The following is a 115,343-nucleotide window of genomic DNA, read 5'->3' on the forward strand; positions in this document are numbered from 1 at the left end:
GGCACGAGCCGGACCGGCACCCCACGGATACCGGGCTGCGCCGAGCTGTAGATCTCCGGGTGCCCGCACACGGTCCGGACGTCCTCGTAGCGGGTGACGACGTAGTAGCCGCCGTCGGCGGTGGTGTGCGCGACAGGACATTCCTCGCGGGCGACACCGAGCGCGTCGACGAGGTGTTCTCGCTGGTCCTCGGCGTAGAGATCGATATTCTCCAGGATGTCCGCGACAGATTTGTCCATGGACGGATTGTCGTCGGGTCGTCCTGGGTAATTCAATGGTCCGCTCCGCTCCCGACGAACTCCAGCGCGGACCGGCCCTCGGCGACCGGACCGGAGGACCGCAACGCCAGGCCGACACCGGCCGCCAGCGCGGTCAGTTCCTCGACAGTCCGTTCCCGGCCGCCGAAACACATCAGCATGAACAGGTCCATCGCGGTCCGCGCCCACTGCCCGCGCACCGGCTCAACGACCACCACGGTGCCGTGCGGCGCGGCGGCCCGCCGGCAGTTGTCCAGGATCGCGCTCGCGTGCGCGTCGTCCCAGTCGTGCAGGATGTCGGAGAGCAGGTACACGTCGGCGCCGGCCGGCAGCGGGTCGAAGAAGCTGCCGGGGATCGCACTGGCCCGGTCGTCCAGCCCGGCGGCGACGAACCGCGCGGTGGCACCGGCGTTGGTCGGCCGCAGGTCGACGACGCGGCCCCGGACACCGGGATGGACCAGCAGGATCGCCTCCAGCAGCGTCCCGTCGCCCCCGCCGACGTCGAGGATCTCGGTGAACCGCCCCCAGTCGAACCGCTCGGCGATCTGCGGCGCCTGGACCTGGTAGCGCCAGTTCATCTGCGCGTCGAACGAGCGCCGCAGCCGGGGTTGCGCGTCGAGGTCGGCCCAGAAGTCCCGCCCGTAGCGACGCGGGTAGGCCGGCTCGCCGGTGGTGACGGTCCCGAGCAGGTCGACGAACGCGAGGTCGGCCCGCCCGGCGGCGGCGTTGATGTCGAGAAACCGTCGCAGCCCCTCGTCGACGAGTTCCCCGCCGAGGTCGGTCGCCCGGTACCGGCCGTCGTCGTCGACGGCGAAGACCCCGACGGTGACCAGGTGGTCGAGCAGGCAGGCCAGGGCCCGCGCGTCGGCCCCGGCGTCGGCGGCGAGCCGTTGGGCGGTCGCGCCGGTGGTCCCGGCACGCTCGGCCAGGCCCAACGTGGCGGCCACCCGGATGGCCATCGGGGTCGTCAGGTCCGCCATGTCCCGGAGCGACCGGGTAGTCGTGTGGTCCACCCGTTCCAGACTAGCCAGCGGCGTGGACTGTGCGGTGCGTGTGCGGAGCCTGTGCGCCGGCCGGCACAGACTGCTGACGTGGTCACCTTTCAGCAGTTGAAGGACGCCGAACCGGACACCTTCGCCGTCGCGGCGGACGACTGGCTCATGATCGCCAAGGAGGCGGACGCCGCCGCCGAGGACATCTACGACCGGGGCGGCGCGAAACTCCGGGAGAACTGGGCCGACGCCGTGGCCGACCTCGTGCAGGGCCACGTCCGCAAGCTGGGCCAGGACTACCAGGCGGCCGGCATGACCCTGCGCGGCGTGGTGACCACACTGGACGGTCTGGCGGACGCGTTGCGGCTGGCCAAACGCAACCTGACCGACGCCGTCCAGTTCGCCACGACCAACGGGCTTGAGGTCGACGACCAGGGTCGGGTGACCGTGCCGAAGGGGTCCGACGACCCGCAGGCCGCCGACCGCGCCCAACGCGCCGGCTGGCTGATCTGGGACGCCGTCAACGACGCGACGAAGATCGACGAGCAGGCCGCGGCCAGCCTGCGCGCCCTCATCGAGCCGGCGAACATCACCAAGAACCTGAACCAGCAGCAGCTCGCCGACCAGACCAACAACGCGTCGGTGAAGGACGCCGGCCGGGCCGCGCTGGACCTGATCAAGCAGACCATGCCGCTCAACGCCGACCCGGCGACCCAGGCCGCCTGGTGGAACTCGCTGACCGAGGCGCAGCGCGCCGAGTACCAGCGGGCCGCGCCGCTCACCCTGTACGACATGCCCGGCATCCCCGACCAGGTCAAGCGGGAGCTTGCCGGCACCGGCCCGCTCAACCGCATGGAGATGCTGCGCTGGGCGCAGGCCAACGGCGACACCGAGAACACCGACGTCAAGGGCATGAACAACTGCACCAACTTCGTCTCCCACGCCATGCGCGACGGCGGCGGCCTCGGTGAACAGGGCGGCTGGGAGGAGCACCGCACCGGCAAGGACCCCACTGGCTGGGCCGATGCCCGGCTGGCCGGCAAGGAGTGGCAACTGGCCAAGGCGCACCACCAGTTCATGCTCGACAACGGCGGCCAGTCCGTGCCGGTCGGCCAGGCCCGCCCGGGAGACATCGTCTACCTGCAGAACAAGGGCGACATCCACCACACGGCGATCGTCACGGCGGTCACGCCCGGCGGGGACGTCATGGTCACCCAGCACAACCCCGAACATTCGAACGTGAACGTGGTCGACCGGGTCGAGACCGGCCGGATCTACTCCGGCAACGACGACCAGATCCTCGTCGTCCGCCCCGGCTTCAACTGACCCGGTCCACCACCCGTTCCCCACCCCCACGGAGAACCCCATGCCACCACCCGAGATCGAGATGAACCCGCAGGGTGTGCGGGACGCCGCCGCGCAGCTGCGGGAAAGCGGCCAGACCGCCAAGGACCGCATGGGCTCGCTGTTCACCAGCGGCAACGAGGCCAGCGCCGCCCACCCCGGCTGGCAGGTGTCGGCCGCCCTGCGGGAATGTGGCCACACGTGGTGGAAGGAGATGACCACGCTCGTCGACCAGACGGCGTGGATCGCCTGGAAGATCGACCAGAGCGCCACCACCACCCACCAGGCCGACACCGCCACCCGCGACGACATGACCTCCGTCCTGGGCGGCCTCCACTCGTGACCCGACACCACCCGACGATCCGCCGGCGACAGTTCGTCGGCGATGGTCCACCGCGGGTAGTTCCGGCGGTGGTTCGTCGGCGGTGGTTCGTCGCGGGCTCCGGGTCCCTCAGTCCCAGTTTCGCAACCACCGGGGCACGGGCAGGCCGACCTCGGTCGCCAGTTCCCGGGCGTCCTGGCGCAGCCGGGCCAGTTCCTCCTTCGGATCGGCCGCGCCCATGACCGTCCGCACGATCTCGGACAGCGCGTAGGAGTCGTGCTCGGCGGCGGCGGTGCGGACCGGGCGGGGCACCGACTTGTCGAAGGACACGTCGAAGCGCCGCAGCCCCGCGCCCGCCGACGTGCACGCGGCACAGCCGCAGTCGGTGACCTCCGACCCGCGCAGGTCGATGCCCCGCTGCCAGTGCAGCAGCTTCGGCACGAACACCTGCGGGCTGCGCCGGGGCCGTGTCCCGTCCGCGCGCCTGGCGACCGGCCCGCCGAGGTTCCTGGTGGAGGTCGACAGCCCGATCGCCGCGAGCCGTGCCCCGGCGGCGATCGCCGGGATGCCCACCGGGCCGGTGCGCAGCAGTTCCAGCCGGCGCCCCGTGCGGTTGCTCCAGCGCAGCAACCGGCGCAGGCCCTGGACCTTGTAGGAGGAGTCGACGGGGTCGATCGGCGCGCCGAGCACCAGCGAGACGTCCCGGTCGGCGGCCCGTAGCTGTTCGGCGAGCACACCGCTGTGCCGGGAGCCCAACCAGCCGCCGTCGAGCACCAGCGTCACCGACACCGACACCGGGTACTCACGGTGCAGTTCGGACTTGAGTTCGTCGACCTGGCCGACCCGCAGCCGAACCCCGGGCGTGCGCACCACCGGCAGACCGAGTTCGGCTTGCGCCTCGATCCAGTCGAACTCCGGCAGGTCGAGGTCGAAGCCGAGTTGCCCGGCCACCACCGGTGGACGCGGCCGGCCACGCGCCAGATAGGCGGCCGGGTCGAGGTCGACCCCGGTCAGCTCGCCGGCCCGCGCCAGCGACCGGGCGATGCGCAACCCGTGCAGTCCCTGCAACGTGACCCCGCCGAACCGGTCCCGGTTGGCGACCGCCTCGGCGGCCGACACCTGGCCGAGGTAGGCCTGAACCCGCCCGAGTCCAGCCCGCGCCCGCCGATCGACCATGCCGTAACGGTAGGCGATCGGGGTCGGCGCTAGGGTGCGTCGGTGTTCCGTACCGCGTTCGCCACACTGTTAGTGCTGCTGGGTTGCCTGCTCGCCGGGCCGGCCGTAGCGGCGTTCGTCCTGGTCAACGAGGTGACCGACGAGGAGAACTATCTCGAGGCCGTCACCCCGCTCGCCGACGAACCCGCTGTTCAGAACGCCGTCGCCGCGGAGATCTCCGACGCGCTCGGCGAGAAGGTTCCCGAGGCGGCCCGACCGCTGGTCGACTCCAGCATCAACAACTTCGTCCAGAGCGACGAGTTCCGCACGTCCTGGGTCGAGGTCAACCGCGAGGTGCACCCCCAGGTCATCGCGATGCTCCGCGACGAGGGTGACGCGGTCGCGATCGAAGGCGACGCGATCGTGCTCGACCTCGGTGTGGTCGCCGCCGACCTGAAGGCCAGGTTCGTCGCCGACGAAGTGCCGCTGGCCGAACAGATTCCCGAGGTGGACGCGCGGGTGGAGGTGCTGTCGGGGCCGTCGATCCGGCAGGCGGTCCCCGCGTTCGACCTGTTGGAGAAGCTCAGCGTCTGGCTGCCGGTGGCGTCGATCGCACTGATCGTGTTCGGTCTGATGCTCTCCGCGCGGCGCGGCCAAACCCTGATCGTCACCGGTATCACACTGGTGGTGATGATGGTCCTGGTGATGATCGCCGAATGGCTCGGCGGCAGCCAGGTGGCGGCCAAGAGCCCCAACCAGGACATCACCGGCCCGTTCTATGACGCCCTCACCAGCACGATGTCGGTGTACCTGTGGGCGATCTGCGGGATCGGCGGCGTGTTCGTGATCCTCGGCGCGGTCCTGTCCCGTCGCGCGGCGACCCGCCCGACGGCACCGCCCCCGCCGCCTCCGCCCCAGCCGGTGCGCTGGGGCTAGCGCGTGGCGCGGAAGCGGTAGGAACGCCCGCCCAGGCTCGTTTTCGCGTCCCGGAAACCGGCCGCCCGCAACCGTTCCGGCAGCAGGTCCGGATCGACCGGGACCATCGTGTCCCCGATGTGCAACAACCGGAACCGAAGGCTGAGCCTGCTGTCCGACCCGGCGAACGTGCCGCCCGAGCCCAACACCCGGGCGGCCTCACCGAACAACCGGTCCTGCTGCGCGGGCGAGGGAACGTGATGCAGCATCGTGTAACACACGACGACGTCGAAGGACCCGTCGTCGAACGGTAGCTGCGCCCCGTCCCCCTCCCGGACGTCGATCCGCTCGCCGAACTGTTCTCGCAACGCCCTGGCCAGGTCCGGGTCCACCTCGACAGCCGTGAGCTGAGCGCCCTGTTCCAGCAGCCACGTCGAGGTGATCCCATACCCGGGTCCGAGTTCGAGAACGCGCCGTCCGTCGAGCGGAACGTCGCGCATCGCCCACGGCAGGACCTGCGCACGCATCCGCTGCGCCCAGGAGTCCGACCGGCAGAGCCTACGGTGCACCGCATTCATCGGCATACCACTGACGCTAGCGCGACACCCGTCAGTCGGACACCATCATGACGATCGCCGGCGGCGCCATGCCGTCGTCGTCGTCATCGTCGTCGTCGTCATCGTCGTCCCCACAGGCCGCCAACAGCGGCAACAACGCGAACGCGGCCAGCACGGCCAGCAACCGCGGATGCCGGCGCCCAGGATCAAGCGACATCTCGTGTCCCATCGTCGAGTAACTCGGTCCTCGCCCACAGTAGTCACATATCGGTCATAAGACCCGAACAGGTCCCGTCAGTCGAGGGCGCGACAGCACGGCGAGCGTCGAACGTTCCTTCGTTCTCATGCCCTGAAGACGCGCCGGAGCGATCGAACGTGAGATCGAAACTCGAATCTCACGTTCGCCCGCCCGCCATCGTCTTCTCAGCGTGCCCCCACCGGGCACACCACCGACGAGGAAGGACCCGAACCATGACCACCACTCCCCCACCCCACACCCGCCCCCACGTAGGCGCGGAGATTTGCGAAGTTCGGCTAGGTTGGAGTCATGGAGTTCGTGTACCCGCCGGTGATCGCGGCCTGCAAGACCCTCTTCCGGGCGCTGGACATGCGGCTGGACCTGCGGGGCACCGAACACGTGCCGACGTCGGGCGGAGCGGTCTTCGCCTGCACGCACGTCAGCTACCTCGACTTCATCTTCTGCGGGCTCGCCGGGCTGCCGGCCGGCCGGCGCACCCGGTTCATGGCGAAGAAACAGGTCTTCGACAACCGGATCTCCGGACCGCTGATGCGTGGCATGCGACACATCCCGGTCGACCGCTCGGCCGGTCAGGGCGCCTACCAGCACGCCGTCACCGCACTGCGGTCCGGGGAACTGGTCGGTGTCTTTCCCGAGGCGACGATCAGCCAGTCGTTCACCGTGAAGTCGCTCAAGACCGGCGCCGTGCGGATGGCCACCGAGGCGAACGTCCCGATCGTCCCCGTGACCGTCTGGGGCAGCCAACGCCTGTGGACCAAAGGCCACCCCAAGAACCTCACCCAACGGCATCTGCCGATCCTGATCCGCGTCGGCGAGTCCTTCCAACCCACCCCCGAGGACGACCTGGAAGCCCAGACCGCCGATCTGCACACCCGCCTCAGCGCCCTGCTCGACGGCGCCCAGCGCGATTACCCCGATTCCCCCAAGCCCGGCGAGGACCCGTTCTGGCTTCCCGCCCACCTCGGCGGCACCGCACCCGCACCGGAGCCGATCACCGCGTGACCCCCCTCGGGTCTGGATCTGGCCCGAAAGCACGTTTCGGCCTGACCGTGCGTTGACGCCTCGCGAGCGACGCGGCAACGCGGTCAGCGAGGGCGGACCACGGCCAACCCACCCCGGCCGGGGGCGTTGGCGATACCTCGCGATCGCCAACGTTCGGCGGGTTCGGAGGTGGGGACCAGTGTTCGGTCGCGCAGGATCGTGCGGAGTACCACGTTCATCTCCATCGTGGCGAAGGCGGCGCCGATGCACCTGCGGTTCCCGCCACCGAACGGGATCCACCGGTAGAGGTCGGGGCGGGCGTTGACGAAGCGGCTCGGGTCGAAGGTGTGCGGGTTGGGGAAGATCGCCTCGTCGTCATGGATGAGGCTGATTCCCACGACGATCGAATAGCCCCGGGGCACCGACCAGCGGCCTATCTCGAATCGTTCGGCCTTGACCTGACGGCCCACGACGTCGATGGAGGGGCGGTTGCGCTGCACTTCCAGGACCGTGGCCTCGCGCAGGGTCTTGCCGCCGGCGTCCACCTCGTCGACCAGGTCGGCCAGGACCGTGGGGTGGCGGCGCAGGCGCTCGACCGCCCAGGCCAGGGTCGTCGCCGTGGTCTCGTGGCCGGCGGCGAGGAGGGTCAGCAACTGGTCGGCGATGTCGGTACGGCTCATCTGGTCGCCGTCCTCGTAGCGGCTCTGCACCAGCATGGCCAGGACATCACCGCGTTCGTCGAGATCGGACTTCTCGGCGATGTCGATCAGTCGGTCGATGATCACGTCGTAGGCGCGGCGCATCGACCAGAAACGGCCCCAGGGCGTCCATCCGCCCACGTCGATCTTGGGGACGGGGACCACCGAGAGGTGTGAGCCCAGGCTGATCAGCTTGGGCAGCAGCACCAACAGTTGGTCGTACTCGCGGCCCTGGGCACCGAACACGGTGCGCAGAATGACGTTGAGGGTGATACGCATCGTCGACGGCAGGACCGGGAACGGCTCGCCCGTTGGCCAGGACGCCAACTCGCGTACCGTTTCCTCCTCGACGATCCGTTCGTAGGCGGCCAGGCGTTTGCCGTTGAACGGTGGCACGAGCAGCCGGCGGCGGCGCTTGTGCTCCTCCCCGGCAAGGGCGAACAGCGACCCGGGGCCCAGCACCCGGCCGAGGTTCTGCTCCAGGTTGTCGACCTCGTCGGGGCCGGCGGTGAACAGCCGCTTGATGTCGACCGGGTCGCTGAGGACGACGGCCCGGCCGAAGACCGGGATGTTGACGGTGAAGGTGTCGCCGTAGCGGCGGCGCATCCGGTCCATTCCGCGTCGCGGCATGGACAGTGCGTACACACCCTGAATGAACCGGGAGGCCGACGGACCGGGTGGAAGCGTCACCACGCGAACGGTACGCCGACGTACCACCGGTGACAACAGCTAGCGTTGGGTAGTGCACCCAGTCTCGACCACTACCCCCGACGACGGGGGCGGTTTCCGCCAACGGCTGCTCGACGGGCTCGCCGCGTCGATCGCCGAGCACGGCTACCGCAACACCACGGTCGCCGGGATCGTGCGGCATGCCCGCACCTCGCGGCGGACCTTCTACGAGCATTTCGCCGACAAGGAGGCGGCGTTCGTCGCGCTGATCACCGAGACCAACGCGGAGCTCATCCGGTGGATCTCGGCCGCCGTCGACCCGCACGCCCCGTGGGAGCATCAGGTGCGTCAGGCGATCGAGACCTGGATCGAGCGCGCTGAGGCAGCCCCGGCGATCACCCTGAGCTGGATCCGGGACGTCCCGGCGCTCGGCGAGGCGTCCCGGGCTCTGCAACGGGACGTGCTGGAAGCGTTCGTCACGATGGTGCAGACCCTGTGCGACACCGAGGAATGGCGCGCGCTCGGCGTCGTGCCGGTGCCGCGCCCGCTGGTGATCATGCTGCTCGGCGGTCTGCGTGAGCTGATCGCGACCGTTGTCGAGGACGGCGGCCGGGCCAGCGACATGACCGAACTCGCGGTCCGCGCGTCGATCGCGTTGCTGGGCCTGCACCTGGCCGTGGCGACGCGCTAGCGCCCTGAGCGCGCACCGCTGGGTCCGCCGCTTCCGTCACGAGGGCACGGCCGGTTTGGCTGGTCACCAACATGAACGGCCAAATACAGCTAGGGTCGGACCCAGGACCGGGTCGGGGGATGACGTCCTGGGGGTTGTGTGCGCACCGGTCAGAAGCGACTGGTGGTGGCCGTGGGTTTCGTGCTGGTCGCGGCCATCACCACCGTCGGCGTGTTCCAGTTGCTGCCGAACGGGACCGACACGTCCGGGCCGGCGCCGACGACCACGGCGGAGCCGGCGCTCACGCCGTCCGGTCTGGCCGACCAGTTCCTCGACCGGTTCACCGCCGGCGACCCGCAGGCCGCCGGCGCCCTGACCGACGATCCCGCCGCCGCCACCACCGTCCTGTCCGACCTGTGGCGCACGCTGCTGCCGAAGTCGGTCACCGCCACCCGCGACGGCCTGGTCGAGGCACCGGCCGGGGCGAGCACCGTGGACCAGCCGTTCACCATCACCTGGGACTTCGGGCAGGAACGGACCTGGACCTATCCGAGCGTCCTGCGCGTGGTCCGGGACGAACGCGGCTGGCTGGTGGCCTGGCGTTCGGAACTGGTGCACCCCAAGCTGACCGCCGGCCGGGGCCTGGCCTTCCGTGACCTGACCGGCAAGCCCGCGGTGCTCGGCAGCGACGACGCGCCGCTGCTCACCTGGTCGCCGACCGGACCGGTCGCCGAGTGCCCGGCATCCCTGCTGACCCCCGCGCTGGGTCGGGTGGCCGCCGGCCGAGCCGGCACACCCGGTTGGTTCATCGCCCTCACCGACGGAGCCGGCCAGGACGTCAGCGCACTGCACGGCAGCGGAACCGCCCCGCTCAGGACCAGTCTCAGCGGCGCCGTCCAACGGGCCGCCCAGTCCGCTGTAGACAGTGACCGGTACGCGGCCGCGGTGGTGGCACTGCGCCCGTCGACCGGTGAGCTGCTGGCAGTGGCGCAGAACGCGTCAGCCGGCGACCAGCCGATAGCGCTGAGCGGCCTCTACCCACCCGGTTCGACGTTCAAGGTAGCGACCGCCGCGGCGATGATCAGCGCCGGCCGGGCCGATGTCGGCACCGTGCTCCCCTGCCCCGGTTCGGTGACCGTAGGCGAGCGAACCATCGACAACGCCAACTTCGCCCTGGGCGACGTGCCCCTGCGAACGGCCTTCGCCAGATCCTGCAACACCACTTTCGCCCTGGGCGCGGCAGATCTGTCGCCCGACGCCCTCCCCGCGGCCGCCACCCAACTCGGCCTGGGCGCCGACTTCGAGATCCCCGGCATCGTCACCGAACTGGGCACCGTGCGCCCGGCGGCGAACACCGCCGAACAGGTGGAGAACAGCATCGGCCAGGGCACGGTGAGAGCGAGCCCTCTCGGCCTGGCCCTCATGGCCGCAACCGTCGCCCACGGCGCCCCGGTAACCCCCACCCTGTGGGCCGCCCTGGACACGAAGACCGTAACGGCCTACACCGCCCCACCACCCGAGGTACTGACCTCCCTACGAACCCTGATGCGCGCCGTCGTCACCGACGGTCTGGGCGCCCCACTGGCCAGATTCGGTGAGGTGCACGGCAAAACCGGCACCGCCGAAGTGTCCGGCGGCGCACACGGCTGGTTCATCGGCTACCGGGACGACCTCGCCTTCGCGACACTGGTGATCGACGCCTCAACCTCATCAGCGGCAGTCGACCTCACCGCCAGATTCCTCGGCGCCCTGTAAAAACTTCTCCGCACGTCGACTGGCCGAGCACGTTGGGGTGCCGCACCGTCGGCGCGGCACGCTCTGTCGAAACGTTGCGACCGCGACGGCTCGTCCATGAGGCGCGCTGGTGACGTTGGCACACTGATCACATGACAGGTTTGACCGCTGAACTCGTGGTCGAAGGGTGCGTCCCGCAGACCCCTGCCCTCGCTCCGAACGGGCGTCTGCTCTGCTACGTCCTCGCTCCCACCAGCCGAATCGGCGACCACCTCGACACCGCACTCTGGCTGGCCGACATCGAAGGCGACGGTGTGTGGAGTCGGGTGACCACCGACACCGCGACGGAGTCCCGACCCCGCTGGTCGGCGGACTCGCGCTCGTTGTACTTCCTGTCCGACCGCGCCGAACGGGGCACTCCGCAGCTGCATCGCCTCGTTCCCGCCGACGGTGTGGTGATCGCGGTGACCAGTTGGCGCGCCGGCATCATCGACCATCTGCCGCTCGCCGATCCCGACCTGGTCGCTCTGCTCGCCGAGGACGAGCCCACCGAGCAGGACATGCGCCGCGCCCAGCACCGCGACGACGCCATTGTCGTCGGTGAGCACGAACCGCACGCCCGGTTGCGCCTGCTCGACCTGCGTACCGGTCAGGTCACCACGCCGAGCGTGTTCGGTGACCGGCACGTCGTGGAACTGCGGCAACGACCCGACGGTGGCCCTCGACTCCCTCATCAGCACTCCCGCGGGCACGATGATCGCGGCCCTGACCGGTACCCGCTACGAACCCACGAACGTTCACCTCGGGCCACCGACCGGGCCGCTGCGGAAGGTCACGAACATCCGCCCCGAACTGGACGGCATCGCCTTCGGCACCCAACGACCACTGGCTTACCGCGCCGCCGACGGACTCGCGCTGGACGGTCTGCTCGTCCTGCCCGTCGGAAGATCCGCTTCGGACGGCCCGTTCCCACTGGTCACACTTGTCCACGGCGGCCCATACGACCGGTACGCCGATCATCTTCAGCTGTTCTGGTTCCCCAGCGCGCAGTGGCTGGCCACCGTTGGCTACGCGGTGTTCCTTCCCAACCCGCGAGGCGGCCAAGGCCACGGTCACGAGTTCGCTGCCAGCGTCGCGGGCAGGGTCGGCCGGGAGGAGTGGACCGACGTCCTGACCGGGATCGACCTGCTCATCGCCGAGGGCATCGCAGATCCCGATCGGCTGGGCATTGCCGGTGGGAGCCACGGCGGGTTCATGGCCGCCTGGGCCATCGGGCAGACCGACCGGTTTCGCGCCGCGCTGGTCAGCGCCGGTGTCACCGACTGGGGAATGCTCGCCGCGACCGGGGAGAACGGCCAGTTCGAGGCCGCGCTCGGTGGCAGCACCGGTTGGGACGGAATCGGTCCACACCCACATGACGCGCTCAGCCCGGTCTCCTTCGCCGGCCGCGTCCGCACCCCGGTGCTCATCCTGCACGGTGCGGAGGACACCAACGTCCCCGTCGGCCAGGCCGTGTACTTCCACCGGGCGTTGCGCCACTTCGACGCCGAGCACGAGTTCGTGATCTATCCGAGGGAGGGCCACTTGATCCGGGAACGCAACCACCAACTCGACATGCTGCGCCGCACCCGTGCCTGGTTCGACCGCTGGCTCCGACCCTGACCGGGGAATTCCCAGGCTGACGACGACAAAGGATCGGAGGCCAGGGAGCCACTGCTGGGACTCGTGCTTCACACCGCCGACACGTTCGTCACCCGCGACGGCGGAGGCATTGCTCCGGCGTCAGGACGCGGCCGGGTTTGCTGTGGTCGCCGCTGCTCTCGCCGCCGCCGACCCCCACCACGCTGATGGGATCCATACTGCTGCGCTCGACGTATTCGGGATGATCGCCAGCGACCGGGACGCCGCCGTGCGGGAGTGCGAGGTATTGGGACGGGATGCTGATGAGCGGGCGCGCCACGACGCGGGCCCATTGACCGCCATGCTGTTCGTTGTGCTTCCCCTCAAACCGGGCGCTGGTGGGCATTCTGGATCTCGACCGGGGTGCGTGCCTCCGGGTTGCTGGGCGTACGGCAGTGCGACATCGACCCGGGACGACAGCTGATCACCGTGGTGCGCAAGGAATCCCGGGCAGTCCAGCAGGTTCCGACGTCGGGGCGGGGTGTCTCCGGCACTGGCGCGCTCCCACGCCTCGATACATTTGCCCGGTGTCGTCCGTTGAAGATCGCGTCGCCGCGGTGATGACTCGCCCGCTGGACGAGGTGCTCGCCGCGGGGCAGGCGGTGAGGCCGCCGGAGGACCTGGTCCGGCGGTGGGACCTCCCTGAACGCGACCGGCAGGCGCTGCTGCGGTGGGGACTGCCGGACGACGATCACCTGCGGCCGCTTTTCCAGCCGGGGACCGACCCGGAGCTGGTGCCCAACCTGGCCGGAGAACGGGAGCGGAAGGCGGCATCGCCGGGCGACCGGCTCTACACGCTGGTCCAGTGGGGCCAGCAGGAACTCCAGCTGCGGATCGGCGCCGTCGCCGGTACCGGACGCGTGTTGAAGATCCAGCCGAAGCCGACCACGGCCGACGACCTTCACCCCGCGCTGCGCGAAGCCAACGCTGGCCTCTACCACCCGTCCGTCGAGTTCTTCAGCTCATCCGTGGCCCAGTTCACCGAGACGTCCTGGCGCTGCCACGCGGCGCTACGGATCGCCTTCGAACTGTGGGAGCAGACGCCCGGCAACGACAGGCCCTGGGAAGAACACGGGGCATGGTTCAGCCGCCTCCACGACTGCGAGCGCATCATTCTCCAGCATGTCGAGCGGATCGACAGTCACGTCCGCGCCGACGACAGCGGCACCCTCTGGACGACAGTCGTCACAGAACTCACCCACGCGGGCAACTGAGAAGCACGCATTCTCGTGCTGGCAAGGGGTTCCGTGGTCGAGTCCACAGGTTCCGATGGCTCAGCAGCGGTACCCGCGCCTGGGCCCGGGTGCGGCGCGAATCACTGAGGGACACCCACACCTACGGACCAGTCAACCGCAGCCAACAGGACAGGAACCAGCCGGCGGACGCAACTCCCGGTTGACCTCGGTCAACTCGGCCACCACCGCCTGACAGTCCGCGCATTCGCCGACGTGTGACGTGATCGGCCCGGCTCTTCTCGGCTCCAGTCCGTTGCGCAGCCACGCCCCCATCCGGGTCCGCGCCGCACGGCACCCCGGCACCCCGGTCTCGGGCACCTGAACCTGCAGGTAGGCCTTGCGCAGCCCTTCCCGCGCGCGGACCGCCAGCGCGGACACGGCGTTCGGGGTCAGGTCCAGCAGCGGCGCCAACGCACTCGGCGACTCGCCGTTGACCTCCAGGTGCCACAGCACCAACCGCCACCGCGCGGGCAGCGCGCGAAAGGCCAACCGCACCAACTGATGGCGCCAGTGTCGCAGGGCGATCTCGTCGCTGCCCGCGTGTGCCGGGCCCGGCAGTGGTTCCAGCACTCGGGCGTCGAGCCGGCGTTGGTCGTTCCACCGGTTGGTGGCCAGGTTGCGGATGGCGACTTGCAGGTAGGGGCGCAGGTTGTCCCGGGGACCACCACCGCCCCGGATGGCCGTCAGCACCCGGACGAACGCCTCGGACACCAGGTCCTGCTGGTCGGCGTGGTCGGCGGCGCACTGGCGGGCCGTGCGCTGGGCCGGCTCGGCGTAGCGCTGGTAGAGCGCGGCATACGCCCCGAGGTCGCCCTGGCGCACGGCGTCGATCAGCTCCTCGTCCGAGCTTCCCGTGCCTGGTGCTGTCACTGGCCTCTCCCCGTACGCGCTGCCACGCAGATAACCGATACACGAATGTACCCGATACATGAGCGTATCCGGTACTCCTCTGTACCTCTAAGCCGTGCGCGTATAGGCTCGGCACGCGACCTCCTCAGCTCCCGGACAGCGCGTGGACGGACGGGCCGCCCGCTGGGCGGGCCAGCGGGAACGCCGGCGCCGCGAGTTCGTCGAGGCGGCGCTGCGGGCGATCGCCCAGCACGGCGCCGAGGTGACCACCGAGCAGATCGCCGAGGCGGCCGGTGTCGCGCGCACCCAGGTCTACAAGCACTTCACCGGGGCGGACGACCTGCGCCGGTCGATCTCGGACCAGGCGGTCGAGCTGATCAACGCGACCCTGGCTCCACTGTGGAACCTCCAGGGCACGCCGATGGAGATGATCCGCAGCGCGGTCGGCTCACACGTCGCGTTCCTGGCCGACCACTACAACCTCTACTGGTACCTGAGCGTGCGTGGCTCCCAGGGCGCCATCACCGACGTCAAGACCGCTGTCGCGCGGCATCTCACCTTGCTGTTCGAGTTCTACCTCTCCGCGTTCGGCATCGACAAACGAGTCGCCGAGCCGCTCGGGTTCGGCGTGGTCGGGCTGGTCGACCTCAGCACCATCCGGTGGCTGGAGAACGCGAACGAGATGGACCAGTCCGAACTCGCCGACCTGCTCTCGACGTGGGTGTGGCGGATCGTCGACGACGTCCTGCGCAGCCACCAGGTCGTGCTCTCACCGGACGTCCCGCTGACGGCGGCCGGTCTCACGTTCACCGGCGAGTCGGGCGAGAACTGAGACAGGGACGACCAACCGGGGGCATCGGCTGATCGTCCCTGTGCTCCGCCAGTGGTCCGGACCCCGCACCCATGAGCATCACCGGAGGCGACGTCGATGACGCGGCGGGACGAACCCCGTTCGGTAAATCCCCCACATGAGGGATGTGTGACCCCTCAGAGGGAGCCGACGGTCATCCGCCACGCACGCAGCCAACGATCCTTGGTCACGTCCGCGATCGTGTACGGGTCTCCGGCCAGCAGCGCCTCGGCGGCGGCCTGGTCCTGCGCCCGGTAGATGATCAGGCCGCCGGACAGGTCGTCGTAGGGGCCGGCGGCGGCCAGCGAACCCTGCTCGGCGAGCGTGTTCAGGTACGCCAGGTGCTCCTCGCGGCGCGCCGCGCGCTGGTCGGTCTCGTTGTAGCCATAGGTCAGGATGAACAGGGCCATGCTCGTGTTTCTCCTAGTGGGCGGTGGTTTCCGGCAGGTTGTAGACACGGCGCGCGGTGGCGGCGAACACCGAGACACGCTCGGCCTCCGACAGCGACGCCAGGGCGACGCGCCACGCCCCGACGAGGTCGGGCATGGTGGTCCAGAGCTTCTCGACCGGGAAGTTCGTGCCGAACATCGCCCGCTCAGCGCCGAACCAGCCCACCGTCTCGGTGGCCACGAACGCGATGAACTCCGGGTCGAGCCGGCGCACGAACGTGCCCTGCCCGGTCAGCTTCACCACCACGTTCGGCAGGGCCGCCAGCGCGGCCATCCCGGTCCGCCACGGGCCGACGTCGGCGTCGTCGAGGCTGGTCAGCATGCCGGCGTGGACCAGGACAAAAGTAATGTCCGGGAAGGCGGCCACCAACTCGGCCGCGTGGGCCATCTGGCCGGGGAACACCTGGAGCTCGAACAGCCAGCCGAGGTCGGCCAGCGCCGCCAGGTTCTCCCGGAACACCGGGTCGGTCATCCGGTCGGGCGCCGAGGCGAAGCGGAACTCCTCCCGCTCGTGCCAGTGCAGTTGCAGGCGGGTGCCGCGCAGCACCGGCAGCCGGGCCTGCTCGCGCATGACCTCGACCGCGCCGGGGCTGAACAGGTCGGCCGAGCCGATCACCGCGGTCGGCCAGCCGGTGCGCTCGTGCAGGTCGGCCAGCCAGCGGACCTCGGCGAGCACCTGGTGCAGCGGCCAGTTCGCCTGCACGTACACCGACTGGGTGATGCCGCCGGAGCGGGCGTCGTCGATGTACTCCTCGATCAGGTAGTCCCGTTTGATCGGCTCGTACGGGCCGAAGATGCGCGGCACCATCGGCCCGGACAGCCACGGCATGTCCCGTGTGCGCCAGACGTGGTGGTGCGCGTCCACTATCTCCATGACGCTCCTCTCGTGAGCTGGTCGTGGGCGGTCACGAGATCGGTGACGCCGGCCAGCGCGTGCACGTGCGGCACGACCGCCGCCATGCCCCGGGTCAGCGGCCGGTAGTCCGGGTCGGCGGCCAGCGGGGACCACCACACGAGCCGGTGCCCCAGCAGCGCGAGACGCCGCACGGCGGTGGCCAGCGCGGTCGGGTCGCCGCGTTCGAGACCGTCGGAGAGCACCAGGACCAGCGCGTCGCGGGCCAGGCCCAGGTGGCGGGCGTTGTCCAGCAGCGCCAGCAGCGACGGGCCGATCCGGGTGCCGCCGCCGGAGTCGCGCACCACCGCCGCCAGCGCCGCCAGCGCGGTGTCGACCTCGCGGGCGCGCAGCGCGGGAGTGACGTGGGTGAGGGTGGTGCCGAAGGTGAAGACCTCGGCGCGGGCGCAGGTGTGGACCACGGTGTGCGCCAGGCGCAGGTAGTCGGCGCTGTGCCGGCGCATCGACCCGGAGACGTCGATGAGCACCAGCACCGGGCGTTGCCGGCGTGGGGGCCGGCGCCAGCGCAGCCGGACCACCTCGCCGCCGGTGCGCCAGGCGTCGCGGTGTACCCGGCGCACGTCGAGCCGGTCGCCCCGGCGGGCCGGGCGGCGGCGCCGGGACCGGATCGTCGGCACGGCAGCCGGGACGGCGTGGCGCAGCCGGGCCAGTAGTTGGTGCTGGTCGGGGGTGGTGGCGGCGAACGCCGGCTTTCTGTCCACTTCGGACCAACTGGCCCGGTGGCCGGTGCCGGCGGTCGCGACCAGGTCCGGTGGGGCACCGCCGCCGGGCTCGGTTCCGGCGTCGGGCTCCCCCGCGTCGTCGGGCTCGGTGAGCCGGACCGGCGGGGGCGCGGACCCGAACCAGTGGGCGAACACCGGGTCGAACACGCGAGCGTCGGTGACCGTGCCGGTCAGCGTGGCGCGGGCGATCCAGTACAGGTGGCGGGGGTCGCGTGGCGGCACGGCGGCCAGCGCGCGCAGGAAGTCGCGCTGGCGGGTGACCGGGACGTCCAGGCCGTGCTCGCGCAGGGAACGGAGGAAGCCGCGCAGGTGTCCGGCGGCCGGCGCGCTCACGGCGCGATCAGCTCGTCGAAGCCGGCGTGCACGGTCGCCAGGTCCTCCTCGTCCTTGACCAGCAGGCCCAGCGCGCGGCGCAGCGCCACCGGCCACGGGTCGCCGCCGCCGGCCAGCACCGCCGCGCCCCGCGCCCACTCCACCGACTCGGCGATCCCCGGCAGTTTGAGCAGGCCCAGCCGGCGGGCGCCGGACACCGCGCGGACCAGGACGTCGGCCGCGTCGGCCTCGATCTCCGGGACGTGCGCGCACACGATCGCCCGCTCCCGCTCGGGGTCCGGGAACGGGATCCAGTGGTAGAGACAGCGGCGGCGCAGCGCGTCGTGCAGCTCGCGGGTCCGGTTGGAGGTGAGCACGACCACCGGCGGCACGTCGGCGCGGACGGTGCCCAACTCCGGCACGGTGATCTGGAAGTCGCCGAGGAACTCCAGCAGGAACGCCTCGAACTCGCTGTCGGCGCGGTCCACCTCGTCCACCAGCAGCACCGCGCCGCCCGGGTGGCGCAGCGACCGCAGCAGCGGCCGTCGCAGCAGGAACTCCTCGGCGTACACGTCGCCGACGGCGGCACCGCCGGCCTCGGCCGCGCGCAACGCGAGCAACTGCTTGGGGTAGTCCCACTCGTAGAGCGCCTGCCCGGCGTCGAGGCCCTCGTAGCACTGCAACCGGACCAGCTCGCGGTCCAGCACCCGGGCGAGCACCGCCGCGATCTCGGTCTTGCCGACCCCCGGCTGGCCCTCCAGCAGCAGCGGCCGGCCCAGCACCAGCGCGAGGTGGACGGCGGTCAGCAGCCCGTCGTCGGCGAAGTACCGGTTGGCCCGCAGGCCCTGGGAGAGCGCTGCCTCATCCAGCATGCAGCTCGTCGATTCCACGCAGGACGCGCTCGGGGGTGAACGGCATGTGTTCCAGGCGGACGCCGCAGGCGTCGAAGATCGCGTTGGCGATGGCCGGGATGGGTGAGTTGGCGGTCATCTCGCCGATGCCCTTGGCGCCGAACGGGCCGGTGGCCGCCGGGCGTTCCAGCAGGACGCTGTGCTGCACCGGGATGTCACCCGCGCCCGGCATGAGGTACTCGGTGAAGTCGCGCGGGCCGTGGTCGCGGACCGGGTAGTACGGCTCGGTGGTCTCGAACAGCGCGTGCGAGATGCCCATCCACGCGCCGCCCTCGACCTGCTGGGTGGCCATCGCCGGGTTCAGCGCGCGGCCGACCTCGTAGACGCTGTACATCGCCAGCACCTCGACGATCCCGGTCTCGTCGTCCACCTCGACCTCGGCGACCGTGCAGGCGTGCGCCTGGCAGGAGTCGGGGTCCATCTCGCCGGTCTCCGGCACGACCTCGCTCTTGTCCTTCATGTACACGCCGCGCCCGGAGATGGTGCGGCCGTGGGTGAAGTGCGCGGCCATCGCCAGGTCGGTGATGTGGATCTTCCGCTGCTCGGAGCCCTTGAGCTTGACGTAGCCGGTGCCGTCGGTCTCCAGGTCGGCCGCGTCCACCTCCAGTTCCTCGGCGGCGACGTCCAGCAGGACCGCCCGCGCCTCGGTGGCGGCCATGATCACCGCGTTGCCGATGCGGTGGGTGCCCCGGCTGGCGAAGGTGCCCATGCAGTGCGGGCCGGTGTCGGTGTCGGCGGTGTCCACCAGGATGTTCTCGATCGGCAGGCCCAGGGTCTCGGCCGCGCACTGGGCGACCACGGTCTTGAGGCCCTGGCCGAGGTCGACCGAGGACAGCGAGATGACGAACGTGCCGGTGGTGGTCGCGTGGATCAGCGCCTGCGACGGGTCACCGCCCAGGTTCATGCCCGTCGGGTAGTTCACCGCGGCGTAGCCCCGCCCGAACAGCCGTGCCATGGTCAGCGTCCCTTCCGGTCGGTCGACGACATCGAGCGGTACGGCTCCGGCAGGTCGTGGCCGACCAGGTCGGCCGCCTTCTGGATGACCTCCACCAGCGCCGTGCCCTCGGCGAGCTTGCGGTGGGCCTTCATGTCGCCGTCGCGGTAGGCGTTGATCAGCCGCAGCCGCAACGGGTCCAGGTCCAGCGCGCGGGCGATCCGGTCCATCTGGGACTCCAGGGCGAAGTCGCCGATGGTGACGCCGAAGCCGCGCATGGCGCTGGAGGGCGTGCGGTTGGTGAACACGCAGTGGCAGTCGATCGACACGTTCGGGATGGCGTACGGGCCGGGGAAGTGCGCGGCGGCCTTGGTCGTGCCGTACGGGGTGTGCCGGGAGTAGGCGCCGGCGTCGATGTAGGCGCGGACCTGGCGGGCGAGGATCCGGCCGTCGGCGCTCACCCCGTCCTTGAGGTAGATCCGTTCGGCGGCGCGCGGCGAGGACACCTGCATCTCCTCGTACCGCCCGTAGACGAACTTCACCGGGCGGTGGGTGACCATCGCGGCCACGCACGCCACCGGCTCGACCACCACGTCGACCTTGCCGCCGAAGCCGCCGCCGACCGTGCCGCCGACGATGCGCAGTTTGTTGAACTCCGACTCCAGGATCAGCGCGGTGTTGTCCAGGGTGAAGAAGCAGGCCTGGGTGTCGGAGTGGATCCGCAGCCTTCCGTCGGGCTGGGGCACCACCACGCACCCGGTGGTCTCCACCGGCGCCTGTTCGATCGGCGAGGACTGGTAGCGCCACTCGAAGACGTGGTCGGCGGCGGCGAACGCCTTGTCCACGTCGCCGAAGCGGACCCGGCGGCAGTGGTGTCCCTCGTAGGTGAAGTAGTTGTTGCCCTGGTACTCGTTGACCAGCGGCGCGCCCTCGGCCAGTGCCTCCTCGACGTCGAACACCGCCGGCAGGTCGTCGTAGTCGACGGTGACCGCCGCCGCGCCGGCCAGCGCGGCCGCCTCGGTCTCGGCGACGACCGCGACGATCGGCTCGCCGAGGTAGCGGACCTTGTCCACGGCCAGTACCGGTTCGTCGTCGGGGGTGACGCCGATGAGCTTGAGCGGGGTGTAGAGGTTGTTCGGGATGTCCTGGTGGGTGAGCACCGCGACCACGCCGGGCACGGCCCGCGCGGCGGCGGTGTCGACGGTGACCAGCCGCGCGTGGTGGCGGGCCGAGCGGTGCATCTTCAGGTGCAGCAGGCCGGCGGGGCGCACGTCCTCGAAGAACTCGGTCCGCCCGGTCACGTGGCCCCGGGCGTCGGAGCGGGCGACCGGGGAGCCGACCACGGTGAACGAGCCGGCGCGCTCGCCGGCGAAGTAGGTGTCGTCGATCGGGGTCTGCCGGTGGGCCATCAGGCCGTCCTCCCCGCGCGGCGCCGGGCCGCGTCGAGTACGGCCGCCACGATCGGCTCGTAGCCGGTGCAGCGGCAGACGTTGCCGGAGATCGCCTCGACGACGTCCTGCCGGCTCGGCGACGGGTTGTCGGCCAGCAGCGCCTCGGCGGCCATGATCATTCCGGAGGTGCAGAACCCGCACTGGGTGGCGAACCCGTCGAGGAACGCGCTCTGCACCTCGTCGAGTTCGCCGCCGGCCGCGACACCCTCCAGGGTGCGGACGGCGGCGCCGTCGACGGTCTCGACCGGGACCAGGCAGGCCGGCACGGCCCGCTCGTCGAGCAGCACGACGCACGATCCGCAGGTGCCCTGTGCGCAGCCGCGCTTGGCGGCGGTCAGCCCGAGGGCGTCGCGCAGCGCGGCCAGCAGGGTGAGGCCTGGTGTGGCGATCAGCTCGTGGTCGGCGTCGTTGACGGTCAGGGTGACGATCCGGGATGGCATGGTCGGTGGCCTCTCAGTCCTCGCCGAGCAACGCGCGGCGGACGTGCACGGGCAGGACGCGGTCGCGGTACCAGGCCGAGGCGTAGGCGTCGTCGAGCGGTGTGACGCCCTGCCGCGCGGCCGAGGCGGCGGCCTCGACGGTCGGCCGGTCGAAGGGCTGGCCGAGCAGGACCCGCTCGGCGGCCGGGGCGCGGACCGGCCTCGGGGCGAGGCCGCCGAGCGCGATCCTGGCCTGGCGCACGACCCCGTCTCCCACGGCGACCACGGCCGCCACGGTGACGATCGCCGCCGAGTTGTGCCGGCGGCGCATGGCCTTGCGGTAGAACCACGTCCCACTGTCGGGGACGTCGAGGTGGACGGCCGTGAGGACCTCGGCCCCGCCGACGGTCAGCTCGGCCACCCCCACCTCGCGGACGCCGTCCGCGCCGAGGACCTCGACCCGCGCGTCGAGCGCGAGGAGTGCGACGGCGAGGTCGCCGTAGGGCTGGCCGACGACGAGGTTGCCGCCGACCGTGGCGAGGTTGCGCACCGGCGGGGAGGCGATCGAGCGGATCACCGGGAGCAGGAACGCCAGCGCGTCGTGTTCGCCGACGTCGGCGAGCGTGGCCGCCGCGCCGATCGAGGCCCGGCGGCCGTCGACGGTGATGTCGTCCAGGCCGGCGCGGCGCAGCGACACCAGCGAGTCGACCGGCACCGCCCCGGTGTTCACCCGGGGCATGACCACGGTTCCGCCGCCGACGAGCCATCCGCCGTTCCGCAGCAGGTCCGCCGCCTCGGCCGCCGAACCCGGCAGGTGCACATGAGACAGCACGAGGCCTCCCCGTTGAGCCGGACTGGATCGATTATCGATAATTGATAACCTGACGGAGACGGTACGTTTGGCCCGTCGACACCGTCAACCCTGAAGTGCGAACCCGTGTGAGAGTGCATGACCGAGACCCAGCCACTCCCCCGGCTCACCCTGAGCCGACAGATCCGTGACGGGCTCGTCCGGCGCATCGTGTCCGGCGAGCTGGAACCGGGCGAACGCCTCGTCGAGACCCGGATCGCCGAGAGCTACGGCACCAGCCAGGCCCCCGTGCGCGAGGCCCTGCGCGAGCTGGAGGCGATCGGCATGGTCGAGACCCGCCCCCGGCGCGGCACGTTCGTCCGCCACTTCATCCAGCAGACCCTGCGCGAGAGCTACGTCGTGCGGGCAGCGCTGGAGGAGGCGGCGACCCGACTGGCCCTGCCGGCCGGCACCCTGCCCGCCGACGCGCTGCGCGCCGACGTCGCCGCCATGCGCGAGGCCGCCGGGCGCGGCGACGTCGGGGCCGTGGGGACCGCGAGCGTGTCCTTCCACCGGCACATCGTCGACGCCGGACACAACGAGCTGCTCAAGCACGCGTGGGAGGCCTTGCAGATCGAGGCACGCACCTCGGTCACCCTGCTCGCCGTCGAGCCCGACCTCGGTGACGTCGCCGACGAGCACGCGGAACTGCTCGACGCGCTGCTCTCCAGTGACCTGGCCAAGGCCTGCCAGCTCACCCGCGACCACCAGTGGCACTACGCCGACCTGCCGCACGACGCCCACGGCCGGGCCCGCTAGCCACCGGTCAGTGACCGACCAGGTGCTCGGCGACGGTCAGGTCGTGCGGAAAGGTGATCTTGAAGTTGCGCTGCTCGCCCGGCACCCAGCGCACCGGCAGCCCCGAGTAGCGCTCCATGCAGGACGCGGTGTCGGTGCCGTCGAAGCCGTCGCGGGCGGCCTGCTCGTAGGCCGCGAGCAACGGCGCGGCCCGGAAACCCTGCGGGGTCTGCGCCCGGATCGCGTGCGCCAGCGCGCCGGAGAGCCGCCCGTCGGCGCCGACGGTGGCCAGGTCGTCGGCCGGCAGGCCGGGCATCGCGCCGCCGTGGTCGCGGGCCTCGCGCAGCACGGCGGTGATCAGCTCGTGGCTGACCAGCGGGCGGGCGGCGTCGTGCAGCAGGACCGCGTCGACCGTGCCGTCGGCGATCCGGGGGGCGAGGTGGCGCAGCGCGGCCAGCTCGGACTCCTGACGGGTGCCGCCCCCGTCGGCCAGCTCGACCTCGACCCCGGGCAGTTCGGCGGCCAGCGTCGTGGTCACCAGCTCGTGGTCGGCCGGGCGGGTCACCAGCAGCAGCACCCCCACCTCGGCGACCTCGGCGAAGGCACGCAGCGACCAGGAGATCAGCCGGCGGCCGGCCAGCGGCAGGTAGGCCTTGTTCATCCCGGCGCCCATCCGCACCCCGGAGCCGCCGGCCAGCACCACCCCCGCCGCGCTCACCGGACCGGCACCAGCATCCCGTGCCGCACCAGGTCCCTGACCAGCGGCAGCGCGGCGTCCCGGTCCAGCTCGCCGTAGGCGAGTTCCAGCAGGGCCAGCAGGTCCTCCAGCGGCAGCGCGCCCCGGCAGCCGGCCAGCAGCCGCGCGGTCGGCTCGTCGATCTCGTGCTGCCAGCCGGGGCCGTCGGTGCGGTGCAGGCGGCGCACCAGCGGCGTCCAGCCCTCGTCGTCGGGACCGGACACCTCCTCCAGGACGACCGTCGACGGCACGGTGAACCTGTGGTGCGGCAACGTTTCCCCGTGGGCGCGCAGCCAGGCCACGTTGTCCAGCCAGCGCGCGGCCTCCGGGCCGAGCGGGTCGTCGTAGGCGTGCCGCAGGTCCTCACAGACGACCTCGCGGCCCGCGTCACCGGTACGCCGCAGCGTCACGTAGCCGAAGCCGATGCCCTCGACGTCGTGCTCGGCGAACCAGTCCAGCCACGCCCCGGCCTTGGCCCGGCCCTCCGGCGAGCGCGGGTCGACCCCGGCGTCGCGCAGCCAGGTGCCGACGTAGAGGACCGGGTCGGCGATGTCGCGCTGGACGAACCAGGCGTCAAGGCCCCCGGCGGGCAGCCACGAGGTGACCCGGTCGGCCCAGTCCTCACCCTTGCGGTGCAGCCAGGACGCGAGCAGCTGGCCGACGCCGCCGTCGGTGAGGTGCTCGGGCATCCGGCGCACCACCAGTTCGCTGGCCTCGTCGCCGGACAGGCCGGAGTCGCGGTAGACGTAGTCGACCCTCGGCGGCCCGACGACGAACGGCGGGTTGCACACCACCTGGTCGAAGCGGCGGCCGGCGACCGGGTCGAACCACTCCCCCGCCGCGAGCTCCACAGCGAGTTCGTTGAGCCGGAAGGTGCCGGCGGCCAGGGCGAGCGCGCGCGGGGACAGGTCGGTGGCGGTGATCCGGCGGGCGTGCGTGCTCGCGTGCAGGGCCTGGACCCCGCAGCCGGTCCCGAGGTCGAGCAGGGTGTCGACCTCGCGGCGCGCGGTGGCCCTGGCGAGGCTGACCGACGCGTGGCCGACGCCGAGCACGTGGTCGGCCGGCACGGCGCCGCCGCGCAGGTCGGCGTCGAGGTCGGCGATCACCCACCAGTTGTCCTCGTAGGGGCGTACGTCCAGGCCGGCCCGGCCGTCCGGGGTGACCAGCTGGTTGGCGACCGCCTCGTCGAGGTCGACCGAGCCGAGCGCCGCGCCGACGGCGGGCAGCGGTTCGGTGTCGCCGAGCAGGAACAGCCGCACCAGGGTGCCGAGCGGGCCGGCGTCGCGGCTGGCCCGGCGCGCCGCCTCCGGCTCGCCCCGGCCGAGCGCGGCGTGGGCCGGCGGGCCGAGGAGGTCGACGACGCCGTCGGCGGTGTAACCGGCGGTCAGGAAGGCCTCGCGCAGGCGCGCGCACAGGTCGGCGGAGAGTTCTGGCTGCACGAACGGACATGCTCTCTCACCGGGTGTCCGACGGTGCCAGCGGGCCACGACCGCACCGACCGTAACCGCATCCCCCTGATCACGTTGCCTCTATAGTGCGCTGAGGGCACTGGGGTGCAGGAGGCCTGCTACATGACGTCACGAACTGACCTGCTTGAGGTATCAGTCGGCGGTGATCAATGACGAATTCGATCGTCACCTTCCGCAGCGGCGGAACGGTGGTCGGCGTCGGTTTCCTGGTGAGCGACCGGCACATCGTGACCAGCGCGCACGTGATCAACGCGGTTCTCGGGCACAACCAGTACCGCCAGACCGAACCGGCCGACACGGTCGTGATCGAGGTCGAGTTCGCCCAGGTGCAACCGGGACTGACCCGGCAGGCGACCGTGACGTGGTGGTCGCGCCCGCCGGCGCTGGGCGCGACGATGACCCATGCCGGCGACCTCGCCGGGCTGACCCTGCTCCCCGCGGAGACCCCGCCGGTGGGCGCCACCCCCCTCAAGCTGATGACCGGCCCGAAACCGAACTCCGGGGTCAAGGTCTTCGGCCACCAGCCCGGCGGGCAGGCCGACTGGACCAACGGCACGTTGCTCGGCGACGCCGGCCAGGGCCTGGTGGAGCTCAACCAGACCCTCAACGACACGCTGCGCGCCCGGCCGACCCACAGCGGCAGCCCGGTGGTCGACACCCGCACCGGCCGCGCCGTCGGCGTGGTCACCGCGATCGACCAGAACAACGGTTACGCGGTCGCCGCGGCCCACCTGCGCGAGCGGTGGCCGGAACCGTTCCGCAACGCCCCGCTGCGCCGGGGCGTGCGCTGGACCGTCGGGGCGGCGCTGGTGGCGGTGCTGGCACTCGTGGCGGTGTGGGCGTTGCGCCAGTTCCCCGGCGAGGCGGGCACCGCGCGGTCGGACTGTGTCGACCTGGACGTGCTGGTGTCCACCGAGAAGGACGAACTGCTCGTCGACCTCGCCAGGAAGTACAACGAGAGCGAGCACGACGGGCCCTGCGCCAGGGTCCGCGCCACCGGCCTCACCTCCGGCGTGGCGATGGACCTGATCGGCAAGGGCTGGCCGGCGGGCCAGGTCGACCGACTGCCGGCGCCCCAGGTGTGGCTGCCCACCTCGTCGATGTGGACCGGCATGCTGCGCGAGGGCGGCCACGGCGACCTGGTGGCCCAGGAGTTGGGCCCGGTCACCACCAGCGTCCTCGCGGTGGCGATGCCCGAGCACCTGGCGAAGGTGGTGCGCGCCGACGGCGAGGAGTTCAGCTGGGAACGGCTGCGCGAACTGGCCGGCCCGAACGGTGACTGGCAGGCCCTCGGCCATCCCGAGCTGGGACCGTTCACCCTGGGCCGCGACAACCCGAACTACTCGACCTCGGGCCTGGCCGCCTCCGTGGCGACCTACTTCGCGGCCGCCGACCGGCCGGCCGGGCCCACCGCCGAGGACCTGACCGACGGCGACGTCGTCCAGTTCGTCCGGGACATCGAGACCTCGGTGGTGCGCTACGGCGACGAGGCCACCACCTTCATGCGCAGCATCTACGACGACGACCAGCAGGGCGCGCGCACGTCGATCAGCGCGGTGTTGGTGCAGGAGCAGCTCGTCCACCTCTACAACCGGGGCGCTCCGCTCGGCGACCTCGACGCGGCGCAGGACCGCCCGAACGAACCGATGGTGGCTCTCCAACCAGAGGAGGGCACGGTCCAGCTGGACCACCCGTTCGTCGTGCTCTCCTCGGCCTCGCAGGAGCAGCGGGAGGCGGCGGTGGACTTCCGCGACTTCCTGGTCCAGGACGAGCAGCAGCGGCAGTTCGTCGAGTTGGGTTTCCGCGACCTCGGCCGGCCCGACCGGCCGACCGACGTGCTCGTCCGGGAGTCCGGGGTGCCGGCGGACTCGACGCAGACGTTCTTCGAGATCCCGGAACCGGAACTGGTCACGGCCATGCGGCAGGCCTGGGACGGCACCCGCCGCGCCGCACGGGTCCTGCTGGTGCTCGACGTGTCGGAGTCGATGCTCGGCGACGCCAACCCCGACGACGCGGCGACCGACACGAAGCTGGACCTGCTGCGCCCGGCGGCCAAACGCGGCCTGGAGCTGCTGGGCGACCAGGACGAGGTCGGCATCTGGACCTTCGCCGGCCCCGTGACCCGGGTCCTGGAGCTGTCCCCGGTCGGTGAGGTCCGCGGCCAGCTCGACGGGATCATCGACGACCTGCCGACAGCGAAGAACACCTCCCTGTACCGGGCGATCCGCGAGGCCAACCAGACCATGCTCGCCACGATCGACCGCAAGAAGATCAACGCCATCGTGGTGCTCAGCGACGGCGCACAGGTCCCCGAGGACGCGGCCGGTCTCCAGGCCCTGAAACGCGAGATCGACGCGCAGAACCTGGAGACCTCCGTCCGGGTGTTCACCATCCCCTACGGCACCAGCGACGAGCACCGCACGTTGTTGTCCGAGATCTCCGGGTTGTCCAAGGCCGTGTCCTACGACGCGACCAATCCCGACGACATCGACGAGGTGATGGTCTCGGTGTTCAGCAACTTCGGCTCCTGACCGACGCGGCTCAGGCCGCGGCGCAGGCGGAGCCGTTGAGGGTGAACGCGGTGACCGCCGGGTTGGACCCGCTGTAGGTGCCGTTGAACCCGATGCTGGTCGAGCCGCCGGGGGCGAGGGTGGCGTTGTAGTCGACGTTGGTCGCGGTGACGTTCGCGCTGCCGGCCGCCTGGGTGTAGGTGGCGCCCCAGCCGGGTGGGGTCACCCGCTGGCCGCCGGGGAAGGCGAACGCGAGCGTCCAGCCGTTGATCGCGCTGGTGCCGGTGTTGGTGATGGTGACGTTGGCGGTGAAACCGCTGGAGCCGCCCCAGTTGGTGGTCTGGTAGGCGACCCGGCAGTCCCCGCCGACCGGACCGGCCTGGGTGGTCAGGGTGGCCGTGGCGGAGTTGCCGGAGACGTTGCCGGCCGCGTCCCTGGCCCGGACGTAGAACCGGTAGGTGGTCTCGGGGGTCAGGGCGCTGGCGGTGTAGGTGTTCGTGCCGGCCGTGCTGACCAGGGTGAAGGTGCCGCCGCTCGCGCCGGTGGCGCGGTAGACGTCGTAGCCGGTGACGCCGATGTCGTCGGTGGACGCGCCCCAGTTCAGGGTGGCCGAGGTGGCGGTCACCGAGGAGGCGGTCGGCGTGCCGGGGGTGGTCGGCGCCTGCTCGTCGGGGTCACCGCCGCCGCCGTAGATCGTGGCCTCGCGGGAGGTGGCGCGGATTCCGTTGGCACCGTTGAAGATCCGCTCGCCCCAGGAGGTGAGCCGGCTGGGGTCGAAGGCGGTGACCATGTCCAGGTACTCGACGCCGCCGCCGTTGCCGCTCCACGACCAGCCGATGTAGCCCAGTCCCCTGGACTGCGCCTGGGCCATGATCGTGTCCTCGTCGGGGTCGCCGTCGGAGTGGTTGTGCCCGAACTCGCCGACGACCAGCGGCAGACCGGCGGTGCGGAAGGCGTCGAAGTAGGCGTTGATCTCGGCGGCGGTGTCGTACACGCCGTACATGTGGATGGAGAAGACCGTGTTGCGGTCGGGATCGTTGGCGAACACCGTGGCGGCGTTGTCGCGCATGATGCCGCCCCAGTCCTGGCCCCACATCGGCGCGTCGGCCATGATCAGGTGGTTGAAACCGTTGGTGCGCAACCGTTGGATGGCGTTCGAGGTGGCGCTCGCCCAGGTCGCGCTGACCTGGGCGTTGTTGCCGAAGGGCTCGTTGCCGATGTTGAGCACGACGTAGTCCTCCTGGCCCACCAGCGCGCTCTTCTGGCTGATCCAGTAGGTGACGGCCTGGTCGAGGGTCGCCGCGGCGCCCTCCTCGCCGTAGCCGGTGGTGTCGTGCGCCTCCAGTACGCAGATCAGCCGGGACTGCTTGCACAGCGACACCACGTTGGCGACGTCGGTGGACGGGCCCCAGCGCTGCCCGCTGCCGAGCACGACCCGCACGGTGTTGGCGCCCAGGGCTTTGATGTCGGCGAAGGAGCCGGTCTCACCCTGGTACCAGACGTGCGCGTGGCTGGCTCCGCGCATGACGAACGCCGAGCCGTTGGCCTCGACGATCCGGGTGCCGCTGACCCGCAGACCGGTCGGCGCCGACTGCGCGGGGACCGGGAGGAACAGGATCGAGAACAGGACCGCGAGCACCGAGGCGACCGCGACCGTGCGCCGTGACTTCACGTCTTTCTCCCACCTATCGGCCCACGGCGGCTGCCACCGCGGGGTACCACCTGTCGGAGATCTTCTGGTCTCCGGACGCGTTGGGGTGGACGCCGTCGTAGGTGTCGGCGGCGGTGGAGAACCCGGTCCACTGGTCGACGACGGTGACCGGGGAGGCGGCGGTGTCCTGCGCGGCGGCCCAGCCGGGGATGGCGGCGTTGAGGTCGACCACCCGCGCCGCGCATTCCCCGCAGGAGGTGGGGTTCATCGGGATGATCCGCGCGACGATGATCCGCATGGCGGGGTTGTTGGCCCGCATCTGGGCGACCAGCGTGCTGTAGGCGTCGAGGATGACCGAGGTCGGCCGGTTGCTCCAGACGTCGTTGGTGCCGAAGTGCATGATGACGACGTCGGGGTTGGTCGCGGCGAGCCAGCCGACCAGGTGGTTCTGGGCGGCGACGGTGGTGACCAGCGCGCCGCCGTGGCCCTCGTTGTCGCCGTCGTAGGGCACGCCGCAGCCCTGCGGGCCGAGCGTGCCGACGAAGTCGATGTCGGTGAACCCGTTGTCCTGCAAGCGGTTCCACAGCAGTGACCGCCAGCAGCCGGGGGATCCGGTGATCGAGTCACCGAGCGGCATGACGCGCACCGGTGCTGGTTGCGCCGCGGCGGCGCCGGGGGCCGGGCCGGCGGTCAGCAGGACCAGTACGGCGCTGAGGAGTGCGCGGAGAACGGCTCTGTTCATGGGACGACTCCATCCCTGTCGCTCGCTACCCTGGGAGCGCTCCCAGACTAACGGCGCGCGAAAACCGCCGCAACAGAGCCATTCGGGTGGTCCGGAACCGGGAGCGCTCTCAGCTCGTGGCCAGACTGGAGCGGCGCACGACCAGCTCCGGGGTGAACAGGACCTTCTCGTGGTGGTGGTCGGGGTCGTTGGCCTCCGACAGCAGCAACCCGGCGGCGGTGCGGCCGAGCTGGCGCCGTGGCTGACGTACCGAGGTCAGCGGGATCGCCGACGCGGCGGCGAAGTCGATGTCGTCGTAGCCCACGATCGCCAGGTCCTCCGGCACCCGCAGGCGGATGCTCACACACTGCTGCAGCAGCCCGATCGCCAGCAGGTCGTTGGCGCAGAACACCGCCGTCGGGCGCACCCGCGCGGACAGTCCGGCCAGCCGCTCCCCCGCGCTGCGCCCCTCGGCGACGGTCAGGCCCGAGGTGTCCAGATGCGTCAGTCGGTCAGGCCCCAGGCCGGCGCGGGCGATCGCCGCGAGCGCACCGTCGTGCCGGTCACGGACCTGGCCGATCGACAGCGGGCCGCCGACGAACGCGATCCGCTCGTGGCCCAACTCCACCAGGTGGTCCACCGCCAGCTCACCGCCGAGCACGTCGTCGACGGCCACCGAGCAGTGGGTGTCGCCCGCGCGGGTGCGGTCCACGATCACCAGCGGAGTGCCTCGCCGGGGCAGCTCGTCGAGGATCGGGGCGTTCGCGTCGGCCGGGGTGATCAGCACGCCCTGCACCCGCTGCTGCTCGAGGCGGCTGAGGTAGGACAGCTCGCGCTCGACCCGGTTGTCGCTGTTGCACATGTACAGCGACAGGTCGTTGGCCTCGGCCTGCTCCTCGATCCCCTTGGCGACGTCGGTGAAGAACGGGTTGGAGCCGTCGAGCATCACGTAGGCCACGGTCCGGCTGCGGCCGGCACGCAGTTGGCGGGCCGGCTCGTTGCGCACGAACCCCAGCTGCGACATCGCCGAGCGCACCCGCGCGAGGGTGGCGGCGCTGACCGTCTCCGGCCGGTTCAGCACGTTGGAGACCGTGCCGAGGGAGACACCGGCCAGCGCCGCGACCTCCCGCACGCTCACCGGCCGCTGCGCGCCGGCTGACTCTGCGCCCACGGAACCCCCAGAGATTGAAACGTTACCTGGATGGCCGAAGTGTAGCCCGTTGTCAGGGGATGTCTTGACGCCCGGGAACACCGCCGATACGGTCCCCGACGACGGACCTTGAAACCTTTCATTCCGGGGAGGTGGCCGCGATGGAGCGGCAGGACAGCACGCCTTTGCTGGAGGTCCGCGACGTCACCAAGTCCTTCGGCAGCGTCGCCGCCGTGCGCGGGTGCTCGTTCGGGCTGCCGCCCGGCGAGGTGCACGCGCTGGTCGGCGAGAACGGTGCCGGCAAGTCGACGATCGTGAAGATGCTCGCCGGGGTGCACCGCCCGGACACCGGCACGCTGCTCGTGGACGGCGAACCGGTCGAGTTCGGCGGGCCGGCCGACGCCATGGACGCCGGCATCGCGGTCATCTACCAGGAGCCGACGCTGTTCGGGGACCTGTCGGTCGCCGAGAACATCGCCATGGGCCGCCAGCCGCGCGGTCGGTTCGGGATCATCGACCGCCGCCGGATGCGCCGCACGGCCACCGAGCTGTTCGCCCGCCTCGGCGTGCACCTCGACCCCGGACGGCCGGCGCGCGGACTGTCCATCGCCGACCAGCAGATCGTCGAGATCGCGAAGGCCATCGGCGGCCGGGCCAGGATCCTGGTGATGGACGAGCCGACGGCCGCCCTGTCCTCGGTGGAGGTCGAGCGGCTGTTCGCGGTGGTCCGCGCGCTGCGCGAGGAGGGCGCGGCGGTGCTGTTCATCTCCCACCGCTTCGAGGAGATCACCGCGCTGTGCGACCGGGTGACGATCATGCGCGACGGCGCCCACGTGTCCACCGACCCGCTCGCTGACCTGACCGTCGAGGAGATGGTGCGCCGGATGGTCGGCCGCGACCTCGACGCGCTGTTCCCCAAGCAGGACGTCGAACCCGGCGCGGTCGTGCTGGAGGTCGACGGCCTCGCCCGCGAGGGCGTGTTCCGCGACGTGACGTTCGAGGTGCGCGCCGGGGAGATCGTCGCGCTCGCCGGGCTGGTCGGCGCCGGCCGCTCCGAGGTCGTCCAGGCCGTGTTCGGAGTGGACGGCCGGGACGCGGGAACGGTGCGGGTCAACGGGAAGCGGGTCCGGCCGCACTCCTCGCGCGCGGCCATGGCGGCCGGGATGGCGCTGGTCCCGGAGGACCGCCGCCAGCAGGGCCTGGTGATGGACCTGTCCATCCAGCGCAACGTCACCCTGCCGCGCTCCGGCGCGCTGGCCCGGTTCGGTCTGCTCGGCGGCGGCGCCGAACGGCGGGAGGCAGCGCACTGGACCGAACGGCTGCGCACCCGCTACGGGCGGCTGGCCGACCCGGTCCGCACGCTCTCCGGCGGCAACCAGCAGAAGGTCGTGCTCGCCAAGTGGCTGGCGACCGCGCCGAGGGTGCTGATCGTCGACGAACCCACCCGGGGCATCGACGTCGGCACCAAGGCCGAGGTGCACCGGCTGATGTCCGCACTGGCCGCCGAGGGTGTCGCGGTGCTGATGGTGTCCTCCGAGTTGCCCGAGGTCCTGGGCATGGCCGACCGGGTGCTGGTCATGCGGGAGGGCCGGCTGGTCGCCGACCTTCCGCGCGCCGAGGCCACCGAGGAGTCGATCATGCTCGCCGCCATGGGCCAGGAGGTCGCGTGAGCACCGTGACGACGGCCGGGGCAACGGCCGCCGGCGGGCGGATCGGGGCGCTGCTGCGGGTACGCGAACTCGGGATCGTGCTGGCGCTGGCGGTCCTGGTCGGGTACACGGCGTTCGTCAACCCGAGGTTCCTGTCCGGCCAGAGCGTGCGGGACATCCTGCTCGGCACGGCGATCCTGGCGGTGCTCGCCGTCGGCCAGGCGATCGTGATCATCACCCGCAACATCGACCTGTCCGTCGGCTCGGTACTGGGCCTGAGCGCGTTCGCCGTCGGCACGGTCGTGCAGGACAACCCCGGAATGCCGGTGTTCGTGGCGCTGCTGCTGGGGATCGCGATCGGCGGGGTGTGCGGGCTGGTGAACGCGGTGCTCGTGCGCTACGGCCGGGTCCCCGCACTGGTGGTCACGCTCGGCACGCTCTACGTCTTCCGCGGCATCACCTACAGCTGGGCCGGCGGCCAGCAGATCACCGCCGACGAGCTCCCCAAGCGGTTCCTCGGTTTCGCCGGCGAGTCGGTGCTCGGGGTGCCGTGGCTGGTGGTGATCGCGCTGCTGGTGGTCGCGGTCGCCGGGGTGGTGCTGCGCAACTACCGGGTCGGCCGCGAGCTGTACGCGATGGGCTCCAACCCGGAGGCGGCCACGCTCGCCGGGATCCGGGTGGGGCGCAACACCCTCGGCGCGTTCGCGGTCAGCGGCGCGCTGGCCGGACTGGCCGGGGTGCTGTTCGCCGTGCGGTTCGGCACGATCGACGCCGCCGCCGGCACCGGCTACGAGCTGAACGTGGTCGCCGCGGCCGTGGTCGGCGGGGTCGCGGTGTTCGGCGGCAGCGGCACGGTGTGGGGGGCGGCGCTGGGCGCGCTGCTGCTCACCGTCATCGGCAACGCCCTGGCCGTGCTGGACATCAACCAGTTCTGGCAGCAGGCGATCGTCGGCGCCCTGATCCTGCTGGCGATCGGGGTCGACCGGCTGGTCGCGGCGCGCACCGCGCGCGCGTTGAAGAACAGGAACGGTCATGTCCGATAACCCGGTCGCACGCCGGCTGTCCCGCGTCGCCGGCTGGGACGCCGCGATCATCGTCGTGGCGATCCTGGCGCTGGTGGTGGCGGGCGGCGCGGTGGAGAACTTCGCCACCACCCGCAACGTCGGCTTCCTGGTGCTGGACCTGCTGCCGATCGCGCTGCTGGCGCTGCCGATGACGCTGGTCATCATCACCGGTGAGATCGACCTGTCGGTGGCCAGCACGCTCGGGCTCACCTCGGCGGTGCTCGGCTCGCTGTGGAACAGCGGAATGGCGATCGAGACGATCATCCCGCTGTGCGTGCTGCTGGGCGCGGTGCTCGGCGCGGTCAACGGCGTGTTCGTGACCGTGTTCCGGCTGCCGTCGCTGGCGGTCACGATCGGCACGATGGCGCTGTTCCGGGGCCTCGCGTTCGTCGTGCTCGGCGACTCCGCGGTGGCCGACTTCCCGGCCGCGTTCACCGGCTGGGCCACCGGCACGATCGGCGACGGCCCGGTGCCCAACGTGCTGGTCCCGCTGCTGGTGCTGGCCGCGGTGTTCGTGGTGGTGCTGCACGCGACGCCGGTCGGCCGGGCGGTGTTCGCCGCCGGCGCCAGCGAGCAGACCGCGCGGTTCTCCGGCGTGCGGGTCGACCGGCTGAAGTTCTGGCTGTTCGTGGCCAGCGGCGCGGTCGCCGGGCTCGCCGGGGTGCTGTGGACCCTGCGGTACTCCAGTGCCCGCGCCGACAACGGTTTCGGCCTGGAACTGGCCGTCGTCGCCGCCGTACTGCTGGGCGGCGTGTCCATCTTCGGCGGCAAGGGCGCCATGCCCGGTGTGCTCGCCGGGGTCCTGCTGCTGGCCACCGTGCAGAACGCGCTGCGGCTGGAGGACGTGAGCAACGAGGCGCTCAACATCGTCACCGGCGCGCTGCTGATCGTGTCGGTGCTCCTGCCCAACATCGGCCGCTCCGTGCGCGCCGCCACCCACCGCAGACGCCTGCGACAGTCCCCGACCGACCCGATCTCGTGAGAGAGGCGACATCGATGTCCCGATACCGCGTGTTACGAGTTCTCACCGCCGCGACCCTGGCTCTCACGCTGGCCGCGTGCGGCGGCACGACCAAGGACGACACCTCCGGCGAGCAGGGCGGTGGTCAGGCCACCGGCGTCGCCGACCCGGACGCGGAGCTGAAGGAGGGCGTCACGATGGCGTACCTGCCCAAGCAGCTCAACAACCCCTACTCCGACATCGAGGTCAGCGGCGGGGAGGAGGCACTCGGTGAGCTCAAGGGCGAGTACAAGCTCGTCGGCCCCAACGACGCCAGCGCCTCCTCGCAGGTCAGCTACATCAACACGCTGATCCAGCAGCAGCACGACGTCATCGGGATCGCCGCCAACGACCCGAACGCGGTGTGCCCGTCGCTCAACCAGGCCCGCGACTCGGGCATCAAGGTGGTGGCGTTCGACTCCGACGCGGCCAAGGAGTGCCGCGACGTGTTCATCAACCAGGCGTCCACGCAGGGCATCGGGGAGAAGCTGGTGGAGATGACCAGCAAGCTCGCCGGCGGCTCCGGGGAGATCGCGATCCTGTCCGCGACCCCCAACGCCACCAACCAGAACGCGTGGATCGAGGTGATGAAGACCGAGCTGGCCAAGCCGGAGAACAAGGGCCTCAAGCTGGTGAAGATCGCCTACGGCAACGACGAGGACCAGAAGTCCTTCCAGGAGGCGCAGGGCCTGTTGCAGTCCTACCCGAACCTGAAGGTGATCGTCTCGCCGACGACCGTGGGCATCGCCGCCGCCGCGCGCTACGTCAGCTCGTCGAACTACAAGGGCCAGGTGGCGATCACCGGGCTCGGCACGCCCAACCAGATGCGCGAGTACATCAAGAACGGCACGGTCACCGAGTTCGCGCTGTGGAACCCGGCCGACATCGGCTACCTGGCCGCCTACGCCGGGGTGGCGCTGGTGTCCGGGCAGATCACCGGCAAGGAGGGCGAGACGTTCACCGCCGGCAAGCTCGGCGACTACGAGATCGGCGCCGACGGCGAGATCGTGCTCGGCCCGCCGACCGTGTTCGACTCCGGCAACATCGACGACTTCGACTTCTGATGCGGTACTGCTTCCGCCTGCAGGTCCGGCCGGGCCGCCTCGCCGAGTACACCGAGCGGCACCGGGCGGTCTGGCCGGACATGCTGGCCGCGCTGCGCGAGGCCGGCTGGCGGAACTACTCGCTGTTCGTGGACACCGACGGCCTGCTGATCGGCTACGTCGAGGCCGACTCGCTGGCCGACGCGCAGGCGGCGATGGCGGCCACCGAGGTCAACGCGCGCTGGCAGGCCGAGATGGCGGAGTTCTTCACCGGCATCGACGGCCGGCCGGCCGACCAGGGCCTGCGGCTGCTGACCGAGGTGTTCCACCTCGACGACCAACTCGACCAGGAAACGTGATACCAGTGTCAGACCTGACCGCCGTGCGGCGCGCGCTAGCCAGCCACGAGATCGAGACCCCGTCCTGGGCGTTCGGCAACTCCGGCACCCGGTTCAAGGTCTTCGCCCAGCCGGGGGTGCCCCGCACGCCGGAGGAGAAGATCGCCGACGCCGCGACCGTGCACCGCTTCACCGGCGTCGCCCCCCAGGTCGCGCTGCACATCCCGTGGGACACGGTCGAGGACTACGGGGCGCTGGCCAGCTACGCGCGCGACCAGGGCGTGCGCCTGGGGGCCATCAACACCAACGTGTTCCAGGACGACGACTACAAGCTGGGCTCGGTCACCAACCCCGATCCCGGTATCCGGCGCAAGGCGACCGACCACCTGCTCGAGGCGATCTCGATCATGGACGCCACCGGGTCGCGGGACCTGAAGCTGTGGTTCTCCGACGGCATCAACTACCCCGGCCAGGACGACCTGCGCACCCGCCAGGACCGGTTGGCGCAGGCGCTGCGCGAAACCTACGACCGGCTCGGCGACGACCAGCGGATCGTGTTGGAGTACAAGCTGTTCGAGCCGGCGTTCTACGCCACCGACGTCCCCGACTGGGGCACCTCCTACGCGCACTGCGTGGAGCTGGGCGAGAAGGCGACGGTGTGCATCGACACCGGCCACCACGCGCCGGGCACGAACATCGAGTTCATCGTGGCGTTCCTGTTGCGGCAGAACAAGCTCGGCGCGTTCGACTTCAACTCCCGGTTCTACGCCGACGACGACCTGATGGTCGGCGCTGCCGACCCGTTCCAGCTGTTCCGGATCATGTACGAGATCGTGCGCGGCGACGCGCTGCACCCCGACCGGGGTATCGCGTTCATGCTCGACCAGTGCCACAACATCGAGCGCAAGATCCCGGCGGTGATCCGCTCGGTGATGAACGTGCAGGAGGCGACGGCCAAGGCCCTGCTGGTCGACCGGGACGCGCTGTCGGCGGCCCAGTCGGCCGGCGACGTGCTGGAGGCCAACGCGGTGGTGATGGACGCCTACAACACCGACGTGCGGCCGCTGCTGGCGCAGGTCCGTGAGGACGCCGGCCTGGACCCGGACCCGATGGCGGCGTTCAAGCGCAGCGGCTACCAGGAACGCGTCGACGCCGAGCGCGTCGGCGGTGAGCAGGCAGGATGGGGAGCATGACAGCCGATGAACTCCTCGCGCGCAGCAACGAGTTGGGGGCCGACCCGCGGAACACGAACTTCGCCGGGGGGAACACCTCGGCGAAGGGCACCGACACCGATCCGGTGACCGGGCGGCCGGTGGACCTGTTGTGGGTCAAGGGATCCGGCGGTGACCTCGGCACGCTGACCGAGGCCGGGCTGGCGGTGCTGCGGCTGGACCGGCTGCGGGCGCTGGTCGATGTCTACCCGGGGGTCGAGCGCGAGGACGAGATGGTCGCCGCGTTCGACTACTGCCTGCACGGGCGGGGTGGGGCGGCGCCGTCGATCGACACGGCGATGCACGGGCTGGTGGACGCCGCCCACGTCGACCACCTGCACCCGGACTCGGGGATCGCGCTGGCCACGGCCGCCGACGGGGCCGCGCTGACCAAGGAGTGCTTCGGCGACCGGGTCGCGTGGGTGGACTGGCGGCGCCCCGGTTTCCAGCTGGGGCTGGACATCGCGGCGGTCCGCCGGGCCAACCCGAAGGCCATCGGCGTGATCCTCGGCGGGCACGGCATCACCGCGTGGGGCGAGACCTCCCAGGAGTGCCGGGACCACTCGCTGGAGATCATCCGCACGGCGGAGACGTTCCTGGCCGAGCGGGGCCGCGCCGAACCGTTCGGCGCGGTCGTGCCCGGGTTCGAGGCGCTGCCCGCCGACCAGCGGCGGGCCAGGGCCGCCGCGCTCGCGCCGGTGATCCGTGGCCTGGCCTCCACCGACGCGCGGCAGGTCGGCCACTTCACCGACTCCGAGGTCGTGCTGGACTTCCTGGCCAGGGAGAAGCTCGGGCCGCTGGCCGCGCTCGGCACGTCCTGCCCGGACCACTTCCTGCGGACCAAGGTCCGCCCGCTGGTGGTGGACCTGCCGGCGACCGCGCCGCTGGCCGAGGTCGTCGCCCGGCTCCAGGCCCTGCACGAGACCTACCGCGAGGACTACCGCGCCTACTACGAGCGCCACGCCGAGCCCGACAGCCCGCCGCTGCGCGGCGCCGACCCGGCGATCGTGCTGGTGCCGGGGGTGGGCATGTTCTCCTTCGGCAAGGACAAGCAGACCGCGCGGGTGGCCGGCGAGTTCTACGTCAACGCCATCAACGTCATGCGCGGCGCCGAGTCGGTGTCGCGCTACGCGCCGATCGACGAGCGGGAGAAGTTCCGCATCGAGTACTGGGCGCTGGAGGAGGCCAAGCTGGCGCGGCTGCCCGCGCCCAAGCCGCTGGCCGGGCGGATCGCGCTGGTCACCGGCGCCGGGTCGGGCATCGGCCGGGCGATCGCCCACCGGCTGGGCGCCGAGGGCGCGTGCGTGGTGGTCGCCGACCTCGACGGCGAGGCGGCGCGGACCGTGGCGGCCGAGATCGGCCCGGCCGACCGGGCGGTCGCGGTCACCGCCGACGTGACCGACGAGGCCGCCGTGCGCGCGGCGGTCGAGGCGGCGGCGCTGGCCTTCGGCGGGGTCGACCTGGTGGTGAACAACGCCGGACTGTCGATCTCCAAGTCGCTGCTGGAGACCACCGAGCGGGACTGGGACCTGCAACACGACGTGATGGCCAAGGGCTCGTTCCTGGTCGCCAGGGCCGCCGCCGGGGTCATGGTCGACCAGGGTCTCGGCGGCGACCTGGTGTACATCTCGTCGAAGAACGCGGTGTTCGCCGGCCCGAACAACGTGGCCTACGGCGCCGCCAAGGCCGACCAGGCCCACCAGGTGCGGCTGCTGGCCGCCGAGCTCGGTGAGCACGGCATCCGCGTCAACGGCATCAACCCCGACGGGGTGGTGCGCGGCTCGGGGATCTTCGCCAAGGGCTGGGGCGCGCAGCGGGCCGCGGTCTACGGCGTGCCGGAGTCCGAGCTCGGCGCGTTCTACGCCAAGCGGACGCTGCTCGGGCGGGAGGTGCTGCCCGAGCACGTCGCCGCCGCCGTGTTCGCGATCACCGCCGGCGACCTGTCGCTGACCACCGGCCTGCACGTCCCGGTCGACGCCGGGGTCGCGGCCGCCTTCCTGCGCTGAAGGGAGACCGACATGACAACCACCATGCCGACCCGGATCATGCCCCGCCGCACCAGGATCGGGCTGGTGGCCGGGGGGCTCGGCGCGTACTGGCCGCAGTTCCCCGACCTGCTCCCCCAGCTGCGCCGCTCGGCCGAGCAGGTGTCGGCCAGGCTCGGCGGACTGGACTGCGAGGTGGTCGACGTCGGGTTCATCTCCGACGAGCGCGACGGCGCGGCCGCCGCGCAACGGCTGCGCGCGGCCGACTGCGACCTGATCGTCGGCTTCCTCACCACCTACATGACCGCCTCGATGCTCGCCCCGGTCGCGCAACGCACCGGCGCGCCGGTGCTGCTGATCAACCTCCAGCCGAGCGAGGCGATGGACCACGCCACGTTCGACACCGGCGCGTGGCTGGCCTACTGCGGCGCGTGCCCGCTGCCGGAGATGGCCAACGCGTTCCGCCGCTGCGGCGTGGAGTTCCGCTCGGTGTCGGGGTATCTGGGTGACGAGCGGGCGTGGGCGCGGATCGGGCGGTGGATCAGGGCGGCCGGGGTGCGGGCGGCGCTGCGCCACGGCCGGCACGGTCTGCTCGGCCACCTGTACCCGGGGATGATGGACGTCTCCAGCGACCCGACGCTGGTGACCGCGCAGTTCGGCGGGCACGTGGAGATCCTGGAGATCGACGACGTGCGGGTGCGGGTGGAGAAGGTCAGCGACGGCGAGACCGCCGAGCGGGTCGCGCTGGCCCGCTCGATGTTCACCCTGGACGAGTCGGTGGTCGAGGAGGACCTGGAGTGGGCGGCGCGGGTGTCGGTCGCGCTGGACCGGCTGGTCGAGGACTTCACGCTGGACTCGCTGGCCTACTACCACCGGGGCCTGGACGGCGAGACCCACGAGCGGGTGGGCGCCGGGCTGATCCTGGGCGCGTCGCTGCTGACCGCGCGGGGCGTGCCGGCCTGCGGGGAGTACGAGCTGCGGACCTCCCTGGCGATGCTGATCATGGACCGGCTGGGGGCCGGCGGGTCGTTCACCGAGTTCCAGGCGCTCAACTTCCGTGACAACGTGGTCGAGATGGGCCACGACGGGCCGGCGCACCTGGCGATCAGCGCGCGCAAACCGCTGCTGCGCGGGCTGGACGTGTTGCACGGCAAGCGCGGCTGGGGCGTGTCGGTGGAGTTCGACGTGGCGCACGGCCCGGTGACCGCGTTCGGTCTCGGCCAGGCGCGCGACGGCCGGTACACGATGGTGGCCGCCGAGGGCACGGTCGTGCCAGGGCCGCTGCTGGCGATCGGCAACACCACCTCGCGGGTGGACTTCGGCTGCGACCCCGGTGAGTGGACCGACGCGTGGTCGGCGTCGGGGGTGGCGCACCACTGGACGCTGGGCACCGGTCACCGGGTGGCCGAGCTGACCGCGGTCGCCGACCTGCTCGGCCTGGAGCTGACGGTCGTCGCGCCGTGACCGTGCGGCGGCTGGCCGCCGTCGACCTCGGCGCGTCCAGCGGCCGGGTGATGCTGGGCGAGGTCGGCCCGGACTCGGTGGCGCTGCGTGAGATCCACCGGTTCGGCAACGGCCCGGTGCGGGTGGGCGACACGCTGCACTGGGACGTGCTGGGCATTCACCGTGAGGTGCTGGCGGGGCTGCGCGCGGCCGGCCCGCTCGACGGGGTGGGCGTCGACTCGTGGGCGGTCGACTACGGCCTGCTGGACGAGCGCGGCGCGCTGCTGGGCAACCCGGTCTGCTACCGCGACGCCCGCACCGACGGGGTGGCGGCGGCGCTGCGCGCGACGGTGCCGCCGGCCGAGCAGTACGCGGTGACCGGCCTGCGGGAGCTGCCGTTCAACACGATCTACCAGCTGGTGTCCGAACGCGACGGTGCCCGGCTGCGGGCGGCGTCGACGATGCTGCTGGTCCCCGACCTGCTCGGCTACTGGCTGACCGGCCAGGTCGGCGCGGAACGCACGAACGCCTCGACCACCGGGCTCTACGACGCCACCCGGGGCGAGTGGGCGCTGGACCTGGCCCGCCGGGCCGGGATCCCGACCGGGCTGCTGCCCCGGCTGCGCGACGCGGGCGAGATCCTCGGGCCGACGACCCCGGCGGTGAGCGCCGAACTCGGCCACACCGCGCCGGTCGTCGCGGTCGGCTCGCACGACACCGCCTCGGCGGTCCTGGGGGTGCCGGCGACCGGGGACGTGCCGTTCGCGTTCATCTCCTCCGGCACCTGGTCGCTGGTCGGGATGGAGCTGTCCCGGCCGCTGCTGACCGAGCCGGCGCGGGCCGCCGGGTTCAGCAACGAGTCCGGGGTGGACGGCACGGTTCGGTTGCTGCGCAACGTGACCGGCCTGTGGGTGCTGACCGAGTCGGTGCGCGCCTGGGGCACGGTTTCGCTGGCCGACGCCCTGGCCGCCGCGCGCGACGCGCCCGCGTTCGGCCCGGTGGTCGACATCGACGACCCGGTGTTCCTGCCCCCGGGCGACATGCCGGCCCGGATCGCCGCGGCGTGCCGGGCCACCGGCCAGCGTCCGCCGGAGGGCGTCGCGGAGATCACCCGCTGTGTGCTGGAGAGTCTGGCGCTGGCCTACCGCCGCGCGGTGCGGCGCCTGGGTGAGGTCACCGGGCGGCCGGCGGAGGTGATCCACCTGATCGGCGGCGGCACCCACAACGAGTTCCTCTGCCAGCTCACCGCCGACGCGTGCGGTCTGCCGGTGGTCGCCGGGCCGGTGGAGGCCACGGCGTTGGGCAACGTGCTGGTCCAGGCCCGTGCCCTGGGTGCCGACCTGCCGGACCGCTGGGCGATGCGTGCCCTGGTCGCCCGCACGGTCCCGACCCGCACGCACACTCCCGGCCCCGGCGCGGACCGGTGGGACGGCGCGGAGGCGCGGTACGCGGCGCTGGGCGTCTAGGGCAGCGCCACTTCCAGGCGGCGCAGGCGCTCCGGCTCGGCGATGACGTCGATCCCGGTGATCAGGCCGTCGGTGACGGTGAAGGTCATGGCGAGGGTGAACCGGCCGTTCGCGGCCATCACGATGCCGGTCAGGCCGTCCACCAACGCCGTCGCCGAGGCCACCGCGCGGGCACCGGACCGGGAGGCCATCCGGCCCACGGCACGCGGTCCGCGCAGGGTGAAGGGCCTGGGCGAGGGGCCGACCGCGGCGTCGGCGCGCAGCACGACGTCCGGGTCCAGCAGGGTGAGCAGGGCGTCGAAGTCGCCCCGGCGGGCGGCGGCCAGGTAGGCCTCGACGACCGGGCGCTGGCGGGCCAGGTCGGTCTCCGGTGCGCGGGTGGTGCCCGAGACCCGGCGGCGGGCCCGGCTGGCCAACTGGCGGGTGGCGGCCGGGGTGCGGTCGACGAGCGGGGCGATGTCGTCGAACGGGACGTCGAACAGGTCGTGCAGGACGAAGGCCAGCCGTTCGGCCGGGCCGAGGGTGTCGAGAACGACGAGCATCGCCAGGCCGACCGAGTCGGCCAGTTCGGCCTCGTGCTCCGGGTCGGCGGTCGAGGCCGGGTCGTGGGTGTCGAGCGGTTCCTCGCGGCGGGTCTCGCGGGCGCGCAGCAGGTTCAGGCAGACCCGGGCGACCACGGTGGTGAGCCAGGCGGCGGGGTTGCGCACGTCGGTGGTGTCGGCGCGGTCGGTCCGCAGCCAGGTCTCCTGGACGGCGTCGTCGGCCTCGCTGGCCGAGCCGAGCATGCGGTAGGCCACCGCGCGCAGGTGGGCGCGGTGCCGCTCGAACTCCTCGACCCTCACGCCGCCAGGCAACCACATGACGGTGGGGCGCCGGGGAGGACCCCGGCGCCCCACCCGGTGATCAGAGCGCGTTCTGCCCGGAGGACAGGCGGTCGATCCAGCCGCCCAGCGACGCCCAGCCGGACCAGCCGTTGTTCGGCGCGGTCTGCCAGATGTGCCACAGCGCGTTGTCGCCACCGGTGACGAACACCTCAAGGCGCCCGTCGTTGTTCCGGTTCACGTTGAGCTGGTCGATCCAGCCACCCAGCGACGCCCAGCCGGACCAGCCGTTGTTGGGCGCGGTCTGCCAGATGTGCCACAGGTCGCCGCCGCCGCCGCGGGCGAAGACCTCCAGCCGGCCGTCGGCGTTGTTGCCGACCGCGAGCCGGTCGATCCAGCCACCCAGCGACGCCCACCCGGACCAGCCGTTGTTCGGCGCGGTCTGCCAGACGTGCCAGAGCGCGCCGTCACCGCCACGGACGAAGACCTCGATGCGACCGTCCTGGTTGTTGCCGGCCTCGACCTCGTCGATCCAGCCGCCGAACGACGCCCAGCCGGACCAGCCGTTGTTCGGGGCGGTCTGCCAGATGTGCCACAGCGCGTTGTCGCTGCCGCTGACGAAGACCTCGATCCGGCCGTCCTCGTTGCGCACGGTGTCGATGTCGTCCACCCAGCCGCCCAGCGACGCCCAGCCGGACCAGCCGTTGTTCGGCGCGGTCTGCCAGATGTGCCACAGCGCGCCGTCACCGCCGCGGGCGAACACCTCCAGCCGGCCGTCCTCGTTGTTGGTCACCGACAGCCGGTCGACCCAGCCGCCGAAGGACTGCCAGCCCGACCACCCGTTGTTGGGCGCGGTCTGCCAGATGTGCCACAGCGCGTTGTCGGCCCCGATCACGAAGACCTCGAGCCGACCGTCCTCGTTGCGGCCGACCTCGACCTGCTCGATGGAGCCGCCGAGCGTGCCCCAGCCGGACCAGCCGTTGTTCGGCGCGGTCTGCCAGATGTGGTCGAGGCTGCCGCTGGCGCCCCGGCCGAACACCTCCAGCCGGCCGACCGAGGTGTCCTTCGCGACGGCCGGTTCCGGGGTGGGCGTCGGGTCGGCGGCGGCCGAGCCACCGGCGGTGGCCAGCGTGGTGGCCACGAAGGCGAACACGAGGGCCCCGGCGGCCATCCGTACGCGCCGGGCAATGGATCTGTATGCGGTCATTTATCCAATCCTGGTTCTGGTTGGTCTGAATCGGCCGAAGGAAATGTCCACCAACAACACGGGATTCTTGTTGATCATTGTTATTCCTGTTCATCGGCCTTGCCGCGCAAAGGAAGCGCGCGCTCCAACCTTGGGGGCACCCCGACGGCCGCACAATCCCCGTGACGGGTCGACGGAATCCCCTAACGAGTGATGAATCCGGTTACCGTTTTTCGCGGACGGACAGCGGCGCGGCCCGGTCGAGGACGACCGGGCCGCGCGGAGAGGAACGGATCAGGGGAACGTCAGCGGAACAGACGGGCCGGCACGGCGTCGGCGAGCGCCCGGTAGCCGGTGGGATTGAGGTGCAGGTGGTCCCCGTCGTCATAGGCCGGGTTCAGCCGCTCGGGGTCGGCCGGATCCCGGGACGCCCGGTCGAAATCGACCACCGCGTCGAACCGGCCGCTGGCGCGGATCCAGTCGTTGACCGTTCGCCGGGCGGCGGCCCGGTGACCGGCCGGGTCGTCGTAGCCCTCGTTGCCACCGAAGGGAAGCAGGGTCGCGCCGTAGACCGTGATCCCCTGGGCGTTGGCGCGGTCGATGATCTGCTCGTACCCGGCGATCAGGTCCTCGGCCATCGCCTTCTGCGCGGCCTCGGTCGCCGGCGCGACCCCCAGGTCGTTCACCCCGTGGAACACCAGCAGCCAGCGGACGCCGCTGCAGGCCAGCACGTCCCGGTCCAGCCGGGCCAGCGCGTTGGGACCGAGACCGTCGGCGAGCACCCGGTTCCCGCCGGCCGCCTGGTTGAGCACCGCGACCCCGGCGGTGCGCCGGTCGGCGTGCAGCCGGTCGAGGAGTTGGTCGGGCCAGCGGTTGTTCCCGTTGGTCGTCGAGCCCCGGCCGTCGGTGAGCGAGTCGCCGAGCATGACCAGCCCGGCGGTCCCCCGCCCGGACAGCACCTCGACGCCGCTGAGCAGGTACCAGTGGTCGGTGGGGGTCGCGCCGGGCAGCGCCGGGTCGGCGACGTGGTTGCCGGCCAGCAGGTGCGAGGTGGTGCGTGAGCCGGGGTGCGAGGTCAGGGCGGTGGAGGCCTGACCGTCGGCGAGGTACACGGTCACCGTCAGGTTGGTCCGGGGGGCGAGCCGGAAGGCCAGCGGGTCGGACACCATCTGCGCGCCGACCGGGACGTCCACGGCCGCGCGGCCGGCGAAGGTCACCGGCCGCGCGGTGCCCGGCCGGATCCCGGCGACGCCGGCCCGGCCGCCCTCGGGCAGTGCCACCGAGACGGCGGTGATCGGCAGGACTGCGCCGCCGAAGGCGTTGGAGAAGCGCAGCCGCACGCGCTCGCCGCCGACCGAGACCCGCACGGTCTGGCGCAGCGTGGCGTCGGCCAGCACGACGTCCTCACCGGTGAACGGCGGTGGCGGCATGTTGTGCGGCTCGGTGAGCTGCGGCATCGCCGTCCAGGTGTTGACCCAGTGACCGCGTTGCGCCGGCGCGGCCGGGTCGTGGTCGCCGGTGGCGGACCCGGTGGCGTGGGAGACCGTGCCGACGGCGGCGGTGAGCAGGACGACGGCGACCAGGATGAGGACTGACGATCTTCTGCGCACGGGCGCACCCTTTCCCCGGTCCGAAACTTTCGGAATATCGTCGGTAGTTTCATCAAATTAGAGGGTCGCCTACCCGGGGGTCAAGAAACTGTCGGTGGGGTGGGCGAGAATGCCCGGCGTGGGTGTCCAAGACCGCCAGTTCCTCCGCATGGTCAACCGGCTCGCCGAGGTCGAGCAGACCTCGGCCCGTGACTACACCTCGTTCAGCGTGCGTGGCCGCCGGTTCGGCTACCACTGGCCACGCACCAGAACCGTCGGTCTCAAACAGACGCTGTCCGAGCAGGCCGCACTGGTCCAGGAGCGGCCCGACGTGTTCGAGATCCAGTTCACCGCCGGCGGCTTCGGCTGGGTGGTGGTGCACCTTCCGGGAATCGACGCCGACGAGCTGACCGAACTGGTCTACGAGGCCTGGCGGCTGTCCGCCCCGGAGCAGCTCGCCGAGGAGCATCCGCTGCGGTAGCGCGCTTGACCCCCGTCGAAGCCCGATCGTATGGTCGGTGTTCCACTGTACGAATCCCGTTCCGTCTCACGGCACACGGATCACCGCACACGGACGCTCGGCGGGGGACGCGATGACGCACGCGCTGGAGCACCTGACGGTCATCGATCTCACCCAGGTGATGGCCGGACCCTTCTGCTGCCAACTGCTCGGCGACCTCGGCGCCGACGTGATCAAGGTCGAGCCGCCCGACCGGGGCGACGCCACCCGCGAGTCGACCGGCCACCGCCTGCCCGGCGGCGAGAGCGCCGCGTTCGTCGCGGTCAACCGCAACAAGCGGGGCATCGCGATCGACCTGCGCACCCCCGCCGGGCTGGCCGCCTTCCACCGGCTGGTCGCCTCGGCCGACGTCGTCGTGGAGAGCTTCCGGCCGGGGGTCGCCGCCCGGCTGGGGATCGACTACCCGACACTGCGCGGCCTCAACGACCGGCTCGTGTACGCGTCCATCTCCGGGTTCGGCCAGACCGGCCCGTACGCCACCCGCCCCGGCTACGACCTGATCGCCCAGGCCATGTCGGGGATCATGAGCGTGACCGGCGAACCGGGCGGGCCGCCGGTCAAGTCCGGGGTGCCGGTCGCCGACCTGTCGGCCGGGCTGCTGTGCGCGGTCGGCATCCTCAGCGCCTGCCTGGCCCGCACGGTCACCGGCCGGGGCCAGGCCGTGGACACCTCGCTGTACGACGCCGCCCTGGCGATGTCGGTCTGGGAGACCGCCGAGCTGTGGGCCACCGGCCGCGCGCCCGGCCCGCTGGGCTCCGCGCACCGGATCAGCGCGCCCTACCAGGCCTACCGCACCCGCGACGGCCACCTCACCGTCGGCGCCAACAACCCCCGCCTGTGGCAGCGGTTGTGCGCCGTACTCGACCGGGCCGACCTGCTGGCCGACCCGCGCTTCGCCACCAACGCCGACCGCAACGCCCACCGCGCGGAGCTGGCGGCGGAACTGGAGGACACCCTGTCCGAACGCGACACCGAGGACTGGTGCCGGATGCTGCTCGACGCCGGGGTGCCGGCCGGGCCGATCCGGGACCACGCCCAGGCCTGCGCCGACCCGCACACGCTGGCGCGGGAGATGGTGGTGGAGATGGACCACCCGGTGGCCGGCACCGTCCGGGCACTCGGGATCCCGGTCAAGCTCAGCGACACCGCCGGCACGGTCCGCCGGGTTCCGCCGGGCCTGGGCGAACACACCGACGAGGTCCTGGGCGCCCTGGGCTACTCCACCGCCGAGATCGCGTCCCTGCGCACCGAGGGAGCCGTGCGGTGACACCGGCCGACGTCCTCACCGAGTTCACCGGCGCCGTCGCCACGCTCACGGTGAACCGGCCCGCCGCGCGCAACGCGATGACCATGCCGATGTACGCGGCGCTGGCCGAGTTCTGCGAGCGGGTCGACGACCACCAAGACGTGCGGGTGGCGGTGCTGCGCGGCGCGGGCGGGACCTTCGTCGCCGGCACCGACATCAACCACTTCCGGGGATTCACCGCCGAGGACGGCCTGGCCTACGAGCGCACGGTCGAGGGCGTGCTCGACCGGCTGCAGCGGATCCGGGTGCCGACGGTCGCGGTCGTCGACGGCTACGCCACCGGCGGCGGGCTGAGCATCGCGGCGGCCTGCGACCTGCGGTTGTGCACGCCGCGCGCCCGGTTCGGCCTGCCGATCGCCAGGACACTGGGCAACTGCGTGTCGATGCCGACCTACGCCCGGCTGGCCGGGCTGATCGGCGCGGCCAACACGCTACGGCTGGTGCACCTGGCCGACTTCGTCGACGCCGAGCAGGCGCTGGCGTCGGGGCTGGCCACCGAGGTCGTCGCCGAGCAGGACCTCGAAGAGCGGCTGGCCGCGCTGTGCGAGCGGCTCGCCGGCCACGCCCCGCTGACCATGCTGGCCACCAGGACGGCGCTGCGCCGGCTGCGGGAACACGACCTGCCGCCGGACGAGGACCTGGTGGCGATGTGTTACGGCAGCGAGGACTTCGCCGAGGGGGTCACCGCGTTCCTGGACAAGCGCCCGCCGCGCTGGCACGGCAGGTGAGCGGCTCAGGGGCGGTGGCCCAGCGTCGCGCTGACCCGCCGCGCGGCCTCGGTCACCAGCACGCCGTAGGTCTCGCGCAGTTCGGCCGGCATCCGGCTGCCCGGCGCGGACACCGACAGGCTGGCCGACACCCGCCCCTGCGCGTCGAAGATCGGCGACGCGACGGCGGTGATGTCGGTGCGCCACTCCCCCACGTTCGTGGCGTAGCCGCGTCGGCGGACACGGTCGAGCTCGGTGTCGAACTCCGCCCAGTCCACGATGGTCCGCTCGGTGTGCCGCGCCAGCCGCCCGCCGAGGAGGTCCCGGACCTCCTGGGGCGAGCGGTGGGCGAGCATCGCCTTGCCGTTGGACGAGCCGTGCAGCGGGACCGTGCTGCCCAACGGGATGACCGCGCGGATCGGGTGCTCGGTCTCCACCCGCTCGATCAGGACCGCACGGTCGTCCTGGAGCACCATCAGGTGCGCGGTCTCGCCGGTCTCGCGGCGCAGTTCGCGCATCATCGGCAGCGCGGCGTCGCGGACCCCGAGGTCGGCGATGGCGCGCTGACCGATGTGCAGTGCCCTGGTGGTGAGCACCCAGCGGGTGGTCTCGGCGCCGTCCGGGCAGATCCAGCCGGCGGTCCACAGGGTCCGCAGCGCCCGCTGCACGGTGCTCTTGGGGAGCCTGAGCGTGCGGGACAGGTCACCGACACCGGCCGGCTGCGCGTAGGCGACCTCCTCCAGCACCCGGAAGGCGGTGAGCACGGTGCGCATTCCCTCACTCATCCCGGCAGTGTAAGGAGTACCGGCTCACAGCCAGCCCGGCAACACGAAGATCGTCCAGGCCAGTACCGGCGCGACGACGATCATGCTCAGGCCCCAGATCATCAGCCCGCGGAACACCCGGTCGCGCACGTCCTCGGGGCTGCTGGCCACGGTCAGCGCACCGCTGGTGGAGAACGGCGAGGAGTCGACCACCGACGACGAGATCGCCAGCGCCACGATCAGCCCGACCGCGCCGACCTGCCCGGTGAGCAGGAACGGCACCGCGAGCGGGATCAGCGCGCCGAGGATGCCGGTGGTGGACGCGAACGCCGACACCGCGCCGCCGATCAGGCAGATCACGAACGCGGCCAGCAGCGGGACCCCGATGTCGGCGACGCTGTCGCCGAGCATCTCGATGGTGCCCTGGCGTTCCATCAGCGCGACGTAGGTGACGACCCCGCAGATCAGCAGCACGGTCGGCCAGGCGACCGCCGACACCGCGACCTTGGTGTCACGCGGGAACAGCACACAGATCACCGTGGCGATGCTCAGCGACAGCAACCCGACGTCGATGTCGAACCCGAGCGCGACGACCACCAGGACCACCAGCCCGGTCAGCGTGACGACCCGCTGCGCGTTGAGCGTGGTGGCCCCGGCCAGGGTCGTGGTGCCACCGGAGCCACCCGGCTCGGTTTCCGGAATGTCCTCGGCTCGCCGGCGCAGCAGTTCCCGACCTCCGAAGAGCACGAACACGACAATGCTCAGCGCCAGGTTGAACGCGAACGATCCGAGCCACAGCAGAATGGGGTCACCGGGCAGTTCACTGCGTTCCACGACACCGTTGGTGATCACCCCGAACACGCCGATCGGCGAGAACCCGCCGGCGCTTCCGCCGTTGATGATCAGCAGGCCCATCAGCATCGGGTTGATGCGGTGGCGGACGGCGAAGGTCATCCCGACCGGCGCCATGATCGCGACCGCGCCGGGGACCACGGCACCGACCGTGGTGAGCAGTGCGGTGACCGCGAACATCACCCAGGGGATCAGTGCGATCCGGCCTCTGACAAGACGAACGCCCATGTGGATCAGCCAGTCGACCGTGCCGTTGGCCTTGGCGAGGCCGAACAGCAGGGTGACGCCGACCAGCACGACGAACAGGTCTCCCGGAAAACCGGAGAACAGTTCGTCCTCGCCTTCTGCGAAGACGATGGTGCCCACCAGGAACGCACCGAGGAACGCGACGGCTCCCATATTCACGGAGCGAACGGTGGCCAGCAGAACAATGAGAACCAGTACGACAATGGAAACAATTTGTCCGGTCACAGTGGATCTCCCCGAGGCGACGACGACTCGCGAGAACGAACGAAGTATGACCTGACTCACAATTGCTAGTCAATAGATTTCCAGAACCGACAGGAGTTGGCGATGCCATACCCGGCCGGACGGCATTACCTGCAAATTCCCGGTCCGACGAACGTTCCCGAGCGGGTGCTGCGCGCGATCGCCGCCCCCACCATCGACCACCGGGGCCCGGAGTTCGCGACCCTGGCCACCGAGGTGCTCGCGGCGCTGCGACCGGTGTTCGGCACCACCGGGCCGGTGGTGACCTACCCGTCCTCGGGCACCGGCGCGTGGGAGGCGGCGCTGGTCAACACCCTCTCCCCCGGCGACCGGGTCCTGGCCTACGAGACCGGCCACTTCGCCACCCTCTGGCGAGACCTCGCCGTCAGCCTGGGACTGCGGGTCGACCTGGTGCCCGGCGACTGGCGGCACGCCGCCGACCCGGCGGTGATCGCCGAACGGCTCGCCGCCGACACCGCGCACGAGATCCGCGCGTTGTGCGTGGTGCACAACGAGACCTCGACCGGTGTCACCAGCCCGGTGGCCGCGATCCGCCGGGCGATCGACGAGGCCGGGCACCCGGCACTGCTGCTCGTGGACACCGTGTCCTCACTGGGTTCGATCGACCACCGGCACGACGAGTGGGGTGTGGACGTCACGATCTCCTGTTCGCAGAAGGGGTTGATGCTCCCGCCAGGCCTGGGCTTCAACGCGGTCAGCGAGAAGGCGTTGCTGGCGGCCGAGAACGCTCGGCTACCCCGGTCCTACTGGGACTGGCGGCCGATCCTGGCGGCCAACGAGCGCGGCCACTTCCCCTACACCCCACCGACGAACCTGCTGTACGGCCTGCGGGAGAGCCTGGCCATGCTCGCCGAGGAAGGCCTGGACCAGGTGTTCGCCCGGCACCGCCGGCACGCCGAGGCGACCAGGTCGGCCGTACGCGGCTGGGGCCTGGAGGTGCTCTGCCTCGACGAGCACGCGCACTCCGCCACGCTGACCGCCGTACTGGTCCCCGAGGGCCACGACGCCGACAAGGTCCGTGCGCTGGTCCTCGACCGGTTCAACCTGTCGCTGGGCACGGGCCTCGGCCGGCTGGCCGGACGGGTGTTGCGCATCGGCCACCTCGGCGAACTGGGCGACGTGTCCCTGGCGGGCACCCTGTCCGGGGTGCAGCTCGGTCTGGAACTGGCCGGTGTCCCGGTCGACCCCGGTGGGATCACCGCCGCGCTGCGGGTGCTGGCGGCGGCGTGATGGACGAGCTGGAGCACCGGCTGCGGGCCGAGATGTCCGGCGAGGTCGCCTTCGACGACTACACCCGCCAGCTGTTCGCCCGCGACGCCAGTATGTACGCGATCACCCCGCGCGGCGTGGTGTTCCCGCGCGACGCCGACGACGTCGCGGCGGCCGTCGCGCTCGCCGGTGAGCACGGCGTGCCGGTCGTGCCGCGCGGCGCGGGAACGAGCCTCGCCGGGCAGACCGTGGGCCCCGGGCTGGTGCTCGACCTGTCCCGCCACCTCAACCGGATCACCGAGCTGGACCCGGAGGCGAAACAGGCCCGCGTCGAGCCGGGCGTGGTGCAGGACCAGCTCAACCGGGCGGCGGCCGGCCACGGGCTGATGTTCGGCCCGGACACCTCGACCAGCAACCGCGCCACCCTCGGCGGCATGATCGGCAACAACTCCGCCGGCAGCGGCTCGGTGCGCTACGGCATGACCATCGACCACGTCCACGAGCTGGACGTGGTGCTCGCCGACGCCTCCCGCGCCCGCCTCGACGACACCGAACAGTCCACTTCGGACAGTCTGGCTGGGCGGATCCACCGTGGCCTGCGGGAGATCCTGGCGACCGACCGGGACGCGATCGCCACCGGTTTCCCCGCGTACTGGCGCCGGGCAGGCGGCTACCGGCTCGACCGGCTGGCGGGCGAGTTCGACCTGGCGCGGTTCGTCGTCGGCTCGGCGGGCACGCTGGCGGTGACCACCAGCGCCCTGGTCGGGCTGGTCGAGCGCCCCCGGCACACGGTCATCGCCGTCGGCCACTTCACCTCCACGACCGCCGCCATCGAGGCCACCGGCGACGCGCTGGCCTGCGACCCGGCCGCCGTCGAACTGATGGACCGCACGATCCTGGACCTGTCCCGCCAGCGGCCCGACTACGCCGCCCTCGGCACGATCCTGGACGGCGACCCGGACGCGCTGCTGTTCGTCAGCTTCCGTGGCGACGACCGGCGGGCGCTGACCGGGCAGCTGGAGCGGCTGACCTCGTTGTGGCGCAAGCACCACCACGGCTACCACACGCTGGCGGCGGTCACCGACGACCAGCAGGCGGCGCTGCTCAAGGTCCGCAAGTCCGGTCTCGGGCTGCTGATGGCCGCCAGCACCGGCACCCGCCGGCCGCTGGCCTTCGTCGAGGACACCGCCGTCGACCCCGAGCACCTGCCCGAGTACACCGCCCGGTTCGCCGCCATCCTGGAGCGGCACGGGCTGCGCGCCGGCTTCTACGGCCACTGCTCGGTCGGCTGCCTGCACGTGCGCCCGTTCGTCGACCTGACCGAGCCGGGCGGGGTGGCGACCCTGCGCGCGGTCGCCGAGCAGGTCCGCGACCTGGTCCGCGAGTACGGCGGGGTCAACTCCAGCGAGCACGGCGACGGCCTGGCCCGCAGCGAGTTCAACCGCGAGCTGTTCGGCGACGCGCTGTACGAGGCGATGCGCCGGGTCAAGCGGCTGTTCGACCCGGACGGCACGCTCAACCCCGGCAAGATCGTCGACGCGCCGGCGATGACCGAGCACCTGCGCGACCCGGCGCTGCCGCCGGCCCGCCCGCTGCGCACCCGGCTCACCTTCGAGGTGACCGACCTGCGCGCGAACGCCGACCGGTGCATGAACATCGGCCTGTGCCGCAAGGAGGACACCGGCACGATGTGCCCGTCCTACCAGGCGACCCGCCGGGAGGAGGACTCCACCCGGGGCCGGGCCAACGCGCTGGTGCACGCGCTGTCCCAGCCTGATCCGAAGCGGGCGCTGGGCGAGGACCGGCTGCACGAGGTGCTCGACCTGTGCCTGATGTGCAAGGCCTGCCGCAGCGAGTGCCCGCTGGGGGTGGATCTGGCCAAGCTCAAGAGCGAGGCGCTGGCGCGGCGCCACGACCTGCACGGGGTGCCGTCGCGGTCGCGGATCTTCGCCGGGATCCGCACGCTCAACCGGCTCGGCTCGGCCACCGCGCCGCTGTCGAACCTGCCCGGCCGGCTGCGCCCGGTGCGGGCCCTGCTGGAACGCCGCCTGGGCATCACCGCGAGCCGGCCGCTGCCCCGGTTCCGGCGGCGCACGCTGACCTCCTGGTTCCGCCGGCACCGGCCGGCGCGCGCGGACGCGCCCCGGGGCCCGGTGACGATGCTCGCCGACTCGTTCACCACGTTCACCGAGCCGGGGGTCGGCCGGGCCACTGTCGAGCTGCTCGAACTGGCCGGCTACCGGGTGCGACTGGCGGCGAAGGGCTGCTGTGGCCGGGCGAGCCTGTCCAAGGGACTGCTCGACGACGCCCGGGACAAGGCCGCCGCGCTGGTCGCCGACCTGGCCGGCTCGCCGGGGCCGGTGGTCGGCTGTGAGCCGTCGTGCCTGCTGACGCTGCGCGACGAGACGCTCGCGCTGCTGCCGGCCGACCCGCGTGCCCGTGCGGTCGCCGGTCGGGTGCGGCAGGTCGAGGAGCTGCTGGCCGAGGCCATCGACGCCGGTGACCTGCCGCTGGCCGAGGAGTCGCCGGTCGCCGGCCGGCGGATCGTGTTCCACGGGCACTGTCACCAGAAGGCCGACGTTGGCACGGCGGCGACCGTCGGGCTGCTGCGCCGGATCCCGGGCGTGGAGGTCGTCGAGCTGGACGCCGGCTGCTGCGGGATGGCCGGCTCGTTCGGCTTCGAGGCCGAGCACTACGCGGTGTCGATGACCATCGGTGAGAACCGCCTGTTCCCGGCGGTGCGCGCCGAGCCGGGGTCGACCCTGCTGGCCGCGACCGGGGTGTCCTGTCGTCAGCAGATCGGGCACGGCACCGGGCGGCGCGCACGGCACCCGGTCGAGCTGGTCCTCGCCGCGACCGAACTGTCCACAGAGGACTTTCTGGATTAATCGGGCGCCACCCGGTCGGGTGATTGTCCACGGGTGATTCCGTTCCCACCAACGGGTTCCGGGCCGATCGTCGGATCGAACGGGCAACGTTTCACCCGTTCCGGACGACTGATTCCGCGGAGGCCGATGTGGAGGAATCATGACGCTGGCACTGTCCGACCTGGTCGAGGAGCTCAAGACGCTGCGCAAGGGCCGAGGGGTGTTCGTCCGCCGGATCGACGAGCGGGTGGGCGCCGTGCTGCGCCGGGTGTGCGCGGTGACCGAGGACGACAGCCCGGCCGAGATCCGGCGCAAGGTCTGCACCCGCCTGGAGAACCTCGCGCGGAGCCTGCCCGCCGACCTGCGGGTCGCGGTGATGGCCGCGTTCGCCATCTCGCCGGACGCGCGGCTGCCGCTCTACCAGGACCGGGTGAGCTGGGCGGCCAGGAAGCTCAACCGCAACCCGCGCACCGCCCGGCGGCGTATCGACGACGGCATCCACCACCTCGCGCAGCTGGCGGCGGTGAGCGACCCCGCGCCCGCCGCCCGCCCGCCGTCGTGGCGGATCGCCGAACTGCGGGCGGCGATGGCCCTGGACCGGGACCGCCCCGAGGTGATCCAGTACCGCCGGATCGTCGCCGGGACCGACGGGCAGACCGAGTTCGACCTCGCGGTCACCGCCCCGTCACCGTCGGGCGTCGAGGTGGACCTGTTCCACGGCGGCACACTGGTCGACCGGGGCCGGGCTGCCAGCGACCGGTTCGGCTTCACGCTGGTGCTGCCCCGGCCGCTGGCCAGGGGCGAGGCCCACGACTTCGCGCTGCGTCTGCGGCTGCCCGACGACACACCGATGCGCCCGCACCTGGCGTGCGTACTCACCTACCCGTGTGACCTGCTGGACCTGCGGGTGCGGTTCCACCGCGACCGGCTGCCGGGGACCGTGCGGCTGCTGCGCAAGGCGTTCCAGCGCGACATCGACGACGTGGTCCCGCCGGCCGAGGAGGTGTCGGTGGACCACGCCGGTGACTGTCAGGTGCGGTTCCGTGACGTCACCGCCGGGATGGCCTACGGCCTGCGCTGGGACCGGCACTGACCTGGCCGGGTGACCCCGCACAGGCTTCGCTCAGGTTCGGCGGGCACACTGAGGTGGATGTTCATGCCGCTGGTGCGGAACCGCCCCACCCTCCCGACCGTCACCAACAGGCCCGGCAGGCGCGTCCCCGCGACCGTCGCCGTGCTCACCCTGCTGGTGTCCGCGACCGTGCTGGTCAACCTGGTACTGCCCGGGTGGGCGTACCCGGTGTGCGGGCTGGTCGTCACCGGGGCGCTGGTGGCCGTGGCGCGCTGGTCGGGCCTGCGGGCCGGCTGCATCGGCCTCGATCCCCGGCACCTGCGGCGCGCGGCGTTCTTCGGCCTGGTCGGCCTGGCGGCGATCGCCGTGGCGTTCGGCGTGGCGGTCGCCGTGCCCGCGCTGCGGGACCTGTTCGGCAACGGGCGCCTGGACACCCTGGGCATCGGCACCTTGCTGTGGGTGACGCTCATCCGTATCCCGCTCGGCACCGTGCTGATGGAGGAGATCGCCTTCCGCGGCGTCCTGCCGGCGCTGCTCGGCGCCGGCGACCGCTGGCGCTGGCGCCCGGTGCTCGGCGCGGCGGCGCTGTTCGGCCTGTGGCACGCGCTGCCGTCGCTGGCGCTGGTGGAGAACGCGGCCATCGACTCGGCGTTCGGTGGGGTGCCGATCCTGGTCGTGTCGGTACTGGCGATGCTCGGGGCCGCGCTGGCCGGGGTGGCACTGCACTGGTGGCGCCACACCGGCCGGGGGCTGCTGGCGCCGATGCTGGTGCACCTGGCGACCAACTCGGGCGGGGTGCTCGTCGCGTGGTGGCTGCTCATCCAAGGGTGAGCGGTATCGCCTCGGCGATGGCGGCCATGCCGGCGTCGTTGGGGTGCAGGTGGTCCCCGCTGTCGTAGGCGGGCCGCAGCCGCAACGGGTCGGCCGGGTCACGCAACGCGACGTCGAGGTCGACGACCGTGTCGTAGGTGCCGCTGGTCCGCAGCCACCGGTTCACGGCCTGGCGCTTGGCCTCGTTCTCCGGGGTGTGGAAACCGAGCGTGTCTCCCTTGAACGGCAGGATCGTGGCGCCGTGGATCCGCAGCCCCGCCGCGTGCGCCCGGACCACGAGTTGGCGGTGCGCGCCGATGATCTCCTCGGCGGTGACCGTCTCGCTCTCCGGCGCCGTCGTGCCAGGGTGCCCGAGATCGTTCACCCCCAACAGCACGATCACATCGGAGACACCCGACTGGGCGAGCACGTCCCGATCGAACCGGCGCAACGCGCTGTCCCCGAAGAACGCCGCGAAACTCTCCGCGTCGCTGCCCGGCGGTGGGTTGGGATCGTGCAACAGCCGGTTGCCGGCCACCCCGAGGTTCAGCACCGCCGACCGGGACCGGTCGGCATAGAGGTCCGGCCACCGGTGGTTGGCGTTGAGATCGGTCTCGAACCCGTTGGTGATCGAGTCCCCGAGCGCGACGACCGCACCGCGATCGGCGGTCCGCACACTGACCGAGGACAGGAAGTACCACGCGGTGATGGTCCGGTCGGCCACCACCGCCCGCTCCCCCGCCACGTTCCCGGCGGCGACGACGTTCTCCTGGATCGCGAAGTTGTGCATGCTGGTGACCGGTGTCCGCTCGGGCAGGTACACGCTCACCACCAGGTCACCGTCCGCCGGCACCCGCAGCCGGACCGGATCACTGACGATGGGCGCCCCGGCCGGCACGCTCACCGACCGCCGCCCGCCGAACGTGATGCCCCGATCGGTGCTCGCGACGATGTCGGTCCCACTGGTGCCCGCCCGCCGGGCGAGACGCACCTCGCCGATGCGCAGGGCGGTCCTGCCGAACTCGTTGGTCAGCCGCAGCCGCACCGAGTCACCGCCGACGCTGACATGCACGACCTGCCGCACGGTCTCGTCGTCGACGACGGGCGTGGCGACCGCCGGGGTCGCGGTGGGCACACTCGCCCAGGTCCCCACCCAACCCACCGAGGCCGGTGGTGACGCGGCCGGCACGGAGGCGGCCCCCGACACCAGCCACCCGGCCACCAGCGCAACGACGAGAACCACCAGAACCGGACCACCGCGGGCGGTACGGGACATCGACGCCTCCGAAAGTTTCGCCGTAGTTCCGGAATCAAGGCTAGGCAGGCTCTCGGAACCACGTCAACGCCCAACCGGCGCAACAGCCGCCCTCACCCGGGAGTTGACCCGAAGGGTGTTTCGGGATGGCTCTACTGGCCGAAGGAGTGGCAGCCGCCGCACGGCGGCCGCACGTCAGCGAACGCCACCTGCGCAACGTCGTCGCCGACGGCGTCGGCCTGTCACCCCAACACGTCGCCCCGATCGACCGGGTCCGAACCGTGCTGGCCCACGCCAGGGCCCGCCTCGCGTCCGACGCCGGCTACTACGACCAGTTCCACCTGACCGTCGAGTTCCGCCGGCTCATGGGCGCCCCGCCCCGGCCGCGTTCCGGCCGCGACGAACTGCCCGCCGCCACCCTCTGGCACCGGCGACGGCTAGGCCTTCGGCTTCTTCAGGGCGTCGGCGATGGCGCCGGCCACCACGAGCACTCCGACGACCGGGATGAACAGCCACCACAGGCCGGCGAAGATCGTCAGCAGGACCGCTGCCGGTACGCCGACGATCAGCGCCAGTCCCGCCACGGCCTCCGCGGCGGCCTGGCCTCCTGTCGGCGCCAGTTCGTTCTTCGCGCGTTTTCCCGTCGGGTCCCGGACCAGCTGACCGGCTCGCCGCACCAGTTCGCCGGGCGAGGTGGCCGAGCTCAGGTCGGGGTGGGGCGCGGGAAGGTCGGTGAACAGCTCTTCCAGCTCCCCGCGCGTTCGCGCGTCGATCGCTCGGGTGCACCGCTGCTCGTACTCCGGCAGTTCGAGACGCCCGGTCGACAGGTGCTCACCCAACGTGGCAACGGCCTCGTCACGTTCAGCGTTGCTGATCCGGATCTCGGCGTCGGCAGCCTTCCCCATGCAGGAGATTGTAGAGCCCAGACCTCTTTTGTTGTTGATCATCAAAAGTATGTTCCAAAAGAGAGAAAGCATGCAATACTCCTGACCGAAGTCTCCCTCCTCCCCCACCCGCCCCCCAGGAGCGGGCCGTCGCGGCGTGGCCGCGCAGAAAGGTGCGGAAACCCATGGCAGACACCACCAACAGACCCTCCGGGATGACCAGGCGTGACGTCTTCCGGGCCTCGGCCGGCGCCGCCGCCGTACTCGGGGCCGCCGGCCTTCCGGTGCTGGCCACGGCCACCCCAGCTCTCGCCGACCGGGGTCAGGCCGGGCATGGTCACGGACGCGGGCTGCGGGTCGAACCGCTCGTTCCCGACCGCAACCGGGGGATCATCCTCTACAGCGTCCGGGACCGGATCACGGCCGCGCCCGACGACAGCGGCGTCCCCTACGGCTTCGAACGCGTCCTCGCCCGGCTCGCGGAGATCGGCTACCGGGAGATCGAATTCGCCGGCTACACCCAGCACACCTCCCTCCTCGGCCGGCAGATCACCCCGCGCGAGATCCGCAGGATCCTCGACGACAACGGTCTGGTCGCCAACGGCACGCACACCCAGATCAACCCGGACACCTTCACCCAGCAGATGGACATCGCCGAGGAACTGGGGATGCGCAACATCGGCACCGGGTCCGACCCCACCAACAGCTCCTACCGCACCGACTGGGACGCCGCCGCCGACACCTGGAACGAGCTCGGCCGCCGCGCCCGTGCCCGCGGCCTGCGCCTCTACACCCACAACCACGACGCCGCCTACAACTTCCTGCTCGACGCCGGCCCCACCGACGCCGACGGCCGGCCCACCCGCTCGAGCGGCACCCGGCGCCTGGAGTACTTCTTCGACAAGACCGACCCGCGCTACGTCTTCTTCGAGATGGACGTCTTCTGGGCCTACGTCGCCCGGTTCAAGCACCACACCTACACCGACCGGCACGGTCGCGCCCGCACCGACCTGTTCGACCCGATCCTCACCGTCGCCCCGCGCACCACGCGCTTCCCGCTGTTCCACGCCAAGGACGGCAACAAGAACCCGGCCGTACCCAACGGGCACGACATGGTGCCCCTCGGCGAGGGCGACATCAACTTCCAGCAGTTCTTCCAGACGATCGGCGAGCAGGACTTCCACCACGCCAACTGGGAGCAGGACAACGCCCCCGGCGGCACCGCCGTCCCCGGCCAGTCGCTCGACTTCGCCGCGCGGAGCTACACCAGCATGTCCGAGCTGACGATCTACCGCCGCTGAGCCGCTGGACGGCACAGCAGGCCAACGACGGCGACGGCCGGCCCCGATGTCAGCGGGGCCGGCTGTTTCCGTTACGTGACAACGACATTTCCGCAATGTTCAACGGACTCTTGACCTTCCGGGCGCGCAGACCCTAAGGTTCTGCCAGTCATAGGACGTCCCATGTCCTATCTCGTGGCACAGGAGGCGCGAGTGTCCAGAAATCGGTCCGGACTCGGTCAGGCCATCAACCGACGGGACATGCTGCGGCTCACCGGGATCGCCGGTGTCGCGGCCGCGTTCACCAGCAGCCTCGCCGCGTGCGGCGGGCCGGCCTCGACGAACGCCACCGGCGACTCCACCGAGTCGATCACCGCGGTCATCGGCTACGGCAACAACCAGACGTGGGACCCGCTGCAGACGGCCTCCGCGTTCTCCATGGCCGCGATCCTGCACTGCTACGAGTCGCTTGTGGAGGGTGACCCGATCACCCGGGAGCCCTACGCCGGACTGGCCAAGGCACTGCCGGCCGACGTCAGCGGCACCAGCTTCACCTTCGAGTTACGCGACGGCGCCACCTGGCACGACGGCAAGCCGGTCACCGTCGACGACGTCGTGTTCACCTACACCAGGGCACTGGACCCGAAGGAGAACGTGCTGGTCCGCACGTTCTTCGACGGCTGGCTCCAGGAGGTGCGCGCGGCCGGCGAGAAGTCCGTCGAGTTCGTCCTGAGCAAGCCCTTCCCCTACGCGCTGCACCGCATCCAGACGGTCAAGATCGTTCCCAAGCACGTGTTCGACGGCAAGTGGGACGACGCCATCGCCGGCAAGGTCGTCGGCTCCGGACCGTACAAGGTGGTCGAGCAGGCACCGCTGTCCCACACCCGCTTCGAGCGCTTCGACGACTACAACGGGCCTAGGCCCGGCGTCTACAAGACGATGCTGTGGAACTCGATCGTCGACGCCGCGCCCCGGGTCGCCAAGATCTCCGGCGCCGAACCGGCCGCGCAGATCGTGGAGAACATCCCGCCGGCCAACGCCGCACAGCTGGAGGCCGACGGCCGCACGGTCGAGTTCGCCGACGGCGGCAACAACCTGTGGCTGATGTTCAACACCACCCACGCGCCCTACGACAACAAGCTGGTCCGCCAGGCGCTGCACCACGCGATCGACAAGGACAAGCTGATCGAGGTCGGCCTCAAGGGCAAGGGCACGGCCGGAGTCTCGTTCATCAACCCCAACCTGGACACCGCCCAACCCGCGGCCAACGACCTGGCCTACGACCCCGGGAAGGCCAAGGCGCTGCTCGCCCAGGCCGGGGTCACCGGACTGAAGGTCACCCTGTCCACCTCGAACACCACGCTGGTCGCCGACTGCGTGAACGTGATCAAGGAAGGCTGGGACGCCATCGGTGTTCCGACCACTGTGGACACCCAGGACACCAAGGCGCTGTTCTCCAAGCTGGACAGCGGGTTCGATTTCCAGGTCGTGGCCACCACGCAGAACGCCGAGCAGTTCGGCAACGACCCGGACCTGCTCATCCGCTACTACTACGCCGGTGCCGGTGTGGCCGCCAAGTACTCCCGGTGGACCGGCGGCGACGCCCAGGCGCTGCTGGCCCTGCTCGACGAGGCCGCCTCGGAGACCGACGACGACGCCCGCGCGCCGCTGACCAAGCAGATCCTCGACACGCTGGCCGACCAGGCGGTCGTGTACCCGATCGTGTTCACCCACAACGGAACCGCCTGGGACACCACGACGCTGTCCGGTGTGCGCGCCCAGGGCTACCCGGGCATCAACCTGAACCAGGCCGAGCCGGTCGCGTGACGGGGAGCGCCCGGTGATCGTCCTGCGGATGCTGCTCGGCCGCGTCCTGTCGCTGATCCCGTTGCTGCTCGGGGTGGCGCTGTTCGTGTTCGTGGTGATGCGCTTCGCGCCGACCGACCCGGCGCTGGCCGCGTTCGACGGCGCGAACGCCTCGCAGGAACAGCTCGACCAGTTCCGGCGGGAGAACGGGCTGCTCGACCCGTGGCCGGTGCAGTACTTCCGGTTCGTCGCCCAGCTGGCCCAGGGTGACTTCGGCACCAGCCTGATCGGCAAGCAGCCGGTGGCCGACATCATCGCCACCGCGCTGCCGCTGACCGTGCAGCTGACGCTGCTGGGCCTGCTGATCGCGATCGTGCTGTCGGTGGCGCTCGGCGTGGTGTCGGCGGTCTTCCGGGACCGCTGGCCCGACCAGCTCATCCGGGTGGTCACGCTGGCCGGGGTCGCGGCCCCGGCGTTCTGGATCGCGCTGCTGCTCGTGCAGTGGCTGGCCGTCGGCGAGGGCCTGTTCCCGACCAGCGGCTACGTCAGCATGAACGACTCGTTCTCCGGCTGGCTGAACTCGATGACGCTGCCGGCGGTGTCGCTGGCGATGCCGGTGGCCGCGCAACTGACCCGGGTCATCCGCACATCGATGGTCGAGGAGCTGGACAAGGACTACGTACGCACCGCGCGCGGCGGCGGGCTGCCGCCGGTGGTCGTGGTGGGGCGCAACGTCCTGCGCAACGCGCTGATCACCCCGCTGACCGTGCTCGGCCTGCGGCTGGGCTACCTGCTCGGCGGCGCGGTCGTCATCGAGACGATGTTCGCGCTGCCCGGAATGGGGCAGAACATGATCCAGGCCGTCCTCGACGGCGACAGCGCGAAGGTCCAGGGCTTCGTGATCACGATCGCCATCGGGTTCGTGCTGGTCAACCTGATCGTCGACGTGCTGTACCTGATCGCCAACCCGCGCCTGCGGAGCCACACGTGATGCGCCGGCGGCTCGTGGAGCGGCTGAGCCGACCGGGCGGGATCCGGTTCCGGCGGCTGGGCCTGACGTCCTGGGTGTCGCTGGCGGTGCTCGCGCTGCTGGCGCTGGCCGCGGTGTTCGCGCCGCTGATCAGCGAACACGACCCGTACCTGCTGGGCGCGGACGTCGCCGGGCCCGACGGGGACCACTGGTTCGGCACCGACGCGTCGGGCCGGGACATCTTCTCCCGGCTGATGCACGGAGCGCGCTGGTCGCTGGCGATCGGTCTCGGCGCGACCCTGCTGGCGCTGGTCTCCGGCGCGATCATCGGCGCGATCGCCGCGACGTCCGGGCGCCGGATCGGCGAGGCGATCATGCGGGTGCTCGACGTGGTGATGGCCTTCCCCGGGATCGCGCTGGCCGCGGTGCTGGTGGCGGTGTTCGGCCGGGGACTGCTGGTGCTGATCCTGGCGCTGGGGTTCCTGAACATGCCGTCGGTGGCCAGGGTCGTGCGGGCCAACGTGCTGGCCCAGTACAGCGAGGACTACGTCGCCGCTGAGCGGATCATCGGCGCGAAACGCGGCTACATCCTGCTGCGGCACATCGCGGTGAACTGCGCCGCGCCGGTGCTGGTGTTCTGCACGGTGATGGTGGCCGACGCGATCGTGTTCGAGGCGTCGCTGTCGTTCATCGGCGCCGGCATCCAGCAACCCGACCCGTCGTGGGGTTCGGTGCTGGCCAACGGCAAGGAGCTGGTGCTGACCGGCGGCTGGTGGGCGACGCTGTTCCCCGGCCTGATGATCCTGGTGACCGTACTGGCGCTCAACGTGCTGTCCGAGGGCATCTCCGACGCGTGGGCCAGGCCATCGGCGCGTCGGGCACGGGCCGGGAAGGCGGCCAAGGAGGCGGCCGAGGCACCGGCCGACACCGCGCGGCGGGTGGAGCCGGTACTGCCGATCGAGGGCCTGCGGGAGGCCGGGAGCCGGCTCGGCGCGCGGGCCAGGGACCTCACCGGCCGGGAGACCGTGCTCGACGTCGAGCACCTGGCGATCTCCTTCCGGGACCGGCACGAGGGCGTGCGGGTGGTCGACGACGTGTCGTTCTCCGTGCGCTCGGGCGAGGTGCTGGGTCTGATCGGCGAGTCGGGGTGCGGCAAGACGCTGACCTCGCTGGCGGTGATGGGCCTGCTGCCCGACAGCGCGCGGGTCAGCGGCCAGGTTCGTTTCGCCCAGCGCGACCTGCTGGCACTGAGCGCCCGCCAGCGGCGCCGCCACCTCGGCCACGACCTGGCGATGATCTACCAGGACGCGCTCAGCTCGCTGAACCCGGCGATGACGATCCACTCCCAGCTCAAGCAGTTCACCCGGCGCGGCGGCACCCGCACCCCGGTCGAGCTGATGGAGCTGGTGAACCTGGACCCGGAGCGGACGCTGCGCGCCTACCCGCACGAGCTGTCCGGCGGGCAGCGCCAGCGGGTGCTGATCGCGATGGCGCTGTCCCGCGACCCCCGGCTGATCGTCGCCGACGAGCCGACGACCGCGCTGGACGTGACCGTGCAGGCGCAGATCATGCAGCTGCTGCTCGGGTTGCAGGAACAGCTCGGGTTCGCGCTGGTGCTGGTGTCCCACGACCTGGCGCTGGTGTCGGAGATCGCCGACCGGGTCGTGGTGATGTACGGCGGACAGGTCGCCGAGACCGGCACGATCGCCCGGGTCGTCGGCGCGCCGCGCCACCACTACACCCGGGGCCTGCTCAGCGCGGTGCTCTCGCTGGAGGAGAACGCGGCGCGGTTGACCCAGATCAAGGGTGTGGTGCCCTCGCCGGCGGACTTCTCGCCGGGGTGCCGGTTCGCCGACCGGTGTCCGGCGGCGCGCTCGGTGTGCCACACGGATCCGCCGGTCCGGGACGGCGACACGGTGACCCATCTGGTCGCCTGCCACCACCCGGCGCGGGTGGACGCGGAGGTGGTCGCGCCGTGACCGCGTTGCTGGAACTGGACCAGGTGCACGTGGTGCACCGCACCCGTGGCGCCCGGCTGTTCGGCCACGACAGCGTGTACGCGCTGACCGCCGCCGACCTGGTGCTGCGCGAGGGTGAGACGGTCGGGGTCGTCGGAGAATCGGGCTGCGGGAAGTCGACGCTGGCGAAGGTGGTCGTCGGGTTGCAGCGGCCGACCGGCGGCACCGTGCGGTTCCGCGGCGATCCGCTGTGGGAGATGGACGCCGCCCAGCGGGCCGGGCGGTTCGGCCGGGACGTGGGGATGGTCTTCCAGGACCCGACGACCGCGCTCAACCGGCGGCTGTCGGTGGAGATGATCATCCGTGACCCGCTGGACGTGCACCGCGACGGCACGCCGGCCGAACGAGCCGACCGCGTGCGGGAGCTGATGTCGCTGGTCGGTCTGCCGGACAGCGTCGCCGACGCGGTCCCGGGCCAGCTCTCCGGCGGTCAGCGCCAGCGGGTGGCGATCGCCCGGGCGCTGGCGCTGCGCCCCGCGCTGCTGGTGGCCGACGAGCCGACCTCGGCGCTGGACGTGTCGGTCCGCGCACAGATCCTCAACCTGCTGATCGACCTGCGGGAGCGGCTGGGGCTGGCGATGCTGTTCGTCTCCCACGACATCCAGACCGTGCGGAAGATGAGCGACCGGATCGTCACGATGTACCTCGGGCGCATCGTGGAACAGGCGCCGGCCTCGGCCGTGCCGGACGGCACGCACCACCCGTACATGCGGGCGCTGTTCTCGGCCACACCGAGCCTGCGCCACGACGTCGAACCGATCATCCTCACCGGGCCGGTGCCCTCGGCGACCCGCCCGCCCAGCGGCTGCGGGTTCCGCACCCGCTGTTGGAAGGCCACCGACGAGTGCGCCGCCGACGTCCCGCCGCTGTCCACCCCCGCACCGGGACACACCTACCGCTGCATCCACCCCGAGTCGTAGAGGACGGTCACCCGTGAAGCTCCTGCTCGCCGGCGCCCTGTGCGCCGCGCTGCTCGCCCCACCGGCGGCGCTCGCCGAACGGGCGCCGGAACCGGTGCTGGACCAGCAGGTCCTGTTCCGGGCCGACCAGGAGTCGGGCTACGCCTGCTTCCGGATCCCGGCGGTCGTGCGGGGCGTCGAGGGGTCGCTGCTCGCGTTCGCCGAGGGGCGGGTGGACAACTGCGGGGACACCGGCGACATCGACGTCGTGCTCAGGCGGTCCACCGACGGCGGCCGGACCTGGTCACCGCTGTCGCTGGTCAACGAGGGCGGCGGGGACACCCACGGCAACCCGGTGCCGATCGTGGACCGGGTCACCGGCCGGATCTTCCTGTTCACCACCTACAACGCCGGCCGCGACGACGACGGCCCGTGCGACACCCCGTGCACGCGCACGCCGCACCTGCAGTACAGCGACGACGACGGGCGGAGCTGGTCGGACCCGGTCGACCTGAGCGACCAGGTGAAGCGCCCGGACTGGGACTGGTGGATCGCCACCGGCCCGGTGCACGGCATCCAGCTGACCAGGGGTCGCCACGCGGGCCGGCTGGTGTTCGGGATCAGCGGCGAGGCCAGCGACGGCACCCGCGCCCACGCCAACGACGGCGCCCTGGTGTACAGCGACGACCACGGCGAGACCTGGCGGATCGGGGCGCTTGGCCGCACCGAGTTCCCGCCGGGTGGGCGGTTCACCCAGAAACCGCAGGAGATCACGGTCACCGAGTTGGCCGACGGCTCGGTGTACGCCAGCGCCCGCGAGCAGGGCGGCACCTCGGTCGGCAACCGGACCTACGCGGTCAGCCGCGACGGCGGCGAGACCTTCAGCACCGGCTGGACGCCGATCCCCGACCTGGTGACCCCGACCGTGCAGGGCGCGGTACTGCGCCTGGAGCGGATCGGGCGCGGTGACCGGATCCTGTTCTCCGCGCCGTCGGACACCGACCGCCGCCGCTGGATGATGATCCGCTCCTCCTTCGACGGCGGCCGGACCTGGGAGTCCGCCGAGCAGGGGACCCGGATCACCGACGACTGGTCCGGCTACTCCGACCTGGTGCAGATCAGCGACCGGACGGTCCGCACGGCCGAGATCGGCCTGCTCTACGAGGCCGGCCCGGTGGACGCCCGCGACGAGATCCGCTTCGCGCGGTTCACCGAGGACCTCCTCGGGTGGCGCCGGCCCGCCGGACCGTCCACTCCGGACATGTCGAGGACCAGGACGGCGGCCGTCGTGCTCGGCGGCGCCCGGACCACCGGCGGCCGGTACGGCGACGCACTGCGCCTGGACGGCGTCGACGACTACCTGCGGGTGCCCTACCACCCGGCCCAGCTGCCGGGCGAGGGTGACCTGACGCTGAGCACCTGGTTCCGCTACGGCGAGAAGACCGGTGACCAGGCGCTGCTGTGGCTGGGTGGCATGGGTTCCACCGCGCCGCAGCTGTGGCTGCGGGCCGAGCCGGGCGCCAACCGGCTGCGGGCGTGGCTGACCACCGCCGAGGGCAGCTCCTCGGTCGCCACCACCGAGTCCTACGCCGACCGCCGCTGGCACCACCTGGCGCTGCAACGCTCGGCGGGGCTGCTGCTGCTGTGGGTGGACGGCGAGCTGGCGGCCGCCGGGGACGCGGTCGGCGGCGCGCTGGGTGAACGGGTCGCCTTCCAGCTGCATCTGGGGCAGCGCCAGGACTACCAGCAGCGGCTGGCCGGTGAGCTGGACGAGGTCCGCTTCCACACCCGCGCGCTGTCCCCGGCCGAACTCGACCGGCTCCGACTGTCCAACACCGACGTTCCGGCGGGCCAGGTGCTGCACCTGCCGCTCGACCGGGTCCACCCCACCCAAGGAGGCACAACCCCGTGAGAAAACCTCGTGTGGTGCTGGCCGCGCTGGCCGTCGCCATGCTGGGCGTTCCGCTCGCCCAGCCAGCGACCGCGGCACCGGCCCCGCCCAGCGGCTGTACGTCGGTGCCCTACACCTCGGGAACCGAGGGCTACCACACCTTCCGCATCCCGGCGGTGGTCCAGGGCCGGGGCGGCACGGTGCTGGCCTTCGCCGAGGGCCGGGTCGAGTCGGCCGGTGACACCGGAGCGATCCAGGTCGTGCTGCGTCGGTCCACCGACGGCGGCTGCACGTGGGGGCCGCTGGCGGTGGTGTCGACCAACGGTGACGCGACGGCCGGCAACCCCGCGCCGGTCGTGTTGCCCGGCGGCGAGATCGTCCTGCTGACCACGACCAACGGGCGGGTCACCGAGCGGGAGATCATGTCCGGCACGGTGTCGGCGGAGGACAGCCGGCGGGTGTTCGTCCAGCGCAGCAAGGACAACGGCCGCACCTGGAGTCCGCCCCGGGAGATCACCTCGGTGGCCAAGAAGGCCGACTGGCGCTGGTACGCCACCGGTCCCGGGCACGCGATCGTGCTGCGGCACGGCCGCCACGCCGGGCGGATCGTGGTGCCGGCCAACCACTCGCAGGCCCCGCCGGCCGGCTCGCCGGACGTCGGCACCGAGGCGAAGTACTACGGCGGCCACGACCTGATCAGCGACGACGGCGGCCGGACCTGGCGGATCGGGTTCACCGAGGACCTGGCCGACACGACCACCGCCTCCAACGAGACCACGGTGGCCGAGCTGCCCGACGGGCGGCTGTACTTCAACTCCCGCAACCAGGGCACCGGCACCAACCGGGTCGACGGGTACAGCCGCGACGGCGGCGCGTCGCTGGCCGCGCCCTACGCCCAGCAGCCCGGACTGACGATCCCGAAGGTGCAGGGCACCGTGTTGCAGACCGTGCGGCCGGACACCCTGCTGTTCTCCGGGCCGGCCAACGCGACCGCCCGCCGCCAGCTGACCATCCGGGCCAGCTCGGACGGCGGCCGGACCTGGCGGGACGCGAAGGTCGTGTCCGACGCGCCGGCCGCGTACTCGGACCTGGTGCAGTTGACCGGTTCCCGGATCGGTCTGCTGTACGAGACCGGCGTGAACGGCAGCTACGAGACGATCACGTTCACCCAGCTGTCGCTGCGGGAGCTGGCCGGGACCGGTTCGGCCGGCTGAGTCGTCCCCGGTCGGTGGGCGGGGCCACGGCCCGCCGACCGGGGTTCCACAGTGGACAGCCCAAGCAAGCGTAGGACATTGGACATAGGACGTAGGATGTCGAGGCAGGCACCCGGTCCCCGAGGGAGACACTCTTGACACAGCTCGACGGCGGCGTCGTCCCACCCGTGTGCACCCCGCTGACCCCGGAACGGGAGCTGGACGTGCCCTCGCTGGAACGCCTCGCCGCGTTCCTCATCGACGCCGGCATGCACGGCCTGTTCGTCACCGGGTCCACCGGCGAGGTCGCCTACCTCCCCGACGAGGTGCGCTACCGGACGCTGGAGGTGGTCGCCGGGGTCGCCGCCGGCCAGGTTCCCGTCCTGGCCGGGGTGATCGACACGACCACGCCCCGGGTGATCGCCCACGCGCGCGCCGCGCGGGCCGCCGGCGCCGACGCGCTCGTGGCCACCGCGCCGTTCTACGCCCCGACCCACCCGACGGAGTTCCCCGGCCACTTCCGGGCCATCCGCGCGGCGGTCGACCTGCCGCTGATCGCCTACGACATCCCCAGCTCCGTCGGCTCGAAGCTGCCGGCCGACGTCGTCGCCGAACTCGCCGCCGACGGCACCCTCGCCGCCCTCAAGGACTCCAGCGGTGACCTGGAAGGCCTGCGCGAGGTCCTGGCGGCCACCGACGCCACGGCGTTGCGTTGCTACTCCGGCTCCGAGACCCTGGCCGACCTCGGCCTGTTCCTCGGCGCACACGGCCTCGTGCCGGGCATCGGCAACGTCGACCCGCACGGGTACCTGCGCCTCTACGAGGCCGCGCGGCGCCAGGACTGGGACACCGCGCGCGCCGAGCAGACCCGGCTGGGGCGGCTGTTCGAACTGATCCGGGTCGGCGGCCCCAGAATGGGCCGGTACTCCTCGGCCATCGGCGCGTTCAAGGAAGGGCTGGTGGCCAGAGGGGTGATCACCAGCGCGACCACGAGCCTGCCGATGGTCCCCCTCGACGACGCGGAACGCGAAGCAGTACGGCGCCATCTCGCCGAAGCCGGTCTGCTCTAAGGTTCGACGCGGGAGGTTCTCGTGACGCAGCACACGCCGGCCAAGCTGGCCACCAGGATGAGTCGGGCGATCAGGGATGAGATCACCGGGCTCATTCTCAGCCGTGGCCTCAAATCGGGCGATCCGCTGCCCACCGAGACCGAGCTGGTGGAAACGCTCGGGGTGAGCCGCAACTCCATCCGCGAGGCGCTCAAAGCGTTGCAGGCGCTGGACATCGTGGAGATCCGGCACGGCTACGGCACCTATGTCGGCCGGCTGTCGCTCGACCCGCTCGCCGACGGCCTGACCTTCCGCGCGCTGCACGACATCGGCCGGGACCTGCGGTCGATGGAGGAGATCCTGGAGGTGCGGGAGGCGCTGGAGAACGCGCTGATCCGCCGGGTCGCCGCCTCGGTCCCCGAGGAGGACCTCGCCGCGCTCGACGAGGTCACCAAACGGATGAGCGAACGCGCGAAGTCCGGCGAGACGTTCGCCGAGGAGGACCGGGAGTTCCACGAGGTGCTGTACCGGTCGTTGAACAACGCGCTGGTGACCCAACTGCTGCGGGCGTTCTGGGACGTCTTCCACCGGGTCAACCACCGGCTGGGCGTCACCGACCCCAACCCCATGCAGACCGTGCGCCGCCACCGGGCGATCGTCACCGCGCTGCGCAAGCACGACGTGGCCCGCGCGGAGGTCGCGATGGACGAGCACTTCCGCAACCTCGACGCGCGGGTCTCCCAACTGCGTGCCACCTAGGTACCGGACAGCAGCAGCGCGATGCCGATCAGGACCGGCACCGAGCCGACCGTGCTGAGCAGCACGACGTCGCGGGCCAGTTCGGTGCCCTGGTCGTAGGTGGCGGCGTAGACGAACACGTTCTGCGCGGTCGGCAGCGCCGAGGTGAGGGTGACCGCGAGCAGCGCCACCCCGTCCAGGCCGGCGACCCAGCGGCCAAGGACGTAGGCCAGCACCGGGTGGACCACCACCTTGAGCACCACCGCGAGCCACACCTGGCCGGCGCCCTCGCCCGAGGCCGGGCGGGGCGCGCCGTGCAGGTTCAGGCCGTACGCCAGCAGCGCGGCCGGGACCGCGAGCGCGGCGATCAGCTCGATCGGCCGGGTCAGCGGTTCGGGCATCCGCCACCCGACCGCCGCGATCGCCAGGCCAGCCAGACAGCCCAGCACGATCGGCGTGCGCAGCGGCTGGGTCAGCAGCCGGCGCCGGGAGACTCCCTCGCGGGCTCCGGCGAGCACGCTCAACCCGACCGGCCCGAGCGCCAGCACCTGGAACAGCAGCACCGGCGCCACGTACGAGGCGTCGCCGAGCACGTAGGCCGTGAGCGGCACGCCGAGATTGCCGGAGTTCACGTACGAGGCGGCGAGCGCGCCGGTGGCCAGCCGGCCCGGCGGCGAACGCCACCGCCAGCGGGCCAGGGCCACGTACCCCGCCGCGCACAGCAGGGCACTGCCGGCGATGGCGACCAGCGCCGGCGAGGCGAGCACCCCGGGGTCGGCCTCGGCCAGGGTGAGCAGCAGCAGCGCGGGCGTCGCGACGTAGAACGACAGGCGCGACAGGACCCCGGCCGCCTCCTCCCCCAGCACCCGCACCCGGCCGGCGACCCAGCCGACGGCGATGACCGCGATCAGCGCGCCGAAACCGGCCAGAACCGAGGTCAGGGCAGCTCCAGCACGCCGTCGACGCGGCGCGGGATCTGCCGGTAGTCGTCGGCCAGCTCGGCCGGCAGCAGCTCGGCCGGGGCGTTCTGCCAGGTCACCGGGCGCAGGAAACGCCGGATGGCGGTCGTGCCGACCGAGGTGTGCTGGGAGTTGGTCGAGGGCCACGGGCCGCCGTGGTGCTGGGCCCAGGACACCGCGACACCCGTGGGGTAGCCGTCGTAGACCAGCCGGCCGGCGCGGGCGAGCAGCCGCTGGGAGAGCTCCCGGGGCAGGTCGGTCTCGGCCTCGCCGCGCAGCACGGTCGCGGTCAGCGAGGAGGGCAGCGTCGCGAGCACCGCGAACAGCTCGTCCTCGCCGGCGTAGCGCACGACGACGGTGACCGGGCCGAAGCACTCCTCGGTCACCTCGGCCGGCAGCGCGGCGGCGGTGGTGCCCAACAGCAGCGGGGCTGCGGTGAACCCGGCGGTGGCCGGACCGGCGCCCCGGGCGAGGACCTCCACACCCGGCAGTCCCGCGAGGGTCCCGGACAGCCGGTCGAACGAGCCGGCGATGCCCTCGTTGAGCAGGACCTGGGAGCCGGACTCCCCCACCGCGCCGGCCATCGCCGCGACCACGACGTCACCGTCGGCGCCGGCCGGAACCAGGACCAGGCCCGGTTTCGTGCAGAACTGGCCGGCGCCGAGGGTCGCCGAGCCGATCAGCTCGCCGCCGATCGCCGTGCCCCGCCCTGCGGCCGCGGCCGGGGTGACCACCACCGGGTTGAGGCTGCCGAGTTCGCCGAAGAACGGCACCGGGTCCGGCCGGCGTTCGATGATCTCCAGCAGCGCCCGGCCGCCGGCCACCGAGCCGGTGAAGCCGACAGCGCGGATCGCCGGGTGCGCCACCAGCTCCGCGCCCGCACGCACCCCGTGCACCAGGCCGAGGGTGCCCGCCGGGGCGACCTCGGCGAGAATGTCGTGGCAGAGCTGGGACGTCGCCGGGTGCGAGCCGTGCGCCTTGACCACCACCGGGCAGCCGGCGGCCAGCGCGGAGGCGGTGTCCCCGCCGGGGACCGAGAACGCCAGCGGGAAGTTGCTCGCGCCGAACACGGCGACCGGGCCCAGCGGCACCAGCATCCGCCGCAGGTCCGGGCGCGGCCCCATCGGGGTGTCGCCGGCGTGGTCGACGGCCGCTTCCAGGTAGCCGCCGTCGTCGAGGACGTCCGCGAAGACCCGCAGCTGGTAGGCGGTGCGGGTCAGCTCACCGCCCAGCCGGGTCCCGCCGAGCGCGGTCTCCCGGTCGGCGACGGCGACGACCTCGGCGCGGCGGGCCTCCAGTGCGTCGGCCATGGCGCGCAGCAGCGCGGCGCGACCGGCGCGGCCCAGTGCGTCCAGGGCCGGGGCGGCGTTCACGGCGGCCGAGCACAGCGCGGCGAGGTCGGCCGTGGACGTCTCGGCGGCGACGACCTCGGCGATCTCGCCGGTGCGCGGGTCGATGCTGAGTACGTCGGTCACGGTGTTCCTCCCGGTGGCTGGTCGATCGTGGCGGAGTCGACGGTCCACGCCCTGGCCCGTTCGCTGAGGGTGATGCCCAGGCCGGGCCGGTCGGGCAGCCACATCCGTCCGCCCTCGGTCACCAGCCGCTCCTCGAACAGCGGGTGCAGCCAGTCGAAGTGTTCCACCCACGGCTCGCGCGGGTAGGCGGCGGCCAGGTGCAGGTGGATCTCCATCGCGAAGTGCGGCGCCAGCTCCAGGTGGTGGTGGTCGGCGAGCGCGGCGAGGCGGAGGAACTCGGTGATGCCGCCGATGCGCGGCGCGTCGGGTTGCAGGACGTCGGCCGCGCCGTGGCGGATGAGCTCGTGGTGCTCGGCGACGCTCGTGAGCATCTCGCCGGTGGCCACGGCCGTGGTCAGCGCGGCGGCCAGCGCCGCGTGGCCGGCGGCGTCGTAGGCGTCGAGCGGCTCCTCGATCCAGACCAGGCCGAACTCCTCCAGCGCGGCGCCCATCCGGTGCGCGGTCGGCCGGTCCCACTGCTGGTTGGCGTCGACCATCAGTGGCACGTCGTCGCCGAGGTGTTCGCGGATGGCCGCGACCCGGCGCAGGTCGGCGCGGTGGTCCGGCTGGCCGACCTTGATCTTGATGCCGCCGACCCCGGACTCGAGCGTGGCGGTGCAGTTGTCCCGGATCCGCTCGACCGGCTCGTGCAGGAAGCCGCCGGAGGTGTTGTAGCAGCGCACCGAGTCGCGGTGGGCGCCGAGCAGCTTGGCCAGCGGCAGGTTCGCCCGCTTGGCCTTGAGGTCCCACAGCGCGATGTCGACCGCGGCCAGGGCCTGGGTCGCCGCGCCGCTGCGCCCGACCGAGGCGCCGGCCCAGACGAGCTTGGTCCACAGCCGGCCGATGTCGTTGGGGTCCTCGCCGATCAGCTCGGGCGCGACCTCGCGGGCGTGCGCGAACTGGGCCGGCCCACCGGCCCGCTTGGCGTAGCCGAAGCCGACACCGCGCAGCCCCGCCTCGGTGGCGATCTCGGCGAACAGGAACGCGACCTCGGTCATCGGCCGCTGCCGCCCGGTGAACACCTTGGCGTCGCTGATCCCCGTGGCCAACGGCAACCGCACCGACGACAGGGTCACCGACGTGATCCGGTCGATCATGAAACACCGGCCAGACAAGGACGTCGGGGGTCGAACACCCAGCCGGGGACGAGCTGGCGCATGGCGATCGCGTCGTCGCGGGCGCCCAGGCCGTGTTCGCGATACAGGTTGTGGGCGGCGGCCAGGGCGTCGCGGTCCAGTTCCAGGCCAAGGCCGGGACTGGTCGGGACGGTGACCTGACCGTTCTCGACCCGGGGTGGCCGGCGGGTCAGGGCCTGGCCGTCCTGCCAGATCCAGTGGGTGTCCAGGGCGGTGATCGGGCCGGGGGCGGCCGCGCCGGTGTGGGTGAGCATCGCCAGCGAGATGTCGAAGTGGTTGTTGGAGTGCGAACCCCAGGTCAGGCCGAAGTCGGTGCAGAGCTGGGCGACCCGGACCGCGCCGCGCACGGTCCAGAAGTGCGGGTCCGCCAACGGGATGTCCACGGCACCGGCACGCACGGCGTGCGCGAGCTGGCGCCCGTCGGTGGCGATCATGTTGGTGGCGGTCGGCAGTCCGGTGGCGCGGCGGAACTCGGCCATGGTCTCCCGCCCGGAGTAGCCGGCCTCCGCGCCGACCGGGTCCTCGGCGTAGGCGAGCACGCCGCGCAGGTCCCGGCACAGCGCGACCGCCTCGGCCAGCGGCCACGCGCCGTTGGGGTCGATGGTGATCCGCGCGTCGGGGAACCGTTCGGCCAGCGCCACCACGTCGGCGATCTCCCGCTCGGCCGGCAGGACCCCGCCCTTGAGCTTGAAATCGGCGAACCCGTAGCGGGCGCGCGCGGCCTCGGCCAGCGCGACGACGGCCTCGGTGGACAGCGCCGGCTCGCGGCGCAGCCGTTCCCAGTCGTCGGCCGGGTCGGGCTCGGCGAGGTAGGGCAGGTCGGTGGCGCGCCGGTCGCCGACGTAGAACAGGTAGCCCAGGACGGGCACCGCGTCGCGGCGGCGGCCATCGCCCAGCAGGTCGGCCACCGGCACACCGAGGAACTGGCCGAACAGGTCGAGCAGCGCGGACTCCAGGCCGGTGACCGCGTGCACGGTGGTGCGCAGGTCGAAGGTCTGCCTCCCGCGCCCGGCGGCGTCCCGGCCGGCGAAGGTGTCGGCCACCGCGCGCAGCGTCGCCGGGTAGGTGGCGACCGGGCGGCCGGTGACCAGGCCGGCGGCGTCGGCGACCGTGCGCCGGATGGCCTCGCCGCCCGGCACCTCGCCGAGGCCGACGCGGCCATCGTCGTCGGTCAGGATGACGATGTTGCGGGTGAAGTACGGGCCGTGCGCGCCGCTGAGGTTCAACAGCATGCTGTCGTACCCGGCGACCGGCACGACCTCGACGCGCTCGACGGTGGGGCTCATCCGACCTTCCTTACCAGGTCGGTCAACTCCGCCAGCTCGTCGGTGGACAGGTCGGACAGCGGGGGCCGGACCCGGCCGCCGTCCCGGCCGACGGCGGTCAGCCCGGCCTTCACGATCGACACCGCGTAACCCCGGCCTCGGTCGCGGATGTCCAGGTAGGGGATGACGAACTCCGACAGCAGGCGGTACACCGTCTCCCGGTCCTGGGCTCGGACCGCGGCGTAGAAGCGCAGCGCGAACTCGGGCAGGAAGTTGTACAGCGCCGAGGAGTACGTGCTGACGCCCAGTTGCAGCAGCGGCAGGGCGAAGGTCTCGGCCGTGGGCAGGCCGCCGACGTAGATCAGCCGGTCGCCGACCTTGGCGTAGGTGCGGGTGAGCCGTTCGATGTCGCCGACGCCGTCCTTGAGGCCGATGAGGTTCGGGTTGCGGTCGGCCAGTTCGGCCACCGAGGCGTCGGTGAACACCGCGTTGGCGCGGCTGTAGACGATCACCCCGAGGCGGGTGGCCCGGCACACCGTGCTGACGTGTTCCACCAGCCCGCGCTGGCCGGCCTCGGTGAGGTAGGGCGGGAACAGCAGCACGCCCGACGCGCCGGCGGCCTCCGCGGCCCGCGCCTGGGCGAGCGCGACGACGGTCGCGCCGGTGGCCGGGGCCAGGACCGGCACCCGCCCGCCGACCTCGTCGACGGCGGCCCGCACGACGCGGTCCACCTCGGCGGAGGTCAGCGAGAAGCCCTCGCCGGTGCCGCCGGCGGCGAACAGGCCGGCGACGTCGAACCCGGCCTGCCAGGCCAGGTGTTCGCGGTAGCGGGGCTCGTCGAACTGGAGGTCGGCGTCGAAGTGGGTCACCGGGAAGGACAGCAGACCGGAGCGCAGACGGTCGGCCAGGGCGTCCGGAGGCAGGATCGTCACGAATCCATCAAAAGGCTCCCCACGATGCCTGTCCAAGTGCTGTTTCGCATGACGCGATACCGTCAGGGCATCACGTGGTCGGGATGAAGCCGCTCCAGCTTCTGGATCTACCTGCTCAGCGGGGGCTGGGTCATCGTGAGCTTCGTCGCGGCACGACCGAAGTGCGGTTCGTCGGCGACGGCGACGCACCCACGCCCCTGCTCCAGCGCGTGCACCATGCCCGGAAGGTATCAATCCATGCCTCTCGGGATGCGGACAGGCATGAAGGAGGCTCATGACGCTCCGCCGCACGGGTGACCGTCTCGACGGGGACAACGCCATGATCAGCGACCACGGCCAACACCGTCTGGCGGCAACCGGTCCGGCGCCGGGCGTCGCGGGCACCAACCGACTCCTGGCAACGTTGGCACGTTGACAGTTCCGACCACTCGCGGCGTACCATTTGGGAGCGCTCCCAAACCGACGGAAAGGAGCCGGGGACACGCTCCGCGCGACCGAAACCGGCGACCCGGCCGCGCGGGCGCATCCCTATCGGGTGCTCGGCGCCCAGGACTCGCGGTAGGCCTGCGGCGGGATGCCGACGAGCTTGCGGAACATGCGGCTGAAGTAGGCGCGGTCGTGGAACCCGACCCGCCGCGCGACCACCTGGACGCTCTCGTCGCTCTCCCGCAGCCGCTCCTTGGCGCGCTGGATGCGCAGCCGGTTGAGGTACTCCCACGGTGAGACGCACAGCTCACGGTGGAACGTCCGGCTGAGATAGTCCTCGCTCATCCCCGCCGCCTGGGCGACCTGGCGCCGGGTGATCTGGTGGTGGTAGTGCTGATGCAGGAACGCCACCGCGTGTTTGACCAGCAGACTGCTGCGCTGCGGCGCCTGGTGGCGCGGCATCGACAACCGGGCGACCAGCGCACTGGTCTCCGCCTCGGACAGGATTCCCTTGCCCAGCAACACCGACCGGCCGTAGGGCTCGGCCCGCTGGATGTCCTCGACCGTGATCGTCCGTCCACTGAGGACGAGAACGGGGACGTTGGGCAACCGGCCCTCGCCGTGCAGCCGGTCCAGCACGTCGAAGCCGTCCATGTCCGGCAGGGTCTGGGACACGATCACCAGGCTGGGCACGTCCTCCTCCAGCGCCGCCAGCGCGGCCGCGCCGTCGGCGGCCACCAGCACGACGTGTCCCGGCCGCACCTGGGCGACCAGGCGGTGGTAGGTGGCCTGGGTGGCCGGATCGACGTCGGCGATCAGCACCGGGCCGGCCAGCTCCGCCGGGCGGCGCGCGGTGATCGCCTCGTCCAGGTCGGCTCCGCAGACCTCGCCGTAGACCAGGAACGGGGTGCGCCGCAGCATCGCGTGGTCATGCAGGTAGCGCACCAGCGACCAGTCCTCGGCCCGCCCGGACGCCGCGTCCCAGACCACCGCCGCCGGGCGGGTGCCGTCGAGCACGGCGGCCAGGTCGTCGCCGGTCCGCACGTGCCGCACCGGCAGGTCCGCCAACTGGCCCAGCGACCGGTCGGCGCCGACCAGCAGCACGTGGTCCCCAGCCGGGGCCGGCCGGCCCCTCGGGCAGGGCAGCGGCAGCGACACCTCGACGGTCACCCCCGCCGGCCCGGACCCGAACCGCAGCGAGCCGTTGTGCAGGGTGATCAGCCGGCGGGTGATCGGCAACGCCAGCCCGCCGTCCACCGCCTCGGCACCCCACAGCCCGGTGGGCCGCACACCCCGCCGGCCGAAGCGGATCCGCAGGTTCGGCGGCACCACCTCGACCTCCACCCGCACACCGCCCGCGCCGCCGGTGAGCCGCTCGACGCAGCCGTGCAGGCTCACCAGCGCCTGGCGCAGCCTTCTGCGGTCGGCCTGGATCAGCGGCAGCGGGCCGGGCGGGCGACGCCGGCCGACCTCGGCCAGCAACGCGGCCGGGTCGACCAGCTCAGGGGCCAGGTCGAGAGTGTCGATCTCCGCCTTGGACAGGTCCAGCAGGTCGCTGAGCACGCCTAGCTGGTGCTCGGCGCTGACCTGGATCTCCTTGAGCCCCACCACGAGTCGCGGCGGGGCGTCCGCGAGGGACTCCACCGTGCGCAGCGCGTCGTCCACCCGGCGGCGGATCTCCTGGACCGGGGCCCGCAGCTCGTCGTTCACGCTGCTCAACAGGGTCGTCTTGACCCGGTTGGCCTGCTCGGCGAGATCCCGGGCGGCGCGCACGTCGTCGAACAGGCCGATCTCCTTGATACTGGCGCTGATCTGGTCGCCGAGCGCCCGGTAGACCGCACCGGAACGCGGCCCCACCTCGAACAGGCCGAAGCCCAGCAGCTCGTCGCGGACGTAGAGCGGCTCGGCCACCATGCTGAACCGGCGGTCGGTCGGCAGCAGCCCCGCGAACGCCTGCTGACGCGCGGGTTCGGGCAGCAGCCGGCAGTGCGGCACGCCGATCACCGGCAGCTGACGGTCCAGCACGCCGGTCAGCGCGCCCATGTCCACCGCCGAGGACAGCGCGTTGCCCAGCTCCCGCAGCCGGCGGGAGGTCTGCTCGGCCTGCCACCGCTCGTACTCCAGCAGCCGGCGCCGCACGTCGGCCACGACCAGCCGCGCCCGGTCCAGCAGCCGTTCCACGCGCACCCTGACCGGGCCGGTGACGTGCCGCAGGGCCAGCGTCCGCACCTCGGTCAGCAGCGACTCCCACGGGTCGACCTCCCGGCCGGCGCCGGCCAGACCGGTCACCACCCGGTCGACCCCGGCGAGGAAGACGCCGTCGTCGCCACCGTCGAGCGCCGCCAGCAGCCCGGCGCACAGGGCCTGGCGGCCGGCCGGCGGCACGACGCCCCGCCCGGCCGCCAGCGCCGACAGCTCGGCGCGCAGCTCGGCCAGGCTCGTCCGGCCAGGGTCCTGCGCCGCGTCCTCGTCCAGGTGCGCCAACAGCGGGCCGGGGCAGCCGCAGGAGCGGCGCACGACCAGGGTGGAGGCCGGGGCCGGCACCGTGGCCACCGCACACCCGCGCAGCCTGGCCACCATCGTCTCCACCGCCAGCTCCCCCAACTCGGCGAAGGGCATGGACACCGACGTCAGCGGCGGGTCGACCAGAGTGGCCTCCGGCGAGTCGTTGACGCCGATGACCGCGACGTCCTCGGGCACCCGCACACCCCGCCCGGACAGCTCCCGCAACGCGTCGGCGGCCAGGAAGTCGCTACAGGCCACCACCGCGTCGAAGTCGCGGCCCGGACGCAGTGCCCTGGCGTCGAGCAGGACCCGCATGGCCGACGCGCCGGCCTCCAGGTGGAAGTCGACCGGCGCGGAGACCAGCGTGCGGTCCAGCGGGATCCGGTGGCGCGCCAGGGTGTCGGTGTAGGCGCGGTAGCGCTCGACGATCACCGGGTTGGCGACCGTGCCCCGGATGAACGCCAGCCGGCGGCGGCCGTGCACCTCGATCAGGTGGCTGATCGCCGTGCACATGCCCCGGTAGCTGTCCAGGGTCAGCGGCCGGTCCTCGCCCATCGCACCGCCGAGGGAGACCATCGGCAGCCGGCCGAAGCGGCGGCCGAGCCGGGCGGCGCGGGCGTGCGCGACCGGCAGGCCCAGCGTCGACGCCCAGCAGATCAGCCCGTCGAGCAGTTCGGGGCCGACCAGGTCGTAGACGCGGTTGCGCGGCCGGTCGGTGGCACCGACCTCACCGCCGGGGAAGCAGATCAGGTTGACGTCGTGGCGTCTGGCGGCGTCGAGCGCGCCCGACCAGAGCGTGGCCCCGACTCCGAGATGGATGTTGGCCGTCACCAGGCCGATGGTCAGCCGCGCAGCCGTCATGTTCGCCTCGCTCATCCACGTTGATGAACCGTGTGTGGTCCGGCGACACTCTCTGCAACATAACGGTCACCCGGCTGACAAGGCAAGGGGCGGACACCGCGACGGCTCCCGGCACACGCGTGCCGGGAGCCGGGTGGGTGTCACCGGGTGGGTGTCACCGACCGGTGTCGCTCAGGCCACCTTGCCCGTGCCCGCGCCGTTCTCGACGATCGACTTGACGTTGCTCGCCGGGTCGAGCGAGTAGGAGTACGGGATGCCGTTGACGCTGCCCTGGGTGGCACAGGCGCCCGAGTTCACGAAGTGGTTGTTCCTGGCGACCAGGTCACCGGCCGGCGAGGAACCCTGGCCCAACTCGCACGGCGAGTCGGTGTTCTCGAAGTAGTTGCCCTCGACCAGAACCCCGGCCTCCACAGTGGACGCGACACCGTAGTCGCCGACACCGTCGTAGTAGTTGTTGTAGACGTGCACCGGGTCGCCGAAACGCACCCGGGGGTGACGCTGGTTGGTGCCGTCGAACCAGTTGTGGTGGTAGCTGACCCGCAGGTGGCCGCGGTCCTGGCCGCCGTTGCCGTCGCTGTGCCCGAGCAGCATCGTCTTGTCGTGGCCGAAGAACCGGTTCCACGACACGGTGATGTAGTCCGAGCCGCGCTTGATGTCCACCGCGCCGTCGTAGCCGTCGGTGAAACTGTTGTGGTCGATCCAGATCTTCGTCGAACCGTCCTGGACGTTGATGGCGTCGTCGGACCAGCCACGGAAGTTCAGGTTCTGGATGATCACGTTGTCGGCGTCGTCGACGTCCAGGCCGCCGCCGGTGATACCCGAACCGGAGCCGACCCCGATCAGCGTCTTGTTGGACGCGACGTCCTGCATGCCGCTGATCGAGATCATGCCGCTGACCCGGATGACCGCCGAACCACTGCTCTGCATGGCGCTGATCAGGGCAGATGAGCTGGTGACGGTCACCGGCGAGGCGTTGCCGCCGCCGGTGGTGCCGGCGCCGAACCCGGTCGGGGTGCCGACGGCGGCCGCCTGCCCCGCCGCCACGACGGTCAGCGCGGAGGCGGCCGCGACCACGAGAGCACCTACCAGGCCCCGTTTCGCGATCGATTTACCCATGATGCTCTCCATTCCTTGGGAGACCCGTCGAAATCATTCGATAATCCGAATTTCTTCGATGGCGACCACAATTCACGTTACGGAGCACCGGGTGGACAATCGCGTACACTCTGTGGAGTTTTCTGTTTTCGCGATGGCTCAGTGTGAATCGGCTCCGGCGAACCGGTCGACCAGGGCGGGGACCGCCCTCGGCGCGTCGATCCTGGTGTGCCGGACCGGTTCCCAGCCGGCGTCGGTACCCAGGTCCGGGTCGTTGGCGGCGTTGTACTCGGCGACCAGGTCGACCGGGACGGCACGGTGACCGGTGCGCAGCAGGTTGTCCCGCGCGGTGAGCGCCGTGCCGCCCCAGTCGTACACCAGACGGCTGGGAGCCAGGTCGCGGCTCGCGGTGAACACGTTGGCCTGCGCGACGATGCCCGACTCCACACCGACCCCGAGCGCGTACACCAGGTCGTCCGACACGCGGTAGTGGTTGTTGTAGACGTGCACCTGTCCGAACCGGACCCTGGGCAGCCGTTGCAGGGTGGTGTCGAACAGGTTGTGGTGCACGGTCACGTTGAGCCGGCCCCGGTCGGTGGCCGGGTTGTTGGTCGAGCCGATGAGCATCGTCTTGTCGTGGCCGGTGAACGCGTTCCACGACACGGTGATCAGGTCCGAGCCGTTGGTGAGGTCGAGCTGGCCGTCGTGCACCTGGTAGGGCCGGCCGAAGTGGATCGGCTGCGCCGAGTCCGGGTTGTCCCCGTCGGTGAACGTGTTGCCCTCGACCCACACGTGCGTCGAGCCGGTGACCGACACGTTGTCGTACAGGGAGTTCCACTCGCCGCTGGCGCCGTCGGTCGGGTCCCACCGCGGGAAGCAGTCGGCCGCGTCGACGAACGTCAGGTTGCGGATGATCACGTTGTCCGCCCGGTCGACGTGCAGGTTCACCCCCTCCAGCACGGCGTGCCGGCCGAGACCGACGATCGTGGTGTCCGAGCCGACCTTCAGCTTCATCCGCGCGGTCTGGTTGGCCGCCGAGGCGACCCTGGCGTCCTCCAGCGGCCCGGACGGCTCGGTCTCCCGGCCCCACACGTCCGGGTCGTAGGCGTCGAGGTAGCCGTCGAGGGTGTAGCCGGGGGCGGCGTAGTCGTCGCAGTCCAGCGGGCGGCCGGCGTCGTCGGTGTCGCCGTCGATCCGGCCGCGAACGTACACGATCCTGGGTGCCGGCGCGGCCAACGCCGCCACCAGACCCGCCCGGTCGTCCACGACGTGCACGTTGGCGGCCGGGGCCGCTGAGCCGCCGGTGGTGCCGGCGCCCTCGGACGCCCAGCCGTCGTTGGGCGCGAGCACCTGCCGGCCGAGCGACACCTCGGCGGTCGCGCTCGCCGGCCAGCACAACGCGGCGGTGACCAGGGTGGCCGCCAGCGCGGGGAGTGTTCTCATCCGGCTCAGCCCCCGTTGCGCTCGTCGTAGGAGGCCTGGGCCTCGGTGAGCTTGCCGGCCATCTCGTCGAGGAAGTCCCTGGCCGACAGCTCACCGAGCAGGACCTTCTGGAACTGCGGCTCGGCGTCGGTCTTGGTGATGGAGTTGAACTCCGGCAGGTAGTAGGGCAGCTGGACGAGCGTGGTGCCCGGGTCGCTGAGCACCTGCGCCGCCCGGGTGATGTGCTCCAGGCCGGCGGCGTCGGCGACCTCGGTGTTGGCCGGCAGTACCCCGGTCTCGGTGGCCCAGTAGGTGTTCATCTCCTTGCCCGCCACGAACTCGGCGAACCGGAACGCCGCGTCGCGCTGCTCGCCGGCGGCGAACACGCCCAGGCCGGTGACCGGGTGCGAGGTGACCGTGCGGGTGCCGTCCTCGCCGGCCGGGACGAACATCGCGTCGACCTTGTCCTCGCCGAGGGTCTCCACGTGGTCGGTGTAGGAGCCCAGGTTGTGCTGCATGACGCCGATGTTGCCGCCGTCGAACTGGGCGACCATCTTCACGTAGTCGTTGGTGACGTCCGCCTCGGGCGTGACCTTCTTGTACAGCCCGGCGATCCGCTCCAGGGCCTCGACGTTGCCCGGGTCGTTGACCGTGGACTCGCCGGAGGAGTCGAAGACCTCGTCGATGCCCGACTGGCCGTAGAGCACCTCCAACAGCTGGGAGATCGAACCGGCGCCGCCGCGAATCGTGTAGCCGTAACGGTTGTTGGGCCTGTCGGTCAGCTTCTCGACCGCACTGTAGAACTCGTCCCAGTTCGCCGGCGGGGAGATCTTCGCCTCGGCGAACCAGTCGGCGCGGTACCAGAACACGCCCAGGTTCGTCGACAGCGGCACCATGTACAGCTTCTCGTCCGGCACGGTCGCCTTCACCGTGTCCACGACCTGCTCGTTGAGCTTGCCGTCCAGCGCGCTGCCGGAGAGGCGCTCGTCCATCGGTTCGAGGACCTCGCGGGCGGCCAGGTTGGCCAGCATCGCCGTGGTCACCCCGCCGACGTCGGGCAGCCCCCCACCCGCGATGGCCGTGTCGTACTTCTGCTGGACCTGGGCGATCGGGATCCCGACGTACTTGACCTTGATCGTCGGGTTCTCCTTCTCGAACTCGGCGATCATGTGCTCCCACACCGGGGTGCGCGCTGGCCCGCCGTTGTCGTCCCAGAAGGTGATCGTCGTGGTGCCGTCGGCGGCCGGGTCGTCCCCGCATCCGGCCAGGGCCAGACACGCTCCCACGGCGAGCGCCGTGGCCGTCCTCGACCATCGTCCTGGAGCCATGGCCTTCTACCTCTCTGTCGTGCTGGCGAAAAGCTGTGCCGAGGCGTCCCGATCGAGGCGGCCGTCGGCGACGATGGTGGTCACCCGCCTGGTCACCGAGCCGGTGACGACCAGCGGTCGTTCCCAGGCCAGGGCCGGTCCGAACCCGGGGTACTCGCGTACCCGGACGAACCACGGGTCGACGTGCCCGTGCTGGGCCATGACCAGCGTCCAGTCCCGCCCGTCGGGGTCGGTGCCGGTCATCGCGACCCACGGCGCGTGGCTGTGGTTGACCAGGTCCTCGCCCTCGACCCGCTCGGTGAACACCGTGCGTCCGGTCGCCGAACCGGGGGCGCGCCAGAAGAACCCGCCGTAGCCGGCGCCGGCCCGGCCCTTGGTGGCCGAGCTGCGCACGGCCAGCGGGGCGCCGGTCAGGTTGGTGAGGGTGAAGGTCACGTCCAGCAGCCAGGCGGCGCCCTCGACCCCGCGGGCCGCGACCGTGCGGCGCTCGCCGAGGATCGCCACGCCGTCGGGGCCGACCCACTCCAGGTGCTCGCCGAACCGGTCGGCCTCGCGGCGGCGGAACCGCAGGTGCCGCTGCCGGCCGTGGTCGTGGCGCCAGGTCGGGCCGGCGCCGGGTACGTAGGTCCGGCCGCCCCAGAAGTTCACCCCGCCGGCGTCGGCGACCGCGATCCCGACCCCCAGGTGGTGGACGTGGTCGGCCGGCGCCAGCTCGCTGACCGCCACCCCGCCCAGCGTGCGCACCGGGTGCAGGTGCGGGCGGGGCGAGGCGGTGACCGGCAGGTCGACCCGCCAGCGGTAGTGCGCGACGTCGCGCCCGGCGACCCGCAGTACCTGCTCGGCCGGCGCCCACGGCGCGTCCAGCTCGGAGTACAGCGCGAGCCGCTCGGCGCTGCGGGCGGTCAGCTCGGCGACGCCCGGCAGTACCCGGCCGGTGGGCTCACCGGTGTCGTCGCGGCGGATCTCCTGGAGGCGTTCGGGGATCTCCGCCGGCTCCGCCGCGCGCCGCACCGCCTCCAGGACCTGGATGAACGCGCCGGTCCTGGCCAGCGGGACCAGCAGCTGCGCGTCGGTGCGCACGTGGTCGACCAGGTTCTCCAGCAGGTCGGTCCTGGCGTGGGTGGTGCGGGCCGGCGCGCCGGTGGCCGGAACGACCTCCACCTCGTCGCGGGTGTAGACCAGGCTCGCCCGGCCGGCCTCGCCGTGCACCAGCAGCGACGGCTCGACGCGGCCCGGGGCACACAGGGTCACCGCGACGGTGATCACCAGCCCGCTGGGCAGCGTGAGCCGCACGCAGGAGGTGTCGTCGGCCTCGATCGGGTTGGCCCGGTACAGCTCGACGTCGATCTCGGCCACCGCGCCGAGTTGTTCGGCCTCGGCCACGGCCAGCGCGGTGGCGATGGCGTGCGCGAACGGGTTGGTCAGCGCGCCGTCGGTCACCGCGACCTCGCCCAGACGCCGCCGCCCGGCCCACGGCGCCCGGCCGAAGTAGGCGGCCGGCCGGTTCCAGGCGCCGGCGACGCCGATGCCGCTGACCCGGCCGAGGTGCCCGTCGGCGATCAGCTTGCGCAGGAAGGGGATCGCGTCCGAGCCGAGGGTCTGGAAGCCGACCTGGCAGGCCAGTCCGGTCTCCCGCACGGCCGCCGCGATCACCTCGTACTCGGCGAGGCTGGGCGCCGGCGGCTTCTCCAGCAGCAGGTGCGACCCGGCGCGCAGCGCGGCCACCGCCAGCTCAGCGTGCGTGTGGATCGGGGTGACCAGCACGGTGATCTCCGCGCCGGTGCGCCGGATCAGGCCCGGCAGGTCGGCGGAGTACTCGGGCGTGCCCAGCCCGGCGAGCGCCTCGGCGGGCACCGGCGCCACGTCGCACACCCCGACCAGCTCGACCAGTCCCGTGGCCGACAGCCGGCGCAGGTTGTCCAGGTGCCAGTGCCCGTGGCCGCCCGCGCCGGCGAGCACCACCCTGGCCGGTCGGCCCGTCATCCCTTCACCGCCCCGGCCGACAGTCCCTGCACCAGGTAGCGCTGCACGATCGCGAACACCAGCACCACCGGGACCGCGGCCACCACGCCGCCGGCCGCCAGCGCGCCGAAGTCGACGCTGAACTCGCCGAGGGTGAACGCGAGCCCCACCGGGATCGTGTACTTCTCCTGCTCGCTGACGAACATCAGCGCGAACAGGAAGTTGTTCCAGCTGTGGATGAACGCGAACGACCCGACCGCGACCAGCCCCGGCCGCAGCATCGGCAGCACCACCACCAGGAACCCGCGCAGCCGCGAGCAGCCGTCCACCCAGGCGGCCTCCTCCAGCTCGACCGGCACGTTGCGGATGAAGCCGCTGATCAGGATGAGCGAGAGCGGGAGCTGGAAGACGGTCTCGGCGATCACCAGGCTCCACAGGCTGTTCACCAGCTCCAGCGTGCGGAACACCTCGAACAGCGGGATCAGCATCATCGCGCCCGGGATGAACTGGGTGCACAGCATGGCCACCATGAACGCCGTGCGGCCGCGGAACCGGTAGCGGGCCAGGGCGTAGCCGCCGGCCAGCGCGATCACCGTGGTGGACACCAGCGCCGCCGCCCCGACCTTGAGACTGTTGGCGAAGAACACGCCGAACCCGAGCCCGTTCCACACGGTCTCGAAGTTCTCCAGCGACACCGGCCACGGCAGCAGCGAGGTCGACCCGCGCGGGCGGACCGCGAACACCAGCATCCAGTAGAAGGGCACCAGCGTGAACAGCAGGTACAGGCCCAGCGGCACGTAGATCTGCCACTTGCTGACCCGGATCGCCCGGTTGGGCCGGGCCGGTGGCGGGCGGTCCGGGGCCGGTCGGGCAGCCGGACGGGTGGGGGTCACGGTACTCACGACTTCGCTCCGAACTTGCCCAACCGCAGGTAGGCGACCGAGAAGAAGGTCAGGATCAGGAACCCGGCCGTGGTCAGCGCCGAGCCGTAGCCGAAGTCCTGGGACTGCACGGCCGTCGACGCCACGTACAGCGGCAGCGTCGTCGTCTGGTGCGCCGGCCCGCCGCCGGTGAGGGTGTACAGCAGGTCGACGTTGTTGAACTCCCACACCGCGCGCAGCAGCGTGGAGAGGATGATCGCGTCCTTCAGGTGCGGCAGCGTGACGTGGTAGAAGCGCCGCAACCGGCTGGCCCCGTCCACCGAGGCGGCCTCGTAGAGGTCACGCGGGATGGACTGGAGGTCGGCCAGCAGCAGGATCGCGAAGAACGGGACCCCGCGCCACAGTTCCGCGACCACCGCCGCGAGGAAGACGGTGTCCGGGTTGGCCAGCGGGGCGCCGCCGTAGTCCATCAGCCCGAGATCGGCGAGGTACTTGGACATTCCCGTCGTCGGGTTGTAGAGCAGCACCCAGATGCCGGTGGTCAGCACACCGGACACCGCCCACGGCGAGAACACCATCGCCCTGGCGAACGCCCGCCCGACGAACGTCTCGTTGACGATCAGGGCGAGGGCCAGGCCCAGCACCAGCTGCAGGGAGACCTCGACCACGACCCACCGGGCGGTGAACCCGAGGCTCTGCCAGAACAGCGGGTCCTCGGTGAGCATCCTGGCGAAGTTGTCCAGGCCGGCGAAGCCGTCCTCCCACGGCTTGCTCAGGTTGTAGTGCCGCAGGCTGTAGTAGACGACGCTGCCCATCGGGTAGACGAGGAACGCCAGCATCGCCAGGACCGCGGGGGCGATCAGCAGGTAGGGCGTTCTCGACCCGCGTCGCCGGGTGTGTTGGCGCACGTTCGTCTCGCCGACCGTCATGCCCATCGCCCCTTCTGCCCGGCGGGGTTTCACCCGCCAGAACAGGACGAATGGCCGGAAATCCCGCTCCGTCCGTCCTCATCGCATGAGCCACACGTTAGGTAGGAATCCGTGGACAATTGCGCAGACCGTGTGGACTATTCCGTCCGGTGTCGCGATGTGGGTTCGCCGGTGACCGGACTGGGCCGAAGATCTTCCATCGTGCGGTGTGTCGGCCGACGCGTTGTCCTGGTCTGTGGGGCTGGCTACCGTTTTCCCGTGGAGCCGTGGATCTCGCTCAGTACCGAGGTGGCCGCCGACCCCGACACCGTCTGGAAGTTGATCTCCGACCTGCCACGAATGGGCGAGTTCAGCCCGGAGAACGTGGGTGGTGAATGGGTCGCCCCCGCCACCGGACCCGCCGTCGGCGCACGGTTCCGGGGGAACAACCGCAACGGTGAACGGATGTGGTGGACCCGCGTACGGATCGTCGCCTGTGAGCCGGGCCGGGAGTTCACCTTCGACGTGCGCACGCCGTTCGGGGTGCGGGTCTCGCGCTGGTCCTACGTGATCACCCCGACGCCGGGGGGCTGCCGGCTCACCGAGAACTGGTACCGGGTCGGCAACTGGTTCATCCGCCGGATCATGGGACCCCGGGTGACCGGGCGCCAGGACCGGCCCGGCTACAACGTCAGCTCGATCGAACACACCCTGGCCGCCGTCAAGGCCCGCGCCGAACACCTGCGCGCCGCCCGCACCGAGCCGACCACCTCCCTGCCATGAGAACTGGGTAGCGTTGATCGGGTGGGTAGACGCGGGGCAGTCCTGGTCATCGTCGTGCTGCTGCTGTTCGGCGTGCCGTGGTGGCGGCTGGTCGCCAGCGGGCAGGACTGGCCGGCGGCCGTGTTCGTCACCGCGACGGCCGTGTTCGCCGCCGGCGCCCTGGCGCTGCCCTGGCTGATGGTGCTCGGCCACGCGCGTGGCGAGGACCGCGCCGCCCGGGTCGGCGACACCCTGCTCGGCGTGGTCTGGGTGCTGTTCTCCTGGTCGGTCATCGGGTCGCTGGTGGAGATCGCGCTGGGGCTGGCCGGACTCGACGACCCGGCGCGGTCGCGCGGCGTGGCCGCCGCGACGCTGGTGGTGGCGGCCGGACTGGTGGCCTGGGGCGCGGTCGAGGCGCTGCGGGTGCCCCGGGTCCGGCGGGTCGAGGTGGTGCTGCCGGGACTGGGCCCCGGGCTGGACGGCACCAGGGTCGTCCTGCTGGCCGACACGCACTTCGGGCCGATCGACCGGGTGCGGTGGTCGCGGCGCACCGCCGAGGCGGTCGACGCGCTGGAGCCGGACCTGGTCTGCCACGCGGGGGACATCGCCGACGGCACGGCCGAACAGCGCCGCGACCAGGCCGCCCCGCTCGGCACGATCCGGGCGCGGCTGGCCAAGGTCTACGTCACCGGCAACCACGAGTACTTCGGCCAGGCACAGGGCTGGCTCGACCACATGGCCGGGCTGGGCTGGCAGTCGCTGCACAACCGGCACGTGGTGGTCGAGTCCGGCGGTGACCGGCTGGTCGTGGCCGGCATCGACGACGCCACCGCGCGCGGCTCCGGGCTCGCCGGACACGGCGCCGACCTCGACACCGCACTGGCCGGCGCCGACCCCGACCTGCCGGTGCTGCTGCTCGCCCACCAGCCCCGCCAGGTCGCCCAGACCAGGGACCGGGTCGACCTCCAGGTCTCCGGGCACACCCACGGCGGGCAGATCTGGCCGTTCCACTACCTGGTGCGCGTCGACCAGCCGACCGTCCACGGGCTGAGCCGCCACGGCGAGCGCACCCAGCTCTACACCACCCGGGGCGCCGGTTTCTGGGGCCCGCCGCTGCGGATCTTCGCGCCGAGCGAGATCAGCCTGCTCATCCTGCGCCGAACTCTGCGATGATGCCGTGACCACTCCGGACGGTCGAGCCAGAGGAGACCACGATGCCGCTGCTGCGTGACCTGCTGGACGCCATCGGTGACCGCCGGGTCGAGATCGTCGACCTGACCGCGCCGCTGTCGGCCGACACGCCGATCCTGGCCCTGCCCGAGCCGTTCGCCAACACGATTCCCTTCCGGCTGGAGGAGATCAGCCGCTACGACGAGGCCGGGCCGGCCTGGTACTGGAACAACATCCACACCGGCGAGCACACCGGCACCCACGTCGACGCCCCGGTGCACTGGGTGTCCGGAAAGGACGGTGTGGACGTCTCCCGGCTGGCGTTGCCGCAGCTGATCGCCCCGGCCGTGGTCATCGACGTGTCCGACCGCGTCGCCGACGACCCGGACCACCTGGTCGGCATCGACGACGTCCGCGCCTGGGAGCGGGCCAACGGTCCGCTGCCCGTCGGCGGCTGGGTGCTGGTGCGCACCGGCTGGGACGAGCGCTCCGAGGACTCCGACCGGTTCCTCAACGCCGACGAGAACGGCCCGCACTCCCCCGGTCTGTCCGCCGAGTGCGCGCGCTGGCTCGCCCAGGAGACCCCGGTGATCGGCCTTGGCGTGGAGACCGTCGGCACCGACGCCGGGGCCGCGCACGGGTTCGACCCGCCGTTCCCGTGCCACAACTACTTCCTCGGCGCCGGCAAGCTCGGCCTCACCCAGCTGCGCAACCTCGCGACGCTGCCGCCGACCGGCTCGGTGATCGTGGTCTCGCCGCTGCCGATCGTCGGCGGATCGGGCAGCCCGGCCAGGGTCTACGCGCTCGTCGAGCGGTGAACGTCGCCGAACAGGTCGGCACCGCCCTGGCACGACTCGGCGTCGCCCACGCCTTCGGCGTGGTCGGCAGCGGCAACTTCGTGGTGACCAACGCGCTGCGCGCCGCCGGTGTGCCGTTCACCGCCGCCCGGCACGAGGGCGGCGCGGCGACGATGGCCGACGCGTACGCCAGGACCAGCGGGCGCCCGGCCGTGGTCACCACCCACCAGGGCTGCGGGCTGACCAACGCGCTCACCGGGATCGCCGAGGCCGCCAAGAGCCGCACCCCGCTGCTGGTGCTCACCGGCGACACCCCGGGCGCGGCGGTCACCTCGAACTTCCGGATCGACCAGGACGCCGCCGTCACGGCCGTCGGCGCGGTCGCCGAGCGGGTGCACACGCCGGCCAGCGCGATGGCCGACACCGTGCGCGCGTTCCGTCAGGCGACCCACGATCGTCGCACAGTGGTGCTGGGGCTTCCGCTGGACGTCCAGGCCGCCGACGCCGTCGGGTCGCTGCCCGACGTGCCGGAGCCGCCGCTGCCGGTGCGGCCGCACCCGGACGCCGTCGCCGCGCTCGCCGCGCTCGTCGAACGGGCGCGGCGGCCGGTGTTCGTCGCCGGGCGCGGTGCGCGGGCGGCCGGGCCGGAACTGGCGGAGCTGGCGGAGACGGCCGGGGCGCTGCTGGCGACCTCGGCGGTCGCCAACGGGCTGTTCGCCGGGAACCCGTTCGCGCTGGGCATCGCCGGCGGGTTCGCCACCCCGCTGGCGGCCGAGCTGATCGCCGGGGCGGACCTGGTCGTCGGCTGGGGCGCCGCGCTCAACCGGTGGACCACCGGGCACGGCCGGCTGCTCGGCCCCGACGCCACGGTGGTCCAGGTCGACCTCGACCCGGCGGCGCTGGGCGTCCACCGGCCGGTCGACCTGGGGGTGCTCGGCGACGTCGCGCTGACCGCCAGGGACCTCGCGGCCCTGCTGGGTCCGCGCACGGGCTACCGCACCGGCGAGGTGCGCGAGCGGATCGCCGCGCGCGGGCGCTGGCGCGACGTCCCGTTCACCGACGCCTCCACCGGTGACCGGATCGACCCGAGGGCGCTCAACGTGCGGCTGGACGAACTGCTGCCGGCCGATCGGGTCGTCGCGGTCGACTCCGGCAACTTCATGGGCTACCCCAGCGCCTACCTCGGGGTGCCCGACCAGTTCGGTTTCTGCTTCACCCAGGCGTTCCAGTCCATCGGCCTCGGGCTGGCGACGGCGATCGGCGCCGCGCTCGCCAGCCCAGGCCGGCTGCCGGTCGCCGCGCTCGGCGACGGCGGCGCGCTGATGAGCGTCGCCGAGCTGGACACCGTGGTACGGCTGGGGTTGCCGATGGTGATCGTGGTGCACAACGACGACGCCTACGGCGCCGAGGTGCACCACTTCACCGGCCAGGACCACGGCGCGGTCCGCTTCCCGGACACCGACCTCGCCGCGATCGGCGCCGGTTTCGGTGCCGCGTCGCTGACCGTGCGCACGCTCGCCGACCTCGACGGCGTCACCGCGTGGCTCAACGGTCCGCGTGACCGTCCGCTGGTGGTCGACGCCAAGGTCACCGACGACGGCGGGGCGTGGTGGCTGGCCGACGCGTTCCGCTGACGGGACGGTCCCTGGCGCGGCCCGCCGGCTCTGCCGCACCATCGGAGGATGACCCCCGACCAGGTGCGACGCACCGCGACCGGGCCGACCGCCGGGCTCGCGGCCGGCTACACGCAGGCCAACCTGATCGCCGTGCCCGCCGACCTGGCCTACGAGATGCTGCTGTTCGCCCAGCGCAACCCGAAGCCGTGCCCGGTGCTGGACGTGACCGACACCGGCAGCCCGCACACCGTGCTGGCACCCGGCGCCGACCTGCGCACCGCCCTGCCGCGCTACCGCGTCTGGCGCGACGGGGATCTCGTCGCCGAGCCGACCGACGTCACCGGGTACTGGCGCGCGGACCTGGTGGCGCTGCTGATCGGGTGCAGCTTCACCTTCGAGACCGCGCTGGCCGCCGCCGGGATCCCGCTGCGCCACCGTGACCAGGGCGTCAACGTGCCGATGTTCGTCACCGACCGCGAGTGCCGCCCGGCCGGGAGGCTGCACGGCCCGCTGGTGGTGTCGCTGCGGATGATCCCGGCCGGGCTGGTCGACCTCGCGGTGGCGATCAGCGCCAGGATGCCGGCCGTGCACGGCGCCCCGGTGCACGTCGGCGACCCCACCGCGCTGGGCATCGCCGACCTGGCGGCCCCGGACTTCGGCGACCCGGTGCGGGCCCACGACGGTGACGTGCCGGTGTTCTGGGCGTGCGGGGTGACGCCGCAGGCGGTGCTGACGGCCTCCCGGCCGCCGTTCGCGATCACCCACGCACCGGGGCACATGTTGGTCACCGACGTGCGGGACACCGAGTACCTCACCGTCCCGCTCTAGGGTGCGGGACATGACCAACCACCTCCTCCCCACGGCCACCGCCACCGAGGAACGGGACCGGGGCGCCGGCATCGCGCTGCTTCCGGTCGGCAGCTTCGAGCAGCACGGCACGTTCCTGCCGCTGGCCACCGACACCGTCATCGCGGTCACCGTGGCCAGGGCGATCGGCGAGGCCGTCGACGTGTTCGAGCTGCCGCCGGTGACCGTGTCCTGCTCGCACGAGCACGCCGCCTGGCACGGCACCGTCAGCATCTCGGCGGCGACGCTGTACGCGGTGGTCACCGACATCGCCGCGTCGCTGCGGGCCAGCGGGGTGTCGAAGCTGGTGCTGGTCAGCGGACACGGCGGCAACTACGTACTGGGCAACGTCGTGCAGGAGGCCGGTGCCGCCGGGCACGCGATGGCCCTGTTCCCCACCGAGGACGACTGGGCGCGGGCCCGCCGCGACGCCGGGGTCGAGCTGAGCGCGGTCCACGACATGCACGCCGGCGAGCTGGAGACCTCGATCATGCTGCACGCGCACCCCGAGCTGGTGCGCGCCGACCACGCCGAGCACGACCACCTCGCCGACGACCGGGGCCGGTTCCTCACCCTCGGACTGCGCGCCTACACCGAGTCCGGGGTGATCGGGCGGCCCTCGCTCGCCTCCGCCGGAAAGGGCCGCGACGCCGTGCGCAGCCTGGTCGACTCGTTCGCCGGGGTGGTCGACGCGTTGGACAGGTGCGGCAGGTAGTGGCCGAGGCGTTCGCGCTTGGTGGCCAGGTAGCTCAGGTTCTCCTCCCCCGGCTCGATCAGCAGGGGAACCCGTTCACTGATCCGGATCCCCTTCGCGCGTAACGCCGCCACCTTCTGCGGGTTGTTCGACAGCAGCCGGATGGAGGCCACGCCGAGCTCGTCGAGGATGTCGGCGGCGACGTCGAAGCTGCGCGCGTCGACCGGCAGGCCGAGCGCGACGTTCGCCTCGACGGTGTCCATGCCCTCCTCCTGCAGGCGCATCGCCCGCAGCTTGGCGACCAGCCCGATGCCCCGGCCCTCGTGACCGGTCAGGTAGATCACCACGCCCGCGCCGGCCGCGACGATCTCCCGCAGCGACGCGTCGAGCTGCTCACCGCACTCACAGCGGGTGGAGCCGAAGACGTCCCCGGTCAGGCATTCGGAGTGCACCCTGGTCAGCGGGCTGAACCCGGTGAGGTCACCGTGGACGGCCGCCAGGTGCTCGTGCCCGTGCCGGTCCAGGTATCCGACCGCGCGGAACTCCCCGTACCGGGTGGGCAGGCGGGTCTCGCCGACCCGAACGATGGTGCCGTGCCGCTCGATGTCGGCCAGATCAGTCATGCAAGCCTCTCCCGTCGAACCAACAGCATCAGCGCACCGGGCAGGCTCGCGACCAGACCGAGAAGTCCGTAGGCGACGGCGGCGGTGAGGCCCTGTGCGGCTCCGAGCCCGGCGGCGGCGAACATCAGCGCGGTCACCCCCTCCCTCGGCCCCCAGCCGCCGACGTTGACCGGCAGTCCCATGGCGAGCAACGCGACCACGACGATCGGCAGCAGCTGGCCGGCCGGCTGGTCGGCCCCCGCCGCGTGCATCGCGATCAGGAACAGCGTCACATGCCCGGCAAGCGCCAACGCCGACAACAGCGCGACCCCGGGCCACGCGTCGCGAGCCAGCAAGCCGGTGCGCACGTCCTCAAAAGTACGCCGCCAACGCGATCGTGCCCCGATCAATTTGCGCGCCATCATGTACACGAGTACCAGGACCGCAACTCCGGCGAGCACCGCGAAGCCCACCTCGCGGGCCGGTCCGGCGACCAGCACCACCACCCCGGCGGCGATCACCACGGCCTGGCCGGCCATCCGTTCGAGCACCACCGCGCGTACCCCGGCGCCCAGATCGCCCTCCTCGCGGCCGTGGCGCACCGCGCGCTGCACGTCGCCGAGCACCCCGGCCGGCAGGACCGCGTTCAGGAACAGCGCCCGGTAGTAGTCACCGACCGCGCGCCCCAGCGGCAGCCGCAGCCCGAGACGGCGGGCGACCAGACACCAGCGGCCGGCGCACAGCACGGTCGTCGCCAGCCCGATGCCCAGCGCGGCCGCCACCTCGGTCACCGAGATGACCCGCAGCCCCTCGACGAACCCGGCCGCGCCCAGCTTCCACACCAGCGCGCCCACGATGCCCGCGCCGACGAGCAGCTTCACCCACGCCCACAGCCGGGCGTTTCCCCGCCGTGGCGCGGGTTCCGGTGCGGGGGGCGGGACCGGCGGGGCGGCGACCGGCCGTTCGAGCATGGCGGTCATCGGGGCCCACCCAGGTCGTCGAGCAGGACCGCGAGCCGGTCGCCGGCGCCCGCCCAGTCGGTGAGCTCCCGCTTGCGCGCGGCGTCGCGCAGCCGTTCCCGCAGGCGGGGTTCGGTCAGCCAGCGGCGCAGGGCGGCGGTCAGCGCCGGCACGTCGTCCGGCGGCACCAGCAGGCCCGGCACGGCACCGGCGGCGGTGCGCCCGACAGTCTCCGGCAACGCGTCCACGTCCGAGGCCAGCACCGGCATCCCCCTGGCCAGCGCCTCGGTCACGACCATGCCGAAGGTCTCCTGCCGCGAGGGCAGCACCAGCAGGTCCGACTCCGCGAACAGCGCCGCCAGCTCCGTGCCGGGCAGGGGCGCCAGCGGACCGGGCAGCGTGACCCGCCCGGCGAGACCGTGGCGGCGGGCGAGGTCACGCACCCAGCCGACGAACTCCGGGTCGCGGTCCACCGAACCGACACAGGTACAGGTCCACGGCAGGTCGGCGAGCCCGGCCAGCGCCTCCACCAGCACGTCCTGGCCCTTGCGCGGCACGATCGCCGCCACGCACAGCAGCCGCGTGCCGTCACCGCCGTCGCCCGGCGGCGCCGGGTCGGTGCCCGGCTCGACGACGTGCACCCGCTCGGGGTCCAGCCGGTGCAGGCCGGTCAGCCGCCGCCACGCCCACCGGCTGGTGGCGACCACGGCGAACGCCGCGCGCAGCGTCTCGCGCTCCAGCGCGTCCAGCTCGGCGGCCCGCTCACCCGGCAGGGCGGTGTCGTCACCGAGGGGCATGTGCACCAGCACCACCAGCCGCAGCCGCCGCGCGTGCGGCACCACCACCGCCGGCACCCCGCACGCCACCAGCCCGTCGACCAGGGTCACCGTGCCGTCGGGGACCTCGGCCAGCGCCCGGTCGAGCGCCACCCGCGAGGCGGTGTCCGGCACCGGCCAGCGCCCGGCGACCGGCACCGGCGTCAGACCGGCGACCGCGCTCACCCGCCGGTCGTAGACGTTGCCGCCGCTGGCCAGCGCGACGTCGTCGACGTCGGACGGGACGACGAACGGGATCACAGCGCCCGCCGGTAGCTCGCCCACGCCACGTGGGACTCGCCCAGGGTCACGCTGATCTCGGACAGGCCGCGCGCGCCCTCGCCGAGCCCCCCGTCGTGGACCCGCTCGACGAGCTGGTCGGCGACGTACTTCGCCAGGAACTCGGTCGAGGTGTTCACCCCGGCGAACTGCGGCAGCTCGTCGAGGTTGCGGTAGTTCAGTTCGCCGAGCACCTCGCCCAGGCGGGTACTCGCCAGGCCGATGTCGACGACCAGGCCGTCGGCGTCGAGGTCCGCACGGTGGAAGGTGGCGTCCACGACGAACGTGGCGCCGTGCAACCGCTGCGCGGGCCCGAACACCTCGCCGTGGAAGCTGTGCGCGACCATCATGTGGTCCCGGACGGTGAGGCTGTACACCCGCGCCTCCTGCTGTGTCGATTACGTGTTGTCGTAGGTAACACGGACACAGAGCGCGGACAGTTCAATCCCGTTCAACCTGGGCAGCAGGTCCGGCAGCTCGGCGAACCGGCACTCGCCGGTGATCAGGGCGTCGAAACCGGGGTCGGCCAGCAGGTCCAGGGCCACCGCCAGCCGCTGCGGGTAGCCCCGGCGGCCACGTTGGGCCGGCGAAACGGTACCCACCTGGCTGGCGCGCAGGGTCAGCCGCCGCGAGTGGAACCACTCCCCCAGCGGCACGGTCACCGGCCGGTCGCCGTACCAGCTCAGCTCGACCACCACGCCCTCCGGCGCCAGCAGCTCCAGCGACCTGGCCAGGCCGGCCGAGGTCGCCGAGGCGTGCACCACCAGGTCACAACCCTCGCGCGCGGCGTCCGGGGTGGCGAACTCGACGCCCAGGGCGTCGGCCAGCGCGGCGCGGTCGGGGTTGGTGTCCACCAGCTGCACCCTGGCGGCCGGGACACCGGCGAGCACCTTGGCCACCGACGCGCCGACCATGCCGGCGCCGACGACCGCGATCCGGTCACCGACCAGCGGCGCGGCGTCCCAGGCGGCGTTCACCGCGGTCTCCACCGTGCCGGCCAGGATCGCCCGTGCGGGTGGCACCGAGTCCGGCACGGGCGTCACCGAGGCCGCCGGCACCACGTACCGGGTCTGGTGCGGGTACAGGCAGAACACCGTCCGCCCGGCCAGCTCCGCCGGCCCCCGCTCCACGACGCCCACGTTGAGGTAGCCGTACTTCACCGGTGCCGGGAACGCGCCGTCCTGGAACGGCGCCCGCATGGCGGCGTGCTGGCTGTCCGGCACGCCGCCACGGAACACGAGCGTCTCGGTGCCCCGGCTGACCCCCGAGTACAGGGTCCGCACGAGCACCTCGTCGGGGCCGGGGGCCGCGACCTCGACCGGTCGCAGCTCACCCCGGCCCGGTTCGGCGAGCCAGAACGCCTGGTCCATCAGCCCACTGTAGGCGGGTGATCAGAACTGGAGGTACCAGGAGTTGATCGTGCCGGTGTCGGCCGAGGCGGCGTCGCGCACGCGCAGCCGCCACTCGCCGTTGGCGGTCTCGCCGGGCGCGTTCACCGAGTAGGTGCCGACCAGGTCGTCGGCGCTGCCGCCGGTGCGGTTGTGCAGGGTGTAGGGCGTGCCGTCGGGGGCGAGCAGGTCGACCACCAGGTCACCCCGGTAGGTGTGCCGGATGTCGACGCCGACCGTCAGCGAAGCGGGCACGGTGGCCGGCACGCCGGAGACGGTGACCGGGCTGTACACCGTGGTGAGGTCGGGGATCGCCACGTCGGTGTCGTTGGTGAAGCGCGGGCCGGGGTCGGGGTCGGCGGTGGTGGACAGCGTCCAGACGGCGTAGGCGATGGCGTCGGCGTTGCGGTCCAGGGCGGTCACGTTGATGTTGGCCGTGGTGTCGCAGGAGCGGTGGTAGCACGGGTCGTAGGCCTGGCCGGCGGTGCCGCCCCACTTCTGGGCCTGGGCGCTGGTCTTGATGCCCTCAGCGCCGGTGAACAGGCCGCCGACCGCGATGCCGGCGTTGGCGAACGCGGCATGGTCGGAGCGCCCGCCGACCGACGTCAGCTCGGTCGGCACGCCCATCTGGGCGAACGGTGCCTCCAGGACCCGTTGCAGCTCAAGGGATCCGGACGGCTGGCCGCTGGCCGAGTAGACGAAGTAGCCGGGGTTGGGCGAGCCGACCATGTCGAAGTTGATGTAGGCGTCGATCTTCGCCCGTTCGGTGCTTGGCAGGTTGTTGACGTAGTAGGTCGAGCCGACCAGGCCGCGTTCCTCGGCGCCCCACCAGCCGAAGCGCAGCCGCTTGGCCGGCGCGAGGTTCTGGCTCGCCACGGTCAGCGCGACCTCCAGCAGTGCGGAGGACCCGGAGCCGTTGTCGTTGATGCCCGGCCCGGCGTTGACCCCGTCCAGGTGCCCGCCGGCCATGATCACGCTGTTGGCGTCGCCGTGCGGCCATTCGGCCAGCAGGTTCCACCCGGTGACCCCGCCGGAGGTGAACGGCTGCACGGTGGTGACGTAGCCGGCGGCGTCCAGGCGGGCCTGGAGGAAGTCGACCGACGCGCGGTAGCCGGGTTGGCCGTGGGCGCGGTTGCCGCCGTTGGCGGTGGCGATGGACTGGAGCTGGTTGAGGTGCGCCTGCACGTTGGCGACCGGGATGTCCGGTGCGGCGAGGGTGTCCGGCGCGGGGGCGGCGGTCGCGGTGGCGCCGCCGGCCAGCAGGACGCCGGCGGTCAGCGCGGCGAGCGGAACGCGGATTCTCATGGGTGGTGCCTCCGGCGATCAGCAGGGATGGAGCGCATCCCACCGAGCGTCCCCGAACCGGTCAGCGAAGACGTAGCTCCGTTCGTGGGCAGTTCTTCCCAGTTGCCGAAAACTGCCCTACCATGTGCCGTCGAAGCGATTCGACGATCCCGGGTGGCGCAGTGGCCAAGATCGAGGACGTCGCCCGGCACGCGGGCGTGGCTCCCAGCACGGTGTCCTACGTGCTCAGCGGAAAACGGTCCATCACCGAGCGGACCCGGCAGCGGGTCCTGCGCAGCATCGAGGAACTCGGGTACCAGCCGCACGCCGGCGCGCGGGCGCTGGCGAGCAACCGGTCCAACGTGGTCGCGCTGGTCGTACCGCTGCGTACCGGGATCCACGTACCGGTGATCATGCGTTTCGCCACCTCGGTGGTCACCGCCGCCCGCGAGCACGACCACGACGTGCTGCTGCTGACCCAGAACGAGGGCGTCGCGGGGCTGCGCCGGGTGGCCGGCACCTCGCTGGTGGACGCGATCATCGTGATGGACGTCGAACTCGACGACGAGCGGGTGCCGGTGCTGCGGGACCTGCGGCTGCCGGCCGTGCTGATCGGTTTCCCCGCCCAGGCCCAGGATCTGACCTGCATCGACCTCGACTTCACGGCCGCGGCCGTCGCGTGCGTGGACCACCTGGCCGAACTGGGGCACCGGCGGGTCGCGCTGATCGGCTCACCGCCGGAGGTCTACGAACGCGGCACCGGCTTCGCGACCAGGACCACCGCCGGGTTCACCGAGGCGACCGGGCGGCACGGGATCGCGGCCAGCGTGCACCCGTGCGAGTCGACCCCGGCGGCGGCCAGGGAGATGGTGACCCGCCTGCTGCACGAGCACCCCGACCTCACCGGAGTCGTGGTGCACAACGAACCGGTGATCGCGCCGGTCCTCGCGGCGATCCGCGAGGCCGGTCGCACCGTCCCCGACGACCTGTCCGTGGTGGCGATCTGCCCCGACGACCTCGCCGAGCACGCCATGCCCGCGCTGACCTCGGTGTCCATCCCCGCCGAGGAGGTCGGCCGCGAGGCGGTCGGCCTGCTCATGGCCAAGCTGGGCGGGCAACCCGTTCCGGACGCGACGCTGATCGAGGCCCGTCTGACCCCACGGGACAGCACCGGCGCCGCCAGGTAGTTCCCGACAACCGCACACCGACCTCCGACGCCCATCGTCGAAGCGATTCGACGACCGATCCCCACTGGTTGGAGAGACAACGATGTTCACCCCAGGAAGGCTCGTCGCGGTCATGATCGCGACGGCGACGGTCCTCACCGCCTGCGGCGACGACGGCGACGCAGCGGCCGGCACCGAACTCACCCTCTGGCACTACGAAAGTCCCGACAGCGCCATGGGAGTCGCCTGGAACAAGGCGATCGAGGAGTTCGAACGCACCCACGACGGCGTGACGGTGAAGTTCGAGGAGAAGGGTTTCGAGCAGATCCAGAAGAGCGCCCAGATGGTGCTCAACTCCGACGAGGCGCCGGACCTGTTGGAGTACAACAAGGGCAACGCGACCGCCGGACTGCTGTCCAAACAGGGCCTGCTGACCGACCTGTCCGACGTGGTCACCGAACGCGGCTGGGACGACAAGCTCTCCCCCAGCGTGCAGACCACCTGCAAGTACGACGAGCGCGGCGTGATGGGCGGCGACCGGTGGTTCGGCGTGCCGAACTACGCCGAGTACACGATGGTCTACTACAACAAGGACCTGTTCGACCAGCACGGCGTCGCGGTGCCGACCTCGCTGGACGAGCTGACCGCCGCCATGGACACGTTCGTGGACAAGGGTGTGACGCCGCTGTCGGTCGGCGCCAAGGAGTACCCGGCCCAGCAGATCCTCTACCAGCTCGCCCTGTCCAAGGCGGACTCCGACTGGGTGCGCGGCTTCCAGCAGTACGACGGCGAGGTCGACTTCCACGACCAGGCCTGGACCTACGGCGCGGAGACCTTCGCCGACTGGGTCGAGAAGGGCTACCTGTCCCAGGACTCCACCGGCATCGACGCCGAGAGCATGGGCGTGGCGTTCATGGAGGGCAAGTTCCCGATGATGATCTCCGGGAGCTGGTGGTACGGCCGGGTCCAGTCCACGGTCAAGGACTTCGCCTGGGACACGTTCCTGTTCCCCGGCAGCGACCTCGCGCTCGGCTCCAGCGGCAACCTGTGGGTGGTGCCGGAGAACTCCCCGAACAAGGAGCTGGCCTACGACTTCATCGACATCACGATGCAGCCGGACATCCAGGCGCTGCTGGGCAACTCCGGCGGCATCCCGGTCGCGGCCGACGTCAGCGCGATCACCGACGAGCCCAGCCGCAAGCTCGTGGAGAACTACCAGACGCTGGTCGAGCGGGACGGCCTTGGCTACTACCCGGACTGGCCGGTGCCCGGCTACTACGACGTGCTGGTCTCCGCGACCCAGAAGCTGATCAGCGGGTCCGCGTCACCGCACGAGGTCCTCGGCGAGCTGGCGGGGCCGTACGAGGAGAACCTCGCCACCATCGGCTCCTGAGATGGCGGTGCTGACCAGACCCCGCACGGGCAGGGCGGGGTACCTGCCCTACCTGCTGCCGGCGGCGGTGCTGTTCGTCGCGGTCATCGCGGTGCCGCTGGCGATGAACATCGGGATCAGCTTCACCCGCTGGCAGGGCGTCGGCTCACCGGACTGGGTGGGCCTGGACCAGTACCGCACGCTGTTCGCCGACGAGACGTTCTGGGTGTCCTTCGGCAACAACCTGGCGCTGGTCGTGGCGATGGCCGTGCTGCCGACGCTGTTCGGGCTGCTGCTGGCGACCGCGCTGTTCGACGTCGTCGGCAAGCGGTACGCCAGGACGACCACGGCGCTGCGGGCGGCGTTCTACCTGCCGCAGGTGCTGCCGGCGGTGGTCGCCGGGGTGGTGTGGGGCTGGATCCTGCATCCCGAGTACGGCTCGGCGAACGCGCTGCTGCGGTTCCTCGGCCTGGAGTCGTGGACGCAGAACTGGTTGGGCGACGAGCGGACGGCGCTGCTGTCGGTGATGGGCGTGCTGGTGTGGATCCAGCTCGGCTACCCGCTGGTGATCTTCCTGGCCGGTCTGCAACGCATCGACCCGCAGCTGCACGAGGCGGCGGCGCTGGACGGGGCGTCGTGGTGGCAGCGGCTGTGGGCGGTGACCGTGCCCCAGCTGCGGCCCGAGATCTTCGTGGTCCTGCTGACCTGCACGATCGCCTCGCTCAAGTCCTTCGACAAGATCTTCGTGCTGACCAGGGGCGGGCCGGGCGGCTCGACCAACACCCCGGCCTACTTCTCCTTCCAGAACTTCTTCGAGAAGACCAACGTCGGCTACGGCGCCGCGATCGCCACGGTCCTCACGGTGTTGATCCTGGGGCTCACGTTCCTGTTCCTGCGTGCGCAGAACAGGAGCGATGGATGAGTCTTCGACGGGGCTTGGTGCTGGGCGTTCTGGTGGTCCTGGCCGTGGTGATGTTGTTCCCGTTCCTGCTGGTGCTGCTCAACGCGCTCAAGTCACCGGCCGACTACACCGCCAACGGGCCGCTCGGACTACCGGAAAGCCTGTACCTGCAAGGGATCGTGGACTTCTGGGAACGGGTCGACTTCGGGCTCAAGCTGACCAACAGCACGGTCATCGCCGGGTCGGTGTCGGTGCTCGCGGTCCTGGTGTCGATCCTGACGGCCTACGCGCTGGGCATCGGACGCGTCCGGGGCAGGGTGTGGATCGTCGCGGTGTTCCTGCTCGCGAACCTGATGCCGCAGGAGGCGCTGGTCTACCCGCTGTACTTCCTGGCCAAGGAGGCCGACCTCTACGACACCAAGCTCGCGGTGATCATCATCTTCACCGCGGTGCAGAGCGCGTTCGGCACCTACCTGCTGTCCTCGGTGCTGTCCACGTTCCCGCGTGAACTCGTCGAGGCGGCCAGGATCGACGGCGCCGGGCGGTGGCAGATCCTGTGGCGGGTGGTGGTGCCGATCTGCTGGCCGACGCTGTCGGTCCTGTTGGTCTTCTTCTTCATCTGGACGTGGAACGAGTTCTTCATCCCGATGATCATGCTGGTCTCCAACGACAACCAGACCGTTCCGGTGGCACTCGGGGTGCTGCAGGGCCAACGGCTGATGGACGCCACCGCGCAGAGCGCCTCGGCGCTGCTGGGCATCCTCCCGGCGGTGGTGTTCTTCCTGATCTTCCAACGGACACTGACCCGCGGCATCGCGGTGGGGGCGATCAAATGAAGTTCACCGACGGCCACTGGCTGATGCGCGCCGGCGTCACCCCGGCCTACCCGGTCGAGGTGCTCGACGCCGCGCCGACGGCCGACGGCCTGCGGATCCTCGCGCCGACCTATCCGGTGCGCTCACGCCAGGACCTGCAGAGCGGCGCGGTGCTCACCGTCGACCTCAGCGCGCCGCTGCCCGGCGTGATCGGGGTGACGCTGACCCACCACGCGGGCGGCGCGGCGCGGTCACCGAGGTTCGAGCTGTTCGGCGACGGCCACCCCGCCGCGCACCAGGAGATCACCGACACCTCCGCCGCGCTGACCTCCGGCGAGCTGACCGTGCGGGTCAGCCGCGCCGCGCCCTGGCGGGTCGAGTTCAGCGCGGGCGGGCGGGTCCTGACCTCCAGCGGCGAGAACGACATGGCCATCCTGACCACCGGCGACGGCGGCCACCACCTGCGGGAACGGCTGATGCTCGGCGTCGGCGACGCGGTCTACGGCCTGGGCGAGCGGTTCGGTCCGCTGGTGCGCAACGGCCAGGTCGTCGACATCTGGAACGCCGACGGCGGCACCAGCAGCGAACAGGCCTACAAGAACATCCCGTTCTTCCTGACCAACGCCGGCTACGGCGTGTTCGTCGACCACCCCGGCCTGGTGTCCTTCGAGGTCGGCTCGGAGGACGTGTCGCGGGTGCAGTTCAGCGCCCAGACCCAGTCGCTGCGCTACTTCGTGATCCACGGGACGCCCAAGGAGATCCTCGCCCGGTACACCGCGCTGACCGGGCGCCCGGCGCTGCCGCCGGCGTGGTCGTTCGGGCTGTGGCTGTCGACCTCGTTCAACACCGACTACGACGAGGACACCGTCAACTCGTTCATCGACGGCATGGCCGAGCGTGACCTGCCGCTGTCGGTGTTCCACTTCGACTGCTTCTGGATGCGCGAGCTGTCCTGGTGCGACTTCCAGTGGGACGAGCGGATCTTCCCCGACCCGCGCGGCATGCTCGCCCGGCTCAAGGCCCGCGGCCTGCGGGTGTGCGTGTGGATCAACCCCTACATCGGCCAGCGGTCACCGCTGTTCGAGGAAGGGATGGCCCACGGCTACCTGCTCAAGCGCCCCAACGGTGACGTCTGGCAGTGGGACCTGTGGCAGCCGGGCCTGGCCATCGTGGACTTCACCAACCCGGAGGCCCGCGAGTGGTACGCCGCCAAGCTCGACGCGCTGCTCGACCTGGGCGTCGACTGCTTCAAGTCCGACTTCGGCGAGCGGATCCCCACCGACGTCGCCTACTTCGACGGCTCCGACCCGGAGCTGATGCACAACTACTACGCCTTCCTCTACAACCGCACGGTGTTCGACCTGCTGCGCAAGCGGCGCGGTGAGCGGGACGCGGTCGTCTTCGCGCGCACCGCCACCACCGGCACCCAGCGGTTCCCGGTGCACTGGGGCGGGGACAACCTGTCCACGCCGCAGTCGATGGCCGAGTCGCTGCGCGGCGGGCTGTCGCTGACGATGTCGGGCTTCGGGTTCTGGAGCCACGACATCGGCGGGTTCGAGGGCACCCCGCCGGCCTGGCTGTTCAAGCGGTGGATCCCGTTCGGGCTGCTGTCCTCGCACAGCCGGCTGCACGCCAACTACTCCTACCGCGTGCCGTGGGCGTTCGACGAGCAGGCCGTCGACGTGCTGCGCTCGTTCACCCGGCTCAAGGCGTCGCTGATGCCCTACCTGTACCAGGCGGCGCGGGTGGCGCACACCGACGGCGTGCCGGTGATGCGCGCGATGGTCCTGGAGTTCCCCGACGACCCCGCCTGCGTGTACCTCGACCGCCAGTACCTGCTCGGCGGCGACCTGCTGGTGGCCCCGGTGTTCACCGAGGACGGCACCGTCGACTACTACCTGCCGGCCGGCGAGTGGACCCACTTCGTCACCGGCGAACGGGTCTCGGGGCCGCGCTGGGTGCGCGAGCGGCACGGGTTCGACAGCGTGCCGCTGTTCGTGCGGCCGGGGGCGGTCGTGCCGGTCGGCGCGGTCGACGACCGGCCGGACTACGACTTCGCCGAGGGGGTCACGCTGGGGGTGTACGGGCTGGCCGACGGCGCGACCGTCACCACCACCGTGCCCACCGTGGACGGCGACGTCGCCGCCACCTTCACCACGACCCGGCGCGGCGACACGGTGCGCGTCGAGGTCGACCACCCGCCGGCCACCTGGCGGGTGCGGCTGGCCGGCGCCGAGCCCGTCGACGTCACCGGTTCGACCGTCACCGTTCACCTCTGACCGCACACTGGAGTGCTCATGTCGTTCAGCAGACGCATGTTCCTGACCGTGTCCGGCGTGGCCGCCGCCGCGTTCGCCGCGCCGGCCACCTCCGCCGCCGCCGGCCAGGCGGCCCTTCCGTTCCGCGATCCCCGGCTGCCGCTGGAGCGGCGGATCGCCGACCTGCTCGGCCGGCTGACCCTGCCGGAGAAGATCTCCTGGCTGCACCAGTACCAGCCGGCCGTCCCCCGTCTTGGCATCGCGCTGTTCAAGACCGGCACCGAGGCGCTGCACGGCCTGGCGTGGTCCACCGACATCACCTCGACCCCCGAACCCGGCGCGGTACGCACCGCCACCGCCACCGTGTTCCCGCAGGCCGTCGGGCTCGGCTCCACCTGGGACCCGGACCTCCTGCGACGCGTCGGCACGGTCGTGGGCGAGGAGTTACGCGGCCACCACAGCGCCAACCCGGTGGTGTGGGGGCTCAACGCGTGGGCGCCGGTGGTGAACCTGCTGCGCGACCCGCGCTGGGGCCGCAACGAGGAGGGCTACGCCGAGGACCCGTACCTGACCGGCGTGCTGTCCACCGCCTACGCGCGCGGGATGCGCGGCGACCACCCGCACCACCTGCGCACCGCGCCCACCCTCAAGCACTACCTGGCCAACAACAACGAGATCCGCCGCGACCGCACCTCGTCGAACCTGCGGCCCCGGGTCAAGCACGAGTACGACGAGCCGGCGTTCCGCCCGGCCATCGAGAACAACGCGGCCACCGGCGTGATGGCCGCCTACAACCTGGTCAACGGCCGCCCGATGACCGCGCACGCCGACCACGACGAGGTCGTCCGGTCGTGGACCGACCAGACGCTGCTCAACGTCACCGACGCCGGCGGCCCCAACAACCTCGTCGGCTCGCAGGCCTACTACGCCACCCGCGCGCAGGGCGACGCCGCCACCCTGCGCGCCGGGCTGGACAGCTTCACCGTCGACAACACCGACGCCGGCCCGACCGTCGAGGCGATCAACGCCGCGCTGGCCGCCGGCCTGCTCACCGAGTCCGACGTGGACACCGCCGTGGAGCACATCCTGAGCATCCGGTTCCGGCTCGGCGAGTTCGACCCCGACGGCGGCCCGTACGCCGGCATCACCATGGACGTCGTCGACCGGCCCGAGCACCGGGCGCTGGCCCGCGAGGTCGCCGGCAAAGCCGTGGTACTGCTCAAGAACGACGGCGCGCTGCCGCTGTCGGCCGGACTGGGCGAGGTCGCGGTCGTCGGTCCGCTGGCCGACACGCTCTACACCGACTGGTACTCCGGCCGGATGCCCTACCAGGTCACCCCGCGCGCCGGCATCGCCGCGCGGCTGGCCGGCGGGACGGTCACCGGCGGTGAGGCGGTCGACCGGATCGCGCTGCGCAGCGCCGACACCGGCGGCTACGTCACCGCCGGGGCCGGCGAACAGGGCGCCGAGCTGACCGCGACCGCGCCGGACGCCGGCGACGCCGAGCACTTCGACGTGTTCGGCTGGGGCCAGGGCGTGCTGACGCTGCGCGCGGTGGCCAACGGCCGCTACGTCGAGCGCGCGGACTTCGGGGCGACCAGCGCGTTCGTCAACCGCGCTCCCCAACCCCGGGACTGGTTCGTCCACCAGCAGTTCGCGTTCGAGGACGCCGGGGACGGGACGGTCGTGGTGCGCTACGCCGGCTACGAGACGGTCAACGACTGGGAGGGCCCGAACAACTACCTGACCGTCGAGGCCGGCGGCCGGATCGTGCTCGGCTCTCCCGACTCCGCCGGGGCCGCGCGGTTCACCCGCGAGGTCGTGACCAGCGGCACCGACCTGGCCGTCGCGGCGGCGGCCCGCGCGGACGCGGCGGTCGTCGTGGTCGGCAGCATGCCGTTCATCAACGGCCGCGAGGACCACGACCGGACCACGACCGCACTCGCCGAGACCCAGTCGGCGCTGGTCAGGGCGGTGCACGCGGCGAACCCGAACACTGTCGTGGTGGTCGAGAACAGCTACCCGACGACCCTGACCTGGGAGCAGGAGCACGTGCCGGCGATCGTGTGGACCTCGCACGCCGGCCAGGAGACCGGCAACGCCCTGGCCGACGTGCTGTTCGGCGCGGTCAACCCGGCCGGGCGGCTCACCCAGACCTGGTACCGCCGCGACGAGGACCTGCCCGACATCCTGGACTACGACATCATCAAGAACGCCCACACCTACCAGTACTTCACCGGCGAGGCGCTCTACCCGTTCGGCCACGGCCTGTCCTACACCGCCTTCCGCCACGCCCGGCTGCGGGCCGAGTCCACCGTCGGTCCCCAGGCGACGGTGCGGGTGAGCGTCGAGGTCACCAACACCGGTGACGTGGCCGGCGAGGAGGTCGTGCAGCTCTACAGTCACCAGCGGGTCTCCCGCGACCCGATGCCCCGGCTGACGCTGCGCGCGTTCGCGCGGGTCGCGCTGGAACCGGGCCGGCGGCGGACCGTGCGGCTGGAGTTCCCGGCCGCCGCCCTCGGCCACTGGGACGTGACCCGGCGCCGCTGGGTCGTCGAGGACGCCACCCACGACCTGCTGGTCGGCGCCTCCTCGACGGACCTGCGCCAGCGCACCACCCTGCGGGTGCGCGGCGAGACCATCCCGCCGCGCGACCTGTCCCGGTCCACCCGCGCGATCGACTTCGACGACTACGCCGGCGTCGACCTGGTGGACACGTCCAAGGAACGCGGCGAGGCCGTCGCCGCGTCGGCCGGCGCCTGGGTGAGCTTCGCCGACGCCGCGCTCGACGGCCCGCGCGCGTTCACCGCGCGGGTGGCCAGGGAACAGGCCGGCGAGGCCACCGTCGAGGTCCGGCTCGGCGGCCCGGACGGCCGGCTGGCCGGCACCGCGACCGTGCCCGCCACCGGCGACCGCTACACCTACGTCACGGTCACCGCCGGTCTGCGTGGCGCGCGCGGACGCCACGACGTGTACCTGGTGTTCACCGGCGACCTGCGCCTCGACACGTTCACCCTCCGATGAGGCGCCCGGCCGTCGGACTGGTCCTGGTCGCCCTGCTGGCCACCCTGCTGTCGGTGCCGGCACCGGCGGTCGCCACCCGGACCCACGAGGTCTCCTACGACCGGTACTCGCTGAGCGTGGACGGCGAACGGGTCCTGCTGTGGAGCGGCGAGTTCCACTACTTCCGGCTGCCCAGCCAGCGACTGTGGCGCGACGTGCTGGAGAAGATCCGGGCCGCCGGCTTCACCGGCGTGTCGCTCTACGTCAACTGGGGTTACCACTCCCCCGCGCCCGGCGAGTACGACTTCACCGGCGTGCGCGACGTCGACGCGCTGCTCGACCTGACCGAGGAACTCGGGCTGTACGCGGTCGTGCGGCCCGGCCCGTACATCAACGCCGAGGTCAGCGGCGGCGGCTTCCCCGCGTGGCTCAAGCAGGTCCCCGGCCGCGCCCGCTCCAGCGACCCCGGCTACACCCGGGCCTACCGGGAGTGGCTCGCGCGGATCAACCCGATCATCGCCCGCCACCAGGTCACCCGGGGCGGCTCGGTGATCGCCTACAACGTCGAGAACGAGTACGCCGCCAACACCGACGCCACCTACATGCGGGACCTGTACGACACCGCGCGGGCCGCCGGCATCGACGTGCCGATCACCCACAACCAGTGCTGCGACGCGTCCTGGACCCCGACCTGGGCCTCGGGGCCCGGCGCCGTCGACATCCCCGGCGTCGACGACTACCCGCAGTCCTTCGAGTGCCAGACCCCGGACGTGTGGGGGCCGTGGGGCCCTGGCCTCACCGAACGGCTCAGCGACCACGCCCCGGTGTACGCGGCCGAGTACCAGGCGGGGGCGATCGACCTCAACCGCGCCGGCTACGACCGCTGCCGCGAGCTGACCGGCCCGGCCTACCTGCGCTACTTCACCAAGTCGAACCTGATCGCCAGCGGCGCCACCATGTTCGGCTTCTACATGGCCTTCGGCGGCACCAACTGGGGCTGGCTCGGCCAACCCAACGACGTCTACACCTCCTACGACTACGGCGCGGCGATCACCGAGTCCCGCCAGCTCACCGACAAGTACGCCGAGTTCAAACGCCAGGGCTACTTCGTCCGCGCGGTCGAACCGCTGACCAGGACCGACCCGGTCGCGGCCCCGGCGTCGGACAACCCGGCGGTCGGCACGCTGGCCAGGGCCAACCCGGACACCGGCACCCAGTTCGTCCTGGTCCGGCACAGCGACCCGGCGTCCACGACCGACGACGTGTCCACCCTGGACTGGTCCACACCGGACGGGCGCTACCGGGTCCCGGTCCGGGTCGACGGCCGGGACGCCAAGATCCTGGTCGCCGGGTACGACCTCGGCGGGCAGCGGCTGGTGTGGTCCAGCTCGGAGATCATGACCCACGAGCGGATCGCCGGCCGGGACGTCGCCGTGCTGCACGGCCGCGCCGGCGAGTCCGGCTCGACCGTGCTGCGCTACGCCACCCGCCCGTCGGTGCGGGTGCTCGCCGGTGACGTCCGGACCTCGTGGCACGACGGCGACCTGCGGCTGGACTACACCCATTCCGGGCTGGCCAGGGTGCTGGTCAGCGGCGGCGGCCGGCCACCGCTGACGCTGCTGGTCGGCACCGAGCAGACCTCGGCGGAGTTCTGGCGGCTGGACACCGAGGCCGGGCCGGTGCTCGTGCGCGGCACCGCGCTGGCCCGCGACGCGCGCGTGTCCGGCCAGACCCTGCACCTGCGCGCCGACACCGCCGAACCCGGCGAGGTCGAGGTGTTCGCCCCCGCCCGGCGGCTGGTGGTCGGCGGCGAACCCGTGCGGGTGCGCAGCACCGCCAGCGGCTCGCTGTCCGGCCGGCTCGCCGGACCCGACCCGGTCGACCTGCCGCGGCTGACCGGCTGGCGCCACCGCGCCGGCTCCCCGGAGACCGCGCCGGACTTCGACGACAGCGCCTGGACCGTCGCCGACCACACCACCTCCACCAGCCCGGTCCCGCCGGTGACCCTGCCGGTGCTGTTCGCCGGCGACTACGGGTTCGACCACGGCCACGTCTGGTACCGGGGGCACTTCACCGCCACCGGCACCGAGACCGCCGTGAACCTCAACGCGATCACCGGCAAGAACGGCGTCTACCAGGTGTGGCTCGACGGCCGGTACCTCGGCCGGGCCGCCGGCGGCACCCAGGCCGACTCCGACGCGCCGGTCAACCCCGCCCCCGGACCGGGCACGTTCCCGCTGACCGGGCTGCGGGCCGGGCAACCGGCGGTGCTCTCGGTCCTGGTGGAGAACCTCGGCCACAACGACGACTGGACCGCCGAGGACATGCGGTTCAAGCAGCCGCGCGGGCTCGTCGGCGCCGCGCTCGCCGGCTCGGACGCCGCCCTCACCTGGCGGATCCAGGGCGCCGACCGGCACGCCACCGACCCGGTACGCGGGCCGCTGAACACCGGCGGCCTGTACGGCGAACGCGCCGGCTGGCACCTGCCCGGCGGCGGCGGACCGGGCTGGGGCGCGCCGCGCGACCCCGGCCCCGGCGTCTCCTGGTACCGCACCACGTTCCGGCTCGACCTGCCGCGCGACCAGGACGTGCCGGTCGCGCTGCGGTTCACCGGCACCGGCCCCTACCGCGCGCAGCTCTACCTCAACGGGTGGAACCTGGGCCGCTACACCGCCGACCTCGGGCCGCAACACGACTTCGTGCTGCCGGCCGGGCCACTGCGCGAACACGGGCCCAACACCCTCGCCATCGCCGTCGTCGCCCTCGACGAGTCCACGTGGGACGCCCCGGAACTGGCAGTACTGGCAAATCACCGGATTGTGCCGCCACCGATCGGCCGTCTACCAAAGTAGGGGCCATTCGGCCGAACGGATGCACCCAGGCGTCCCACTGGAGTGATCAAGAACACTGGGCGGCAACAGATCCTTAACCGGTGAAACGACTTAAGGTCCCCGATCGAACCACTGACGTACGGAACATGTACGAACCGCGACCGCAAGCGGACCAGTCTGCCTGCGGCGCATGGAACGGAAAGGGAATCAATTGCGACGTAGCCGATTAGCCTCGGCCGCGGCAGCGGTGCTGCTCGTTCCCCTGGTGCAGGTGCTTCCCGCATCGCCCGTCGCCGCCGAGCCGGTCACGGCTCCCGTCGACGACACCAGGGAGCTGACCCGCAAGGAGCTCACTCTGGACGGCAAGCCCGTCCAGACGCCGTCGAGTTACCAGCCCAAGGCAGCCAAGAACCGGACCGCCGCGGCGGACACACCGCCCGTCGGTACCGTCCGGGGCTGGCTCGGGATGGATGACTACGAGGGCGTCCTGTACCGCAAGGACTACACGCTGCGGGGCGTCGGCGACTACATCGAGGTCTGGGTCGCGAACGACATCGCGTTCCCGGAGGGAGACTGCCGCCGGCAGATCCCCAACTCGACGGAGATCACCGATGCCCAGGTCGCCGACCTGGTCAACGAGTTCGACACCAACATGTACCCGAAGGAGACGGCGGCGTTCTCGACCCCGCCCGACCGTGACGGTACGAACGCCACGATCGAGGGTGACTACACCGGGGGCGGCGAGAAGACCGTTGCCCTGATCGACAACGTCCGGGACGACAACTTCTACGACTTCCCGGCCGCGCCCACCTACATCGCTGGCTTCTTCTCCTCGCAGATCAACGAACTGCTCGACCGCAACGTCATGACCATTGACGCGTTCGACTGGGCACACCGTACGGGTGCCGAGCCGGTGGACGAGCCGACCGATGACCTGTGCACCAGCCGCCCGGCACGCTCGCGCCTCTACGAGGGCACGTTCGCGCACGAGTGGCAGCACCTGCTGATGTACTACACCGACCCGTTCGAGGGTAACTGGATCAACGAGGGTCTCTCCGACTTCGCCCAGACCCTGGTCGGCTACGTCGACACGACGGCCACGGTGTACGACAAGGGAGCGGACAGTCACCTGTACTGCTACCAGGGTTTCGGCACGGTGCAGACGCCCTACAACACCAACCCACGGGACTGCGGCGGGCCGGAGAACTCGCTCACCCTGTGGGGCGAGGGTGACCCGAACGCGGTACTCGCCGACTACGGTCACGCCTACTCGTTCATGCAGTTCGTCCACGACAGGTACGGCACGGACTTCATGTCCCGACTGCACAGCGACGGCGAACACCAGGGGCTCGCGAGCCTCGACGCCGCGCTGGAGGCCGAGGGCGTGTCGGACATGTACCAGGTCATCCACGACCACCAGTCGATGGTGCTGCTGGACAAGATCGTCGGAGAACGCCGGGGCATCACCGTCGGCGTGCCGAAGGGCAGGGTGACCTCCCCGAGCCTGCGCTCAACGGTCAACCTGGCCAACCCGCAGTCCAACGACGACCCGGGTGCCGCGCCGAACGGAGCGGACTACGTCCAGCTCCAGGACGCCAACGGCAAGCCGCTGCGCGGAGCCCAGCTGCGGTCGTTGAACTTCGCGGGAGCGACGGAACTTCCGTCGATCCCGCTGGAGTGGACCGTGGTGTCCGACGATCCGGACAGTGCCGGTGACCCGGTGCTGTTCTCGGGCAACCGCAACAACATCAACGCCACCGCGGTGGCCGAGGTGGCGGTGCCGGCGGCCGACGCCACGCTGACCTTCGACGCCAAGTACGGCGCCGAGGCCGGCTACGACTACGGCTACGTCGTCGTGTCGACCGACGGTGGGGCGACCTACACCCCGATCGCCGGCGACAAGACGGTCGCCGGACCGAACGGTCCGAGCCTCAACGGCACGACCAACGGGTTCGAACCGCACTCGTTCGACCTGTCGGCCTACGCCGGGCAGACCGTGCTGGTCGGTGTGCAGTACGTCAGCGACGGCGGCGTCAACGAGGGCGGGGTCATGGTCGACGACCTCGCCATCGGCGGCACCGTGATCAGCGACGGGTCGAGCCTCGACCCGTTCAGGTCGCCGACGGAGATCAACCCGGTCGAGGTGGCGAACTGGAACCTCAAGCTCATCGGTATCGACGAGCGGAACCAGATCGCCATGCAGGCCGAGTTCGACGGCCGCACCTCGGTCAAGCTGGGCAAGCTGCAGCTGCTGCTGTTCTCCCTGTTCCCGAAGGTCGTCGCGACGGTGTCGTACGACGAGCCGACGGAGACGGTCCAGCAGTACGCGCCGTACACCCTCACGGTGAACGGCGTGGCGCAGCCCGGCGGCGCGTGACCGGTTAGGACAGACCCTCCGGGCGGTGCCGATGGCGGTCGGCACCGCCCGGAGGTCGTTTCCGGGGTTTCTCAGACGAGGAACGTGAACAGCGGGCTGTCCGGCGGCACGCGCTCGATCCGGTGCGGCGCGCCGGCCATCCGCTTGAGGATCGGCTCCAGACCCTCGGGCGAGCCGAGTTCGATGCCGACCAGCGCGGGCCCGGTCTCCCGGTTGTTGCGCTTGACGTACTCGAACAGCGTGATGTCGTCGTCCGGCCCGAGGACGTCGTCGAGAAACCGCCGCAACGCGCCGGGCTCCTGGGGGAACTCGACGAGGAAGTAGTGCTTGCGGCCCTCGAACACCAGCGCCCGCTCCACGATCTCGGCGTAGCGGCTGACGTCGTTGTTCCCGCCGGACAGGACACACACGACGGTCGAGTCGGCCGGCAGGTCGAGCCCGTCGAGCGCGGCCGGGGCCAGCGCGCCGGCCGGCTCGCTGATGATCCCGTCCGACTGGTACAGGTCGAGCATCTCCACACAGATCCGGCCCTCCGGCACGGCGACGAGCCGGGGCCGGTACTCGGCGACCAGCGCGTGCGTGTGCCGGCCGACCGTGCGCACCGCCGCCCCGTCGACGAACGGGTCGACGTGGTCGAGCGGAACCGGCCCGCCGGCCGCGACGGCCGCCGCCATGCTGGTCGCGCCGAGGGGTTCGGCCCCGATGACCTGGATGTCCGAGTCACCGAGCCAGGCCAGCGTCCCGGCGAGCAGCCCGCCGCCGCCGACCGGGACCACGATCACCTCCGGCGGGCGCCCGAGCTGGGTGAGGATCTCCCTGGCCACCGTGCCCTGGCCGGCGATCGTGCGCGGGTCGTCGAAGGCCGGGATCAGCGTGCGGCCCATGACCTGCGCGTAGTCGCGGGCCGCGCCGGCGGCGTCGTCGTAGGTCTCCCCCTCGACGACGATCTCCACGTGCCGGCCGCCGAGGTGGGCGACCCGGTCCCGCTTCTGCCGGGGCGTGGTCCTCGGCAGGTACACCCTGGCCCGTACGCCCAACGCCGCACAGGCGAAGGCCACACCCTGACCGTGGTTGCCGGCGCTGGCGCACACGACCCCGCGCGCCCGCTGCTCGGCGGTCAGCGCGCTGACGAAGTTGAACGCCCCCCGCCCCTTGTAGGAGCGCACGGCGTTGAGGTCCTCGCGCTTGAGCCACACGTCCAGGCCGTACCGGGCGGAGAGGCGCTCGTTGCGCTGCACGGGGCTGGGCGGGATCACCTCGGTGAACCGTTCCGCCGCCGCCGTCACCTCTGCCGCAGTCACCATGCCGACACGCTAACGCCTCACCGAGTCCAGAAAGGACACCCACCCCCCGGGCGGCACCCCGATCACCGGCCGCGAGTCCCGCTCGTCCTTGCTGTCCCGAACGAACACCAGCCCGGCACCGAACCTGACCTCGACACAGCTCCCGACTCCCGAACTGCGAGTGCTCGTGAACCAACCACCCCGGTGTCCGCCGGACATCGGGGTATCTCTCTCGGTCAAGCCAGCTCCTCGGCACACCGACGGATCAGGGTCAGACTGGCGTCGCGGGTCAACGCGCGCTCCAGGGTGTCCACAAGTGACATGGACAGATCGCGGACAAGTGTAGGGTCCTCGATGACGCCCTTCGCCGAGACGGTCTCATGCCAGGCGATGGTCGGCAGCCCCACCTTCGCGAACGAGATCAGGTGCAGTG

General features: G+C 71.8%; 98 protein-coding genes and 1 pseudogene (2 of these 99 cut by a window edge). 50 read left to right on the forward strand and 49 right to left on the reverse strand.

Going from position 1 to position 115,343, the window contains the following annotated elements:
- Together BLA60_RS08825 and BLA60_RS08830 are read right to left on the reverse strand one after the other, a co-directional pair.
- Positions 1–239, reverse strand: the beginning of a protein-coding gene (locus BLA60_RS08825; protein WP_075132301.1) for a cytochrome P450. It extends 934 nt beyond the left edge of the window; the window shows 239 of its 1,173 coding nt (coding positions 1–239); the start codon lies at positions 237–239; its stop codon lies off the left edge, out of view.
- Positions 240–271: 32 nt separating this feature from the next.
- The gene (locus BLA60_RS08830; RefSeq protein ID WP_075132302.1) at positions 272–1,237 is read right to left on the reverse strand and encodes a methyltransferase; all 966 of its coding nucleotides are present in this window, start codon (positions 1,235–1,237) and stop codon (positions 272–274) included.
- A 111-nt stretch (positions 1,238–1,348) separates the two neighbouring features.
- Between BLA60_RS08830 and BLA60_RS08835 the strand changes: the two genes are divergently transcribed.
- A complete protein-coding gene (locus BLA60_RS08835; RefSeq protein WP_075132303.1) occupies positions 1,349–2,575 on the forward strand; it encodes an amidase domain-containing protein in 1,227 nt (408 codons plus the stop codon).
- Between the two features lie 40 nt (positions 2,576–2,615).
- Positions 2,616–2,936 carry a hypothetical protein gene (locus BLA60_RS08840; protein WP_075132304.1) on the forward strand — a complete coding sequence of 107 codons (321 nt, stop codon included), beginning with the start codon at positions 2,616–2,618 and terminating at the stop codon, positions 2,934–2,936.
- 108 nt (positions 2,937–3,044) lie between these two features.
- On the opposite strand, the gene BLA60_RS08845 is transcribed toward BLA60_RS08840, so the two are convergent.
- Positions 3,045–4,091, reverse strand: a complete 1,047-nt coding sequence (locus BLA60_RS08845; protein WP_075132305.1) for a hypothetical protein — start codon at positions 4,089–4,091, stop codon at positions 3,045–3,047.
- 42 nt (positions 4,092–4,133) lie between these two features.
- Between BLA60_RS08845 and BLA60_RS08850 the strand changes: the two genes are divergently transcribed.
- Positions 4,134–5,006, forward strand: a complete 873-nt coding sequence (locus tag BLA60_RS08850; protein ID WP_075132306.1) for a hypothetical protein — start codon at positions 4,134–4,136, stop codon at positions 5,004–5,006.
- Here BLA60_RS08850 and BLA60_RS08855 read toward each other — a convergent pair.
- On the reverse strand, positions 5,003–5,569 hold the full coding sequence (locus BLA60_RS08855; protein ID WP_075132307.1) for a class I SAM-dependent methyltransferase: 567 nt from the start codon (positions 5,567–5,569) through the stop codon (positions 5,003–5,005). The genes BLA60_RS08850 and BLA60_RS08855 overlap by 4 nt on opposite strands.
- Before the next feature lie 25 nt (positions 5,570–5,594).
- Complete coding sequence (locus BLA60_RS43075; protein WP_154814226.1) at positions 5,595–5,759, reverse strand: hypothetical protein; 165 nt, start codon at positions 5,757–5,759, stop codon at positions 5,595–5,597.
- 330 nt (positions 5,760–6,089) lie between these two features.
- Here BLA60_RS43075 and BLA60_RS08860 point away from each other — a divergent pair, with 330 nt between their 5' ends.
- Entirely contained in the window at positions 6,090–6,803 is a 714-nt protein-coding gene (locus tag BLA60_RS08860; RefSeq protein WP_075132308.1) for a lysophospholipid acyltransferase family protein, read from the forward strand.
- Positions 6,804–6,886: 83 nt separating this feature from the next.
- Here the strand turns inward: BLA60_RS08860 and BLA60_RS08865 are convergent, their stop codons facing one another.
- Positions 6,887–8,110 carry a cytochrome P450 gene (locus tag BLA60_RS08865; RefSeq protein WP_084734808.1) on the reverse strand — a complete coding sequence of 408 codons (1,224 nt, stop codon included), beginning with the start codon at positions 8,108–8,110 and terminating at the stop codon, positions 6,887–6,889.
- Positions 8,111–8,222: 112 nt separating this feature from the next.
- Between BLA60_RS08865 and BLA60_RS08870 the strand changes: the two genes are divergently transcribed.
- From BLA60_RS08870 to BLA60_RS08880, 3 genes are all read left to right on the forward strand, one after another.
- Positions 8,223–8,840 carry a TetR/AcrR family transcriptional regulator gene (locus tag BLA60_RS08870; protein ID WP_075132310.1) on the forward strand — a complete coding sequence of 206 codons (618 nt, stop codon included), beginning with the start codon at positions 8,223–8,225 and terminating at the stop codon, positions 8,838–8,840.
- A gap of 138 nt (positions 8,841–8,978) precedes the next feature.
- On the forward strand, positions 8,979–10,574 hold the full coding sequence (locus BLA60_RS08875; RefSeq protein ID WP_245811890.1) for a penicillin-binding transpeptidase domain-containing protein: 1,596 nt from the start codon (positions 8,979–8,981) through the stop codon (positions 10,572–10,574).
- 654 nt (positions 10,575–11,228) lie between these two features.
- Entirely contained in the window at positions 11,229–12,215 is a 987-nt protein-coding gene (locus tag BLA60_RS08880; RefSeq protein WP_245811891.1) for an alpha/beta hydrolase family protein, read from the forward strand.
- An 88-nt stretch (positions 12,216–12,303) separates the two neighbouring features.
- Here BLA60_RS08880 and BLA60_RS08885 read toward each other — a convergent pair whose 3' ends face one another.
- Complete coding sequence (locus BLA60_RS08885; RefSeq protein WP_075132311.1) at positions 12,304–12,579, reverse strand: hypothetical protein; 276 nt, start codon at positions 12,577–12,579, stop codon at positions 12,304–12,306.
- 181 nt (positions 12,580–12,760) lie between these two features.
- Here BLA60_RS08885 and BLA60_RS08895 point away from each other — a divergent pair, with 181 nt between their 5' ends.
- Entirely contained in the window at positions 12,761–13,447 is a 687-nt protein-coding gene (locus BLA60_RS08895) for an SUKH-4 family immunity protein (protein ID WP_154814227.1), read from the forward strand.
- Positions 13,448–13,579: 132 nt separating this feature from the next.
- Here the strand turns inward: BLA60_RS08895 and BLA60_RS08900 are convergent, their stop codons facing one another.
- The gene (locus BLA60_RS08900; RefSeq protein WP_075132314.1) at positions 13,580–14,338 is read right to left on the reverse strand and encodes an RNA polymerase sigma factor; all 759 of its coding nucleotides are present in this window, start codon (positions 14,336–14,338) and stop codon (positions 13,580–13,582) included.
- Between the two features lie 142 nt (positions 14,339–14,480).
- Here BLA60_RS08900 and BLA60_RS08905 point away from each other — a divergent pair, with 142 nt between their 5' ends.
- Positions 14,481–15,149 (forward strand): TetR/AcrR family transcriptional regulator, encoded by a 669-nt coding sequence (locus BLA60_RS08905; protein WP_075132315.1) that lies wholly within the window; start codon positions 14,481–14,483, stop codon positions 15,147–15,149.
- A 155-nt stretch (positions 15,150–15,304) separates the two neighbouring features.
- On the opposite strand, the gene BLA60_RS08910 is transcribed toward BLA60_RS08905, so the two are convergent.
- From BLA60_RS08910 to BLA60_RS08945, 8 genes are read right to left on the reverse strand one after another with little or no spacing between them, the layout of a single operon-like run.
- Complete coding sequence (locus BLA60_RS08910) at positions 15,305–15,577, reverse strand: YciI family protein (RefSeq protein ID WP_075132316.1); 273 nt, start codon at positions 15,575–15,577, stop codon at positions 15,305–15,307.
- Positions 15,578–15,590: 13 nt separating this feature from the next.
- Positions 15,591–16,490 carry an amidohydrolase family protein gene (locus tag BLA60_RS08915; RefSeq protein ID WP_075132317.1) on the reverse strand — a complete coding sequence of 300 codons (900 nt, stop codon included), beginning with the start codon at positions 16,488–16,490 and terminating at the stop codon, positions 15,591–15,593.
- Positions 16,481–17,584 carry a vWA domain-containing protein gene (locus BLA60_RS08920; RefSeq protein ID WP_075132318.1) on the reverse strand — a complete coding sequence of 368 codons (1,104 nt, stop codon included), beginning with the start codon at positions 17,582–17,584 and terminating at the stop codon, positions 16,481–16,483. The genes BLA60_RS08915 and BLA60_RS08920 overlap by 10 nt, the downstream gene beginning before the upstream one ends.
- The gene (locus BLA60_RS08925; RefSeq protein ID WP_075132319.1) at positions 17,581–18,435 is read right to left on the reverse strand and encodes an AAA family ATPase; all 855 of its coding nucleotides are present in this window, start codon (positions 18,433–18,435) and stop codon (positions 17,581–17,583) included. The genes BLA60_RS08920 and BLA60_RS08925 overlap by 4 nt, the downstream gene beginning before the upstream one ends.
- Entirely contained in the window at positions 18,425–19,429 is a 1,005-nt protein-coding gene (locus BLA60_RS46160) for a xanthine dehydrogenase family protein molybdopterin-binding subunit (RefSeq protein ID WP_075132320.1), read from the reverse strand. The genes BLA60_RS08925 and BLA60_RS46160 overlap by 11 nt, the downstream gene beginning before the upstream one ends.
- A 2-nt stretch (positions 19,430–19,431) precedes the next feature.
- Positions 19,432–20,817 carry a xanthine dehydrogenase family protein molybdopterin-binding subunit gene (locus BLA60_RS46165; RefSeq protein WP_075132321.1) on the reverse strand — a complete coding sequence of 462 codons (1,386 nt, stop codon included), beginning with the start codon at positions 20,815–20,817 and terminating at the stop codon, positions 19,432–19,434.
- Positions 20,817–21,299 (reverse strand): (2Fe-2S)-binding protein, encoded by a 483-nt coding sequence (locus tag BLA60_RS08940; RefSeq protein WP_075132322.1) that lies wholly within the window; start codon positions 21,297–21,299, stop codon positions 20,817–20,819. The genes BLA60_RS46165 and BLA60_RS08940 overlap by 1 nt, the downstream gene beginning before the upstream one ends.
- A 13-nt stretch (positions 21,300–21,312) precedes the next feature.
- Entirely contained in the window at positions 21,313–22,110 is a 798-nt protein-coding gene (locus BLA60_RS08945) for an FAD binding domain-containing protein (RefSeq protein WP_084734767.1), read from the reverse strand.
- 117 nt (positions 22,111–22,227) lie between these two features.
- On the opposite strand from BLA60_RS08945, the gene BLA60_RS08950 reads away from it, so the two are divergent.
- Positions 22,228–22,887, forward strand: a complete 660-nt coding sequence (locus BLA60_RS08950; protein WP_075132323.1) for a GntR family transcriptional regulator — start codon at positions 22,228–22,230, stop codon at positions 22,885–22,887.
- Positions 22,888–22,894: 7 nt separating this feature from the next.
- On the opposite strand, the gene BLA60_RS08955 is transcribed toward BLA60_RS08950, so the two are convergent.
- A complete protein-coding gene (locus BLA60_RS08955) occupies positions 22,895–23,569 on the reverse strand; it encodes an IspD/TarI family cytidylyltransferase (protein WP_075132585.1) in 675 nt (224 codons plus the stop codon).
- 11 nt (positions 23,570–23,580) lie between these two features.
- On the reverse strand, positions 23,581–25,041 hold the full coding sequence (locus BLA60_RS08960; RefSeq protein ID WP_075132324.1) for a DUF7782 domain-containing protein: 1,461 nt from the start codon (positions 25,039–25,041) through the stop codon (positions 23,581–23,583).
- Positions 25,042–25,220: 179 nt separating this feature from the next.
- Between BLA60_RS08960 and BLA60_RS08970 the strand changes: the two genes are divergently transcribed.
- Positions 25,221–27,602: a substrate-binding domain-containing protein gene (locus BLA60_RS08970; protein ID WP_084734768.1), complete on the forward strand. Its 2,382-nt coding sequence runs from the start codon at positions 25,221–25,223 to the stop codon at positions 27,600–27,602.
- A 10-nt stretch (positions 27,603–27,612) separates the two neighbouring features.
- Here BLA60_RS08970 and BLA60_RS08975 read toward each other — a convergent pair whose 3' ends face one another.
- The 3 genes from BLA60_RS08975 to BLA60_RS08985 form a co-directional block, all read right to left on the reverse strand.
- On the reverse strand, positions 27,613–29,253 hold the full coding sequence (locus BLA60_RS08975) for a cellulase family glycosylhydrolase (RefSeq protein ID WP_075132325.1): 1,641 nt from the start codon (positions 29,251–29,253) through the stop codon (positions 27,613–27,615).
- A gap of 13 nt (positions 29,254–29,266) precedes the next feature.
- Positions 29,267–29,974: an SGNH/GDSL hydrolase family protein gene (locus tag BLA60_RS08980; protein WP_084734769.1), complete on the reverse strand. Its 708-nt coding sequence runs from the start codon at positions 29,972–29,974 to the stop codon at positions 29,267–29,269.
- Between the two features lie 109 nt (positions 29,975–30,083).
- Positions 30,084–31,085 carry a LacI family DNA-binding transcriptional regulator gene (locus tag BLA60_RS08985; protein WP_075132326.1) on the reverse strand — a complete coding sequence of 334 codons (1,002 nt, stop codon included), beginning with the start codon at positions 31,083–31,085 and terminating at the stop codon, positions 30,084–30,086.
- A 179-nt stretch (positions 31,086–31,264) separates the two neighbouring features.
- Between BLA60_RS08985 and BLA60_RS08990 the strand changes: the two genes are divergently transcribed.
- The 9 genes from BLA60_RS08990 to BLA60_RS09030 are packed head-to-tail and all read left to right on the forward strand — an operon-like array spanning position 31,265 to position 42,302.
- A complete protein-coding gene (locus tag BLA60_RS08990) occupies positions 31,265–32,773 on the forward strand; it encodes a sugar ABC transporter ATP-binding protein (protein ID WP_075132327.1) in 1,509 nt (502 codons plus the stop codon).
- A 5-nt stretch (positions 32,774–32,778) separates the two neighbouring features.
- Positions 32,779–33,795, forward strand: a complete 1,017-nt coding sequence (locus BLA60_RS08995) for an ABC transporter permease (protein ID WP_211288672.1) — start codon at positions 32,779–32,781, stop codon at positions 33,793–33,795.
- A complete protein-coding gene (locus BLA60_RS09000; protein ID WP_075132329.1) occupies positions 33,785–34,798 on the forward strand; it encodes an ABC transporter permease in 1,014 nt (337 codons plus the stop codon). The genes BLA60_RS08995 and BLA60_RS09000 overlap by 11 nt, the downstream gene beginning before the upstream one ends.
- A 14-nt stretch (positions 34,799–34,812) precedes the next feature.
- Positions 34,813–35,880 carry a rhamnose ABC transporter substrate-binding protein gene (rhaS, locus tag BLA60_RS09005; protein ID WP_075132330.1) on the forward strand — a complete coding sequence of 356 codons (1,068 nt, stop codon included), beginning with the start codon at positions 34,813–34,815 and terminating at the stop codon, positions 35,878–35,880.
- A complete protein-coding gene (locus BLA60_RS09010; protein ID WP_075132587.1) occupies positions 35,877–36,218 on the forward strand; it encodes an L-rhamnose mutarotase in 342 nt (113 codons plus the stop codon). The genes rhaS and BLA60_RS09010 overlap by 4 nt, the downstream gene beginning before the upstream one ends.
- Positions 36,215–37,390, forward strand: coding sequence for an L-rhamnose isomerase (gene rhaI, locus BLA60_RS09015; protein ID WP_075132331.1), 1,176 nt, complete (start codon positions 36,215–36,217; stop codon positions 37,388–37,390). Before BLA60_RS09010 ends, rhaI begins: the two co-directional genes overlap by 4 nt.
- Positions 37,378–39,414, forward strand: coding sequence for a bifunctional aldolase/short-chain dehydrogenase (locus tag BLA60_RS09020; RefSeq protein ID WP_425427042.1), 2,037 nt, complete (start codon positions 37,378–37,380; stop codon positions 39,412–39,414). The genes rhaI and BLA60_RS09020 overlap by 13 nt, the downstream gene beginning before the upstream one ends.
- A 12-nt stretch (positions 39,415–39,426) precedes the next feature.
- Positions 39,427–40,857 (forward strand): L-fucose/L-arabinose isomerase family protein, encoded by a 1,431-nt coding sequence (locus BLA60_RS09025; protein ID WP_075132333.1) that lies wholly within the window; start codon positions 39,427–39,429, stop codon positions 40,855–40,857.
- A 50-nt stretch (positions 40,858–40,907) separates the two neighbouring features.
- Positions 40,908–42,302, forward strand: coding sequence for a rhamnulokinase (locus BLA60_RS09030; protein ID WP_154814261.1), 1,395 nt, complete (start codon positions 40,908–40,910; stop codon positions 42,300–42,302).
- On the opposite strand, the gene BLA60_RS09035 is transcribed toward BLA60_RS09030, so the two are convergent.
- The 3 genes from BLA60_RS09035 to BLA60_RS09045 form a co-directional block, all read right to left on the reverse strand.
- Positions 42,299–43,144: a sigma-70 family RNA polymerase sigma factor gene (locus BLA60_RS09035; protein WP_281257424.1), complete on the reverse strand. Its 846-nt coding sequence runs from the start codon at positions 43,142–43,144 to the stop codon at positions 42,299–42,301. The two genes, BLA60_RS09030 and BLA60_RS09035, sit on opposite strands and share 4 nt — an antisense overlap.
- 61 nt (positions 43,145–43,205) lie before the next feature.
- Complete coding sequence (locus BLA60_RS09040; RefSeq protein ID WP_211288651.1) at positions 43,206–44,330, reverse strand: PLL family lectin; 1,125 nt, start codon at positions 44,328–44,330, stop codon at positions 43,206–43,208.
- 284 nt (positions 44,331–44,614) lie between these two features.
- Positions 44,615–45,919, reverse strand: a complete 1,305-nt coding sequence (locus BLA60_RS09045; RefSeq protein WP_154814229.1) for an SGNH/GDSL hydrolase family protein — start codon at positions 45,917–45,919, stop codon at positions 44,615–44,617.
- Positions 45,920–46,028: 109 nt separating this feature from the next.
- Between BLA60_RS09045 and BLA60_RS09050 the strand changes: the two genes are divergently transcribed.
- The 3 genes from BLA60_RS09050 (at position 46,029) to BLA60_RS09060 (ending at position 48,452) form a co-directional block, all read left to right on the forward strand.
- Positions 46,029–46,379 carry an MmcQ/YjbR family DNA-binding protein gene (locus tag BLA60_RS09050; protein ID WP_075132336.1) on the forward strand — a complete coding sequence of 117 codons (351 nt, stop codon included), beginning with the start codon at positions 46,029–46,031 and terminating at the stop codon, positions 46,377–46,379.
- Positions 46,380–46,491: 112 nt separating this feature from the next.
- On the forward strand, positions 46,492–47,685 hold the full coding sequence (locus BLA60_RS09055) for a CaiB/BaiF CoA transferase family protein (RefSeq protein ID WP_075132337.1): 1,194 nt from the start codon (positions 46,492–46,494) through the stop codon (positions 47,683–47,685).
- On the forward strand, positions 47,682–48,452 hold the full coding sequence (locus tag BLA60_RS09060) for an enoyl-CoA hydratase/isomerase family protein (protein ID WP_075132338.1): 771 nt from the start codon (positions 47,682–47,684) through the stop codon (positions 48,450–48,452). The genes BLA60_RS09055 and BLA60_RS09060 overlap by 4 nt, the downstream gene beginning before the upstream one ends.
- Before the next feature lie 5 nt (positions 48,453–48,457).
- On the opposite strand, the gene BLA60_RS09065 is transcribed toward BLA60_RS09060, so the two are convergent.
- Positions 48,458–49,216, reverse strand: coding sequence for an IclR family transcriptional regulator (locus tag BLA60_RS09065; RefSeq protein ID WP_211288652.1), 759 nt, complete (start codon positions 49,214–49,216; stop codon positions 48,458–48,460).
- A 24-nt stretch (positions 49,217–49,240) separates the two neighbouring features.
- The gene (locus BLA60_RS09070; protein WP_075132340.1) at positions 49,241–50,518 is read right to left on the reverse strand and encodes an SLC13 family permease; all 1,278 of its coding nucleotides are present in this window, start codon (positions 50,516–50,518) and stop codon (positions 49,241–49,243) included.
- A gap of 102 nt (positions 50,519–50,620) precedes the next feature.
- Here BLA60_RS09070 and BLA60_RS09075 point away from each other — a divergent pair, with 102 nt between their 5' ends.
- The 4 genes from BLA60_RS09075 (at position 50,621) to BLA60_RS09090 (ending at position 56,536) form a co-directional block, all read left to right on the forward strand.
- Positions 50,621–51,787 (forward strand): pyridoxal-phosphate-dependent aminotransferase family protein, encoded by a 1,167-nt coding sequence (locus BLA60_RS09075; protein ID WP_075132341.1) that lies wholly within the window; start codon positions 50,621–50,623, stop codon positions 51,785–51,787.
- Positions 51,787–54,654 (forward strand): FAD-binding and (Fe-S)-binding domain-containing protein, encoded by a 2,868-nt coding sequence (locus BLA60_RS09080; RefSeq protein WP_075132342.1) that lies wholly within the window; start codon positions 51,787–51,789, stop codon positions 54,652–54,654. The genes BLA60_RS09075 and BLA60_RS09080 overlap by 1 nt, the downstream gene beginning before the upstream one ends.
- 139 nt (positions 54,655–54,793) lie before the next feature.
- Positions 54,794–55,726: a hypothetical protein gene (locus BLA60_RS09085; RefSeq protein WP_084734770.1), complete on the forward strand. Its 933-nt coding sequence runs from the start codon at positions 54,794–54,796 to the stop codon at positions 55,724–55,726.
- Positions 55,727–55,789: 63 nt separating this feature from the next.
- The gene (locus BLA60_RS09090) at positions 55,790–56,536 is read left to right on the forward strand and encodes a CPBP family intramembrane glutamic endopeptidase (RefSeq protein WP_154814230.1); all 747 of its coding nucleotides are present in this window, start codon (positions 55,790–55,792) and stop codon (positions 56,534–56,536) included.
- Here the strand turns inward: BLA60_RS09090 and BLA60_RS09095 are convergent.
- Complete coding sequence (locus BLA60_RS09095; protein ID WP_211288653.1) at positions 56,523–57,758, reverse strand: SGNH/GDSL hydrolase family protein; 1,236 nt, start codon at positions 57,756–57,758, stop codon at positions 56,523–56,525. The two genes, BLA60_RS09090 and BLA60_RS09095, sit on opposite strands and share 14 nt — an antisense overlap.
- A gap of 449 nt (positions 57,759–58,207) precedes the next feature.
- Positions 58,208–58,675 (reverse strand): DUF1707 SHOCT-like domain-containing protein, encoded by a 468-nt coding sequence (locus tag BLA60_RS09100; RefSeq protein ID WP_075132345.1) that lies wholly within the window; start codon positions 58,673–58,675, stop codon positions 58,208–58,210.
- Between the two features lie 164 nt (positions 58,676–58,839).
- Here BLA60_RS09100 and BLA60_RS09105 point away from each other — a divergent pair, with 164 nt between their 5' ends.
- The 9 genes from BLA60_RS09105 (at position 58,840) to BLA60_RS09145 (ending at position 70,519) form a co-directional block, all read left to right on the forward strand.
- Positions 58,840–59,955: a sugar phosphate isomerase/epimerase family protein gene (locus BLA60_RS09105; protein ID WP_075132346.1), complete on the forward strand. Its 1,116-nt coding sequence runs from the start codon at positions 58,840–58,842 to the stop codon at positions 59,953–59,955.
- A 192-nt stretch (positions 59,956–60,147) separates the two neighbouring features.
- The gene (locus BLA60_RS09110; RefSeq protein ID WP_084734772.1) at positions 60,148–61,761 is read left to right on the forward strand and encodes an ABC transporter substrate-binding protein; all 1,614 of its coding nucleotides are present in this window, start codon (positions 60,148–60,150) and stop codon (positions 61,759–61,761) included.
- Between the two features lie 13 nt (positions 61,762–61,774).
- Positions 61,775–62,731 carry an ABC transporter permease gene (locus BLA60_RS09115; protein ID WP_245811893.1) on the forward strand — a complete coding sequence of 319 codons (957 nt, stop codon included), beginning with the start codon at positions 61,775–61,777 and terminating at the stop codon, positions 62,729–62,731.
- Positions 62,731–64,689: a dipeptide/oligopeptide/nickel ABC transporter permease/ATP-binding protein gene (locus BLA60_RS09120; RefSeq protein ID WP_075132591.1), complete on the forward strand. Its 1,959-nt coding sequence runs from the start codon at positions 62,731–62,733 to the stop codon at positions 64,687–64,689. The genes BLA60_RS09115 and BLA60_RS09120 overlap by 1 nt, the downstream gene beginning before the upstream one ends.
- Positions 64,686–65,648, forward strand: a complete 963-nt coding sequence (locus tag BLA60_RS09125; RefSeq protein WP_075132348.1) for an oligopeptide/dipeptide ABC transporter ATP-binding protein — start codon at positions 64,686–64,688, stop codon at positions 65,646–65,648. Before BLA60_RS09120 ends, BLA60_RS09125 begins: the two co-directional genes overlap by 4 nt.
- A 13-nt stretch (positions 65,649–65,661) precedes the next feature.
- Positions 65,662–67,539 carry a sialidase family protein gene (locus BLA60_RS09130; protein ID WP_075132349.1) on the forward strand — a complete coding sequence of 626 codons (1,878 nt, stop codon included), beginning with the start codon at positions 65,662–65,664 and terminating at the stop codon, positions 67,537–67,539.
- Entirely contained in the window at positions 67,536–68,732 is a 1,197-nt protein-coding gene (locus tag BLA60_RS09135; protein WP_342744718.1) for a sialidase family protein, read from the forward strand. Before BLA60_RS09130 ends, BLA60_RS09135 begins: the two co-directional genes overlap by 4 nt.
- 134 nt (positions 68,733–68,866) lie before the next feature.
- A complete protein-coding gene (locus tag BLA60_RS09140; RefSeq protein ID WP_075132350.1) occupies positions 68,867–69,781 on the forward strand; it encodes a dihydrodipicolinate synthase family protein in 915 nt (304 codons plus the stop codon).
- 21 nt (positions 69,782–69,802) lie between these two features.
- On the forward strand, positions 69,803–70,519 hold the full coding sequence (locus tag BLA60_RS09145) for a FadR/GntR family transcriptional regulator (protein WP_245811894.1): 717 nt from the start codon (positions 69,803–69,805) through the stop codon (positions 70,517–70,519).
- Here the strand turns inward: BLA60_RS09145 and BLA60_RS09150 are convergent.
- The 12 genes from BLA60_RS09150 to BLA60_RS09205 all read right to left on the reverse strand — a co-directional run bounded on the left by BLA60_RS09150 (position 70,516) and on the right by BLA60_RS09205 (position 87,713).
- A complete protein-coding gene (locus tag BLA60_RS09150) occupies positions 70,516–71,439 on the reverse strand; it encodes an AEC family transporter (protein ID WP_075132595.1) in 924 nt (307 codons plus the stop codon). The two genes, BLA60_RS09145 and BLA60_RS09150, sit on opposite strands and share 4 nt — an antisense overlap.
- Positions 71,436–72,932: an aldehyde dehydrogenase (NADP(+)) gene (locus tag BLA60_RS09155; RefSeq protein ID WP_075132351.1), complete on the reverse strand. Its 1,497-nt coding sequence runs from the start codon at positions 72,930–72,932 to the stop codon at positions 71,436–71,438. The genes BLA60_RS09150 and BLA60_RS09155 overlap by 4 nt, the downstream gene beginning before the upstream one ends.
- On the reverse strand, positions 72,929–74,068 hold the full coding sequence (locus BLA60_RS09160; RefSeq protein WP_075132352.1) for an L-talarate/galactarate dehydratase: 1,140 nt from the start codon (positions 74,066–74,068) through the stop codon (positions 72,929–72,931). The genes BLA60_RS09155 and BLA60_RS09160 overlap by 4 nt, the downstream gene beginning before the upstream one ends.
- Positions 74,065–75,393, reverse strand: a complete 1,329-nt coding sequence (locus tag BLA60_RS09165; RefSeq protein ID WP_075132353.1) for an enolase C-terminal domain-like protein — start codon at positions 75,391–75,393, stop codon at positions 74,065–74,067. The genes BLA60_RS09160 and BLA60_RS09165 overlap by 4 nt, the downstream gene beginning before the upstream one ends.
- The gene (gene kdgD, locus BLA60_RS09170) at positions 75,390–76,304 is read right to left on the reverse strand and encodes a 5-dehydro-4-deoxyglucarate dehydratase (protein ID WP_075132354.1); all 915 of its coding nucleotides are present in this window, start codon (positions 76,302–76,304) and stop codon (positions 75,390–75,392) included. The genes BLA60_RS09165 and kdgD overlap by 4 nt, the downstream gene beginning before the upstream one ends.
- Before the next feature lie 528 nt (positions 76,305–76,832).
- Positions 76,833–80,096 carry a substrate-binding domain-containing protein gene (locus tag BLA60_RS46170; protein WP_162292931.1) on the reverse strand — a complete coding sequence of 1,088 codons (3,264 nt, stop codon included), beginning with the start codon at positions 80,094–80,096 and terminating at the stop codon, positions 76,833–76,835.
- A gap of 171 nt (positions 80,097–80,267) precedes the next feature.
- Positions 80,268–81,212: a pectate lyase family protein gene (locus BLA60_RS09180; RefSeq protein ID WP_211288654.1), complete on the reverse strand. Its 945-nt coding sequence runs from the start codon at positions 81,210–81,212 to the stop codon at positions 80,268–80,270.
- Positions 81,213–81,350: 138 nt separating this feature from the next.
- Entirely contained in the window at positions 81,351–82,634 is a 1,284-nt protein-coding gene (locus BLA60_RS09185; protein ID WP_075132357.1) for a pectate lyase family protein, read from the reverse strand.
- Between the two features lie 5 nt (positions 82,635–82,639).
- Complete coding sequence (locus BLA60_RS09190) at positions 82,640–83,941, reverse strand: ABC transporter substrate-binding protein (RefSeq protein WP_075132358.1); 1,302 nt, start codon at positions 83,939–83,941, stop codon at positions 82,640–82,642.
- 6 nt (positions 83,942–83,947) lie between these two features.
- Positions 83,948–85,924 carry a DUF6807 family protein gene (locus tag BLA60_RS09195; RefSeq protein ID WP_075132359.1) on the reverse strand — a complete coding sequence of 659 codons (1,977 nt, stop codon included), beginning with the start codon at positions 85,922–85,924 and terminating at the stop codon, positions 83,948–83,950.
- On the reverse strand, positions 85,921–86,805 hold the full coding sequence (locus BLA60_RS09200; RefSeq protein WP_075132360.1) for a carbohydrate ABC transporter permease: 885 nt from the start codon (positions 86,803–86,805) through the stop codon (positions 85,921–85,923). Before BLA60_RS09200 ends, BLA60_RS09195 begins: the two co-directional genes overlap by 4 nt.
- Entirely contained in the window at positions 86,802–87,713 is a 912-nt protein-coding gene (locus BLA60_RS09205; protein WP_211288655.1) for a carbohydrate ABC transporter permease, read from the reverse strand. Before BLA60_RS09205 ends, BLA60_RS09200 begins: the two co-directional genes overlap by 4 nt.
- Before the next feature lie 258 nt (positions 87,714–87,971).
- Between BLA60_RS09205 and BLA60_RS09210 the strand changes: the two genes are divergently transcribed.
- The 6 genes from BLA60_RS09210 to BLA60_RS09235 are packed head-to-tail and all read left to right on the forward strand — an operon-like array spanning position 87,972 to position 93,598.
- Positions 87,972–88,475 carry an SRPBCC family protein gene (locus BLA60_RS09210; RefSeq protein WP_075132362.1) on the forward strand — a complete coding sequence of 168 codons (504 nt, stop codon included), beginning with the start codon at positions 87,972–87,974 and terminating at the stop codon, positions 88,473–88,475.
- A gap of 21 nt (positions 88,476–88,496) precedes the next feature.
- Positions 88,497–89,627: a metallophosphoesterase gene (locus tag BLA60_RS09215; RefSeq protein ID WP_211288656.1), complete on the forward strand. Its 1,131-nt coding sequence runs from the start codon at positions 88,497–88,499 to the stop codon at positions 89,625–89,627.
- A 41-nt stretch (positions 89,628–89,668) separates the two neighbouring features.
- Entirely contained in the window at positions 89,669–90,442 is a 774-nt protein-coding gene (locus BLA60_RS09220) for a cyclase family protein (RefSeq protein WP_075132364.1), read from the forward strand.
- Positions 90,439–92,055 carry a thiamine pyrophosphate-binding protein gene (locus BLA60_RS09225; protein WP_075132365.1) on the forward strand — a complete coding sequence of 539 codons (1,617 nt, stop codon included), beginning with the start codon at positions 90,439–90,441 and terminating at the stop codon, positions 92,053–92,055. The genes BLA60_RS09220 and BLA60_RS09225 overlap by 4 nt, the downstream gene beginning before the upstream one ends.
- A gap of 48 nt (positions 92,056–92,103) precedes the next feature.
- Positions 92,104–92,865, forward strand: a complete 762-nt coding sequence (locus BLA60_RS09230; RefSeq protein ID WP_075132366.1) for a putative hydro-lyase — start codon at positions 92,104–92,106, stop codon at positions 92,863–92,865.
- Positions 92,866–92,875: 10 nt separating this feature from the next.
- Positions 92,876–93,598, forward strand: coding sequence for a creatininase family protein (locus tag BLA60_RS09235; protein ID WP_075132596.1), 723 nt, complete (start codon positions 92,876–92,878; stop codon positions 93,596–93,598).
- Positions 93,599–93,648: 50 nt separating this feature from the next.
- On the opposite strand, the pseudogene BLA60_RS09240 reads toward BLA60_RS09235, so the two are convergent.
- The 6 genes and pseudogenes from BLA60_RS09240 to BLA60_RS09265 form a co-directional block, all read right to left on the reverse strand.
- Positions 93,649–94,200 (reverse strand): annotated as a pseudogene (locus tag BLA60_RS09240) (GTP cyclohydrolase II); the annotation flags it as partial.
- The gene (locus BLA60_RS09245; RefSeq protein ID WP_075132368.1) at positions 94,197–95,159 is read right to left on the reverse strand and encodes a lysylphosphatidylglycerol synthase transmembrane domain-containing protein; all 963 of its coding nucleotides are present in this window, start codon (positions 95,157–95,159) and stop codon (positions 94,197–94,199) included. The pseudogene BLA60_RS09240 and the gene BLA60_RS09245, both read right to left, overlap by 4 nt.
- Positions 95,156–96,211, reverse strand: coding sequence for a glycosyltransferase family 4 protein (locus BLA60_RS09250; protein WP_211288675.1), 1,056 nt, complete (start codon positions 96,209–96,211; stop codon positions 95,156–95,158). The genes BLA60_RS09245 and BLA60_RS09250 overlap by 4 nt, the downstream gene beginning before the upstream one ends.
- Positions 96,211–96,609, reverse strand: coding sequence for a 6-pyruvoyl trahydropterin synthase family protein (locus tag BLA60_RS09255; RefSeq protein ID WP_075132370.1), 399 nt, complete (start codon positions 96,607–96,609; stop codon positions 96,211–96,213). Before BLA60_RS09255 ends, BLA60_RS09250 begins: the two co-directional genes overlap by 1 nt.
- Positions 96,610–96,630: 21 nt before the next feature.
- Positions 96,631–97,602: a zinc-dependent alcohol dehydrogenase gene (locus BLA60_RS09260; protein ID WP_075132371.1), complete on the reverse strand. Its 972-nt coding sequence runs from the start codon at positions 97,600–97,602 to the stop codon at positions 96,631–96,633.
- 21 nt (positions 97,603–97,623) lie between these two features.
- Positions 97,624–98,925 (reverse strand): M28 family metallopeptidase, encoded by a 1,302-nt coding sequence (locus tag BLA60_RS09265; protein ID WP_075132372.1) that lies wholly within the window; start codon positions 98,923–98,925, stop codon positions 97,624–97,626.
- 161 nt (positions 98,926–99,086) lie between these two features.
- On the opposite strand from BLA60_RS09265, the gene BLA60_RS09270 reads away from it, so the two are divergent.
- The 8 genes from BLA60_RS09270 (at position 99,087) to BLA60_RS09305 (ending at position 113,627) form a co-directional block, all read left to right on the forward strand.
- Positions 99,087–100,091: a LacI family DNA-binding transcriptional regulator gene (locus BLA60_RS09270; RefSeq protein WP_211288657.1), complete on the forward strand. Its 1,005-nt coding sequence runs from the start codon at positions 99,087–99,089 to the stop codon at positions 100,089–100,091.
- 82 nt (positions 100,092–100,173) lie between these two features.
- The gene (locus BLA60_RS09275) at positions 100,174–101,463 is read left to right on the forward strand and encodes an ABC transporter substrate-binding protein (RefSeq protein ID WP_075132374.1); all 1,290 of its coding nucleotides are present in this window, start codon (positions 100,174–100,176) and stop codon (positions 101,461–101,463) included.
- A gap of 1 nt (position 101,464) precedes the next feature.
- Positions 101,465–102,364, forward strand: a complete 900-nt coding sequence (locus tag BLA60_RS09280) for a carbohydrate ABC transporter permease (protein ID WP_075132375.1) — start codon at positions 101,465–101,467, stop codon at positions 102,362–102,364.
- Positions 102,361–103,179, forward strand: coding sequence for a carbohydrate ABC transporter permease (locus tag BLA60_RS09285; protein WP_075132376.1), 819 nt, complete (start codon positions 102,361–102,363; stop codon positions 103,177–103,179). The genes BLA60_RS09280 and BLA60_RS09285 overlap by 4 nt, the downstream gene beginning before the upstream one ends.
- Positions 103,176–105,437 carry an alpha-xylosidase gene (yicI, locus tag BLA60_RS09290; RefSeq protein ID WP_075132377.1) on the forward strand — a complete coding sequence of 754 codons (2,262 nt, stop codon included), beginning with the start codon at positions 103,176–103,178 and terminating at the stop codon, positions 105,435–105,437. The genes BLA60_RS09285 and yicI overlap by 4 nt, the downstream gene beginning before the upstream one ends.
- Positions 105,438–105,455: 18 nt before the next feature.
- The gene (locus tag BLA60_RS09295; RefSeq protein ID WP_075132378.1) at positions 105,456–108,440 is read left to right on the forward strand and encodes a glycoside hydrolase family 3 protein; all 2,985 of its coding nucleotides are present in this window, start codon (positions 105,456–105,458) and stop codon (positions 108,438–108,440) included.
- Positions 108,437–111,271 carry a beta-galactosidase gene (locus tag BLA60_RS09300; RefSeq protein ID WP_075132379.1) on the forward strand — a complete coding sequence of 945 codons (2,835 nt, stop codon included), beginning with the start codon at positions 108,437–108,439 and terminating at the stop codon, positions 111,269–111,271. The genes BLA60_RS09295 and BLA60_RS09300 overlap by 4 nt, the downstream gene beginning before the upstream one ends.
- 226 nt (positions 111,272–111,497) lie before the next feature.
- Positions 111,498–113,627 (forward strand): choice-of-anchor J domain-containing protein, encoded by a 2,130-nt coding sequence (locus tag BLA60_RS09305; protein ID WP_211288658.1) that lies wholly within the window; start codon positions 111,498–111,500, stop codon positions 113,625–113,627.
- 71 nt (positions 113,628–113,698) lie between these two features.
- Here BLA60_RS09305 and ilvA read toward each other — a convergent pair whose 3' ends face one another.
- The 3 genes in view from ilvA to BLA60_RS09320 are tightly spaced (at most 17 nt apart) and all read right to left on the reverse strand, a layout consistent with a single transcriptional unit that may run on beyond the window.
- Entirely contained in the window at positions 113,699–114,931 is a 1,233-nt protein-coding gene (ilvA, locus tag BLA60_RS09310; protein WP_170108390.1) for a threonine ammonia-lyase IlvA, read from the reverse strand.
- Between the two features lie 9 nt (positions 114,932–114,940).
- Positions 114,941–115,129, reverse strand: a complete 189-nt coding sequence (locus tag BLA60_RS09315) for a DUF397 domain-containing protein (RefSeq protein ID WP_075132380.1) — start codon at positions 115,127–115,129, stop codon at positions 114,941–114,943.
- A 17-nt stretch (positions 115,130–115,146) separates the two neighbouring features.
- Positions 115,147–115,343, reverse strand: the 3' end of a protein-coding gene (locus BLA60_RS09320) for a Scr1 family TA system antitoxin-like transcriptional regulator (protein WP_075132381.1). Its footprint extends 664 nt past the window's final position; the window shows 197 of its 861 coding nt (coding positions 665–861); the start codon falls outside the window, past its right edge; the stop codon is at positions 115,147–115,149.

Origin of the sequence: Actinophytocola xinjiangensis, from assembly GCF_001921215.1 — a bacterium.
Taxonomy (GTDB): Bacteria; Actinomycetota; Actinomycetes; order Mycobacteriales; family Pseudonocardiaceae; genus Actinophytocola; species Actinophytocola xinjiangensis.

Excerpts from the sequence above, each read along its gene's own strand:
- BLA60_RS08830 (WP_075132302.1), bottom strand. The coding sequence starts at position 1,237 with ATGGCGGACCTGACGACCCCGATGGCCATCCGGGTGGCCGCCACGTTG.
- BLA60_RS08840 (WP_075132304.1), top strand. The coding sequence starts at position 2,616 with ATGCCACCACCCGAGATCGAGATGAACCCGCAGGGTGTGCGGGACGCC.
- BLA60_RS08845 (WP_075132305.1), bottom strand. The coding sequence starts at position 4,091 with ATGGTCGATCGGCGGGCGCGGGCTGGACTCGGGCGGGTTCAGGCCTAC.
- BLA60_RS08855 (WP_075132307.1), bottom strand. The coding sequence starts at position 5,569 with ATGCCGATGAATGCGGTGCACCGTAGGCTCTGCCGGTCGGACTCCTGG.
- BLA60_RS43075 (WP_154814226.1), bottom strand. The coding sequence starts at position 5,759 with ATGTCGCTTGATCCTGGGCGCCGGCATCCGCGGTTGCTGGCCGTGCTG.
- BLA60_RS08860 (WP_075132308.1), top strand. The coding sequence starts at position 6,090 with ATGGAGTTCGTGTACCCGCCGGTGATCGCGGCCTGCAAGACCCTCTTC.
- BLA60_RS08865 (WP_084734808.1), bottom strand. The coding sequence starts at position 8,110 with ATGCCGCGACGCGGAATGGACCGGATGCGCCGCCGCTACGGCGACACC.
- BLA60_RS08885 (WP_075132311.1), bottom strand. The coding sequence starts at position 12,579 with ATGCCCACCAGCGCCCGGTTTGAGGGGAAGCACAACGAACAGCATGGC.
- BLA60_RS08910 (WP_075132316.1), bottom strand. The coding sequence starts at position 15,577 with ATGGCCCTGTTCATCCTGACCTATGGCTACAACGAGACCGACCAGCGC.
- BLA60_RS08915 (WP_075132317.1), bottom strand. The coding sequence starts at position 16,490 with ATGGAGATAGTGGACGCGCACCACCACGTCTGGCGCACACGGGACATG.
- BLA60_RS08925 (WP_075132319.1), bottom strand. The coding sequence starts at position 18,435 with ATGCTGGATGAGGCAGCGCTCTCCCAGGGCCTGCGGGCCAACCGGTAC.
- BLA60_RS46160 (WP_075132320.1), bottom strand. The coding sequence starts at position 19,429 with ATGGCACGGCTGTTCGGGCGGGGCTACGCCGCGGTGAACTACCCGACG.
- BLA60_RS46165 (WP_075132321.1), bottom strand. The coding sequence starts at position 20,817 with ATGGCCCACCGGCAGACCCCGATCGACGACACCTACTTCGCCGGCGAG.
- BLA60_RS08940 (WP_075132322.1), bottom strand. The coding sequence starts at position 21,299 with ATGCCATCCCGGATCGTCACCCTGACCGTCAACGACGCCGACCACGAG.
- BLA60_RS08950 (WP_075132323.1), top strand. The coding sequence starts at position 22,228 with ATGACCGAGACCCAGCCACTCCCCCGGCTCACCCTGAGCCGACAGATC.
- BLA60_RS08970 (WP_084734768.1), top strand. The coding sequence starts at position 25,221 with ATGACGAATTCGATCGTCACCTTCCGCAGCGGCGGAACGGTGGTCGGC.
- BLA60_RS08980 (WP_084734769.1), bottom strand. The coding sequence starts at position 29,974 with ATGAACAGAGCCGTTCTCCGCGCACTCCTCAGCGCCGTACTGGTCCTG.
- BLA60_RS08990 (WP_075132327.1), top strand. The coding sequence starts at position 31,265 with ATGGAGCGGCAGGACAGCACGCCTTTGCTGGAGGTCCGCGACGTCACC.
- BLA60_RS09000 (WP_075132329.1), top strand. The coding sequence starts at position 33,785 with ATGTCCGATAACCCGGTCGCACGCCGGCTGTCCCGCGTCGCCGGCTGG.
- rhaS (WP_075132330.1), top strand. The coding sequence starts at position 34,813 with ATGTCCCGATACCGCGTGTTACGAGTTCTCACCGCCGCGACCCTGGCT.
- BLA60_RS09020 (WP_425427042.1), top strand. The coding sequence starts at position 37,378 with ATGGGGAGCATGACAGCCGATGAACTCCTCGCGCGCAGCAACGAGTTG.
- BLA60_RS09025 (WP_075132333.1), top strand. The coding sequence starts at position 39,427 with ATGACAACCACCATGCCGACCCGGATCATGCCCCGCCGCACCAGGATC.
- BLA60_RS09030 (WP_154814261.1), top strand. The coding sequence starts at position 40,908 with ATGCTGGGCGAGGTCGGCCCGGACTCGGTGGCGCTGCGTGAGATCCAC.
- BLA60_RS09040 (WP_211288651.1), bottom strand. The coding sequence starts at position 44,330 with ATGACCGCATACAGATCCATTGCCCGGCGCGTACGGATGGCCGCCGGG.
- BLA60_RS09050 (WP_075132336.1), top strand. The coding sequence starts at position 46,029 with ATGCCCGGCGTGGGTGTCCAAGACCGCCAGTTCCTCCGCATGGTCAAC.
- BLA60_RS09055 (WP_075132337.1), top strand. The coding sequence starts at position 46,492 with ATGACGCACGCGCTGGAGCACCTGACGGTCATCGATCTCACCCAGGTG.
- BLA60_RS09065 (WP_211288652.1), bottom strand. The coding sequence starts at position 49,216 with ATGAGTGAGGGAATGCGCACCGTGCTCACCGCCTTCCGGGTGCTGGAG.
- BLA60_RS09075 (WP_075132341.1), top strand. The coding sequence starts at position 50,621 with ATGCCATACCCGGCCGGACGGCATTACCTGCAAATTCCCGGTCCGACG.
- BLA60_RS09080 (WP_075132342.1), top strand. The coding sequence starts at position 51,787 with ATGGACGAGCTGGAGCACCGGCTGCGGGCCGAGATGTCCGGCGAGGTC.
- BLA60_RS09085 (WP_084734770.1), top strand. The coding sequence starts at position 54,794 with ATGACGCTGGCACTGTCCGACCTGGTCGAGGAGCTCAAGACGCTGCGC.
- BLA60_RS09090 (WP_154814230.1), top strand. The coding sequence starts at position 55,790 with ATGCCGCTGGTGCGGAACCGCCCCACCCTCCCGACCGTCACCAACAGG.
- BLA60_RS09100 (WP_075132345.1), bottom strand. The coding sequence starts at position 58,675 with ATGGGGAAGGCTGCCGACGCCGAGATCCGGATCAGCAACGCTGAACGT.
- BLA60_RS09105 (WP_075132346.1), top strand. The coding sequence starts at position 58,840 with ATGGCAGACACCACCAACAGACCCTCCGGGATGACCAGGCGTGACGTC.
- BLA60_RS09120 (WP_075132591.1), top strand. The coding sequence starts at position 62,731 with ATGCGCCGGCGGCTCGTGGAGCGGCTGAGCCGACCGGGCGGGATCCGG.
- BLA60_RS09160 (WP_075132352.1), bottom strand. The coding sequence starts at position 74,068 with ATGATCGACCGGATCACGTCGGTGACCCTGTCGTCGGTGCGGTTGCCG.
- BLA60_RS09165 (WP_075132353.1), bottom strand. The coding sequence starts at position 75,393 with ATGAGCCCCACCGTCGAGCGCGTCGAGGTCGTGCCGGTCGCCGGGTAC.
- BLA60_RS46170 (WP_162292931.1), bottom strand. The coding sequence starts at position 80,096 with ATGACGGCTGCGCGGCTGACCATCGGCCTGGTGACGGCCAACATCCAT.
- BLA60_RS09180 (WP_211288654.1), bottom strand. The coding sequence starts at position 81,212 with ATGGGTAAATCGATCGCGAAACGGGGCCTGGTAGGTGCTCTCGTGGTC.
- BLA60_RS09185 (WP_075132357.1), bottom strand. The coding sequence starts at position 82,634 with ATGAGAACACTCCCCGCGCTGGCGGCCACCCTGGTCACCGCCGCGTTG.
- BLA60_RS09190 (WP_075132358.1), bottom strand. The coding sequence starts at position 83,941 with ATGGCTCCAGGACGATGGTCGAGGACGGCCACGGCGCTCGCCGTGGGA.
- BLA60_RS09195 (WP_075132359.1), bottom strand. The coding sequence starts at position 85,924 with ATGACGGGCCGACCGGCCAGGGTGGTGCTCGCCGGCGCGGGCGGCCAC.
- BLA60_RS09205 (WP_211288655.1), bottom strand. The coding sequence starts at position 87,713 with ATGACGGTCGGCGAGACGAACGTGCGCCAACACACCCGGCGACGCGGG.
- BLA60_RS09220 (WP_075132364.1), top strand. The coding sequence starts at position 89,669 with ATGCCGCTGCTGCGTGACCTGCTGGACGCCATCGGTGACCGCCGGGTC.
- BLA60_RS09230 (WP_075132366.1), top strand. The coding sequence starts at position 92,104 with ATGACCCCCGACCAGGTGCGACGCACCGCGACCGGGCCGACCGCCGGG.
- BLA60_RS09235 (WP_075132596.1), top strand. The coding sequence starts at position 92,876 with ATGACCAACCACCTCCTCCCCACGGCCACCGCCACCGAGGAACGGGAC.
- BLA60_RS09245 (WP_075132368.1), bottom strand. The coding sequence starts at position 95,159 with ATGACCGCCATGCTCGAACGGCCGGTCGCCGCCCCGCCGGTCCCGCCC.
- BLA60_RS09260 (WP_075132371.1), bottom strand. The coding sequence starts at position 97,602 with ATGGACCAGGCGTTCTGGCTCGCCGAACCGGGCCGGGGTGAGCTGCGA.
- BLA60_RS09265 (WP_075132372.1), bottom strand. The coding sequence starts at position 98,925 with ATGAGAATCCGCGTTCCGCTCGCCGCGCTGACCGCCGGCGTCCTGCTG.
- BLA60_RS09275 (WP_075132374.1), top strand. The coding sequence starts at position 100,174 with ATGTTCACCCCAGGAAGGCTCGTCGCGGTCATGATCGCGACGGCGACG.
- BLA60_RS09280 (WP_075132375.1), top strand. The coding sequence starts at position 101,465 with ATGGCGGTGCTGACCAGACCCCGCACGGGCAGGGCGGGGTACCTGCCC.
- BLA60_RS09285 (WP_075132376.1), top strand. The coding sequence starts at position 102,361 with ATGAGTCTTCGACGGGGCTTGGTGCTGGGCGTTCTGGTGGTCCTGGCC.
- yicI (WP_075132377.1), top strand. The coding sequence starts at position 103,176 with ATGAAGTTCACCGACGGCCACTGGCTGATGCGCGCCGGCGTCACCCCG.
- BLA60_RS09295 (WP_075132378.1), top strand. The coding sequence starts at position 105,456 with ATGTCGTTCAGCAGACGCATGTTCCTGACCGTGTCCGGCGTGGCCGCC.
- BLA60_RS09300 (WP_075132379.1), top strand. The coding sequence starts at position 108,437 with ATGAGGCGCCCGGCCGTCGGACTGGTCCTGGTCGCCCTGCTGGCCACC.
- ilvA (WP_170108390.1), bottom strand. The coding sequence starts at position 114,931 with ATGGTGACTGCGGCAGAGGTGACGGCGGCGGCGGAACGGTTCACCGAG.
- BLA60_RS09315 (WP_075132380.1), bottom strand. The coding sequence starts at position 115,129 with ATGTCCGGCGGACACCGGGGTGGTTGGTTCACGAGCACTCGCAGTTCG.